Here is a 115343-nt window from a genome sequence, read left to right as displayed (position 1 = left end):
CCGCGGCCGCGTTGAGCGTGGCGATCGCGGTGAGCCCGGAGAGGGCCAGCGCGGAGGCCAGCAGGAGGGTGAGGAATTTTTTTCCGGACCCGGATGCGGGTTGTGTCATGTCTGTGGTGCCTTTCGCCCGGGCGGGTTTGTCTCCTCCGGCCCGGGATCTACCGCGGATACCCGCCACGGCCGGAGGGTCACCGGTGTGGCGGGTGCACTAATACTCGGGTATACCGGGTGCGGTGGTATACCTCGTGCGGGGCAGGGATGGATGCGCACTAACCCCGGATCTTCGCCGGGCCCGCAGGGGCCCGGATAATCGCTATCTGGCTTTCCCCCGGCAAAAACACGGAGGGCGCGGCCCGGGCGGCGCTATGTCGGCTGCGGTGTCATCGATATCCCCCCGGTCACCCGCGCAAGTTAGCTAACGAGTGTTATCTCTGATCTCGATCCTAATCGAGTTTTCGGAAATATCAGTAACCCAAACGGGGGCCAGGCCCGGTTTGATATCAAAAAGACACAAAAAAAGGCCCCCGGAAAACCGGGGGCCGTTGGTGCACCCCCTCGGACTTGAACCGAGAACCCACTGATTAAGAGTCAGTTGCTCTGCCGATTGAGCTAGAGGTGCAAATTATTCAGTTATGCGCGGCCGAGGCACGCGGTGCACCCCCTCGGACTTGAACCGAGAACCCACTGATTAAGAGTCAGTTGCTCTGCCGATTGAGCTAGAGGTGCGTGTTGAACCCGTGTGGGCCGAACAAAACACTAGATTACCCTCGTACCGGGTCCGGGCGCCAATTCGGCACGCCGGGTGGGCGTGGCGCGCGCTATCCTGGACCCATGACCGCTCAGACGCTGCCCTCCCCCGCCGAGGATCTGGCCCTCGCCCACCGCCTCGCCGATGCCGCCGATGCCATCTCGCTTGAGCGCTTCCGGGCCGGCGATCTGCATGTATCCACCAAGCCCGACCGCACCCATGTCACCGATGCCGACCTGGCCGTGGAGCGTGCCCTGCGCGAGATCCTCGCCCGCGAGCGCCCCGGAGACGGCATTCTCGGTGAGGAATACGGCACCGAGGGTGCCACCTCCCGGCAGTGGATCCTGGACCCCATCGACGGCACCGCCAATTTCCTGCGCGGCGTACCCAATTGGGCCACCCTGATCTCCCTCGCGGAGAACGGCGTTCCGCGCGTGGGTGTGGCCAGCGCACCGGCCTTCCGCAAGCGCTGGTTTGCGGCCCCGGGCGAGGGCGCCTGGCTGAGTGAGGACGGCCTGCCCCCGCGCCGGCTGCGCGTCTCCGGCGTCTCCTCCCTCGCCGATGCCTCGCTCAGTTTTCAGTCCATCGGCCAGTGGCGCGATGCCGGCTATCTGCCGCAGCTGCTCTCGCTCGCCGAGGATGTCTGGCGCGATCGCGCCTATGGCGATATGTGGTCCTATGGGCTCCTCGCCGAGGGCCTGATCGATATTGTGGCCGAGTTCGACGTGAAGGAATACGATATCGCGCCGTTTGTGGCCATCGTCACCGAGGCCGGGGGCCGCTTCACCGCGGTGGACGGCAGCGAGACCATCTCCGGGCGCAGCGCCCTCGCCACCAATGGCGCGCTGCACGAGGCCGTGCTCTCCCGCCTGGGCCACGGCGCATGAGGATCGCCCGCAATACCCTGATCTGGGTGGCCTGCCTGGTGGTGCTGCTCCTGGTGGGTGCCGCCGTCTGGATTAATATTCGCTTCTCCGGCGAGCGCGAGGCCGCGCTGCACGCCTGGAATAACGAGGCTCTGAGCATCGAGGTCATCGATACCGGCATCCTGATGCTGCCCGCGAAGACTCCCACCGAGCCCACCGGCCTGGTCTTTATCCCCGGGGCCAAGGTGGACCCCTATGGCTATATGGATAAGCTCTCCGGCATCGTGGAGGCCGGGCATCCCGTGCTCATCTCCTTCCCCACGCTGGGCCTGGCCATCGTGGATGCCACCCCGCTGGATTCCCTGATCGCCCCCGCCCCGTCCGGGATCTCCTGGGCCGTGGGCGGGCACTCCCTCGGCGGCGTCCGCGCCTGCCAGATCGCCGATACCGGTCAGGCCGCGGGCCTCGTGCTCTTTGGCAGCTATTGCGTCAACGATCTCTCCGCGGCCACCCTGCCCGTGCTCTCGCTTGCCGCCGAAAACGACGGCCTGAGCACGGCCACCAAGATCGCCGACGCGGCACATAACCTGCCCGCGGATACCGAGTTTCTGGTGCTGGAGGGCGCCAATCACGCGGGCTTCGGTGATTATGGCGCCCAGCCCGGCGATGGCTCCTCCACGCTCTCCGATCCGCAGCTGCGCGCACTGATCGGAGAGAACGTTTCGCGTTTCCTCTCCACGCTGCCGGCCCCGTAGTGATCGCTTCCCCCTCCGCGGCCCCCGCCACCGTCCTGATTGTGGGGGCCGGAATCATCGGCGCGGCCCTGGCCTATCGGCTCGCCGCGGCCGGTGCCCGCGTGAGCGTGCTGGATTCCGGCTCGGCGGGGCACGGCGCCACGCGGCACTCCTTTGGCTGGATCGGCCGCTCCCCCGAGGGCGATACCCCGCATGCGGATCTGCGCGCGCGGGGCAGCGAGGAATGGGATGTACTGGCCCGCGAGGTTCCGGGCCTGATCGTGGAGCGCTCGGGCGCGCTGGTCTGGGGAGAGTATTTTTCCCGGCCCGGGGCAAGGCCGGAGCCCACCGCCTCCCTGCACGAACCCGCCCTGCTCAACCCGCCCGCGCGGGCCGAGCATCGCGCGGGCGATGGTTCGGTGGATCCGCTGCGCGCCACAGAGGCGCTGCTGGCCGCCGCGCGCGGCCACGGTGCCCGGGTTCTGCCGGGCACCCCGGTGACCCGGGTATTGCGGGACGCGGCGGGTGTGGCCCGCGGGGTCGAGGCCCACGGGAAACCGCTCTACGCCGATACCGTGATCATCGCCGCGGGTACCGGCTCCCCCGCGCTCTGCGCCACCGCGGGCGTGGAAATGAACCTGACACCCGCCCCCGCCGTGATGGTGCGCCTGAACGCCCCACCAGGCCTGCTGCGCGGCATCATCGCGTGTGACGAGGCCGAGGCGCGGCAGTATCCCGATGGCACGGTGCTGATGCCGCGGGATTATGAGGGGGAAATCGACGCGGCCGACCTCGAACGCAGCGGCCGGGCCGCCGCCGAGTATTTCCGCTCCGCGTTGCGCGGCGCGGACCACACACAATGGCTGGACACCACGATCGGCTGGCGGCCGATGCCCGCGGGGGGCGAACCCTATCTGGGCTTTTCCAGCACCCCGGGACTCTATCTTGCGGTGGCCCATCCGGGCATCATGCTCGCCCCGGCAATCGCGCTGCGGGCCGTGGCCGATATCCTCGGCACGCGGGCCAGCTAGCGCGCCTCAGGCCCCGGAAGCGCGCGCAGTTTTCCGGGCAAAAACGGCAGGAGCGGCGCCCGGTATTCCAGGACCGCGGGGGCATCCGCGGTGATGATGATGCTCGCGGCGCCATATTTCCAGAGGCGATTAAACAGGTATACCCCCACGCGCGCCGGGCGCTCCGCGGGAAGCATCCAGGTGCCCACGCCCCATTGTGCGGGCTGGCCGCGGCCGCCAAAAACCACGGTGGGGCGCGGGGCCCAGCGCGGCCTCGGGGCGCGCAGATGAAGTTCAATTCGCTGGGGTTCCCGGCCGGTGCTGGTCATCGACCCAGCCTAGCGCGCGGGGACCCCCGCAGAAACCGTCACTCAACCGGTGTGCAATACGTGGCCAGTGGTGGAGATGCGGGGAATTGAACCCCGGTCCACTGCTGTAATTCTGCGCCTTCTACGGGCGTAGCCTATGAAAACGTTTTCTCGGCCCCGATCTTTACCACAGGCAGTTAGATCGACAGGCCCAGCCAGAGTTTAAGTCCCGCGTACCGCCCAGGCGTCAGTACACAGCAAGTCCCCTAAATGGCGCCAGGGTCCGGGGCGGAGACACACCCGGTCTGACGGACTATCGGGCCCGCCTAGGCGGCGAGGGCGAAGTCAGTGCGCTTTGAATTGGCACTTATTGTTTTTACAGAGAGCGTTTACGAGATAACTCTGCATCCTCGGCCCGCTTCTCGCAGTTTTGCAGGCAGTGTCGAAACCGATCATCCCCCTGCTCATTCCGCAGAATGGGCCACATATTGCACACCGTGTTGAGTTAGGAACCGGGAAAACCCGGGCAAGCCGGGAAACCCGGCGAAGTTCCACTATAGCCCATATCGACGCCACCCGGGAGGGAGTTTCCGGACAGTCCCGCCAAAACTTCGGACAATACTGCCGGAAAATCCGGGCGCGGCGGCCGCGCTGTTAGCGTACAAAATATGCATCGTGATCCGTTATCGGCTCCCGCGGGGAGCACCCCGCCCACGCGCCGCTCGCGGCGCACCCTCCGGCTGACGCTCGCGGCCCGGCGGCGCCTACTCACGGTGACCCTGATTGCCACCGTCGCCGCGGCCGGCGTGACCGGCGTGGTTCTTTTTGGTGTTTTTTCCCCGGCCGATCCCGTGCCCGAGGCCGGCGCCGCGGGCGCCTCCCCCGGCTGCGCGGTGCTCTCCGAGCCCGTGGGCGTGATCGCCCCGGCCGGTGCCCATACCCTGTTGCGGGAGGCGGCCGAGCATCGCTGCATCGATCTGACCCTGCATCGGCCCGCGGGCCTGTCCGAGCTGGGGGCCCAGCTGGGATCGGGTATCGCGCAGGGCTGGGTCGCGGAATCCACCGAGCAGGCCGGGGCGCTGGGAGTGGAGCCTGGCCGCGCCGCGGAACTCGCGATCAGCCCGATTGTTTTTAGCGCCCCTCCCGCGGTGGCCCCGCTACTCGCGGGCTCCGAGTGGATCGGCGTGCTGGCCGCGGGTCTGCCCGAGGGCGTGGCCGTGAGCCTGCCCGCGTCCGCCGAGTCCGGGGTGGCCGCCCAGGTGGCCGCCCAGATCGCGCGGGTCGCCGGCGCCCCGGAGGGGGCGGGCACCGCCGAGCTGGGTGCCATATTGGAGCGCCTGGTCTCCTCTCCCGATTCCGCCGTGACCATCACCGTGGATGAGCTCCACGCGCTCGAGCGCGCGGACGTCACGATTCCCCCGGGTGGGCTCGCCTCGCTGGACTATTCCTCCCTGGTGCTGGCCCCGGCCTCCCCCACGCAGGCCGCCCTCCTGGACACCCTCTTTACGGAGGCGCGCGATACCCCCGCCCCGCGCCTGGAGGAGCTGGGCCTGCTGCCCGCCGGCAGCACCTCCTATGCCGATACGCCGCTCCTGCCGCGCGTGGAGGCCGCGAGCTATTTTGCGGTCAGCGCGCTGGTGGACCCCGATATGTTGGCCGCGAACCTCCTGATTCTCCTGGATGTCAGCGGGTCGATGGGCGAACGGGCCGAGGGCCAGATGTCCGGGGTTGAGGCGATGCGCGCCTCGATCGACGTGGTGGCCACCACGATGCCCGATAACCTGTTTGTGGAGTGGCGTCAGTTTGGCTATCGCATCGGCGGCGACAGCGATATGGTCACGATGTCCTCCGGCCTGCTGCGGGATAGCCGCGAGGAGCTGCGCGCGGGTTCCGATAAGCTCACCGCCCAGCCGGTGGGGACGCCGCTATATCAGGCCGTGGTGGATGGCGTCGCGGATGCCCGCCTCCTGGGAGATACCACGCATGCGCCGGTCCTGGTGGTGGTCACCGATGGCCGCGACGAGTTTGCGCCGGACCGGATCAACCTGCCGGATGCGCTGGCCACCCTCGCCGAGACCGCCGATCCGCTGCGCCCCGTGCAGACCCTGTTTTTGGGGTTTGGTGATGCCGATCTCTCCGAGATGGAGCAGGTGGTCGCGGTGACCGGCGGTCACGCCTGGAAGATCAACGGACCGGAGGAGCTCGCCGGCACGATCCTGCGCTCGATCACCTGGCTCGGTTCCGAGCAGCTGCACGCGAGCGCCCGCGCGGCCCTCGGCTAGGCCGCGGGCTCCACCAGGACGCCGCGCAGGCGCTCGCGATCCTCCGCGCCAAAACCGATGCCGTCCAGATAGGCGTCCAGGCCTCCCTCGGCGGCGAGGATGCCCGAGAGCGCCCCCTGCAGCGCCGAGCGCGGGCTCGCGCTCATGAGCGCGATCAGCTGCGGGGTTACCGCGATGCCGTGCGCGGCCGCGGCGGCCGTCATCTTCTCCACCCAGGGCCCCGCGAGGTTGGCGGCGGTGGCCGCATAATCGTCCAGGACCAGGTCCAGGGGAACGCCCGCGGTCAATAAAACAAGGGCACTCACCACGCCCGTGCGGTCCTTACCGGCGGTGCAGTGCACCACGGCGGGCGCGGCCTCCGCGGCGGCGATCTCGCGCAGTACCGTGGCCACCACGGATCCGTGGGTGGTCAAAATATCCGCGTACATGCCGTCGAGGCTGGATCCGGGGGCAGCCTGGGCGTCCAGCGAACCCTGGAAGAGCGGGTTGCGGCGCACGGTGACGTCCAGCCCGGCAAGATCATCGGGCATCAGGTTGACCTCGGTGTCATCGCGCAGGTCGATGACCGTGCGAATCCCCAGCCCGCGCAACGCCTCGCGGCCGGCCTCACCGAGGTGCGCGAGGCCATCCGAGCGATAGACCACTCCGAGCCGGGTGCGGCGGCCATCAACGGTGGGATAGCCGCCGAGGTCACGAAAATTGGCGGTGCCGGGAACGGGGAGGGCGTGGGAGACAGTCATAGCTGCCATAATCGCAGGCCCACCCGAGAATCCCGGGCACCGCGCCGAAATCCGCTAGTCGCCGAGTCGGTTGCGCATTGCCATGGCGCGCGAGGCCTCGCGCTTATCCTGGCGTTCGCGCAGCGTCTGGCGCTTATCGTATTCCTTTTTACCCTTGGCGATTGCGATCTCCACCTTGGCGTTGCCATTGCTGAAGTAGATCTTCAGCGGGATGATCGTATAGCCGCCGGGGGCCACCTTATGGCTGATCTTATTAATCTCCTGGCGGTGCAGGAGCAGCTTGCGCTTGCGCCGGGCCGAATGATTATTCCAGCTGCCCTGGAAATACTCGGGGATATGAACGGCGTCAAGCCAGATCTCGCCACCCTCGATAAAGGCATAGCCGTCCACCAGTGAGGCGCGCCCCATCCGCAGCGATTTCACCTCGGTACCGGAGAGCACCATTCCCGCCTCGAAGGTCTCCTCGATGAGATAATCGTGGCGCGCCTTGCGATTGGTGGCTACAACCTTTTCACCACGTTCCTTGGGCACGGGTCTGTCTCCTTAATAAATACTTGGGCTGCCCGGCACTAACCGGACAGCCCTTTAGTATATCGGTTTGGCCGGGGCCAAATAACCGGCTACGCCTTGAGGTAGCGCCTGATTGCGAAGTTGGCCGAGAGCGCCGCGAGGATCATTCCGATCAGGATCAGCACGGGAACAACCAGCAGCGCATCGCCCACCCCGACCAGGTTGGACATCGCGGCCGGGACGTTATCGCGCAGATAGCCCTGCACAAAGAAGTGCACTATTCCCACCACGGCGCCGCCCGCGAGCAGCGATCCGATAAACGCGGAGAACACACCCTCCAGGATAAACGGGGTTTGAATGAACCTATTGGAGGCACCCACGAGTCTCATGATCGTGATTTCCCGGCGCCGCGAATAGGCCGAGAGTCGAATCGTGGTGGCGATCAGCAGCACGGCCGCCACGAGCATCAGGCCGGCGATGCCGATCGCGGTATAGGAGGCCACATTCAGGATGTTAAAGATCACGTCCAGGTATTTACGCTGATCGGTGACCTCCTCCACGCCGGGGACACTCGAGAATGCCTCGCCGATCACGTCGGATTGCGCGGGGTTTTTGAGGTTTACCCAGAACGTCTCCTGGAGCTGGTCCGGGGTCACAAACTGGGCGATCTCGTTTCCGGCGAATTTCTCCTGGAAACGCGTGAACGCGTCGTCCTTGCTCTCAAAATAATACTTATCGATGAGCGGGCTGAGCGCTGCGGATTTGAGGGTATTTTCCACGGCCTCGCGCTGATCATCGGTGGCCCCTCCCGCGGCACAGGAGGCCGCGAGGGAATTATCGGGGCACAGATAGATGGCCACCTGGGCGCGGTCGTACCAGTAGCCCTTCATCTGCGTGATCTGCATCTGCATAAGCGCCGCGGCGCCCACAAAGGTCAGCGAGATGAACGTTACGAGGATGACCGAGACCACCATCGACAGGTTGCGGCGCAGTCCGGTGAAGACCTCGGACCAGATCAGGGAGACTCTCATTTAACCGGTCCTACGTTCTGCTCGTCTTCGGTGCCGTCGCCGTCGCGGCCGCGCAGGCCCAGGCTCTGGGCCAGGCCCAGGTGATCGCCAAGATCGGCGGTCGGGTTGACCACGGGAAGCGAGGTGGTGGCGGGCTGGGCGACGTCGGATTCGCGGTGTTCCGCGGGCACCACGGGATGCGAGCGGGTGAGTTCCTCGGCCTCGTGGGCGGCCTCGGCCACCTCGGAGGCGGCTGCCTGCGCGGATTCGCCGCGGGCCATCTGCGGGCGTAGTTCGGGGATGATTCCGGTATCACCGTAGCCACCCGAGCGCTCATCGCGCACGATCCGGCCGTCCACCAATTCGATCACGCGGCGCTGCATTTTATCCACGATGCCGGCCTCATGCGTGGCCATGACCACGGTGGTGCCGCCGGCGTTAATGCGCTCGAGCAGCTTCATGATGCCCGCGCTGGTGGCGGGGTCGAGGTTTCCGGTGGGCTCATCGGCCAGCAGAACCGGGGGCTTATTCACCACGGCGCGGGCGATGGCCACGCGCTGCTGCTCACCACCGGAGAGTTCGTGGGGGTAGCGGTCGGCCTTGGTTTCCAGGCCCACCATTTTGAGGACGTCGGGGACGGCCTCCTGCACAAATCCGCGGGATTTGCCGATGACCTGGAGCGAGAACGCGACGTTCTGGAATACGGTCTTATTCGGCAGCAGGCGGAAGTCCTGGAAGACCACACCAAGCTGGCGGCGGAAATAGGGGACCTTGCGGTTGGAAATCGACCCGAGGTCGTTTCCGAGCACGTGAATGGTGCCCTCGGTGGGCCGCTCCTCCTTGAGGATCAGCTGCAGGCAGGTCGATTTTCCCGAGCCCGAGGCGCCGACGAGAAAAACAAATTCTCCACGATCAACCTCGAGGTCGATGCCATCGATCGCGGGACGCTTGGTCCCGGGATATTTTTTGGTGACGTTCTCATACCGAATCATGACGCTTCGAGCCTATGCACGATCCGCCGCAATTCACGACTAGACACGCCAAGTCCGCCGGGTTTGGCGGAACTTGGGCGTGGGCTGTACGTGGCCTATGCGCGTTCGGCGCTCTTGCGCCAGCGGATTCCCGCGGTGATAAAGCCGTCGAGGTCCCCATCAAATACATTGGACGGGTTATTTACCTCGTAGTCGGTGCGCAGGTCTTTTACCATCTGATACGGCGCGAGCACATAGGAGCGCATCTGATCGCCCCAGCTGGCCGTGATATTGCCTGCGAGTTCCTTCTTCTTGGCGTTTTCCTGCTCGCGCTGCACAAGCAGCAGGCGGGACTGGAGCACGCGCATCGCGGCGGCGCGGTTCTGGATCTGGCTTTTTTCGTTCTGACAGCTCACCACGATGCCCGTGGGCAGGTGGGTGATGCGCACCGCGGAATCGGTGGTATTCACCGACTGGCCGCCGGGGCCCGAGGAGCGGAATACATCCACGCGAATATCGTTATCGGGGATGTCGATGCTCTCGGTCACGTCCATGAGCGGCACCACCTCGACCGCGGCGAAGCTGGTCTGGCGCTTACCCGCGGAGTTAAAGGGGCTCATCCGCACGAGGCGGTGGGTGCCGGCCTCCACGCTGAGCGTGCCAAAGGCATAGGGCGAGTCGATCTCGATGGTGGCGGATTTAATGCCCGCCTCCTCCGCATAGCTGGTGTCCAGCACGCGCGCGGGGCGGCCGTGCTGTTCGGCCCAGCGCAGATACATGCGCATCAGCATCTCGGCAAAATCGGCGGCGTCCACGCCACCGGCTCCCGCGCGGATGGTGATCACGGCGGAGCGCGGATCGTATTCGCCGTTCAGCAGCGTCTGCACCTCCAGATCGCCGATGCTTTTTTGCAGGGCCAGCAGCTCGGCCTGGGCCTCGGCGGCGGATTCCTCATCGCCCTCGGCATTGGCGAGCTCGATCAGCACCTCCAGGTCGTCCAGGCCGGAGGCGATCTTGGTGACCCGGGCGAGATCGGCCTGCTTATGGCTGAGCGCGCTGGTGACCTTTTGGGCTGCCTCGGGATCGTCCCAGAGGTTGGGGGCCCCGGCCTGCTCGCTGAGCTCGGCGATCTCGGAGCGCAGGCGGTCCACATCGATCACCTCGCGAATGGTGGCAAAGGTGGTCCGGAGTGCGGCGATCTGGTCGCTCAGGTCAAGCTCTAACATGTCTGCACCATCCTATCCTGAGCCCGCGCACCCGCGCGGGGAATCCCCGGATCGGAGGTTGGCGGTAAATTTCGGATAGGATGATTTCCGTTACCAAACACCCGCGCGAGTGGTGAAATTGGCAGACACGCAGGATTTAGGTTCCTGTGCCTTCGGGCGTGAGGGTTCAAGTCCCTTCTTGCGCACCTACGGGGCGGCACGATATTTCGTGCCGCCCCTTCTTTATGTGTCAACCGCGGGGCGGATACTCGACGCTCAACGTCACCTCGTATTGCTGGCCGATAAAGCTCGAATCCCAAGGGGTTTCGATCGGGAGGCGTCGGTCGAGTCCCGCCGGTAGCACAGGTATCAACGGGGTCTGCCGCACAGCCATCGATCGCAGGGTCGTTGCCCGCGATCCCCCGGCCTCCGGTGTGGCCACCACCAACACCAACACCACCATCAACGCGAAGCCGCCGGTTGCGAGGCCGTCCCATGATTTGTTTATTGCACCCGTCATTTCCGCCCCGGCACTTATTGCGGGAAAAATACCTCTTTTTCCGCGAGCGTCGTTCACGCGCGGGAGGGATCGATCGGTTCCTCCCTCCCACGGACCGATCGCGGAATATTCATTTTTGCCGTCGGGAGGGGACGCGCGGGGCATTCCCTTCCCAACGTTCGCGGGCTCCTGCGGGGAAGGAGGCGGGTGATTTAATGCCGGGGCGTGGGGGAACCGAACGCGGAAGAATAACGTTGGTAAGGTTACGCCATGCCCAGTAATAAAACCGGTCGTCCCTATACGCAGGGCATCACCGAGGCACTCCTCCAGGCGGCCGAGCGGGTCATGGTGACAGACGGTTATTCCGCGCTCACGATCGATGCGATAGCCACCGAGGTGGGCACCACAAGGCCCACGTTTTATCGCCGCTTCCCCAGCATCGCGCACCTCGCGCTTGAGGTCATCGCGCGGCGGTTCGAGGCGGGGACGACCGCGGACACGGGTTCGCTTGGGGACGATTTACTGATGATCCAGCGGGAGGACGTGGCCATGTATTCCTCGCCGCTACTGCGCAAGAACCTTCCCGGCCTCCTGGCCGCCACGTCCGAGAATCCCGCGCTGAGCGAGCTACTGGCCACAAACCTCCTGGATCCGCGCCGGGAGCGGATCTCCGTCGCCCTTGCCTCGGCTATCGAGCGGGGCGAGATTGCCCCGGGGAGCGTTGACCTCAACACCGTCTGCGATCAGCTCCGCGGCCCCCTCCTCGCCCGCGCCCTCCTGACCCCGGGCGCCGCGCTGGACGATCGGCTCGCCCGCGATACCGCGGCGGCGGCACTCGCCACACTCCGAACCACTCGGCCGCTTAACAACTGACCCGGTCGGCCGCAGGGGCTCCCCCGCTCTCGTTAGATGCAATCAGCGCGAGCGAACAGGCTTTGCGCCGATGACCAACGTGACACAAAGCGATGGCTACTCGAGCTCTCGGGAGAATCGCGATCAAGGCCACGAGGAACCACGCTAGACCGGAAGCGATGAGAAGCGTGCCATCCGCCACGGTCGATCGCCCATCCACATCGAGGGAAAACGCAGCGGCAGTCACGTGCCCCAAAATCAGCACGAGCGAGCAGGCCAGGATTTTCGGCGTAATCAGTACGAGTAGCACTCCGGTCTTCATATCTCCTCCGCGGCGCCTCCCATCACTGCAACGCCGGTAAAAAACGTGACCATCGCTGCCGAAGATATCGTTAGGGCAAAAATGAGCGGCGTGGCCGTGGCCTGAATTCGGCCGTCCCGTCCTCGCAGTCCGGCTCGTGCGAGATCCCGGGATAGCGACCCTGACGCGGGAACGATGGCGGCCCACACACAACCGAGGACAAATACGATAAAGCCGGCAATGGCGGCTACCGGCGCGAGCGCCGCGCGCATAGCCCCCAGGACCGTGACGATTATCAGGACGGCAACGGCCACGACCACCGGAAACGCGTCCCGTCTCACCGTCACGTTCCCAAAAATCGCGGTGAATGCGACGGTCGCGTCGAGCCGAGGCTGCGTGCTGAGGAGGCCAACCCCCGCACCTGTTAAGGTTCCCTCGGAACCTAATCACGCTGCCTGAATCGATATCGCCCTCTTGATCTGCACCGGAGAGACTCCGGCCAGGTGAAGCCGGACACTATCGGTTTCTATCGCGATAACGGATAAACGAGCAGCACTTCCCGCAATGATGAGGGTAGCGATGAGGGTGAAGGCTTGCTGTCCGTAGGCGAGCGAGAGCATCCCTCGCCGCCCGTTATCTCCCAGACGCCGGGCCGTCTCGATTTGCGGGGCACTCGCGGTATCAGGGTCTTAGATGACCAGCGCAGCTGAACGCCTTTCCTCATCCACCAGCCGGCGCGGGTCCCAGCGCCGCCTGCCGTGGCAACCGGCGACGCGCATGGTGGACCGTAAAGAGGCTCCCGAGCGGACATATCACCACCTGCCCGCACACTATTTAGGCACTACGCAGTGGTGCGTAATTTTAAAAACAGGCTCATGAGGCCCACCCGACTCGCAAATCACCCATCGCAGGCATCGCTCGCGGGAACATATCCGCGCGGCCATACGAGATGGGTGTCGCCGGGGAACCGCTCCCCGGGGAGGGCAAGCGGGTGCCCGGGCAAGATTAATAGTGCGGCCGGGTGAGGGCGACGTCACGACGAATGTGCCCCGGAATTCCGGGCCCCGCGGCCGAGAATTCACGAACGTGCGTCATCCGCACGGATGACATTGACTATTTTCCCCGACGCCGGGGGTGCTCAACCGGATAGACTGACACCCGTACTTTCCTCGTGGTAACGCAACTGCGTGGGCCGCCAACCCCTGGAGACCTTTCCGTGCATACCGGACTTATTCCCTGGCTGGACTCGACGCATATTCTGGAATCGGCGGGACCCTTCGCCGTTCTTGTGGTGTGCGCCATCGTCTTTGCCGAAACCGGCCTCCTCGTGGGCTTCATGCTTCCCGGCGATACCCTTCTGGTGATCACCGGCCTCATGAGCAACCCCGAGTCCAACCCCTCCGGACTGGGCATGCCCATCTGGGCCGTGTGCCTGCTGATCGGTGTGGCCGCGTTTATCGGAGGCGAGGTGGGCTATCTGATCGGCCATCGCCTCGGCCCGAAGGTCTTTGAGCGCAAGGAATCCGGGCTCTTCAGCGTGGAAAACGTGAAGCGTACCAATAAGTTCTTCGAAAAATGGGGCCCCTTCGCGATTGTGATCGCACGCTTTGTTCCCGTGGTGCGCACCTTTGCCCCCGTGGCCGCGGGTGTTGCCCATATGAACTACCGTCGCTATTCGCTTTATAACTTTATCGGCGCGATGATCTGGGGCGCGGGGCTGACGTATTTTGGCTATCTGATCGGATATATCCCCCCGGTAGCCAATTTTGTAAGCTCCTATATCGACATCATCCTGCTGTGCGCCGTGGCCATCTCCGTGGGCCCCGCCGCCGTGCACTATTTCCTGGCGATGCGTAAGACCAAAAAGCTCAACGCCGCCGCGGCCGAGGCTCGCGCCGAGGCTGCACTCACGCCCGCCGAGGCCGAGGAAGCCGCCTCCGCGGTACTCTCCGGCACCGAGGCAGCCCCCGTGGCCGAGCCCGAGGCGGACATCAATATCGATTTTGGTGCCGAGAGCACCCGCCGGCGCGATCCCGACGCACCGCGCGATTAGCCCCAAAAAAACGCCGCCTTCCCCCGGGGAAGGCGGCGTTTTTGCGTCCGTCCGCGGTTAGTCGTGGGTATGGGCCTCATGCGCGGCATGGGTCGCGGGCTCCAATTGCAGCGTGACGTGCTCCACATCAAAATGATCGTGCAGGCACTCCGTGAGGCGATCCAGGGTGGCGCCCACCCGCTCGGCCGCGAAGACCTCATCCGTGACCACCACGTGCGCGGTGAAGACGTGCTCGCCCGTGGTGATCGCCCACAGGTGCAGGTCGTGCACATCGCTCACGCCCTCGGAGTTCATCATATGACTGCGCACGGCGCTCAGATCGGTCCCCACGGGCGTGGACTCGTTCAGCACCCGCCAGACATCGCGCAGCAGCAGGAACGCGCGCGGCAGGATAAACACGGCAATCAGGAGGGAGACCACGGCATCGGCCTGGACCCAGCCGGTGAGCATGATCACGATCGCTGCCACAATCACGGCGACCGAACCGAGCATGTCCCCAAAGACCTCCAGATAGGCCCCGCGCATGTTGATCGAGTCCTTGGCCCCGGCACGCAGAATCAGCATCGAGACGAGGTTGGCAATAAGCCCCACGATGGCCACCAGCAGCATCGGCAGCGCAATCACCTCGGTATCGCCCGGGCCCATCAGCCGACCAAACGCCTCGATCGCGATGCCCACGGCCACCGCACACAGGATCAGGCCGTTGGCCAGCGCCCCAAAAACCTCGGTGCGCCGATAGCCATAGGTTGCGCGATCCGAGGCCGGCTTGGCGGCGATGGTCATCGCGAACAGCGCAATGAATAGCCCGGTCAGGTCGCTGAGCATATGTCCGGCATCGGCAAGCAGCGCAAGCGATCCGGTCAGGATGCCACCAATCACCTCCGCAATCAGCACCGTGGCAACGATGCAGATCACTACGAGGAGGCGTTTTTTGGACGTGTTTACGGGTGCGTGATCATGAGCCATACCCCCACCGTATAAAGCAAAAGCCGCGGGGGCCAGCCCCGCGGCTAGATAGGAATGATAGCAATTATCATTACCGATCTGATCTGCGTTTTTTAGCCCTCGATGAGGCGCTGCAATACCGGGATGACCCGCTCGAAGGCGCGCGCCCGGTGGCTCGAAGAATTCTTCTGCTCGGGGGTGAGCTCGGCCGCCGAAACCTCGTATTCGGAGGGCAGGAAGATGGGGTCATAGCCGAAGCCATTTTCCCCGCTGCGGGCCGCGGCCAGCGTGCCGGGCCAGATTCCGGAGGCCACCTCCTCGCTCGGTTCGCCTCCCCCAATGCCGGGGTTCACGATGGCGATATGGCAGTTGAACTGCGCGGCTCGATGCTCGGGCGCAATATCGCTGAGCTGGGCCAGTAGCAGCTCCAGATTGGCGGTATCGCCGGCGCCCGCGCCGGCCCAGCGCGCCGAGAAGATACCGGGGGAACCGCCCAGCAGATCCACGCAGATTCCGCTGTCATCGGCGAGCGCAATCTTGCCGGTGTGCTCCGCCGCGGCGCGCGCCTTAATCAGGGCGTTCTCGGCGAAGCTCACGCCGTCCTCCACGGGCTCGGGCCCGTCATAGGCCACGATGCTCAGGCCGGGAAGCGCGGCGCCCAGAATCTTCTGAAACTCGGCTACCTTATGGGCGTTATGGGTGGCGAGGACAATCTCTAGGCTCATTTGAGCAGTCCCGCCAGCGCCTCACCCTGCTTGCGGGCCAGGTCGCCCGAGGCGCCCACGGCAAGATCCAGCAGCGCGTCGAGCTCGGCGCGGTCAAACGGCGCACCCTCGGCGGTTCCCTGAACCTCCACAAACTTGCCACCGCCGGTGAGTACCACGTTCATATCGGTCTCGGCGCGCACATCCTCGACATAGGCGAGGTCCAGCATCGGCACGCCGTCGATGATCCCCACGGATACCGCGGCCACCGAATCGGTCAGCGGCTGGGCCTTCTGCCCGATGAACTTCTTGCCGCGCGCCCACTCGATGGACTGGGCCAGCGCCACATAGGCGCCCGTGATCGCGGCGGTGCGGGTGCCACCATCGGCCTGCAGCACATCGCAGTCGATCACGATGGTATTTTCGCCGAGGGCCTTGGTATCGATCACGGCGCGCAGGCTCCGGCCGATCAGCCGGGAGATCTCGTGGGTGCGGCCCCCCACCTTGCCCTTCACGGCCTCGCGGTCATTGCGGGAATTGGTGGCGCGCGGAAGCATCGCGTATTCGGCGGTGACCCAGCCCTTGCCCTTGCCGGTGAGCCAGCGCGGCACCCCGTTGGTGAACGACGCCGTGCACAGCACCTTGGTATTGCCATAGGTGATCAGCGCGGAGCCCTCGGCCTGGGTGCTCCAGCCGGGCTCGATCGTGATGGTGCGCAGCTGGTCGTTGGTCCGGCCGTCGGCGCGGGTGATTTCGGTCACGGGGTGACTCCTTAGAAACGAGGGTGGAAAAAGGGTTTAGCGTGCGGCGCTCTCGCGCGCGGCGGCGATCCGGGCGGCGCGGATGCCATCGAGGTCGATCATGCCCGTCTGGACCAGGTCCACGCGGGAGATTTCGCGGCCCACGAGCCGGGTGGCGAGGGAGAGGAACTCCTCCTCGCTGCCGCCCGTGGCCTCATAGCGATGCTCGGGCGCACTCAGCGCCGTGCGCTCCTGCCCGGTGGATACCAGTTTGCGATAGACATCATTGGCGGTCTCGGTATCGCTGGATACCAGGGTGACCTCGGGGCCCATGACATAGGAGATTGCGCCCTTGAGGAAGGGATAGTGGGTACAACCGAGCACCAGCGTATCCACTCCGGCCTCGCGCAGCGGGGCCAGATAGCCCTCGGCCACGCTTAATACCTCGGGGCCGCTGGTGATTCCGGATTCCACAAAACGCACAAACTCGGGGCAGGCCTGGGTGAAGAGCTCCAGTTGCGGTGCCGCGGCAAATGCGTCCTCATAGGCGCGGGAGCGGATGGTGCCGGCGGTGCCAATCACGCCCACCCGGCGGTTTGCGGTCACGCGCACGGCCGAGCGCACGGCGGGCTGGATCACCTCGATTACGGGCACCGAATAGCGCTCGCGGGCATCGCGCAGCATCGCCGAGGATGCCGTATTGCAGGCGATCACGAGCATCTTCACGCCCTGGGCCACCAGGGCGTCCAGCACCTCGAGCGAGTATTTCCGCACGTCCGCGATCGGCTTGGGGCCGTATGGGGAGTGCGCGGTATCGCCGATATAGAGGATCTGCTCGCGCGGAAGCTGATCCTGGATGGCCCGGGCCACGGTGAGCCCGCCGACGCCGGAGTCGAAGATTCCGATTGGTGCATCATTCACGGCTTAACCCTACCGGGTTGCGGCGCAAAACCCGGTTGATCCGGCTAGGCTGACCGGGTGAGTACTTCGACAGCATTGCACACCGACCGCTATGAACTGACGATGGTTGATGCCGCCATGAAAGACGGCACCGCCCACGAACACTGTCTCTTTGAGGTGTTCGCCCGCCGCCTGCCCGGGGCCCGCCGCTATGGCGTGGTGGCCGGAACCGGTCGGCTCCTGGAACTAATTCGCGATTTCCGCTTCGGCGAGCCGGAGCTCTCCTGGCTGGCCGAACAGGAGGTCGTGGGCAGCGAAACGCTGGACTGGCTCGCCAATTATCGCTTTTCCGGAAATATCTGGGGCTATCAGGAGGGCGAGGTGTATTTCCCCAACTCCCCCATCCTCACCGTGGAGGCCTCCTTCGCCGAGGGTGTGGTGTTGGAGACCCTCGCGCTGAGCGTGCTCAACTATGACAGCGCCGTGGCCAATGCCGCCACCCGCATGGTCACCGCCGCGATCGGGCGTCCACTGTCCGAGATGGGCTCGCGCCGCGCCAATGAGGAGGCCGCCGTGGCCGCCGCGCGTGCAGCCTATATCTCCGGCTTTGGTGCCACCAGCAACCTGGAGGCGGGTCGCCGCTGGGGCATTCCCACGATGGGCACCGCCGCCCACGCATTCACCCTGCTGCACGAGAGCGAGGAGGCGGCGTTCCGCGCCCAGATCGATCGGCTCGGCGTGGGGACCACCCTCCTGGTGGATACCTATGACGTGGCCGAGGGTGTGGCCACCGCCGTGCGCGTGGCCGGCCCCGGGCTCGGCGCTGTGCGCCTGGACTCGGGCGATCTGCCCACGCTCGTGGTGGACGTGCGCAAGCAGCTCGACGAGCTGGGCGCCACCGATACCCGGATTACCGTAACCAACGACCTGGACGAGCATGCGATCGCCGCACTGGCCGCGTCCCCCGTGGACAGCTATGGCGTGGGCACCTCCGTGGTGACCGGCTCGGGCTCCCCCGCGGCGGGCATGGTTTATAAGCTTGTGGCGCGCCGCGGCACCGATGGCGAGTGGATCCCGCTTGCCAAGGCCTCCGAGGGCAAGGTCTCAATCGGCGGCAAAAAAACGCCGATGCGCCGGCTGAGCGCCTCGGGCCGCGCCAATCAGGAGCGCATCTACCTGGGTCATGCCACTCCCCCGGAAAACGCCCCGGAGCGCGCTCTGAACGTCCCGCTGGTTACCGACGGCGTGATCGACGAGCGCTATCTGGGGGCCGCCGGCACCGCGCTCGCGCGCGAACACCGCGAGCGTGCGGTTACCGAGCTTCCCGCGGGTGCATTCAGGCTGGGCCGCGGCGATGCCGCCCTGGCCACCGTTTTTATCGAAAACTAGGCGAGAGAAAACCCCGGGCCACTGGCCCGGGGTTTTTTCTTTAGTCCTTGCGCATGCGCTCGTATACGTCCTTGCAGGAGGGGCATACGGGGAATTTCTCGGGGTCACGCCCCGGCGTCCACTTCTTGCCACACAGGGCACGCACGGGCTTGCCGGTCATGGCGGACTCGAGGATTTTTTCCTTCTTCACATAGTGCGAGAAACGCTCGTGATCGCCGGGCTCGATGGCCTCCTCGTTGAGGAGCTTTTCGAGCTCGCGGTCTAGAACATCGGTGCCGCCACCCTGGGAGGTGCCGGAGGGGTCGGAAATGCTCGCGTTTACGTCCATCATGCGGGCTAGTTTACGCCGGTTTTTTAGTGCGCGGTAGCAAAGCCCATGAGCTCCGGGGTGTGCCGATCAAAATAGCGGCCACCCGCCCAGATACCGCCGATAAATACCACCAGTCCGATGCCCACTCCGGCGGCGAGCGCCACGGGCGACCAGGCCGGATCGAGCACGAGCGCGCGCCACGCAATATAGAGGGTGGGTGCGCTCAGCAGGATCATTCCCACGAGGCTGAAGGCCTGCACCGCCCCGGGATACCCTCCGCCGGTCTGCGGCTGCTGGAACGGGCTATCCCCCGGCTGCACCGCGGGATACGGGGTGCGGGCCGAAAAATAGCTGGCCAGGCCCAGGCCGGTGAGTAGCAGGGAGACACAGACTCCAAGCATCGCGGGCAGGAGCGCCCAATCGCCGTAGAGGCCCACGCTGATCATCGACCCGATCAGAATAAACGGGATACCAAAGAGGAGCACGGGGAATGTGCGGCCGAGCCGGTCGGCACTTCCGCTCACCCCCGAGGCCACGTGCAGCCATAGCGCGGAGGAGTCCAGCGCGAGGTCGTTATGCACGGACCAGGCGAGGAAGGCCACCAGGATCGGCATGGGCAGCAGGGCAAGCGGCTGCCAGGCCACCCCCGCGAGGTTCAGTGCAAACATCGAGACGAGGGGCACCACGGGGATAATCAGCAGCGAGGTGACATAGCGCGGATCGCGCACCCAGTACGTCATCGATCGCGCGGCAATGACCGCGGCGGGTCGCCCCGGCAGGGCGTCAAACCAGCCGAGTCCGCCGATGCTTGCGCGCGCCAGAGAACGCTCCGGGGTAATCGCGAGATAGCCCACCAGGCGCACCCAGGCCCAGGCGAGCACGGCCACGGTGAGCAGCGCAATCGCTACCCGGGCCGCGGCGAGACCGCCGAGTCCCAGCGCTGCATCCCCCGGCGCCGACCAGACGGCGCCGAGCGGGGTCCAGGCGATGATATCGCCCACCCCTCCCAGCACCTCGAGGCCGTCATCGTTCCACAGCACCGAGGCGCCCAGTACCAGCGCCGGTCCGACCAGCACAAGCAGCAGGAGGCTCACGAGCCAGGAGAACTCGCGGCTCTTCCGGCGGGCCAAAAACAGCGAGGAGAGCCCCTGTGCGAGGCGACCCAGCAGCGTGGCCGTGACTACGGCGATGATCGCCCCCAGCAGTGCGAGGGTCACCGCGGCCGGGTGTCCCGCCCAGGCGGTGGCGCTCAGGGCGGCCACCGCAAATAGCGCGAGCACGGGAATGCTCAGTAGCCCGGCGAGGGCCAGCCCCGCGGCGAGGCTGCGGGTATTCAGTCCAAAGAGGGCAAAGCGGCGCGGGTCCAGCGAATCATGTCCGCGGGAAATCAGCGGCACGATAAAAAAGCCGAGCAGGATAAAGGAGCCCGCCACGGTGATCACGTCTCGGATGATCTCCGCGGATTGCGTGTGTAATTCCATCAGGCCCAGGCCCAGCACATAAACCAGCGCAAGCGTGATCAGTATTCCCAGCACCAGACGCAAGACATCGCGGGAGCCGCGGCGGAAGGCATTGGCGAGGACCTGGAGCCTCAGTCGGAGAAGTTGTGCAACCACTGCAGCCCCTCGGCATTCTTGCGGCCTCCGGCCAGCTCAACAAAGCGGTCCTCGAGGGTCCCGGAACCGCGCACCTCGTCCACCGAGCCCTGGGCCAGGACGCGGCCGTTCACGATGATCGAAACGTGGTCACAGACCCGCTGGATGAAGTCCATGCCGTGGCTCGAGAGCACCACCGTGCCGCCATGCTCCACATAGTTCTGCAGGATTTCAATCACGTTGCCCGCGGATACGGGGTCCACGGATTCAAAGGGCTCGTCGAGAATCAGGATGCGCGGGGAGTGAATCATCGCGGCCGCGAGCGCTACCTTCTTGGTCATTCCCACGGAATAATCGCTCACGAGGCGGTTCAGGGCATCACCCAGGTCAAAGGCGGTGGCCAGGTCGGCGATGCGCTCGCGGGTGGTGGCGGCGCTTAACCCGCGCAGGGTTCCCGAGTAATACAGGAGCTGGGCGCCGGTGAGCCGGTCAAAGAGGCGCATGCGGTCGGGAAGCGCGCCGATACTGCGCTTGGCGCGGTTGGGATCGGCCCAGACATCCACACCGTTCACGCTGATCTCGCCGCTATCGGGACGCAGGAGGCCCGTGATCATCGAGAGCGTGGTGGTCTTGCCCGCACCGTTGGGGCCCACGATGCCGTAGAAGGAACCGGCGGGCACCTCGAGGGTGATATTTTCCACGGCGATCAGATCGCCGTAGCTCTTCCCCAGGCCGCGCACGCTGAGCACACTATCGCCCGGGGTGGCGGGCGCGGGCTCGGCCGGTTTTGCCGCGGCCTCGGTCCCGGGGGTCGCGGTTTTTTTCGGCGCAGTGTCCGCGCTATCGGCGCCGTTATCCGGGGCCGCGATGCTCGCGGGCTTGGTGGGCGTGGCCGTGGCGGCGGCGGTCTTCGGCGCGGCCTTGGCCGCCGTGGTCTTAGCCGGAGTGGTCTTAGCCGGGGTGGGCTTGGCCGGGGTGGTCTTGGCCGTAGGCTTCTTCGCCGCTGTGGCCTTAACCGACGCGGGCTTGGCCGCAGCGGTCTTGGCCGCGGGAGTCTTCGCCGCCGAGGCGGGCTTTGATGCGGGGGCCTTGGCGGCGGCCGCGGCGGGAGCCGCATCCGTGGCCGTGGCCGGCGCGGCCTTCTTGGCCGGCGCACGCTTCGCGGGCGGCTTCCTCGCGGGGGCCTTTTTGGCCGCCGCGGCCGCCGCCTTCGGCTGCCCGGCGGGCTTCGCCGACGCATCATCTGCCGCGGGGGCGGCGGACGGCGTGGCGGCCGGGGTTTTGGCGGTTGCTGAGGTGCGCGCGGGCTTCTTCGCCGCGGGTCGCGGGGTGGTCTTTTTTAGCGCGGGAGCGTTATCCCGCGTGCTGTCCTTGGCGGCGGAGTTCTCCGGGCGCGAGGCATCGGTTTTACCATCATTGGTTGTCATTTTGGCGGAATCTGTCGGGTTCGAGGGCGGCACGGCTGTCACGGTCCAAACCTACCAATAGGCCCGTCTAAATCCGGTAGGACCAGCCATATTGAGACATAAACGAACCTGAGAAAAGCCCCTACACAGTATTACGAATCGGCAACAACCCCCAGACTGGGAGTGTTTTCATTGCACCCCCGGGCTAGGTTTGAAAGTGGCATAACGGGGTGTCAAGCTAATTTCCTTCCGGTGAACGTCGGGCAAACACGCCACGCTCCCGGATGCTACATAAGTTTTAGGAGTCTCTCTTGAGCACACAGGTCGTCATTCTGGCAGCCGGCATGGGCACACGCCTGGGCCGTTCGCTGCCCAAGTCCCTGACCGAGCTCAACGATGGTCGCACCATCATGCAGCAGCAGTTTGACAACATCCATCACGCCTTCGGTCCCGCCGTGAAGATCACCGTGGTTGTGGGTTATAAGCTCGAGCACATCATCGAGGCCTTCCCCGATGCGTCGTTCGTTTTTAACGAGCAGTACGACCAGACCAATACCTCCAAGTCCCTCATGCGCGCACTCGCCGCCTCGGGCAACGGCGGAGTCCTCTGGATGAACGGCGATGTCGTCTTTGACCCCGAGGTTCTCGTGCGTGCCGCCAAGGTGGTCGCCACCGATCAGTCCTTTGTCACCGTGAATACATCCAAGGTCTCCGATGAGGAGGTCAAGTACACGGTGGGCGCCGAGGGCTTCATCCAGGAGCTCTCCAAGACCGTCTCGGGTGGCCTCGGCGAGGCCGTGGGCATCAACTACGTCTCCTCCACCGATAAGGCCAACCTGCTGCGTCAGCTCGGCCGGGTAGACGACCAGGACTATTTCGAGCGCGGTATCGAGCTCGCCATCGAGCAGGACCGCATGCTGGTTGAGCCCATGGATATCTCCGATTTTTATGCCGTCGAGGTGGATTTCGCCGAGGATCTCGAGCGCGCAAACCTCTACGTCTAACCCGCGAACTCCCCGTGTACCGAGATGACATTCCCGTCCTCGGCACGGGGATTTCTCGTTAAACCGGTAGATTGGCCCTGTGACGAGTTCCTTTGACACGCCCCGACCGCAACGGTCCCGCGGGCAGCGCTACCGCAGCGCACTCTGGCTATTAACCAAGCGCGATCTGCGCGTGCGTTATTCCACCAGCGCCCTGGGCTATTTCTGGTCGATCCTGGACCCTCTGGTCATGAGTGGGATCTACTGGTTTGTTTTTGTGGTGGTCTTCCAGCGCGGCGATGACATCGGCGACTCCCCCTATATTGTGTTCCTCCTTGCCGGGCTGCTGCCCTGGATGTGGTTCACCGGCACGATCTCCGATAGCACCCGGGCGTTCCTGCGCGAGGCCAAGCTGGTGCGCTCCACGTCAATCCCACGCACCATCTGGGTGGCCAGGATCGTCATGTCCAAGGGCATCGAGTTTCTTGCCTCGATCCCGGTGCTGGCGATTTTTGTGATCGCCTTCCATGCCCCCATTAACATCCACGTGCTGTGGGCGTTCCCGCTGGCCATTCTCCTGCAGGCGATTCTCTCGCTGGGGCTGGGCCTGCTGGTGGCCCCGCTGGTGGTCTTTTTCCGGGATCTGGAGCGCGCCATTAAGCTCATTCTGCGCTTCATGTTCTACGCGTCACCGATCGTTTATAGCTCAATAAACCTGCCCGAGGCAATGCAGCCTCTCGCCGCGTTTAATCCGCTCACCGGTATCTTCTCGCTCTATCGCACGGGCTTCTTCGAGAATCAGCTGCTGTGGTTCCCGGTGCTGGTCTCGGCCGTGATGTCCCTCGCGATCCTGGCCCTCGGCCTGGTTGTTTTTAAGCGCTGTGAGCGCTCGGTCCTGAAGGAGATCTAATGAGTGTGCCGATGATCTCCGCGACCAACCTGGGCATTCGTTTCCGCCGCAGTAAGAGCCGCCGACGCAGCTTTAAAGACCTCTTCGCGGGGCGCACGCGGCGCTCACGCCCGGGGGAATTCTGGGCGTTCCGCAACCTCAACTTCACCGTGCATGCGGGTGAGGCCATCGGCGTGGTGGGCCGCAACGGCCAGGGTAAGTCCACGCTCCTGAAGCTGGTTGCGGGCGTCATCCTGCCCGATGAGGGCGGCGTGGAGGTCGCGGCCGGGGTGGCCCCGCTGATCGAGATCACCGGCGGCTTTGTGAACGATCTTTCGGTGCGCGATAACGTCTATCTCACCGCGGGTCTGCACGGCATGACCAAGGCGGAGATCAACGCGCGCTATGACGAGATCATCGATTTTGCCGAGATCCGCGATTTTGTGGATACGCCCTATAAGCACCTCTCGAGCGGCATGAAGGTGCGCATCGCGTTCTCCGTGATCGCGCAGCTTGATGAACCGATCATGCTGGTGGATGAGGTCTTGGCCGTGGGCGATAAGGCGTTCCGCGAGAAGTGCTATCGACGCATCGACGAGATGCTGCGTGGCGGCCGCACCCTGTTTTTTGTCTCGCATAACGAGCGAGACCTGCGCCGGTTTTGCACGCGCGGCCTCTATCTGGATAAGGGCGCGCTGCAGATGGACGGGCCGATCGGCGAGGTCCTGGACCGCTATAACGCCGATTACATCACGCCCAAATCTTAACCGGTTGGTCCTGCATTCTCCCAGCGAATAACCATAAACTGGCCAGGAATGGAGGGCTACGACGATTATGGCTCGCACACCAAAACCCTATGTGATCACCTCGCTGCCCGAGGGAGAGACCATCGATCTGCGCTCGCGCAGCAATCCCTCCTCACATCCGGAGGCCCCCGTGGATCCCGCATGGGTGCGCGGCCTCGACCGCGTACTCTCGGTCCAGCGTCCTCTTGTCCTGGCCCATATTCGTGGCATCCGGCGCCGCAATCCGCGGGCCACCCCCGATCAGCTGATCCGAATCCTGGAGCGCCGCTATCTTGCGGCGGTCACCTCGGGCGGCGCGGCGGTGGGCGCCACGGCGATGGTCCCCGTGATCGGCACCGGCGTCACGATCGCGCTCTCCGGGGCGGAAACGGCGGGATTCCTCGAGGTCACCGCGCTCTTTGCGCAATCGGTGGCCGAGGTACACGGCATCGCCGTGACCGATCCCCTGCGCGCCCGGGCACTGGTCATGACCATGATCCTGGGGCGCGCGGGAACCGACCTGCTGAAAAACTTCACGGGCGAGGTCACCGGGCAGGGTCCCGCGCGGCGCAATCACTGGGGCCAGATGATCACCGGTTCGATGCCGCAGATGGTGATGGGCCCCGTGGCCGATCAGCTCAAACATCGTTTTGTGAAGCACTTCGCCGTGAATCAGGGCAGCACGTTGATTGGCAAGGTGATGCCCTTTGGCATCGGTGCAGCCATTGGCGGCGTGGGCAATCACCTGGCCGGCCGCACCGTGGTGGCCAGTTCCCGCGGGGCGTTTGGCCCCGCGGCGGCCACCCTCTCCCCCGAGCTTGAACCGCGCGAGCGCACCCCGGGTGGGCGCAATCCGCTCGCGGGACTGCGCGAGCGCGTGCCGCTCATCCGCGGTGTGCGCCGCCGCGAACCGGGTAGCCCCGAGGCACCCGGCAGCGGGCGCCTCGACTACCCCTCCGAGGAGAATAACCGGGCCTAGGCTCCGGCGCGTCCCGCCTCCACCGCGGCGGTGGTGCCGGCGAGGGGATCCGTGGCGGAACCGGTCCGGGCCTCGCGCTCGGCGAAGCTCTCCCAGCGCTCCATGAGGGTATCCACCGCGGCATGAAAACGCTTGGTGGTCTCCCCGGGGGTGGTATCCCCAAAATAGTGGTGCGACCAGTGCTCGAGGCGGCCCACCGTCTCGGGATCGTGCAGCACACGCTCCGTTTCGGCGATGATGTTTGCCGCGTGATCCGCACTCAGCCACTCGCAGGCCTGCAAATAGCCAGCGGTATCAATCTCGGCATTGGGATTCACGGGGCGTGTGATCAGCAGCGGCTTTCCGGCGGCGAGCCGATCGTAAACCATCGCGGAGATATCCACGATGGCCACATCCGCGGCGGCGAGCTGCCAGCCCAGGTCCATGCCCTCGTCAAATACGTGATGCGCCGAGGGATCGGCATGATTGGCGGCCTCGATGGCCTGAATGATCTGCCGATTGGCGTGGCCATATGCGTGATCCACCACACCCGAGCGCGGATGCGGGCGATAGATCACCCGATGCCGCGGGGAGGCCAGGAGTGCCTTCATCAGCGCCACACCGTGTGTCGCGATCGAGCCATAGGCCGCGGCCTCGCGATCCCCCTCCCAGGTGGGGGCGTAGAGCACCACCGTACGCTCATCGGGGGTATAGGGAAGCCTGCCGGCATAATGATCGGCCTGCGGGCGGCCGATCACGAGTGCCCGGCGCTCCAGATCGTAGTCCCAGAGCGCGCGCGTGAGGCGCTCGCGGGCGGCATCCCCCGCGATAAACGCGTAGTCATAGGCCTTGAACTGGTTGGTGGTCATATACATCTTGTCGCTCTCACCGTGATTGATGAAAACGTGCCAGCAGCGCCCATAACGGAACATCTGGAAGTTCTTGGCATTCTGGTTCACATAGAACACGATGCGGATATCCTGCTCCTCGAGCGTGGATTCCAGCGCCGTGACCGTGCGCACATAGGCCACGTCAAGCGGGGATTCCTCAAAGAGCTGGGTGGCGGCGGTGGGAGCGCGGGCCAGCACCACCACGGGGTAGGTCTGCGAGAGCTCGGCGAGCGGCTTATACCACTGCCGGATCTGGTACATATTTACCTTGGAATCGGCAAAATACACGGCGATCTTATAGTGGCCGCGTTCCAGGGGGGTCAGCGCGGCGAGTCGTCCGGCCAGCTCGCTGCGCGCCCGTCGATTGGCCAACGCATCCCGAAATAGCTGGACGGCCTTGCGACCGTCACTCATCACACCCATGCTTCTAGGGTATCCAATCTTTATAACGGTCGCGTCTCGACGCTAAATTACGGGCGGCCGACCGGCGCGTGTCATCCGCCAGATCGTGCGCCAGCGCAGCCGACGGCGGCCGCCGGGCGATACGCGCCAGCCCTCGCGCCAGCCCGCAAACCAGGCACGCAGCACCGCGGGTGTGCGCCACCAGCGCAGGATCTGAATGCCGGTCCAGGACCCCACATAGGCCAGCGCACAGGGCAGCGGCAGATTGCGTTTGGCCAGCCAGACCCGATTACGGGCGTTGAGCCGGTAATACTCGGCATGCCGCGTGGGGGTGACCACGGGGTGATGCGCGCGCAGATCGCCCTCATAGCGGGCCCGATAGCCCTCGTCCCAGACCCGCCAGGCCAGCTCGATGCCCTCATGCGCATAAAAGAACGGGGCCGCCCAGCCGCCCGCGGCATCAAATACCGCGCGCGGCATAAAGATCACGGCCTCCAGGCAGGAGAAGATATCGCTGGAGTGACGCGGGTCACCCTTGCGGATGCGGGGAATCCAGCGGCGCGGCGAGGGCTGACCATCCGGGGCGTCCAGGCGCGGCTGAATCAGCCCAATCGTGGGGTCCTCGCTCACCCGGCGCACGCAGGAGATCAGAAAATCGGTATCCGGCAGCCAGGCGTCATCGTCGAGGAAAAACAGGTATTCCCCGCTCACGCGCGGAACCCCGGCATTACGCCCCGCGGGAATGCCCACGTTTTCGCTTAGCGCCAGCCCGGCCACGCCCGCGGGGAGCCCCACGGGTTCCCAGCCGTTTCCGACCACCACGATATCGAGGCTCACGCCCTCCTGCGCGAGCACGCTGCGGATGCCGCGCTCAAGATCCTCGGGGCGAGTGCCCTGGGTGAGGATCACCACCCCCACGCGGGGTGTGCCAGCGCTAGGCACGGACTCGCTGCGAGGTCATGATGGCCACAAAATGGCCACACAGGGTGATGAAGCCCATGATCAGCAGGAGCACCAGGGTCCAGCGCATCGCGAGGGTATCCCCGATGAACAGGCCCACCACGGCACCCACAAAAATGACCATCGTGAGTTCCACGGAGTGGAACATCCGGTGGAAGGGCAAAAACTTGGCGATCCGGCGGGCCAGCTGGAGCAGGCCCGGGCGCGGCGCCGACTCGGCCTCGCTATAGGTGAGCTTGCTCGCGCCATAATTGGCCCGGGCCACGCGCACCATATCGTTGAGCGCCTTATTCAGGATGATCACGATCGCCAAGAGCGCGCCCAGCGTGGTGTAGAGATAATCGGCGGGGGCCTCAAACGGATAGCCCGCGGCGCGAATTGCCAGGGCCAGCGGGATCAGCGTCTCGGTGGAATAGTGGCCCACGGCATCCAGGAAGGCCCCGGCGGGCGAGGAGGTGCGCCGCCAGCGCGCAACCTCGCCATCGCTGCAGTCCACCAGCATCTGCGCCTGCCCGGCAAGCAGGCCCAGCAGGGCACCCCAGATTCCGGGGATGAGCAGGAAGCCGGCGATGCTCCAGCCGGTGAGGATCATCAGGCCGGTCACGCCATTGGCGCTGATGCGCGTGCGCAGCAGCAGCCAGGTGAGATACGGGGAAAGATCGCGCAGATAGAGCGATGCCGTCCAGTGCTCGGCATTACGACGCGAACGCACCTCGGGCGGCTGCGCCACGGCGCGCAGCTCGGCGATGGTGCGGGGTTTAGCGGGGCGGTTATCCGTTTCGGACACGCGAGCCTCTTTCGTTTTTCAGCGCCGAGATGCCCCGGGCCAGCGAGAGATAACCGAGGATAAAGCCAAAGCCCCAGCAGAAGTGAATGCAGGGAATCACCACGAGGAACCAGGCCATCGACGCGGGGCCGTCCTTGCGCCCCTCCACGAGCGTAGCAAGCAGAACCAAAACCACATAGAGTCCCGGGATCGCCCATCCCCAGAGCGGCCAGCGGGCCCCGCCGAGGGCTGACTCGATGCTGCCGAGCAGCCCCAGGAGGATGCCCAGGCTCACGCCGAGGACCATCACCGGCGGCGCAAAATAGCGCAGCGCACCGGGGCCGGGGAAGGAGCGGCTCAGCTCGCCGCGCCACATTCCGGTGGAAAAGAACTGCCGCATCAGGGCGTTCAGGCTGGGCCGCGGCCGATACACCACACGCAGCTCGGGGGTGAACCAGACGGTTTCGCCGGCCTGGCGCAGCCGATAATTCAGTTCCCAGTCCTGCCCGCGCTTAATCCGCTCGTCAAATGCCCCCACGCGCTCCAGTGGTTCGCGCCGGAAAACCCCCAGATAAACGGTATCCGCGGGGCCCTGCTTGCCACCCACATGATGCGGGCTGCCGCCGAGGCCCACGCGCGAGCCATAGGCCCGGGCCACCGCGGATTCAAAAGCGGTGGTGCCGCGGGCATCCATGATGCCGCCCACATTGGCGGCGCCCGTGCGCTGGATGGTTTCCACGGCCACGGAGGTGTAATTTGGGGGCAATACCGAGTGGGCATCCACGCGCACCACGATGGGGAACGTGGTGGCACGAATCGCGATATTCAGCCCGGCCGGAGTGGAGCCCACCGGATTGTCTAAGACGCGGATCCGCGGGTCCTGCGCGGAGAGCTCGGCAACCAGTTCGTTGGTGCCGTCAATGCTGGGCCCCACGGCGATGGCCACCTCAAACGGGCCCGCATAGTCTTGGCTGAGCAGCGAGTCCACGGCGGCGCGAACATGCGTGACATCGTTCAGCACCGGCATCACATACGAGACCCCCACCAGATTGGGCTCGGATGCGTCCGAAGATTGGTCCGTCATGGTCTCCGCTCACTGGTTTTTGTCCGAATTAGAGCTTACCAGGCCACCGTAGCGCTCCCGGTCTGCCCACACACAGGAATGCCCGCGATATCCGGTGCGGATATCGCGGGCACATGCCTGGATGAGATGAATCGAGGGGTGTTATTTGGTGCTCAGTGCGCCCAACGTCACCTTGGTGGTCTGCGCCTGTCCGCCGCGTACAAAGGTGATCTCCACCTCGGTATCCGGCGCATAGGAGCGCACCTGAGCGGTCAGATCGCTGGGGTTGGTCACGGGCTTTCCGTTCAGTGCGGTCACGAGGTCACCCGCGCGCAGCCCGCCCTTCTCGGCGGCTCCCCCGGGGCTGACCTCCTTGATGGTGGCGCCCACAACCGTGGCGTCGGGATCGTTATTGGCATCGGCCACGGTGGCGCCCAGCAGGCCGTGGGTGGCCTTGCCATTGGCGATCAGCTCATCCGAGATGCGCTTGGCGGTATTGGACGGGATGGCAAAGCCGAGGCCAATCGACCCCGCGGTCTCGTCGGTACCCGCGTGGTAGATTGCCACGTTCACGCCGATGAGCTTGCCCTCGGCATCCACGAGCGGGCCTCCCGAGTTTCCGGGGTTGATCGGGGCGTCGGTCTGGATCACGCCGATCGGCACGGAGGACTGCGCGGTATTTTGCTGCTGCTGCTTACCGGGCAGGTCAAAGCCCCAGGGGCTCTCGGGCTCGGTCTGCGAACCGTCGTTTTCGGGGACCTCGGTGGAGGGAAGCGAGATGCTGCGGTTCAGCGCGCTGACGATTCCGTTGGTCACGGAGTCGTTCAGCCCGCGCGGCGCGCCGAGGGCGATGGCCATTTCGCCGACGTTGAGCTTATCCGAATCGGCAAACTCCACCGGGGTGAAGTCCTTGCCCTCCACCTTGATCACGGCGAGGTCGTTCAGCGGGTCGGCACCGATGACCGTGGCCTTATACAGGCGTCCGTTGCTGTCCTGTACGCGCACGGAGACATCGGTGGTGGCCCCACCCATGGTGACCACGTGGTTATTGGTGAGGATATAGCCGTCCTTGGTGATGAACGAGCCGGAGCCCGTGCTCTCACCCTCGGCGCTCGTGACGGTGATGGTTACGGTGCTGGGCAGCACCTTTCCGGCCACCGCGGCGATCTGGTTTACATTATTTTTATCGTTGATGGTGATCGCACCCGAGCCGGCATTGCCGGCCTGGCCCACGGCGCTATGGGTGGGCATGATTGCGGAGGTCACATAGGCGCCCACACCGCCGCCGAGCAGGGCTCCCACGGCGACACCGGCGATCAGGAGCATTCCGCCGCGACGCTTGCGGGGCTGCTCGGGGGCGCTGAAGGCATTGCCGGGGTCCAGGGGCGGAACCCCGCCCTGGCCGCCGTCATAGCCAAAGGGCTGGGTGGCGGAGTGGTCCTGCGCCGCGGGATAGGCGGCCGTGCCCGCGTAGTGCGGGGCCGCGGCGTGCTGCTGTCCCGGAGCCGGCTGGGGCGCGTGGCCCGCGTGCGGCTGGGAGGGCGCGGCAAAGTGGTTGTGCTGGGCCTGCGTGGGCTGAGCCTGTGTCGGCTGGGCCTGCGTGGGCTGAGCCTGAGTGGGCTGGGCCTGAGCGGGCTGGGCCGCGGTGGGCTGGGCCGGCGCGGGGGCATAGGCGGAATGTCCCGCGGCGCTCGGCTCCACGGGGCGGGTCACGCGGGCATCGGACTCGGCACGGATGCGGCGGGCCTCCTCCTCGCGGGCCAGTGCGGCGCGATGCTGCTCCTCGCGGGCACGCTGCTCCTGCTCCTCGCGCAGCCGGGCACGATAGGCCTCGGCGGCGGCGAGCTGCTCGCGCTCGGCGGCCTCGCGCCGGGAGGCCTCGGCGGCGTCCTCGGTGGGAAGCGGGGGTGCGGGCCGCGGGGCCTCGGGGGTATTGCTCTCCTCATTCGAGGGCACCGGAGTGGTTCCGGGGTTTTCTGCGTCAATCGGTTCGTGAGTCATCTCTGCTCCTTCCAAGCAAGGTCAGCATGGCGGGCGAACCTGGACGTTACATAAGCGGGCGCTGTGTAGATCCCCGCTCGGTTAACGGCCCGGACTCGGACGATGTCTCCGCCCCGACATAACCGTCATTTTAGCGTGATCGCGGGGATAACGGCGCGATTATCGATATTCTGGGGCGGCGGCATTATTCGCAAAAAGCCCAGGGCCCGCGGCCCGCACCGAGCAAGGGACGGGGTATCTCCTCCGATGACCACGACATTTGGCTGGCAGCGCGCCTCCCACGGCGCCGGACTCCTGGGAGCACACGGCGCCCTTACCCCCTCGATTTTTGCCGAGATGAGCGCACTCTCCGTGGCGAGCGGCGCGCTGAACCTCGGCCAGGGCTTCCCCGATGAGGACGGCCCCGCGGAGATCCTGGAACTCGCCCGCACCGCTATCGCAGAGGGCCATAATCAATATCCGCCGGGCATCGGCATCCCCGCGCTGCGTGCGGCAATCGCCACCCATCAGGAGCGTTTCTACGGGCTGCGCCTCGATCCCGACCGGGAAATTCTGGTCACCACGGGGGCCACCGAGGCCCTGGCCGCGAGCATTCTTGCGCTCACCGAACCCGGGGACGAGGTGGTGACGTTTGAGCCGTTTTATGACGCCTATGGGGGCCTGATCTCCCTGGCCGGCGCGCGGCATGTGACCGTGCCGCTCGAATGGCCCGCGTTTGCCCCGGATCCCGAGCGTTTACGCGCGGCGATCAGCGATCGCACCCGCATCATCCTGTTGAATACCCCGCATAACCCCACGGGTGCGGTGACCGACCGGGCCACGCTGGAGCTGATCGTGGAGCTTGCACACCGGCATGATGCCCTCATCCTCACCGATGAGGTCTATGAGCACCTGCTTTTTGACGGCCGCCGCCACGAGCCCATCGCCACCCTGCCCGGGGCCGCCGAGCGCACGATCACAATCTCCTCCGGGGGCAAAACCTTTAACACCACGGGCTGGAAGATCGGATGGCTAAGCGGCCCCGCCACGCTCGTCGCGCGGGTCACCGCCGTGAAGCAGTTCCTAAGCTATGTCAGCGGGGCGCCGTTTCAGCCCGCGATCGCCGCCGCGCTCGCCCTGCCCGACTCCTATTTTTTGACCCTCGCGAGCGATCTCCAGGCCAAACGCGATCTGCTCGCCGCGGGGCTGACCGCGGCCGGGTTCACGGTATCGCTGCCGGCCGCGGGCTATTTCATCGTGGCCGATGCCGCGCCGCTTGGCCACGGCGATGCCACGGCGCTCGCGCGCGCCCTGCCCGGGCAGATCGGGGTCACCGCAATCCCCGTGGGCGCCTTTGTGCACGCGGAGAACGCCCCGCGCTATGGCTCGCTCCTGCGGTTTGCGTTTTCTAAGCGCCCGGAGGTATTACACGAGGCAGTATCGCGCCTCGCCTCGCTCTAGGCGCTCGCGCGCACGGGATCCGCGATACCCGCGTGGGCGGTGTCCGCGGTATCAAAATAGAGCGGGGCGTGCAGCGCACAGCCCGGATTAAACTCGGATCGGCAGTGCGGGCAACGCTCGACCACCAGATAGGTATTAATGGGCAGCGTCTGCGAGCACTGCCCGCACAGGATCGCGGGCTCGTCCCAGCGCTCGCGGGGCCAACGCTGCGGAAGGTGATCGGCGTCCTCCTCGTGACAGAGATGGCACGGGTAGAAGCGGCCGCAACAATAAAACCGGATCGCCACGATATCGCGCTCGCTGCCATAGTGCACGCAGCGCGTGTGCTCGTCCACCGTCGCCCCAAATACCTGCACCGATACCCTCCCCAATGTCATCGGGCGCAAACCCTTGCGCCGAGACTATCGCTATTTGCTCGGGGCCAGAAGGGCGGGATCACTCGGCCCGGCCCCCAGTTCTGGTGGGAGCGACCCCCTCGCGCGGCGTCACGGCGAACCGCCGCAGCGCGAGCGCGGGATTCTGCGCGCGAACCCGCGTAATCTCCGCCGCCGAGAGCTCGGCGAGGACCACTCCGGCCTCCGTGCCCAGCCCGGCCAGGGGAATGCCCGCCGGATCGAGGATCTGCGCGAGGCCAATACCCGCGGGCAGCGGATGATCGCTCGCCACCACATAGGCGGTATTTTCGATGGCCCGGGCGGCCAACAGGGTATTCCAGGCGTGTTCCTTGAGCGGCCCCGGGACCCACTGCGCGGGCACCAGGAGGACATCCGCGCCGGCATCGATCAGCGTGCGCGAGACCTCGGGGAACCGGAGGTCATAACAGGTTTGCAGGCCAAAGCGGAGGCCGTTGATGCCGAACGTCTCGGGCGGGGTGATCTCCCCCGGCAGCACAAATTCGCTCTCCCGATAGCCAAAGGCGTCGTAGAGGTGTGCCTTGCGATAGCGCGCGTGGATCGCGCCGTCCGGCCCGAGGGCCACCACGGTATTGCACATCCCGGGCTCCGGGGCGTCCGGACGGGCCTCCAGGAGCCCCACCACGAGCCAGAGCGAGTGTTCCCGAACCACGGCACCCAGTGCCCGAATAAACTCGCCCTCGAGCCCCTGGGCGCCGCGGCGGGTCTCCGCGGTGAACGGCGCGCTGAAATAGGCGGAGTATTCGGGAAAGAGCACCAGCTCGGCACCGCGGGCGTGTGCGGTCGCGGCCAGGCGGGAAATATTTTTGAGGTTTTCCGCGGTATCCGGGCCCGGGGCGAACTGTGCAACGGCCACGGTCACGGTGGCGGGGTGGGAGGCGGTCATGCCCCCAGCCTACGCGGGTCGGCGCCGCGGGGAGTTAAAGAAGTGTGGCCGGCCGTTACCCCCCAAAGGTTCCGGCCGACCCAAGACGGCCCACTCGCAGTCCGGTCCCCCGACCGTAAACGATCGCCCGCCTCGAAAGGGAGCGCGAAGCGAAGAACCCGAATCTTCTACTTCCGTATGAGCTATCAAAAAGACTCTAGGAGCAGCGGAGCCATACCAACAGCACACTGGCCGATTTTGCGTGTAAACCTGGCGGGCTCTCAGTAGGTTTCGTCAATACCCCAGTAGGAGGGCCGCCCGGTCTTGGGAAATACCTCCCGAGCTCTCCCCCGGGAACAAAAAACCGCCGCCGTGATTCCTGGGAATCACGGCGGCGGTTCTGCTGGTTGCGGGGGCAGGATTTGAACCTACGACCTCCGGGTTATGAGCCCGGCGAGCTACCGAACTGCTCCACCCCGCGTTACGTTTTCCAGATTAGCATGCGACCCCACGTCACACCAATCGGCCACAACCGGCGCGTCGAAACCCACCGCGCGAGCCCGAGAGGAAACACAAAAGGGCCGGAAATCTGTGAAGATTTCCGGCCCTTTTATTTTGGTTGCGGGAGCAGGATTTGAACCTACGACCTCTGGGTTATGAGCCCAGCGAGCTACCGAACTGCTCCATCCCGCGCTACATGTATTACTCTACAGCGCCCCGCTCGGGAAGGCCAATCGGCCCGCTCCCCCGGCGCGGCGGATCGGGAATTGCCGCGGAATACCGCGCCGCGGCGGCCCCACGCACGCCTCTTCGGGACATAAAACACGGCGGCCCCCGTATCCTCCGGGGAGGTTACGGGGGCCGCCGCGCGGCGCCAGACCCTACTGCAGGGCGGCGTTGGCGCGGTTGATCGCGTCGGTGAGCTTCTTATCGGCCTCACCATACGCGGCCCAGTCACCCTTTTCGAGTGCCGCGGCCTTATCCTTCATGGCCTGCGCCGCATCGGTCAGTGCGGCGCGCACGGTCTCCTCGGAGGCGGGATCGGTGGAACCGCCCGTGCTCGGGGTCTCCCCCTCGGTGGGCGTCTCCCCGTCCGTGCCGGCCCCCGGCTGGGGATCGGGCGTGGTTGCCGCATCGCCGTCGCCGGCGCTGGCACCGGAGTCGCCACCAAACAGCTCATCCAGGGCCTCGTCCAGCGTGGACCTAAAGGCGATCTTGTCACCGAAGGCCACCAGCACCCGCTGCAGCAGCGGGAACTTGGTGGTACCGCTGGACTGCACATAAACCGGCTGGACGTAGAGCAGTCCACCACCCACGGGCAGGGTCAGCAGGTTACCGTTCAGCACCTCGGTCTGGCCCTGCTTGAGCAGGTTGATCTCCTTGGAGACTTCCTGGTTGGCGTTAAACGTGTTCTGCACCTGTCCCGGACCGGGGATTGCGTCTCCCGAGGTCAGCGTGAGCAATCGCAGCTTTCCGTAGTCCTCGCTGCGCTTACCCTTCTCGTTGCCGGCATTGGCGTCGGCGGCGAGATAACCGGTGAGCACGTTACGGCTGTCCTCACCCTTTCCGGGCGGAATGAAGGTGGAGTACAGCGAGTAGCTGGGCTTCTCCTGGCCGGGCATCTGCATGGTCAGGAAGTACGGCGGCTGCAGCTTGGGATCGTTGGCCTTGGACTGCGGGTCGTTCGGCGTGATCCACTTATCGGTCTGCGAGAAGAACTGTCCCGGGTTGGTGACGTGATAATCGCCCAGAACCTTACGCTGCACCTTGAACATATCGCTCGGATAGCGCACGTGGCTCATCAGATCGCCGCTCATCTCCGACATGGGCTTGATGGCGTTGGGGTAGATCTTCTGCCAGGTCTTCAGCACCGCGTCGTCCTCGTCCCACGCATAGAGCGTGACCGAGCCGTCATAGGCATCAACCGTGGCCTTAACCGAGTTGCGCATGTAGTTGATATCGTCCAGCGCATACGTGGAGCGACCCTCGGCATCGGAGATCGAGCTCGACAGGCTCACGGTCTTCGAATACGGGAAGTCGGCCGAGGTGGTATAGCCGTCGATGATCCACTTGATCCGGCCGTCCACCACGGAGGGGTACGGATCGGAGTCGAGCGTGAGATACGGGGCGGCCTTCTTTACGCGCGTGATCGGATCACGGTCATAAAGAATCTGCGAGCTATCGGTTACATCCGAGGACAGGAATATCTGCTCGGACTGGAACTTCAGCGCATAAACGAGCTTATTGAAGATGTTGTCCAGCTTGGGCCCACCGTCGCCGGTGAACGTGTAGTACTCCTGCTGATCGCCATCGCGGCTCGCGGGATAGTCGAGCTCAACCGGCTTGGAACCCTTGGGGGCACCCACCACGGAATAGCCCGGGGAACGCTCACCGAAGTACACGCGCGGCTCAAACTCGCCGAGCTTTCCGGCGGAGGGGATACCAGCCTGCATAAACACGGGCTGGCCATCGCTCGAGCGCTTATTACCGTAGGCAGCGACGAGGCCATAACCGTGGGTATAGACCAGCGCCGAGTTCACCCACTTATCGCCCTCGATACCGCCCTGGTTCAGCTCACGCACGGCGACCACGGCATCCTGGGTGCGGCCGTCGATCTCGTAGCGGTCCACATCCAGCACCTTATTGAAGCTGTAGTACTGCTTAAACTGCTCAAGCTGCTGGAAGGACTTGGTGACCACGGCCGGGTCGATGATGCGGATATTTGCGGTGGTCTCGGCGTCGGAACGCAGGGCCCCCGGCTCGGCATCGGTGGTGGCCGCATAGGGGATTTCCTCAACCTTATCGAGGCCATACGCGAGGCGCGTGAGCTCAATATTATGCTTCAGATAATCCGTTTCGAGGTTCTTGGCGTTCGGTGCCACCTGGAAGCGCTGGACGATGGCCGGATAGGCCACACCCACCACAAGCGCGGAAACCAGCAGCAGCGCGGTACCCACGATGGGCAGGCGCCAGCGGCCGATGAAGGCGGTGACAAAGAACAAAATAGCCACAAATACGGCGATGCCCGCGAGGATCATCTTTCCGGGGATCGTGGCATTGGCGGCGGTATAGTTCACACCGGTGAAGAGGTCGCCAGTCTGGTTGAGCGTGGCGTACTGGTCAAACCAGATCGAGACACCCTGCAGCAGCAGGTAGACGCCCGCGAGGACGGCAATCTGGATGCGGGCGTGCTTGGAGATACGCAGCTCGCGGCCGCTCAGGTGGATCGAACCGTAGAGATAGCACACCACGGCGGTCAGGATGAGGCTCAGCAGCACGGCCGCCGAGGCAAAGGCCACGATTCCGCGATAGAACGGAAGCTCAAACATATAAAACGCGGCGTCGAAACCAAACTGGGGATCGATCGTACCGGTGGGCGTGGAGTTGAACCACATGAGCACAACTTCCCACCGTCCGGCGGTGGAGAGACCGGCAAACAGGCCCAGCACCACGGGGATACCGTAGGTGGCGAGCTTGCGCAGGGGCTCGATCATTTCCTGATAGCGGTCGAGCTGACTCGAGAGCTTGGCATATACCGGGCGCAGCTTATACGCGAGGTGGATGCTGAGCCATACCGGGACGGCCATGCCAATGAAACCGATCAGGAACATGGCGGTCGTGGCGATCCACTTGGTGGCGAGCACGGCCGTGAAGCCAAGCTGTTCGTACCAGAGGAAGTCGGTATAGAAGCCCGAGAAAGCGAAGAATGCCACGACTAATATGCCGACGATGATCGCGGTTATAGCGAGTGGGGATCTCTTTTTGGGGGCTGGAGTTGATGCAGTATTGGTAGCTGACGTCACGTTAGGCCTTCGTTGGAAATCGGGGTCGTCGGCCTAGTCTACGCGGGTTGGCTGGAAAACTATTTCCCCGAGGCGTCTGCGGAGCAGGTCGGGAGCCCCGTCATGTCGCCCCCATCGCGCACGGCCTGCAGCACGGCAAGCGAATCGTCGAGGGTTTTTACGGCGAAGACCTGCAGGTCCCCGGGGATATGTCCAATGACCTCATCGCAGTTGCTCTCGGGCGCGAGGAAGTACTCGGCACCGGCATCCTTAGCGGCAAAGAGTTTCTGGCGCACCCCGCCGATGGCCCCCACCGTTCCGGCTGAGGTGATGGTTCCGGTGCCCGCAATATTTTTTCCGCCGTTGAGGTTGCCGGGGGTGAGCTTATCGATGATGCCCAGCGCAAACATCATGCCGGCGCTCGGGCCGCCGATGTCTTCAAGATGGATCTTTACGTCGAAGGGGAACTCAAAAACCTCGCCGGTTCCGATGCCGAGCATATAGCGCGTGGCTCCGCCCGGCTCGCTCACCTTCACGGGCGTGGCGCTCACGGTGAGCGGCTCGCCATCGCGGATCACGTCGATGCTCAGCGGCTCGGTACCCGCGTTATTTTTCACGGCGGCGCGCACGGCCTCCAGATCGCTCATGGCCTCGCCGTTAATGGCGATCACCTCATCGCCGATCACCAGGGGGCCATCGGCGGGGCTGCCCTCCTGGATCGTGGTGATGCGCAGCTTGGCCGGCACCGAATAGCCCAGGTGCAGGAGCGCCGCGGCCACCGCATCCTGCTGCGAGGACACCATGAGCTGCTTATTCTGCTCCTCGCGCTGGCCGCTGGTCATACCCGGGGCATAGACGCTGTCGATCGGCACCACGGTGCGGCTCGGATCAAACCAGGCCGCGGCCACGCTCAGCCAATTGGCCGGACGCTCGCGATCCCCGAGGATCTGCACCGTGAGCAGGTCCAGGGCTCCCTCCGTATCGAAGGTCTCGGCGCCGTTGATTTCGATCACCGGCACCTCCTTCTTATCCACCGTGGTGGTGCCGATGGTATTGGCCACCGGGCCCGGCTGCTGCACCAGATAATTGCTGGGCCACAGGGCCATCGCCAGGAGCAGGAGCATGGCCACCGCGAGTGCAATCCATCCGGCGCGGCGACGACGAGCGTGCGGGTCCCGTGAGGCAACGGTCGGTTCGGGAGTGAATAGGGTCACCGGGAGGGGCCTTTCGGAACGGAGAGAAAAACGGGAGCGGAGAAAAGAGGCTCCGAGACTCTAGCTTAGGAGTTCCGGGCCGAGCATTGCCTGGGGGCGGCTCAGTTTATCGGCGGCCGGGTGAAGCTACAGCGCGCGGGGACGCCAAAATTTGATTGGATATAGTCGTCGTCCACCGTGGTGAACCCGCATCCGGGGGTGGATCCGTGGCCCTCCGCCTCGGGATCCACGCGTATCTCGACGGTATCTCCCGGCTCCAGGCCGTAATAGACCACGGTGGTATCCCGGAAAAAATAGCGGGACTCCTCCGCGCCATTCACGCTGATGGTGATCCGCGCGGATTCGTCACCCATCCCCCAGATCCCCACCCGATAATCTCCGCTCTCGGCGTCGGCCACGGGCACGGCCGGCACCGCGGGCTCCGGAAACGCCACCCGATCTCCCGCGACCCCGCCGCCGGCGAGGCCCGATAACCCGATCAGGATAAACCCCAAACCGAGGCCCAGGACCCAGAACGGGACACCGATCGCGATCGCAATCGTGGACAGCGTGCGCGCCCGGGTGGACGCGGCGCGCGCCCGCTCCCGGTCGCCCGCCGCGCACGCGCGCGAGGACTCGGAGGAGCGCAGCAGCGCAAAAATGCCCACCGGAAAAAAGAGGACCGTGCCGATGATTCCGAGGGTGCGATGCCCGGGCGGATCCGTAACGGGCACGGGGCGCGCGGCCGCGGGGCGCGGAGCGGCCGGGGGCGCGGCTGTTTTTTCCGCGGAATCGGCGGGGGCGGGATAGTGGGGTAGCCTCCGGCTGGCGGGCAGCTCGGGGACATCTTTGGCGTCGCTGGGCTGCTGCGTCACGTCGATCCCTCCTCTTCCCCGTACCCCACGTTCGGGTGGCACAGAAAAATAATACCGTGTCCTGTTCGCGGCGGGCGGAAGGGAGTACCCTGGTTTTCCCCCGGCGGTCGCATGCGAGGCAGTAGCGTAGGAAGGGCAACCCGGAGCACATCGGAAAGGTGGCGCACGTGCCAGACGAATTCCCCACAAATCCCGAGGACGAATTCCGGGAGATGCTGAATCAGTTTCTGTCCGGACAGGGCGGGGTTGACCCCTCACAGCTTGCCGGTGCCGCCGGACTCCCCGCGGACCCCGCGGCGCTTGCCGCCATGCTCTCGCAGCTTCAGAACGCGATGAGCGGTGCCGCCAACGGCGAGGTGAACTGGTCGGTGGCCGATGAGCAGGCCCGCAAACTGGCCAATACCGGCAGCGTGGAGACCACCCCCGAGGTGCGCGCCCAGCTCGAGCAGGCGCTGAATATCGCCGCGCTCTGGCTCGCCGATGCCACCCAGCTTTCCGCGCTCAGCGCGACCCCCTCGCTCGTGAGCCGCGCCGAATGGTCGCGGCTCTCGATGCCGGTCTGGACCCAGCTGGCCGAGCCCGTGGCCACGAGCATCTCCGATGCCCTCGGCCGGGTTCTCGCCGAGCAGGCCCCCGAGGAGATGCGCGGCATGATCGAAAACGCCAGCCAGATGCTGCGCAGCGTGGGCGGGGCACTCTTTGCCCTGCAGCTGGGCCAGGTGGTGGGCCAGCTCTCCACCGAGGTGGTCTCGGGCGGCGATATCGGCATTCCGCTGATGGAGGATAACCACGCCGTGCTGATCCCGCAGAATATTGCGGCCTTTGGCGAGGGCCTGGATATCCCCGTGGATCAGATCCAGATTTATCTCGCCGTGCGCGAGCTCGCGCATGCCCGGCTCTTCCGCAATGCGCGCTGGCTGCGCCTGCACCTGATCTCCTCGATCACCGCATTTGCCCGCGGCATAAACATCGATACCGAACGCATGGAATCGCTCGCGGAGGACTTCGACCCCTCCAATCCCGAACAGCTGCGCGAGGCGCTGAGCAATGGTTCGCTGATTCCGCCCAAGAGCGAGGAACAGCTGGCCACCCTCGCCCGCCTGGAAACCACCCTCGCCCTGATCGAGGGCTGGGTGGATGTGGTCACCACCCGTGCCACCACGCGTCTCCCGCGCGCGCAGGCCCTCTCCGAAACCGTCAAGCGCCGCCGCGCCACGGGTGGCCCGGCGGAATCGGCCTTCTCCACGCTGGTGGGCCTGGAGCTGCGTCCGCGCCGCCTGCGCGAGGCCGCCGCAATGTGGCAGACCGTGACCGATGCGGTGGGCGATGAGGCGCGCGACGCGCTGTGGTCCCACCCGGATCTGGTCCCCACCTCGGCGGATATCGACGATCCGGCGGCCCTCGTGGCCCGGCTCGAGGCCGCCGCCCGCGGCGAGGCACCCGCGCGCGATGAGATGGACGATGCGCTGGAGGCGCTGCTGCGCGGCGAGGCCGGGGGCTCCGCCGAGGACCCGGAGGATAACCGCTAGGCGGTTCCCGGGGCGGTGCGGAAGCTTTTCCGCACCGCCCCTTTTTTCCCCGCCGACCAGGGAGCCAATACGCAGGCTGGGACGGCATAATCGGCGCATGATTCTGAGCCTGGACCCGAGCCTTCCGGTGCTGTGGCGCGGGCCGCATGCCCTTCAGCTGGGCTTTGACCGCCCCGTGGCCCGGCTCGAGGATCTTCCGCCCGCATGCGAGATCCTGCTGGGTGCGCTGCGCCCCGGGGCAAGCCTGGCAACGCTGCTGCGGCTCGGGCGCGAGCACGATCTGGGCGAGGCGCGGGTGCGCGAGTTTCTTGCCGCGATCTCCGGGGCGCTGCGCGAGGGGCATCCCGCCGCGCCCGCGCCCGGCCCCACCCCGATCGATCCCGCGCCCACCACGCCCATATCCATCACGCCCGGGACTCCCGCGCCCGCCTGGGCACTCGCGGGCGGCCCGGCCCTTCCGGAGCTGCTGCGCGCGACCGCGGACGCCGGGCTCGCCCCGCCGATTCTCCGCGCCGGGGAGGAGGCGGCCCCCGCCCCGGGCATCGCCGCCGCCGTGATCGTGTCCGGTTTTGTTTGCGCCCCGCGGCGCTATGCGCCCTGGCTCGGCGCCGATATCCCCCATCTGTCGCTCACCTATGGCGACCGCATCATCCGGGTGGGCCCGTTTATCGAGCCCGGCGCGGGCCCCTGCCTGGCCTGTCTGGCCGCGTTAGACACGCGGCGCGACCCCCTCTGGCCCACGCTGGCCACCCAGGTGCTCGCGTTTTCGCCGGGCAGCGCGCACGGCCCCCATGCACCGCTGGCCCGGCAGACGGCCGCCGCGGCGCTCTCGGCGCGGCTGCTGCGCGGGCACCGCGGGCTGCGCGCCCGGGCCCTGGAATTTGATGATCTGGCGCCGCTGGGTCGCACGGTGAGCCTGAACGTCTCCCGCTCCTGCGCCTGCCGCGCTGCCTGGCCCGAGCCGCGAAATAGGCCCGGGCCAGGCCGCGGCCCGCGCCGGCATCCCGCGCGCCCGCGCTAGGAAGTGGGCCTGCGGCGCGACCCAATCTCCGTGAGGAAGCGGGAGGGTTCGCGCAGGCCATTGGCGCGCGGCCCGCGCTCGGACCAGGACAGCCCGAGGAACGAGCGGGCCCGGGTAATCCCCACATACATCAGGCGACGCTCCTCGTCGATGGCCTCAAATGTGGTGGCATAGCTGATCGGAATCAGCCCCTCACTGAGCCCGGCCAGGAACACTGCCTCCCATTCCAGACCCTTGGCCGAGTGCACCGTGGCGAGCGTCACCGCGGGCATCGTGGGTTCGTGCTGGCCCGCCTGACGCTCCAGGAGGTCATCGGTGAAGCGGCGCAGCGTGGTATCCGGTGCCGCCTGATCCACGAGGTTCATGATCGCGTTCAGCGCCTCCCAGCGATCGCGCAACGCCCCCGCGCTCTCGGGCGGATCCACCGTCCAGCCCTGCGAGCGCAGCACATCGCTAACGGATTTAAACAGCGGCTCCCCCACGATCGAGACCGAGGCCCCGCGCAGCTCCATGAGCGCCTGGCGCACCTCAGGGCGATCAAAAAAGCGCGCACCGCCGTGCAGCCGGAACGGGATACCCGCCTCGGTGAGGGCCTGCTCAAAGGCCCCTGACTGCACGTTCACGCGGAAGAGAACGGCCATATCGGCAAAGGCGGTGCCGGCCCGCTCGCGCTCCAGAATCTGCTGGGCCACGCCGCGCGCCTCGGCCATATCATCGCGGAAGCGCGATACCTCGGGCTCGGGCCACGCGGGCTTGCGGGCGGCGGCGGGCGGCTCGGCCGCCTCGGGCGTGGCCGCGCGCAGGACCAGCGCCCCGGGACGGCCACGCATCAGCCGGTTGGCGCTGTCCACGATCGGCTCGGTGGAGCGATAATTGCGTTCCAGCTGCACCAGCGTGGTGCCGCGGTGACGCTGCGGGAACTCCAGCAGATAGGAGCTCTGCGCGCCCGCAAACGAGTAGATGGTCTGGCTCGCATCGCCCACCACACAGACATCATTGCGGTCCCCGAGCCACGCATCCAGCAGCTGCTGCTGAAGCGGGGATACGTCCTGATACTCGTCCACAACAAAAAAGCGATACTGTTCGCGCACCTGCAGCGCCACGGAGGCCTCGCTGTGGATCATGCCCACGCAGGCGAGGAGGACATCCTCAAAATCGAGCTGGCGGCGGCCGTCCTTCAGATCCTCATAGCCCTGCTGCAGCTCGGCCACCTGGGTCAGCGAGAGGTTGCCGATGCCCGCGCGATCCGAGGCGGCATACTGTTCGATGCTCAGGCCCGAGACCTTACGCCACTCGATCTCGGCGGCCAGATCGCGCAGCGTCGCGGTATCCAGGCGCAGCGTGCGGGATTCGGCAAGCTGGCCCAGCATCTTGGCCTTGCCCGTGATCAGCGTCGGAAACTGGCCGCCCACGGTATGTGGCCAAAAATAATTCAGCTGGCTCAGCGCCGCCGAGTGAAACGTGCGCGCCGAGACCGCGCCCGCGCCGAGCTGACGCAGGCGCGAGCGCAGCTCCGCCGCGGCCCGGGTGGTGAAGGTGAGCGCAAGCACCCGGTTGGCCGCATAGGTTCCGCTGGCCACGCCATAGGCGATGCGATGGGTGATGGCCCGGGTTTTTCCGGTGCCCGCACCCGCAAGCACACAGACCGGGCCGCGCAGCGCCTCGGCGGCCACGCGCTGCTCGGGGTCCAGCCCGGCCAGCAGCGCCTCGGGATCGGTGGGTGAGGGGATCATCTAGGCGCGCTCGGCGGTGCCGTCGATATCGGGACCGCCGTCCTCGATCAGCCACTCGTCCAGGAGTTTGCGGGCGATCGAGGCGTGTCCGGGGAGCGTGAGCGTGCCCACCTCGGCGCGCAGGCCCTCGCGGCTAAACCAGCGCAGGTCGAGGATCTCCTCGCCATCGGGCTCGATGCTCGCGGGATCAAAATCGGGGGCGACCCGGGCGCGATAGCCCAGCATCAGGGAGCGCGGCAGCGGCCACGCCTGGGACCCGCGGTATTCGGGGGCCACGGCGCGCACGCCGGCCTCCTCAAATACCTCGCGGACCACGGCCTCCTCGAGGGATTCCCCGGCCTCCACAAAGCCCGCGAGCAGCGAATACTGCCCGGCCTTCCAGAGCGCATTGGAGCCCAGCAAAATGCGGTCCTGGGCATCGCTGACCAGCACGATGATCGCCGGATCGGTGCGCGGAAAATGCTCGGCATTGCAGGACGGGCAGCGCCGCGACCAGCCGGCCTGGCGAATCTCGGTGAGCGCGCCGCAGCGGGTGCAGAAGCCACCCGCGCGATGCCAGTGGATCAGGGCCAGCGCGGCAATAAACAGGCTCGCATCGCGCGCGCCGAGTACGGCGCCAACCTCGCGCAGCGTTCCCCATGCGCCGGGGTGCAGCGCGCCCGCGGTGGCATCGTCCAGGTCCACGGCGATCACGGGGGCGCCCGCGGGTACACCGTTTTCGGCGCTCAGGGTGCGGCCAAGATAGCTTGGTGCGCTCACCTCCGCGAGTTCGCTCCAGCGGAACAGGCGCAGCGCGCCGTTTTCCACCGGGGTGGCGCCGCCGCGCAGGACCAGCACGCGGGTCTCGGGGGTGGCCTCAAGCCACGCGAGGAGGTCCTCGCGATCGCGGGTCTTATAGTCGCGGTCGATGCCCGCGGGTGCGGGCTCTCGGGCCGCGGTGGGCGCGGTTACGGTGGATTCAGACATACACTCCCTATCAAAACGGGCGTGGCGGTCATCGACCTTCGCGCCGGGCAATCTAACCTAGAGAACATGGCCAGATCGCATTTAATTCTAGCCGCGATGGCAACGTCCGCGGTTCCTGACCTTGTGGTGCTCGGAAGTGGGCCGCTGGGCCTCGGAAGTACGGGCGATTTTGATTCGGCCCTCCTGCGCACCGACGCCGATACCGACGTGGTGGTGCGTGTGCCCGGCAACGATCGGGCCGCGGGTGAACAGGCGATTGAGCTGATCGCACTGCAGGCGATGACCGCGGGTATCCGCAGCCGCCTCTCCTTCGACATTCCAGTTGTTATCGGGCAGGCTCCGGCCTCCCCCGGCCGCGTGGTGGTGAGCGAGTTCCTGCCGGGCTTCCACGTGCCCGCCGAGCATGTCCCCGCGGGGGACGGCGTGGCCACCTCGATCGGTGGCGCGATCGCCGCGATCCACTCGCTGCCGGCGTCCTTTGTGACCGATATCGGCCTGCCCTCGCTCACGGCCGCGCAGTGCCGCAACGAGGCCCTGAACGTGATTGAGCGCGCGGCGTCCACGCGCCGCCTGCCCGAGGCCATCCGCCAGCGCTGGAGCGAGGCGGCACACGATGACGCCCTCTGGCAGTTCCAGCCCACCGTGATTAACGGCACGCTGAGCGCCGAGTCCTTCCTGATCACCGATCACGAGGTGGGCCCCATCGTGAGCGGCGTTGTGGGATGGAGCGGGCTGCGCGTGAGCGATCCCGCGCGCGATCTGCACTGGCTGACCGCCGCCCCCGAGGCCGCCGAGGATGTATTTGCCGCATACCGTGCGTCGTGCACCCGCACCCCCGACCGCTTCATCCGCCAGCGCGCCCTGCTGCACGCCGAGCTGGAGCTCGCCCGCTGGCTCCTGCACGGTCTGGATACCCGCGATCAGGGCGTGGTTGAGGATGCCGTGGGCCTGCTCGACGGGCTCGTGGACAGCGTGCTGGGTAAGCTCTCGGCACCGATCAACCCGCAGGCCGAGCAGGTCCTGGCCGTATCCGAGGTGGAGAAGCTGCTCACCCGGACGCCCGCGACCACGCCGTCCAGCGCGCAGATCGGCATGGAAACCGATGCCTACGATTTTGACGAGGAGGGCGAGTTCTCCGATTCGACCTCCGGCCATCCCGAGGCCGATACCGGGCCGATCGAGCTGCCCGACCTCGGCGAGGACCCCGCGTCGGAGGACGGCACGGGGAGCGGCAGCGAGGATAAGACCCCCGAGACTCGCTAGCGTGCCGCGCCGTCTAGGCGGCGCGCTCGCGCTGCACGTGGCGGATAAATGCCGCCAGCCATGCGCCCAGGCGCTCGGCCGCGCGCGGGTCGCTCACGCGATCCTCGGCATCAAAATAGCCCGGGGTCACCTGAATATGGGCCTCGGGTACCGTGAGGCACGGTGAGCCGAGGAACGCCAGCGTGGTGCGCGCCTGCGCCTGCGCGAGCGCCGTTCCCACGGGGAATACCGAGGCGCCGATCACCGCGCTGGGCTTGTGGGATAACGAGTTTTCGCCCACCGGGTGGCTGGCCCAGTCCAGCGCATTTTTGAGATAGCCCGGGAGGCCGCGGTTATACTCCGGGGTCACCAGGATCACGGCGTCCACCGCCGCCAGCTCCGCTTTAAATGCGCGGGCCGGGGCCGGATAATCGCCGTCCAGATCGCGGTTATAAAACCCCAGCTCGGAGATCAGAATCTCGCGCAGGCTCACCCCGTGCGGGGCCAGCCGGGTCAGGGCCCGGGCCAGCCTCCGGTTTTCGGAATTGGCGGAGGTGCTTCCCACGATATAGCCGATATTAAGCGTCATAGCTGGCCTTCCGGTGCTGCGTGTCACGCCCCCGGTACGCGCGGGAAACGCCGACCCGCTCGCTATCGAACGAGTTAACTCCACGCTATCCCCGAGGTCGATCCGCGACCCGGCCCCTGACGCAAAACGCGTGTATTCCCGGGGCCGGGAATACACGCGTTTTGCTAGGCGAGTGGGCCGCCGCGGCCCGCCACGTTCTCGATCAGGCGGCGCAGCACGCGGGCATCGGCGCGCAGGCCGTCGTGCTCATATTCGCTCGTGACCCAGAGATCGAGGTTGCCCGTGCGCTCGGCCTGCGCGGCCGAGAGATCCACGTCCACGTAGAGGTCGTGATAATAGGCCACGGCTGCCACGGGGACCGGATTGGCCAGGAGTGCCGCATCGTCATAGAGCTCGCTGAAGTCCTCGTGGCGGTGCAGCGCCTCGGTCGCGGCGCGATAGGGCGCCAGTTCGCGCTGATCCTCAAACATCCACGGATACATCATCTCGCCCGTGAACATCAGATCGCGATGCCCACCATCCAGCTCCGGGAACTCCTCGCGCACGCGCTGGGCGGCCCAGTTGGTGGCACCGTGCCCCTGCGCATAGATGCTCTCCTGCAGCACGGCATAAAGCGCACCCTGGGCATGGCCGGTATCGGCCTGAACCTGATGCAGGAAATAATCGCTCAGCACCGGGCGCGAACCCTCCCGGGTCCAGGCCTCATCCAGCAGCCAGTGCACAGCCTCAAAACCCGGGGACATGCCAAATTGGCCACCCAGGGTTTGCAGGCGCCGGGTCGTGAGGCGGTCCCCCGCGGGGAGCCGCACATCCCGCGAATCGAGGTGATCTGCCAGCGCCGCGAAGCGCTCGCGATCCTCGGGATAGCGCCGGTAATAGGCGCGGGACTTGGCCAGCGCGCGCGGCGTGGTGTGCCGATACGTGGTGAGGGCATCGGCGTGGGTATTGACCAGCCCGCCGGTGATATAGCTGGCGGCCACGGCCTCGGGATGCCGGGAAAGATAGGTGAGGGTCAGGAATCCGCCGTAGCTCTGCCCGAGGGTCTCCCAGCGCACGCCCCCAAAGACCCGGGTGCGCAGCGCCTCGAGGTCATTAATGATCGAATCGGCGCGGAAGCACAGCAGATACGCGGCCCCCTCGGCACCGCTCATCGCGGCAAAGCGCTCGGCGCGCGCGGGGGTGGATCTGCCCGTGCCGCGCTGATCCACGAGGATCACGCGGTGGGTTTTCAGGGCCTCGGTGAGCCAGCCACCGCCGCCCTCGGCGGGGCGCGGCGATTTTCCGCCGGGGCCTCCCTGCAGGAATACCAAGACCGGGAGTGCCTGGTCGCGGCGGGCGGGGTCCACAACCTCGCGGGCAAAAATCTCGATGGTCTCGCCCCCGGGCGCGGACCAGTCCAGCGGAACACTCAGCGTGTGATCGCGGACCGCGGCACCGGGAATAATGTATTCACTCATGCCCCCAGTGTAGGCCCGGGGCCCGGACGCGATACGGAAAACGCGGAGGGGTAATCACCCCTCCGCGCCGATGACCGGGCCGCCCTAGCGGCGGGTGGCCAGGAATTCCTCGAGCTGAGCGGGGGTCGGATAGGACGCCTGGGCGCCCTCGCCGGTGGCCGCATAGCTGCCCACGGTCGCGGCAAAGCGCGCGGCATCGGCGAGGCCGTCACCCGCGGCGAGGCGCAGCGCCAGCGCGCCCATAAAGGCATCGCCACAACCGGTGGTATCCACGGCCTCCACGCGGGGCGAGGAGATCGCCTCCGGAGCGCGCTCGTTATCGATGACGATGGCTCCCGCGGCACCCACGGTGATCACCGCGCGGGTCACGCCGCGGCCCGCGAGGGCCAGCGCCGTGGCATCCCAGCCGGCGGCCTCAACATCGGTGCCCAGCAGGTCCGAGGCCTCGTGCTCGTTCAGCAGCAGAATATCGGTGAGCCCCAGCAGCTCCTGCGGCACGGGGCCATAGGGAGAGAGGTTCATCATGACGGTGGTGCCGGTCTCGTGACCGCGGCGGGCCGCCGCCAGGACGGTGTCCATCGGCACCTCGAGGGCCAGGCACAGCACCTTGGCATTCACAAACTCGCCCGCGGCGGCGCTAATCTCCGCCTCCCCCAGGCGGCCATTTGCGCCGGGCGAAACGATGATGATGTTCTCCCCCGCACCATCCACGTTAATCACGGCGGTGCCCGTGGCCACGCCCTCCAGGCGGGTCACATGCGAGACGTCCACGCCGGCCTCGGTGGTGGAGGCGAGCAGCAGATCGCCGTGATCGCCCACGCCCACGGCGCCGATCATCGCAACATCCCCGCCGAGGCGTCCCGCGGCCACGGCCTGGTTGGCACCCTTACCGCCGGGAACGATCACCAATTCGGAGCCGTGCAGCGTTTCCCCCGGCTGCGGAAAGCGTTCGGTGTGAACCACCAGATCGGCATTCAGCGAGCCAACAACGATAATGCGAGAGTCTGTCACCGGAGGGAACCTTTCAAGAAAATCAATGGGCGCGACGGGCCGCACGCCTCGCGTGCAAGTCCGTCGCGCCCAGCTTAGTGTTTTGTCGCCACTTTGGCCGAGGGGACCGGGAAGTGACTAGGCCGAAACCTCGGCGTCCACGGGCTTCGGGATGAGGAAGGAGATGGCCAGGGCCACCACCGTAATCACCACACCCACCAGCATCGCGGTGGTATATCCGGCCGTGGAATCGCTCCCCGCCGGGGTACCCAGAACCTGGAATACCGGCAGAATCGCGAAGCTCAGGCCCGCACCGAGGTTAAACGCACCGGCGTTCAGTCCGGGCAGGAAGCCGGGGTTATCGGCGGGCGAGAGCACGATGCCCAGGCCGTTGAGCATGATATTTCCGATACCCGCATAGGTGATACCGATCAGGACGGTGGCGGCGATCAGGACCGGCAGCGAGTGCACACCCACAAAGGCCATGATCAGCGTGGCCACGATCGAACCAACCAGGCCCACGCGCAGCACGTTCAGATATCCAAAGCTCGGGGCCAGGCGACCGGCAAACGGTCCCACCAGCCAGCCCACCAGGGCATAGGGCGTGAGGAACAGCAGCGACGTGAGGTCGGCCTCCATGCCAAAGCCCGCGGTGGAATTCTGGGCGAGGGAGGTGACCAGGCCGTTGACCACGGCGAAGATACCGGTCATGGTGAGCAGGGTGGTGAGCAGGAGCGCCCACGTGCTGCGCTGACGCAGGTACTTGGTGGGAACCAGCGGCTCCTTGGTGCGGTTCTCCACGGTCCAGAAGATCCAGAACGCAATCGCCGAGAGGATGATGCCGCCGGCCACCAGGTACCAGTTGGCGGCGGACTGCTTGCCGGCCTCGTTAAACGCGGTGAGCAGCAGGGCAATCGAGGCCACGAGGGGCAGGACGCCCCACCAGTCCATCTTGGTTCCGGCGGAGGGGCGCGATTCGCGGGCCCACAGGATCACAAAGGCGATGGCGATAACGGCCACGACGGCCATCGACCAGAACACGCTGCGGAAGCCGTGGTTGGCCACCAGCCAGCCACCGGCCAGCGCGTCGATTCCGGCGATTCCACCGTTCACGGCGGTGATCAGACCCATCATTGCGCCATAGCGGCGGGGATCGGTGATCTCGGCGCGCAGCATCAGCAGCGTGATCGGCACCACGGGTCCCGAGACACCCTGAATGATACGGCCCACAAAAAGCATCTCGACGTTCACCGCGAGGGCGGCAACCACCGTACCCACAAGCATGATGACCAGCATCCAGGTGAGGACGCGCTTGCGGCCCGCGATATCGCTCAGGCGGGGCAGGAACAGCGAGAATAGCGCGGCCATCGTGAAGAACATGGTCTGGCTCAGACCGATGGTGGCGTCGTCGGTATTCAGTTCCTTCGCCATCGTGACCAGCGCGGGGCTGAGCATCGAGGCGTTGAGCTGGAACGCCACACAGGCGGCCAGCAGGGCGGTCATGAGTGCGCCGATGCGCACGGCGGGCTTCTGTGCCAGGTCGCTCATCATTAGAGTTCTACCTCGCCGATGTTCTTCAGGGCGTCGGTCACGAGGCCCCAGAAGCGCTCGCGGTCCAGGTGGGTCGCGGCATAGGTGGTGCAGTTCTCGGGGGCGGGCTCGCGGAAATCGGCCACGGTCATGCCGAGGGTCAGGGTTCCGGTGAGCTCGATGTCGATCGGGACCTTCACGGTCTGGACGATCGAGGGGTCGATCACATAGGCCACGGCGCAGGGGTCGTGCACGGGCGGCGAGTCGAAGCCCTGGGCCTGCTTATACATGGTGCCGAAGAACTCCAGCAGCTCCACCACAAACGTCGCGGGCTTGGTGCCGATGGCGTCGATCTCGGCCACCACGTCGGGGGTCGCGAGGGCCTGGTGGGTGAGGTCCAGTCCGACCATCACGACGGGCCAGGACTCATTGAAGACGATATGTGCGGCCTCGGGGTCGATCTTGATATTGAACTCGGCCACCGCGGACCAGTTGCCCACGTGATAGCCGCCGCCCATCAGGACAACCTCCTTCACGCGCTCCGCGATGCGGGGCTCCTTGCGCACGGCGAGGGCGATATTGGTGAGTCCGCCGGTGGGAACCAGGGTGATGGTTCCGGGCTCGTTCTCCATGATGGTGTCGATGATCAGGTCCACCGCGTGCCGGGAGTCCAGCTCCAGGGTGGGCTCGGGCAGGACGGGGCCGTCCATGCCGGATTCACCGTGGATATCGGGGGCATTCTCGATGGTGCGAACCAGGGGGCGGGTGGCACCGGCGGCAAAGGGCACACCGGTGATGCCGGCGATGCGGGCCACGGCCAGCGCGTTACGCGTGACCTTGGGCAGCGTCTGGTTTCCCACCACGGTGGTCACGGCTACCAGCTCGATCTCGGGGTTTCCGTGAGCGAGAAGGATGGCAATCGCGTCGTCGTGACCGGGATCGCAGTCGAGGATAATTTTCTTGGTCATAGCACTCCACGTCTTCGGGGCGGCCCTCCCGTTTGGGGATATTTTCGGGGGGACCTGATTACGTCAAACGCTTTACGCTAACACATTAAGCGCTTGATGTTGAACCGGTTTTGGGGAAATCGGCGCGGAAAGCGGCCCCGCCCGGCGCGCCCGGACCCCGCGTCCGGGCGCATACCCGGGGCCGCGGGGTCCGCTACGATCGGAGAATGTCCTCCCCGAGCCCCCGAAAAACCCGGGTTACCGCAGCCATGGTGGCCCAGCGAGCCGGCACCTCCACGGCCACCGTCTCCCTCGTTGTTAACGGCAAAACCGCGGGCCGCGTCTCCCCCGAAAATGTGGAACGCGTGCGCGCGGCAATCGCCGAGCTCGGTTATGTGGTGGACCATGCCGCGAGCTCGCTCGCAAAGGGCACCTCCAGCATCGTGATGCTGATCGCCCCCGACCTCTCCAACCCGTTTTTTGGCGGCGTGATCTCCGGGATTAAATCCACGCTGGGCCCGCGCTATCAGCTGCTGCTCTCGGTCACGGGAAACGGACGCACCCCCGATGCCTCCGATATTCAACAGTTCCTGGCGCTGCGTCCCGCGGGCCTCCTGGTGGACGCCCCGACCGAGGCGTTTATCACCGAGCTGCCCGCCGATTCCCCGCTGGTCTTGCTGGATGCGCCGGGCCTGGAGGAGCGCGCCACCACCGTGAACTTCTCGATGCGCGAGGGCGTCGAGGCGCTCATCGACCACCTCGCCGCGGCGGGCCATACCCGCGTGGCCTATCTGGACTCGGTCACCGGCACCGAAACCTTCCTGCTCCGGCACGAACTGCTGCGCGAGGTCGCCACCGAACGCGGAATGTCGTTTTTTACCCATCCGCGCGCGATCAGCGTGATCGATCTCACCGCGGCCGGCACCGCATTTGCCGCCGCCTGGCCGCAGTGGCAGCGCGACGGGGTCACCGCCGTGATCTGCGCCACCGATACCCACGCCTATGGTGTGTTGCAGCGCGCGGCGGGCATGGGCCTGTCGATCCCGCTGGATCTGGCCGTCACCGGATTTGATAATCTGCCCTATTCGGCCATCAGCTCACCGAGCCTCACCACCGTGGACCTGCCCGGCTTTGCACTCGGCGCCGCCGCGGCCCGCGCGCTGCGCGCCCGCATCGAAAACGAACCCCTGGACGAGCCGCCCGCGGTGCTCAAGGGAACGCTGGTGATCCGCGCCTCCACGGGCGGCGAAACCCCCGCCCCGCCGCCCGCACCGGCCGCCTAGGCCGGGGCCGCCCCGCCCAGCGCGGTGCTCCAGGTTTCGGCGAGTTCCCGCGCCGAGGAGAGCTCGGCGGGGCGCAGCACCAGGTCATCGGCCACATAATAAAACACGGCGTCGATACGCTCAGGATCGATGCCCGTCCACTGCGCATAGGCCTCGCGATACAGCGCCAGCTGATACTGCCGCTCCACAAGCTCCGCGCTGTTTTTGGGCGCGCGGCCGGTCTTCCAGTCCACCACCTGATAGCGGTCCTCGCGCCGATAGACGGCGTCGAGCTTGCAGATCATGATCTGCTCGTTCATCACAAAGTTGATCTCGATCTCCACCTCGATGGGTTTTAGATCGGCCCATTCCGAGGCCTCAAACGTGGCCTTCAGCACCTCCAGCGCGAGCTTCTCGTCCTCGGCCACGGGCATCAGCGTGCCGCCGGTGCCCTCCTCCTCCAGGTCCAGCTCAAACGGATCGGAATCGATCATCTCCTGGCCGCCCGCGATCCCCGCCCGATGCTCCACCCAGTCATGGAATAGCGTGCCGAGGCGGGTCTGCCGATACGGGCGCTCGGGCAGCGGCCGGGCCAGCCGCGCCGCGACCTCCGCCGGATCGCGCACGAAGTCTTTATAGCGCGAGGCCGGAACCCGGGCGGGCAGCTCAACCAGCTCAAGCATGCCCTCGCGGCGCTCGCGCTCGGCGAGCAGCAGCGCAATATCGGTGGACCAGGGCGTGGCGCGGTCGGCATCGGCCTCCCGCACCTCCGCGGCCGCGGCATGCACCGCAACCGAACGGGTACCCAGCGGATCGCGCGGCCAGATAATGCTGCGCTGCTCATCGGCCAGCGGATTTTCCTCCGCCTCGGGGGCCTCCGGGAGCCGACCCTCGGGCAGGGCCTGCGCGGAGGATGGCACCGCAAGCACCACCTCGCGCAGGAAAAGCCCGGGCCCGCGCGGCTTGGTGGTGGTGGCCCAGAACGAGCCCGAGAGCAGCAGCGCATCCCGCGCGCGGGTCACCGCCACATAGGCAAGACGGCGCTGCTCCTGCGCATTTTGCTCCTCGATGCCCGCACCAAACTCCGCATAGCGGCGTTCAAACTCGGGCTGGCTCGCCACGGAACGCCACGCGAGCTGCGGCAACTCGTGGCGGTCGCCGCGGAAATCATAGGGCAGCTCGCCAAAGGCCGTCCAGCCGCGGCGGCTCTTGGGCCGGCTGGGCAGCTCGTCCTCGACCAGGCGCGGGATGGCCACGCTGTCCCATTCCAGGCCCTTGGAGCCGTGAATCGTGAGGATCTGCACGGTGCCCGGCTCGGGGTCTTCCCCGCGCGGGCTGAGGTTTTCGTGCTGCTCGGCCTGCTCCAGCCAGTTCAGGAAGGAACCGATTGTGCCGGTCTCGTCCACCGAGAGGAACGCCGTGATCTGCTCGGCAAAGGCCTCCAGGCTGGGCCGGGCGAGCACGGCGTTTTCATTGGCCGCGGCCTCAAGATCCAGGCCCAGCTCCTGGCTAACCAGGCCCACAAAATCGTGCAGCCCCAGGCCCGCGCGGCGGCGCAGCGCGGTGAGCTGGCGCGCTGCCTGCCGCATCCGGGACAGGCCCTCGGCGCTGAAATGTTCCAGCGCGCCGTGGCCCTCGGGGGCGGTCTCGATGAAATCGAGTGCGTCCACCAGCGAGGGGCTATCCTCGACCGCGGCCGATTCATAGCGCTTCTGTTTGATCTCGGCGGGAACGGGCTTAAGGCGGTGATCGCGGTCGCCCAGCCAGCGCGCCAGATCGCTCAGCGCGCGCAGATCACGCACGCCGATGCGCCAGCGCGCGCCCGAGAGTAGCCGCACCAATTCGGAACCGGCCGAGGGATCGTGCAGCACCCGCAGCGCACAGACCAGGTCAACAATCACCGGCTGATCCAGCAGGCCCGCAAGACCCAGCACATGGAACGGCACCCCGTGCCGTTCCAGCGCGCGGATGAAGGGATCCACCTTTTTCAGGGAGCGGCACAGCAGCGCCGCCGAGCGCTGCTCGCCGGGGCGCGCGAGCTCCTCGCGCAGCCATAGGGCCACGGCCTCGGCCTCGTCGTTCACGGTCTCGGGGAAAACCACCCCCACCGTGCCGTCACCGGCAAACGGCGAGGGCGCAAGCGTGGAGACCGGAACCCCCTCGGGCACCGGCAGCGGCCGCACCAGGGCATTGGCGGCATCCAGGATGCGTCCGTGATTGCGCCAGCTTGTGGACAGCGTGAACCGCGCGGCGGGGCCCGTCTCGGCGGTGGAGAAGTCCCGGGAAAAGCGCGCGAGGTTGGCCGCGGAGGCCCCGCGCCAGCCGTAGATGGACTGATTGGGATCGCCCACGGCCATGACCGCATGCCCGCCAAAAAGCCGCGAGAGCAGCTCGGTCTGCACCACCGAGGTGTCCTGGTATTCATCGAGGATCACCACTTTAAAGCGCGCCCTGTACTCCCCCGGCACGCGGGTCTGCCGGCGGCAGATCTCCAGGGCCAGGGCCACCTGATCGGAGAACTCGATAAAGCCGCGGCGGCGCTTCTCCGCCGCATATTCGGCCGCGAGATCCAGCAGCAGCGGCAGAGCCGAGACATCCGATACCGCCTTGACGAGGTCGGCGAGGGGCCCGCGGCGGCGCTTGCCCGTGGTCTCGTCGTTAATCGGCAGCTCCAGCAGCTCGCTAAACTCCCGCGAAAAACGCTCAATATCGGAGCGGGATTCCAGCGCATCGTTATCGCTCAGCGCGCGGGCCACCCGCAGCACCGCCTGCACCAGCGCGGGCAGGCTCTTTTCGCCGTGCACCAGGCGCGGATCGGAGCTGTCCACCAGCACCCGCCGCGCGAGCGCCCAGGCGGAGGCCTCACCGATCACGCCGGCATCGGCCTCGCGGCCGATCAGCGCGGCATATTCGCGGAAGAGCGAGCTCGCGAAGGCGTTATAGGTGGCGATGGTGGGGGCATCCAGCACGTCGATCTCGGGGGCGTCCCCTTCCCCGCGCCCGGCGAGTGCCACCCGCAGCTGGGCGATGCGCTTATGCACCCGCTCGGCGAGCTCACCCGCGGCCTTGCGCGTGAAGGTGAGGCCCAGGACCTCGGATACCTTCACGTGGTCATTGGCCAGCAGCCAGACGATGCGATTGGCCATGGTCTCGGTTTTTCCGCTGCCGGCTCCGGCCACCACGAGGGCGGGGGCAAGCGGGGCCTCGATCACCGCGACCTGTTCGTCGGTGGGTGAGGGCAGCCCCAGCAGGGCCGCAATATCGCGCGCGCCCAGCGGCGCGCGGGTGGGTTCCGCGCTCATTCGGATACCGCCGCGATCAGGTGGATGCGATAGCCAAACTGGGTGAGGGGATCAAATTCCCCGGACCCAAAGACCCCGATAAACTCGGCCGCGGCCATGCCCGCGCCCACCGTGCTCACGCGCTCGCGGAACGCCGCGCGCGCTGCCTCGTCCTGGGGTTCCTGGAGCAGTTCCATATGGCTGTCCTTCTGTGTTTTGGTGCGAACATAGAGCAGCGCTGCCCCGCCCGTGGTGTCCTCGGCGGTGGTGCCGTCGATGGCCCCCTCGGCCAGGGCCATCTGATAGGCGGCGAGCTGGGCGTGCTCGGGCAGGCGGCTCTTGGGGGGCGGGGTGCGGCCCGTTTTCAGGTCGAGGATCACGATCTCGCCATTTTTGCGGCGCTCCACGCGGTCGATTTGGCCGCTTACCGTGACCTGGCCGATATCAAATCTAAAGGAGCCCTCGGCGCTGATCAGCTCGGTGCCCGCGCGCAGCGCCCGGGCCAGATAATCGGAGACGCCGTGCAGCATCTCATCGGCATTGGCGCGCTCGCGCTCCCCGAGCCACGGGGCCTCGAAGCGCAGCTCGCTCCAGCGCTCGTCCACGTGGCTCCACAGCCGCTGCACCGTGATGTCCTCGGCGCTCAGCCGATCGGCGGGGATCTCCCCCACCTGTTGCATCGCAAAATGCACCACGGTGCCGATGCCCGCGGCCAGGCCCGAGGGGGTGGCAGCGATATCCTCGATAAACCAGTTCAGCGGGGATTTTTCGAAGGTTTCCATGCGCGAGGGAGATACCCGCACCCGCAAATCGGGATGTTCGGGATCGCCCAGCTCCACCAGCGGCGCGGTGGTGGAGGGCTCGCGCAGGCCGTACCACTCGGCGGGATCGGCCCCAAATACCCCGGCCCGGGCGAGGGTGGCGAGGGCCGCGGCGGCGTCATCGGCCTCGGCGCGCGCCGCGGCGGTGCGGGCGGCCCCCGCGGGGATCTCGCCTGTGAGCACGGCGCTCGCGCGCACCAGGCGGCGGCGCAGGGTGCCCACCAGGCCGCGCAGGCTCAGCGGATATTCGCCGCCATCGGAGCGCACGGGCGCCTCGGCCAGCGTGGGAAAACGCAGGAACGCGGAGGGCTGCTCATCGTCGTTTTCCGTGGCGGATACCACGATTTGGCGGCGCGCGCGCGAGGCCGCGAGCACAAACATGCGCAGCTCATCGGAGAGCAGCTCGGCGCGGGCATCGATATGGGCCACGGGCAGGCCCGCGCGCACCTGCGAAAACAGCTGGGGGTAGAGCAGCGCACCGCGCAGCTGCATATTGGGCCAGGCCCCGGCCTGGAGGCGGGCGATCACCACGATGTCAAACTCGCGGCCCACCACGGCCCCGGGGGTGCCGATCCAGACGGTATCGGCGCGGGACTGCGCGGCGAGGGAATCCTCGGCCAGCTCGGCGCCCAGAACCGCGTCGATAAAAACCTCGGCGGCGGCATCGGGATCGCGCTCCACGGCGCGCTTGGCGGAGGCAAATACGGCCATCACGGCATCGAGGTTGCGATTGGCCTCCTCGGCTAGGAGGCCAAAACCGGCCGCCTGTTCGGCCCAGGTCTCGGCCAGGCGCGAGCGCGACCACACGGTCCACAGCAGCTCCTCGGCGCTGGCCCCCGCGGCATGCTGGGTGCGCATCTCGTGCAGGCTCTGCGCAAAGCGCCCGGCGCGGCGGGCCACGGGGTTGTCCAGGGCATAGAGCCGATCGGGCCCGGCCAGGGCCTCCACCAGGAGTTCATCGGAGTGCCGGCTGCCGCCGCCGAGCAGCTCCTCATGCCGCAGGGCGCGGCGCAGGCGGCGCAGCCCGATGCCGTCGAGGCCGCCAAGCGGGCCGGTGAGGAGATCGGTATAGAGCGCGGGGGTGGCCGGGACCCGGCCGATGGCCACCGCCACGGCCTGCACCAGCTGCCTGGCCGCAAAACGCTCGTTCAGGCTTGCGGTACCGGCCGTGGAGGACGTGGGGACATCGGAGAGGGCGAGGGCGCGCGCGAGCACGGGAATCGAGGCGGAGGAGCGCACGATGATGGCCATCCGCGACCACGGCATGCCGTGGAAGAGGTGGTGCTCGCGCAGCACCCGCGCGATGGCCTGCTGCTCGGCCGCGGGCGAGGACCCCGCGATACGCAGCACCGGTTCGGCCGCGGGCTCGGGGGCGCTGCCCGCGGATTCGGCGCGGCGATGCTCAACGGACCCGGCCGCGCCCACGCGCTGGGTGAGCTCGGCGATCACCGCGCGCAGCGGGGCCGCATGCCGGTGCACGGTGCCCAGAATAAGCGTTTCCACGCTCACGCCGAGCAGCGAACCGAGCGCGCTGATGGCCCCGGGATCGGACCCGCGGAACGTGGCGCTGGCCACATCGGGGTCGCCAAAGGCGAGGATGGTGCTCCCGGCGGCCACCGCGGCGCGCAGGAAGTCGAGGGCCGCGGGGCCCTGCTCCTGGATATCGTCGAGGATCACCAGGCGGGGCAGCGAGGCGCGCCCCTCGCGCAGCAGCGCGGCGGCCTCCGCGATGATCTCAGCGGAATCGAGGCGCACCTGGGTGTACTGGTCGAGGACGCTCTCATAGCGGGTGATGAACTCGGCGGCGGCCTCCCACTCGGGGCGGCGGTATTCGCGGCCCAGCGCCGCGAGTTCGGCGGGGCGGGTGCCGGTCTCGACCAGGCGCATCATGAGTTCGCGCAGCTCGGTGCGGAAGCCGCGCAGGCCGCGCACCTCCGGATCGAGGTTTTCGGGCCAGGGGATGCCCTCGCCCAGCTCGGCGTCGTCGAGGTCGCCGCGCAGCAGATCGGCGATGATGTTGTCCTGATCGGCGCCGGTGAGCAGGCGCGGGGAGGGCGCGGCGTCCAGCACCGCGCGGGCGGCCACCAGTCCAAAGGCGAGCGAGCCGAGCGTGCGCGCGAGCGGGCCGCGGGTGGGGGCGCTCACGCGCAGCGAGAGCTGATCGCGCAGCGCGGTGGCCGAGCGGCGATCGGAGGCGATGACCACCACCTCATCGGGATGATAGCCGCGGGTATCGATCCGCTCGGCCACCGCCTCGATGATGGTGCGGGTTTTGCCGGTACCGGGGGCACCAAGCACCGCGGCGTGTACGCCATCGGGCAGGGCGAGCACCGTGGCCTGGGAGGCATCGGCCTCGATGGACGGTATGGCCTCCCGCGCGCTGCGCGGCGCAAATCCTCGTATACCCACGCTCCTAAACTACCCAGTGCCGCCGACATCGGTGCGGGGCAACACGCGAGCGTATCCGCGCGGCGGCCCCCGGGTGCCGCGCTGTTCGCTCAGGGCTTCGCGATCCTGCCCCCCGCGGGCCCCCGCGTGCCGTAGCCTGGAATCAATTCAGGCAACCGAAAGGCACTCACCGTGGAACTCCGCATCGGCATCATCAACAGCCCCCGCGAACTCGGCTTCGAAACGAGCCAGCCCGCCTCCGAGATCGAGAAGCTCGTCACCGACGCCATCGAATCCGGGAAGACCCACTTTGTTCTCGCCGATGACAAGGGCAAGCGCTATGTCATCGCGACCGGCAGCGTGGCCTATGTCGAGATCGGCAGCGAGCAGAACCGCCGCATCGGCTTCGTCGGCTAAGGTTTTCCCATGGAACTCCTTTTTGTAGTGCTCGGCGGCGTGGTTCTTGGACTGGTCGCGCAGTTTTCCCTGCCCGGTCAGGCCCAGCGAGGCGTGGGCCTGCTGCCCGCCCTCGGCGGCGGCGTGGCGGGGTTGAGCGCCGGTCTGCTCCAGCTCATTTCGTTCCACTGGGACGGCGGCTGGATCTGGTGGATCTCCTTTGCCGCGGCCGGCATTATCGCGTTTGCCGTGGGCCTCGTGCTGCGGCGCACGCGCACCCGCGCCGATTTTGAACTGCGCAGCGGGCTCGGCCTGCCCGCGTAGTCCCGGCAACACGGCAAGGGGGGCCTCCCGTCCGTGGACGGGAGGCCCCCCTTGCTCTTTCCGGGCCGCATCGGCCGGGGCGCTAATTGCCGGTCGTCCCCGGGACCGCGCCCGCTTTCTTCCGCCGAGCGACGGCCTTGCGCAGGGATTTCTGCGCGGTACGCAGCTCGCGCCCGGCCGCCGAGCGGTGGTAAAGCTCAATCCCCGAGTCGAGGCTCCAGCCGGGCCTCCCGGTTGTGCGGATCCGGTCCCAGGGATAGAGCATCCCGGCGATCAGGACCGGCACCCCCCAGAACAACACCAGGTCTCCCGCCACATTCGGCGGTGCCCACGTCACCGCCACGATGAGCCCGCTCAGCAGCAGGATCAGGAGCCTCGTGCGCCGGCGTGCCGGGGCGGCGACGGCGACCTGGAGTCTGATGCGTCGATATTTGAGGAACGCAAGACATACAGCAGCGATAAACCCGAAGTAGATCACCAGGAGGCTCGTGATCAGCGCCGGGATAAGAAGCTCCCGGTAATCCCCCGCTGCCGTACCCGTGCCGCCCTCGGCCAGAAACTGGAGCAATAGGGCCGCGACATAGATAATCACGACCGCAGCGATCAGGCGTGCCCACCAGTGCCTGGTCACTCGCAGCCCCGCGGTATAGGATTCCCAGCGCCGAAACCGTTTGCGCTTTTCCTCGTAAAAGTCTTTCGCGCGCCGCACGCTGAGCTCGGGGCCCGGAATAAACTGGAAGTCCAGGCGGGTGGAGAGCAATAGCATCAGGGCCAGGGCCGGGAGATAAAACACCAAGCCGGTGGGCTTTGCCACCGTAAAAAAGGTCACCGCCAGCACCGAAAAGGCCGCGACCAGTTGCACACCCAAGCCATCGCTCAGCAGGCTTTGCTCCTCCGCCAGGATCTCGGGTTCCTCCCGCGCGCTCGCCCATTCCCGCGCGCGTTGGCGCTGGGCGATCTCGGCGAGACGAAACGCGTAGATCGCCGCAATTACGGCCAGCGCGGAACCGATGAGCCAGGATGCCCCATCCGGGTGCTCCGTCTGGGCCGCTCGGCTCACCTCCACGAGTGCCGGGAAAAACTCCCGCCCGAGTTCTTCGGGGGTGAGGTCAGGCGCGCGCCATATCATCGCAAATACCCACAGTGTGAGCAGCAGCAATAAGCCCATCATCAGCGCAAGCCCCAGCATCCAGAGCAGCGATGCCCACGGCCGGCGTACCCGAATTCGCGCGTCCTTATCTTTTACCGCCATGGCGTGAGTTCTCCCCCCGAGAGTGATGTCATCCGTGCCGCACGGGGCGCATAAAACGGCACCCCTCCCCGCGGCGAGCCCGCCTAGGCGGTCAGGCCCAGCGCGTCCATGCGCTGGGTGTGTCGCGTAATGAGTTCCGTGAAGACGGGTTCGATCCGCTCGGCCGTATTACCGGCCCCGGCGCCGTCACCCTCGATCCGCAGTGCGGCATGACCCACCAGCAGGATATCCCCCACCAGGCGGCGACCGCTCAGGGCGAGGCGGTGTGCGCGGCGCGGATCCTCCAGGATCGCCTCGCGCAGAATGCCCACCACCACCTCGGAGCCGCTGTCCTCCGTGAACAGGGTATTCATGCGGGCGGCGAGGTCGCTGGGCAGCCGCGCGGCGAGCCCGAGGAAAAAGTCATCCAGGAAGCCCTGCGTGATATAGATGCCCAGCAGCGCCTCGTTAATCGAGTCCCCGCGCGCGATCCGCGAGAGCCGGTCGATCGCTACCACATAGGGTTCCATGAGCGCCTGCGGGTCCTCCCCGCGATGCCGAATCTCGCGCACCAGCCGGTGATGCTTGGCCAGCGCGTGGCCCGCGGGCCCTGCCAGCAGCTCGGTGGTGAGCAGTTTTCCGCTATCGCGGCTGATCTCCGAATAGAGCTGGAAGAACGCCAGCTGCACGTAGGCGGCCTGCCCCAGGAAGTCTGAGGTATCCGAGGCGAGCTCGGCAAAGTCCACTCGGGTGGTCGCTAGGGGGCCCGAACGCGGACGCGTGCGGGTTACCTCGACCAGGGGGCCACGCCGCCGAAACCAGGAAATCACACCCCTAGTCTATGTGCACGGGTAAGCTGGGTGTGTCCCATCATTTGGAATGGGCCCCTACGCCCTCACGCAGAACACAACGGCGTAGACCACATAACTGCATTGACAGGCAAAATAATCGTGACTTTTATTGATCTCGGTGTCGCCCAGGACATGGCCGACGCCCTCGCCGCTAAAGGCATTACCGCACCGTTCCCCATCCAGGAGCAGACTATTCCGCTGGCCATCGCCGGCCAGGACATCATCGGTCAGGCCAAGACCGGAACGGGTAAGACCCTCGGTTTTGGTCTTCCCGTATTGCAGCGCCTCGGGGAAAATCCCGAGCCCGGCGTGAAGGCACTGATTGTGGTGCCCACCCGCGAGCTGTGTGTTCAGGTCTATGAGGACCTCGTCCTCGCCGCCGGAAACCGCTCCACCAAGATCGCCGCCATCTATGGCGGAAAGGCCTATGAGGGTCAGATCGAGGAGATTAAGGCCGGAGCCCAGGTGATCGTGGGTACCCCCGGTCGCCTGATCGACCTGAATAACCAGCGACTGCTGGACTTCTCCAAGATCCAGGAGATGGTGCTCGACGAGGCCGATAAGATGCTCGACCTCGGCTTCCTTGCCGATATCGAGAAGCTCTTTTCGAAGACCCCGCCCGAGCGCCACACCATGCTGTTCTCGGCCACGATGCCCGGCCCGATCGTGGCCCTCTCGCGTCGCTTCATGAATAAGCCGATCCACATCCGCGCAAGCGATCCCGATGAGGGCCTCACGCAGGCCAATATTAAGCACCTCATCTATCGCGCGCACTCGCTGGATAAGGACGAGGTGATCGCCCGCATCCTGCAGGCCGAGGGCCGCGGCAAGACCGTCATCTTCACGCGCACAAAGCGCGCCGCCGCGCGCCTCATGGACGAGCTGAACGACCGCGGCTTTAACGCCACCGCGGTGCACGGCGACCTCGGTCAGGACCAGCGCGAGCGCGGCATGGCCGCGTTTAAGGCGGGCAAGAAGGACGTCCTGATCGCCACCGATGTGGCCGCCCGCGGTATCGACGTGGACGATGTCACGCATGTGATCAACCACACGATCCCCGAGGACGAGAAGACCTATCTGCACCGCGTGGGCCGCACGGGCCGCGCCGGCAAGACCGGTATTGCCGTGACGTTTGTGGACTGGGATGACCTGCATAAGTGGGCCCTGATCAACCGCGCCCTGGAGTTCGGTCAGCCCGAGCCCACCGAGACCTATTCGTCCTCGCCGCACCTATTCACCGATCTGGACATTCCCGAGGGCACCAAGGGTCGCCTGCGCGCGAGCACGCTCGCGCCGAAGACCTCCTCCGCGCCCCGCTCCGGCGGTCGCGATGGTGGTCGCGATGGTGGTCGCAACTCGGGTGGCCGCGATGGTGGCCGCGCCCCGCGCACGGATCGCCCCGCGCGCTCCGAGAACGCCGCCGCCGAGAAGCCCGCGGGCGAGCGTCCCGCGCGCAATCGCAACCGTCGCCGCACGCGCGGCGAGGGTGCCGCCTCGGGTCCCGCCGCGGGCGTGACCGCCGCCGAGAATGCCCCGGCCCAGGCCGAGCACACCAGCACGGAAAACTCGGCCCCGCGTCGTAGCCGCGGTCGCGGCCGCGGCGGTGCCACCACCCCCGCCGCCGAATAGGCAGCATAAAGGGGCCCGGTCCCGAGGTTATCCTCGGGACCGGGCCCCTTTTTTGTGTCTAGCGAGGGTAGACGGGCTCGCAGCCCGTGCCCTGGGCGATGATCTCGGCCACCGCGGCAATGCCCGTGCTGTTCTCCCCCAGCAGATTGGGCTTGCCCGCGCCGTGATAATCGCTTGATCCCGTCTCGATCAGCGAGTATTTGGCGGCGAGCTCGCGCAGCCAGGCCTTGCCCTCCACGGTATTTTCGCGATGCTCCACCTCGAGCCCGGCAAGACCGGCCTCGATCATCTGCACCACGATCTCCTCGGGGATCAGGTTGCCGCGGCTGCCCGTGGCCGGATGCGCGATCACGGGCACACCACCCGCCGCGCGAATCAGGCCGATGGCCTCCAGCGGGTCCGGTGCATAGAGCGGAATGGTATAGCCATTGCGCGGATGCAGGATGGTATCAAAGGCGGCGCTGCGGGTCACGGAGTGTCCGCGCGCCACGAGGGCATCGGCGATATGGGGGCGGCCGATCGTGGTGCCCGGCCGGGTTTGGGCGAGCACGTCCTCCCAGTCCAGCGCATAATCGGCGGCAATATTGCTGACGATGGTCGCGGCGCGGGTCATCCGGGCCGCGCGGATCTTCTCGGTCTCGGCCCGCAGCGCGGCATTTTCCGGATCAAAAAGATACGCGAGCATATGCACGCTGACCCGGCCGTGGCGGGTGCTCAGTTCCATTCCCGGGATCAGCGTGATGCCGGCATCGGGAACCGCCGCGGCGGCCTCATGCCAGCCGGCGGTGGTGTCGTGATCGGTCAGGGCCACGGTTCCCAGGCCGGCCGCGGCCGCGGCAAAAATGAGCTCGCGCGGGCTCTGCGTGCCATCGGACACGCTCGAGTGCGTATGCAGGTCGGCCGGCCCGCGAAAGTTTTGCGCGAAAGACATACGCCCAGTGTATGGGCCCGGCCGCCCCGGGCCCGCCATTGCGCGGCGCATCCGCCCGGGCGGGGCGTTCGCCCCGGGGCAATTCCCAGATTGCGAACGCTATTCTGACGGAACTATGTTCAAATTTTTTGGTGCACTCCTGACGCTCGCGCTTGCCGTGGGCCTGCTCATCGTGACCTGGCCCCAGCTATTTGGACTACAGACCACCCATATCATTGCCCAGATCACGGCGATGCGCGGCCTGCTGGTGGCGTGCTGCGCGGTGGGCATGATCGTGTTTTTGCTGATCGGGATCGTCCGTCCGCTGCGCGCTTTTGCCGGGGGCATGGCCGTGGTGCTGCTGCTGGCCGGGCTGGGTAATGCCGGCATCCTCTTTTTCCGCGGCACGGGCCAGGAGGCGCTGCCCGCGGCCGGCGAGGGCGCGGTCACGGTGCTGAGCTGGAATACCCTGGGCTCGGCCCCCGGGGTGGCCGCGATCGCGCGCCTGGCCATCGAGTCCGGGGCCGATGTGGTGGCGCTGCCCGAGACCCGGCAGGAGGATGGGGTGGCCATCGCGGTGGCGATGCGCGAGGCCGGGCGGCCGATGTGGGTGCATACCGAGGCCGTGGGACAGATCGCCGCGGCGCATTCCACGACCGTGCTGATCAGTCCCCGACTGGGTCGCTATGAGCAGGTCACGTCCAATGCCGAGGGCACGGATAATACCCGCGTGGTGCCGAGCATCGTGATGGCCCCGAGCGATGGGGTGGGGCCCACGATCATCGCGAGCCACGCGGTTTCGCCCTCCGGCGCACAGATGGATAACTGGCGCGAGGACCTGGATTGGCTTGCCAAGCAGTGCGAGGGCGATAATGTGATCATTGCGGGTGATTTTAATGCCACCCTCGATAGCATGGCCGGCCTCGGAACCGGCGGCGGGGCGACCCTCGGCCGCTGCCACGACGCCGCGAAGGAAACGGGCAACGCCGCACTCGGCACCTGGCCCACCGATATTCCCGCGCTTCTGGGCTCCCCCATCGATCACGTCTTCGCCTCACCCGGGTGGAAGATCACGGGGATGCAGGTCCATACCGAATTTGATCGGGCCGGAAGCGATCACCGCCCCATCACGGTTCGCTTAGAGCCGCGGGGATAACCGCAAAATATACAGTATTCAGTGTTCACTTTTCCTGGAAGAGTGGCAGAATGGTCAGCATGGATAACCCCACAGAAACCTTGAGCCCCACCGAGCCCGACGCTCGTGCCACCACGCCGGCCTCGGATCGCTTCCGGGACTACATCGGATCGCACTGGGCCCCGCGCGAGGACGTCCTCCCCGCACCGCGCGAGCAGGCGTCCTTCGCCGCCGCGCGTCGCGACGCACTCTCCGCGGCCTTCCCCGGCAAGCGCCTCGTGATCCCCGCGGGCAGCCCCAAGCAGCGCTCCAACGATACCGACTATCCGTTCCGCGCCCACTCCGCATTTGCGCACCTCACCGGCTGGGGCTCCGATGCCGAGCCCGATGCCGTGCTCGTTTTTGAGCCCGCACCCGCCGGCCACGACGTCACCCTGTTCTTCCGGGAGCGCGCCGGCCGCGACTCCGATGAGTTCTACGCCAATCACGCAATTGGCGAGTTCTGGATCGGCCCGCGCCCCTCGCTCACGCAGGTCGCCGCCGACCTCGGCATCCACACCGCGCAGCTCGACGAGTTTGCCGCGACCGATGCCGACCTCACGCTCGAGCAGGATGCCAAGCTCACCGAGTTCCTCTCCGAGCTGCGCCTCGTGAAGGACTCCTATGAAATCGCCCAGATGCGCGAGGCCGTCGCGGCCACCGCCGCGGGCTTCGAGGACATCCTGGAGGCCCTGCCGCGCGTGATCGATACCCCGCGCGGGGAGCGCGTCGTGGAGGGTGTATTTAATACCCGCGCCCGCATCGACGGCAACGCCGTGGGTTATGACACCATCGCGGCCTCGGGTGCCCACGCCTGCGTGCTGCACTGGACCCGCAACGACGGCGCCGTGCGCCCCGGCGAGCTCATCCTGATCGACGCCGGCGTGGAGGTGGACAGCCTGTTCACCGCCGATATCACCCGCACCTTCCCGATTAACGGCACGTTCAGCGATGTCCAGCGCGCGGTCTATGAGGCCGTGCGCGAGGCCGCCGATGCGGCCCTGGCCATCGTGCGCCCCGGCATCGTCTTTAAGGAGATTCACGCCGAGGCCATGCGCGTGATCGCCCTGCACACCGCGGCCTGGGGAATGCTCCCGGTCTCGGCCGAGGAGGCCCTGCTTCCCGAAAACCAGCACCACCGCCGCTATATGGTGCACGGCACCAGCCACCACCTCGGAATCGACGTGCACGATTGCGCGCAGGCCCGCCGCGATTTTTATCACGACGGCATCGTCGAGGAGGGCATGGTCTTCACGATCGAGCCCGGCCTGTACTTCCAGTCCGATGACCTCACGGTTCCCGAGCAGTTCCGCGGAATCGGCGTGCGTATCGAGGATGACATCCTGGTGACCGCCGATGGCGCCGAAAACCTCTCGGCCCATATCCCGCGCACCGCGGACGAGGTTGAGGCGTGGATGGCGAGCAAGCGCTCCTAACCCGCCGGTTTCCCCCGTTGCCGTACCCCAGTTTGGGGTGCGGCAACGGTTGGTTGGGGCATCATTTTGGTCCCACCCCTGGCGCGGCCCGGCCGCGCGGAACAGACTAGGGGTATGACCGCCACAGTGGATTTTATTGCCGCCTACCGCCGCACCGCCGAGGAGGGCCGCCCCGAGCTGCTGCGCGGCTGCGAGGCCGGTGCCGATCGTGAGCTCGTCGATTTTTTGATCACGGTCGCCGAGGACACCACCGAGTTTGACCTGGCCCGGATCGAGGCCATCCGCAGCCTGGGGTTAATCGCCTCCGAGACCGGGGAGGAACCCGGCCGCCTCTTTGAGGACGACCTGGACGCCGCGGCCGCCGTGATCGTGGACATGCTCGCGGGCATCGCCAATCTGGATCCCGATGAGGATGTGCGGGTCTGGTCCCTGCGGGCGCTCGCCTGGTGTGACCTCTCGGAAACGGCCCTGAAGGTTCCCGCGGCGCTCGCGCTGGCCCCGGATGAGGATCCCCTGCTGCGCGAGGTGGCCTTTGAGGCCGTGCTGGCACAATCACCGCAGTCGGCGGTGCGCGCCGAGACGCTGGGCCTGCTCGCCGCCGATCCGCTCTTTGCCGAGGCCGTGGCCACCGATCTGAAGGCCCAGAACCGCTAGCCGCAAACGGCACGGGGGCGGGGTGCGATCCAAGGATCGCACCCCGCCCCCGGCGTATACGCTAAAGCAGCTCGGAGCGCGGGGCCTCGGCGGCGGGCGGCTCCTCGCCGTCCAGCAGCTGCCGGGCCTTGCCCAGCAGCGTGGCCGGGACGATCAGCGAATAGGTGGTGGCCACCACCTGCATCACCGACGTGAAGTCCTTGCTGCGGCGGCGCGCGGAATAGCTAAATACCGAGAGCAGCATGCCAAAGCCCGCGCCCAGGAAAACCGCGGCGGCGGCGATGCCGATATTCACCTCGGGGTTCATCAGGATGAGGATGAGCCCCAGGAAGATACCCATCCAGGCTCCGCTCAGGGCGCCGGTGCCGGCGGCACGGCCGTAGCTCATCTTGCCCGTGACCCGCTCCACGCTGCGCAGGCCATCGCCCACGATCGCTACCTCGCGCACCGGAAACTCGGCGTGGGCCAGGATGTCCACGGCGCGCTGCGCGTCGAGATAGCTCTCAAACCGCGCGGCGATCTCGCCACTCGGGAACTGGGTGTCAAACGGGGTTCGGCCGCGGCCGTTACGGGGTGTGCTCACTCCCCCATTCTCGCACCCCCGCGCCCAAAAAGGACGGAAACCGGGTGATTTTCGCGCACAGCGCAGGGACCGGCCCGGGCACCCGCCGCGCGGGCGTGCCCAACCCCGCGCGGGCCGACTAATCTAGAGGGTGTGAGTACAACCCGAGTCTTTGTTGCCCGCCTCGCCGGCTGCACCGTCTTTGACCCCGCGGGCGACCGCGTGGGCAAGGTGCGTGACGTACTCGTGGTGTACCGAAAAAACGATCCGCCCCGCGTGGTAGGCCTCGTGGTGGAGATCCCCGGCAAGCGCCGGGTCTTTGTCTCGATCGGCCGCGTCACCAGCGTCGCGGCGGGCCAGATCATCACCACCGGCCTGATCAACGTGCGCCGCTTTCAGCAGCGCGGCGGCGAGGTGCGGGTGATCGCCGAGATGCTGGGCCGCAAGGTTATATTCCTAGACGGTTCGGGTGAGGCCACGATCGAGGATGTCGCAATCGAATCGCGCGGCCCCGGCGACTGGTCCGTGAGCCAGTATTTTGTGCGCCGCCCGAAGACCTCCTCCTCGCCGTTTGCCAAGGGTGTCACCACGTTTGCCACCTGGCGCGAGATCCGCGAAAAGCACGATGACGGCGAGGCCCAGTCGGCCGAGCAGCTGATCGCCACCTATTCCGATCTGAAGCCCGCCGATCTGGCCAATACCATGCTTGATCTGCCGGGCGAGCGCCTCCTCGAGGTGGCCGGCGAGCTCTCCGATGACCGCCTCGCGGATGCGCTTGAGGAGATGCCCGAGTCCAATCAGGTGAGCATCCTGGCGAGCCTGACCGATAAGCGGGCCGCGGATGTGCTGGATCATATGCAGCCCGATGACGCGGCCGACCTGATCGGCCAGCTCCCCGAGGAGCGCGGCGAGCAGCTGCTGGACCTGATGGAACCCGAGGAGGCCGAGGACGTGCGGCTCCTGCTGCGCTTCGCGCCGGATACCGCGGGTGGCCTGATGACCACCGAGCCCATCATCCTCTCCGCCGATTCCACGGTGGCCGAGGCCCTGGCGCTCGTGCGCAAGGCCGAGCTGGCCCCCGCGCTGGGCGCCGCCGTGTGCATCACGCTGCCGCCCTATGAGCCGCCCACGGGCCGCTATCTGGGGCTGGTCCACTTCCAGAAGATGCTGCGCTATCCGCCGCATGAGCGCCTCGGCACGATCATGGATCAGGGCCTGGAGCCGGTCACAACCGATACCTCGGCGGCCCGGGTGGCGCGCACGCTGGCGAGCTATGACCTGGTCTCGCTCCCGGTGATCGACGAAAACCACCGCCTCGTGGGCCTGGTCACGATCGATGACGTGCTCGACTTTATGCTGCCCGATGACTGGCGCAGCCAGGAAAACGAACATAATTCCGAGGAAAACCAGATCCGGGGCACCCGCCCCGTGGGACGAGGAGCGTGATGGCTAAGCAGCGACGCGGGGAAATCCGCCTGGACGCCCCCAAGGGGCTGCGCGGCAGCGCGCTCGCCTCGCGCGATAAGTCCTCGAGCGACCGCTTCGGGCGCTTTACCGAGTGGGTGGCGCGCGCCATGGGCACCCCCGGCTTCCTGGTGGGGCTGAGCCTGTTCTGTGTGGCCTGGCTCGCGTATAACACCTGGGGTCCCGAGAATTTCCGCTTCGACTCCGCGGCCTTCGGCTTCACCGCCCTGACCCTGATCCTCTCGCTCCAGGCATCCTATGCCGCGCCGCTGATCCTGCTCGCGCAGAACCGCCAGGACGACCGCGACCGCGTACAGATCGAGCAGGATCGCCAGCGCGCCGAGCGCAACCTCGCCGATACCGAATATCTGGCCCGCGAGGTGGTGGCGCTGCGGCTGGCCATGAAGGACCTGGCCAGTCGGGAGTTCATCCGGCACGAGCTGAAGGCACTGCTGGAGGATCTCGAGAAGCCCTCCCCCACGGAGCACCATGACAACACCCACTAATACCCCGCTCTGGAATGCCCTCGCGGCGGTGATCGATCCCGAGATTCGCAAGCCGATCACCGAGCTGGACATGGTGGCGCGCGCCGATCTCGACGAGGACGGGCTCGCCCGGGTGGAGATTCTTCTCACGATCGTGGGCTGCCCCGCGGCGCGCGCGATCGAGGCCGATGTCCGCGCGGCGGCCGCGGCACTCCCGGGCGTCACGAGCGTGGAGCTGAGCGTGGGCGTGATGACACGCGAGCAGCGCGAGGCGCTGACCACGCGGCTGCGCGGGGCCCGCGGCAAGCGCGAGATGCCCTTTGGCCCGGGCACCCTGACCCGGGTATTTGCCGTGACCAGCGGCAAGGGCGGCGTGGGTAAGTCCACGGTCACCGCCAATCTTGCCGCGGCGTTTGCGCTGCGCGGGCTGCGCGTGGGGCTCGTGGATGCCGATGTGCACGGCTTTTCGATTCCGGGCCTGCTGGGCATCGGCGAGAACGCGCCCGAGGGCGCCCTGACCCAGCCCACGCGCCTGGACGATATGATCCTGCCGCCCGTGGCCCACGGCATTAAGGTTATTTCGATCGGGATGTTCCTGGACGATCCGCGCGCGGCCGTGGCCTGGCGCGGGCCCATGCTGCACCGCACGATTAATCAGTTTCTGAGCGATGTTTATTTTGGCGATCTGGATGTGCTGCTGCTGGATCTGCCCCCGGGCACGGGAGATATTGCCATCTCGATTGGCCAGCTCCTGCCCAATGCCGAGGTGGTTGTGGTGACCACCCCGCAGCCCGCGGCCGCCGATGTGGCCGAGCGCTCGGGCACACTCGCGCAGCAGACCGGGCAGACCATCGCCGGGGTGATCGAAAATATGGCGGGGCTCGCCCAGCCCGATGGCAGCGTGCTGCACCTGTTTGGAACGGGCGGCGGCGCGCTGGTGGCCGAGCGGCTCTCGGCGATCGCCGCGCGGCCGATTCCCGTGCTGGGCTCGGTGCCCATCAGCGTGCCGCTGCGCGAGGGGGGCGATGCCGGGATGCCCGTGGTGCTGGAGGATCCGGCTGATCCCGCGAGCCTCGCGATCACGGCCGCGGCCGATGCGCTGTTAAAGTCCGGTCGCAGCCTGCGCGGCGTGAAGCTGGGGCTCGCCCCGCGCTAGTACACCGCCGCGGCGGACCGGGCGGGAAGCTGCGCGAGGGCGGCACCGGCGCGCTCCAGGGCGCCCGGAATCGGCGAATAATAGGCCCAGGTTCCGCGCCGCTCACGCCCGAGGAAGCCCGCCTCTACCAGGATCTTCAGGTGGTGTGAGACGGTGGGCTGGCCGAGGCCAAGCGGCTCGGTCAGATCGCAGACGCAGACCTCGCCCGCGGGGCTGCCCGCGATGATTGAGAGCAGGCGCAGCCGGGCCGGATCGGCGAGGGCACGCAGCGATTTGGCGAGCGTGATCGCCTCCTCGGGGCCCAGGGTCTCGGGTCCGATGCCGCCCGCGCAGCCCGCGGATACCTCGGTGGTGGTCACGCGATAGCCTCCTTATATTGACAATCATCGATATATGGTGAATGCTTCATATCGACACCTGTCGATCTATTCTATCCCGCGGAGTCCCCATGTCCACCACCCCCGCCCGGCTCGGCCGCGGCGACCGCCTGCTGCCCGTCTGGATCCTCGCCGCGATGGCCCTCGGGCTGCTGCTCTCCCGGATCGCACCGGGGCTCTCCGGGGCGCTGCACGCGGCGCAGGTGGGCTCGATCAGCGTCCCGGTGGCCCTCGCCCTGCTCGTGATGATGTACCCCGTGCTGGCGCGCGTGCGCTATCGCGATGCCGCGGCGATCGCCTCCGACCGCCGCCTGCTGTGGTCCTCCCTGGTGCTGAACTGGGTGCTGGGGCCCGCCCTGATGTTTTTACTCGCCTGGGCCCTGCTCCCGGATCTGCCCGAGTACCGCACCGGGCTCATCATCATCGGCCTCGCGCGCTGCATCGCGATGGTGCTGATCTGGAACGACCTGGCCTGCGGCGATCGCGAGGCGGCCGCGTTCCTGGTGGCCATCAACTCCGTATTCCAGGTGATCGCCTTCGGCGCGCTCGGCTGGTTTTATCTCCAGATTCTGCCCGCCTGGCTGGGACTGCCCACCACCGAGGCCACATTTTCGCTCTGGGCCATCACCGCGAGTGTGCTGGTATTCCTGGGCATCCCGCTGCTGGCCGGCGCGCTCTCGCGCGTCCTCGGCGAGGCCCGGCACGGCCGCGACTGGTACGAGAATCGTTTCCTACCAAAAATCGCCCCGCTCTCGCTGATCGGGCTGCTCGTGACCATCGTGCTGCTCTTTGCCCTGCAGGGCGCGCAGGTGCTGGACAGGCCGCAGGACGTGGCCCGGATCGCGCTGCCGCTGCTGGCCTATTTTCTGCTGATGTTCCTGCTGGGGATGGGCACGGGGAGGCTGCTCGGGCTCTCCGCCGCCCGCACCACGACCCTCGCCTTCACCGCGGCGGGCAATAATTTTGAGCTCGCGATCGCCGTGTCCATCGGCACGTTTGGTGCCGCGAGCGGGGAGGCCCTCGCGGGCATCATCGGCCCCCTGATCGAGGTGCCCGTGCTGGTGGCACTGGTCTATCTGGCCCTCTGGCTGCGCCCCCGACTCTTCCCCGCGGAGGCCGCTCCCGGCGCCGCTGCCCCGACCCCGACCCGATTGGATATACGCCCGTGATCCCCACCGTATTATTTGTCTGCGTCCATAACGCCGGCCGCTCCCAGATGGCCGCGGGCTATCTCTCCCACCTCGCCGCGGGTCGCGTCCGGGTGCTCTCGGCGGGCTCGGAACCGGCCGCGAGCCTGAACCCCGCGGCGGTCGCGGTCATGGCCGAGGAGGGCATCGATATCCGCGAGGCCACCCCCGAATTGCTGAGCCCCGATGCGGTGCTCGCCTCCGATGTGGTGATCACGATGGGCTGCGGGGATACCTGCCCGATCTTCCCCGGCAAGCGCTATGAGGATTGGGAGCTGGCCGATCCCGCGGGCCGCGACATCGCCGCGGTACGCGAGATTCGCGATCACATCCGGGCGCGCGTGGAGGCCCTGCTCGCCGATCTCCTCCCCGCAGCGGGGGCCTAGGGGCCACCAAAGGGCTGGACATCGGCATAGCTTTCGATCTCCGATTGCACCCGCGCGAGCGCGGTCTCGTCCAGGCCCGCGTCATCCGAGATGGCCCGCCAGCCGTTCACCACGAGGTTGCCATAATTATGGCCGTGGGTGGCCGGAACGCTCTCGCCCATGAGCATATCGATGACCACCTGGAGCGCCGTGACCACCGGGATCCAGTGCATCGACGGGCTCACATCGGCCCCGCGCTCCCCCGGCTTAAGCCACTCGGGTGCGGCCCACAGCAGCTCGGGGCCCAGCCAGGTCACCGGATCGGTGGCGTGCTGCATATAGGCCACGCGCGGGGTATCCCAGGGGCCGGGCAGCGCGCCAAAATCGGAGTTCTGGCCAAACCAGCGCACCTCGCGCCCGTCGTTGAGCACCGGGAGCCAGACAGGGCTGGCCGGATCGCGCTCGGCCTGGAGCTCGCGCCAGAGCGGGGTGGCATTGGGGCTGCCCACAAAAAGCGCGCCGTCGGTGCGGGCCCGCAGATCGGCAAGATCGCTAAACGTGGACTGGCTGCCGTGCGCACCGAGGCTCAGGCCATAGCTGAGAAGCCGCGGGCGATCCTGCTCGGGCATCTCTCGCACGTGGCGCTCCACGGCCTCAAAGAGCACGCGCGCGGCGGCCACCGGGGCATCGGGATCAAAAACAAAGGATACCCAGCTCGGGGTATACGCGTATTGCATCGAGACGATCGCGGTATTGCCGGCGTGCAGATATTCCACGGCGTCCATGCTCTGCGGTTCCAGCCAGCCCGAGCCTGTGGCCGTGGCCACCACGAGGTAATCGCGGTCAAAGCCGCCCGTGCGCTCCAGCTCGGATACCGCAAGCGCCGCGCGCTCCTCGGCGGTGGGGGCCGAGGCCAGGCCCGCATATACGCGCACCGGGTCGAGGGCCTGCACGCCCGTGAGATCGGTGATCTCCCGCGCGCTGGGCCCACCCGCGATAAAGGCCGCCCCGTGCCGTCCCAGGTCATCCCAGGCGATCGCGGAATCGGGGCCCGCCGAGCGATAGGCGGAGGCGGGTTCGCTCACGCCATCCTCGGCGGCGGCATTGCTCGCGGCATAGATCCGGTCCATGCCAAAGAGCACCACCGTGCCCAGCAGGGCCACCGTGACGCCCGCGGCCGCCGCGGTGATCAGGACCGAGAGCACCCGCCCGGTGCGGCGCGTGATCAGCCGGTAGAGGGTGCGCAGCCCGCGCCCGATCAGCAGTCCCAGCACGCCGGCGGGCAGCGCGCCCACCAGGAACAGGCCCGAGTGCACCACGTCGATCGGCGGCATATCCACGAGCTCGCGCACCTGGTTCTGCCAGCTCAGCGCGAGCACACCCACGCCCGAGGCGGTGAAGATCACAAAAACAAAAATACCGATCCATACCCGGCGCTGGGTGCTCTCCGTGGGCCGCCACGGGGTGAACCTCATCACGAGGATCGACAGCCCCACACCCACCGCGTATCCCACGGCAAAGCTGAGTCCACTCACGGCCCCCTGAAGCAGCGCGGGGCGCGGCAGGAGCGAGGGCGTGAGCGAGAGCAACGCCATCAGCAGGCCGCCCAGCACACCCACCAGATTCAGATACCACCAGGGTCGCTTCGGCATGCAGGCCTTTCGTTATGGGAGCGGATCACACTAATAATGTCACGGCCGCGGGCTTTCGTGTCCGCACGCGCGAGCCCGCCGCTAACCTGGATCCATGACGGCCCCCGAAATTCAGATTCGCCCCACCGGTCCCGAGGACTGGGAGCGCGTGCGCGATCTGCGCCTCGAGGCACTCGCGGATACCCCCGGCGCATTCGGCGATACGCTTCCCGAGGCCCGCGCCCAGAGCGAGGCCTATTGGCGCGCTCGGGCCGGGCGCGGGACTACCCCGGGCCGCACCGGGGTGGCGGCGATCCACGGCGGCCGCTGGGTCGGCACGATGGCCGGGGTGATCGAGGCCGAGGCCGGCGCACTCCTGGTCTCGGTATATATCACCCCCGCCTATCGCGGCCGCACCCTCGGCGTGACCGGCGCCCTGCTGCGCGCGGTCGAGGACTGGGCACGCACGGTGGGCGACACGCTCTCGCTGCACGTGCATGCGGATAATGCCCGTGCGCGGGCATTTTATGAGCGCGAGGGGTTCCACGTCACGGGTCGCGAGTTCCCCGAAACCGCCATCAGCACGCGGCAGCTGGAGATGCTTAAGCGGCTCTGAGTGGGCCTAGGTGGCCTCGGTATCAAACGGCGGGGGCTCCACGGGCTCGCCCGCAAGAATCGCGCGCTGGCGCTGCACGGCCAGCGGATCGATGCGCGGGCGCTGATCGGCCGCCGGCACGGTACTGCCCGCGGTGAATCCCGCGGCCACACCCGTAGCCGCGGATCCGGCGGGGGTGGGCGCCGCATCGGCCGCCTGCGGGTCCTCGGTGAGCGCCTCGCGGATGATGCGGCGCGGATCGTATTGCCGGGGGTCCAGCTTTTGCCAGTCCACCTCGTTATATTCGGGGCCCATATCGTCCTTCAGACGATCCTTGGCGCCGGTGGCCATATCGCGCAGGCTGCGCACCAGCCGGGCAAGCTGGGACGCGAGCCCCGGAAGCTTTTCGGGGCCCACAAGAAAGGCTGCAAGCACACCGATGATGAGCAGCTTATCGAAGGTTAAACCGAGGAACACCGTCTCAGCTTATCGCGCCGCGCCTGAACTGGTTGCCCGCGGGGCCCGGTATTGTGGAGGAATCTATCACCCCCGGGAGAGTGCACGTGTCCGAACAGGATTCCAATTGGCAGTATGCCGACCAGATTGTCGTCGAGTCGGAGGGCATTAAGCGCGCCCGCGCGCAGTCTCTGGAGTTTGGCATCGAGGCCGTGACCCCCGGCGTCGGCGCCCAGCTGGCCGTCTTTGCGGCCGCGAGCCGCGCCACCAATATCATCGAGATCGGCACGGGCGTGGGGGTCTCCGGGCTGTGGCTGCTCTCGGCCTCGGCCACCTCGGTGCTGACCACCATCGAAAACGAGGCCGAACACCTCACCGCCGCCAAGCGCTCCTTCGCCGAGGCCGGCATCCCCGCGAGCCGGCTGCGCCTGATCGGCGGCAACGCGCAGGACGTCCTGACCCGGATGAACGAAAATAGCTACGATATTGTGCTCGTGGATGCCGATCCCGAGCAGGTCATCGAGACCGTCGAGCACGCGCTGCGCCTGGTCCGCCCGGGCGGCACCGTGCTGGTCCCGCACGCACTCTGGCGCGGCCGCGTGGCCGATCCGGTGCGCCGCGACGATATCACCACGGCGTTCCGCACGCTCGTGGAGGAGATCGCCGCGAGCAATGCCGTGGTCAGCGCGCTCTCGCCCGTGGGGGACGGGCTGCTGCAGCTGACCACGCGCGGCTAACCCCGCTTAACGCCGTATTGCCCCGAGAATCTCGGGGCAATACGGCGTTAAGGTGTTGATTAAGAGGCGGGCTTTACTACGCCGGCCAGTACTTCGTGGAGCTCCCGAGCCTCGGCATCGTTTACCGAGACGACAAGACGGCCTCCGCCTTCCAGCGGGACGCGCACGATGATCAGGCGCCCCTCCTTCACGGCCTCCATTGGTCCGTCCCCAGTCCTGGGCTTCATCGCTGCCATTCGGTTCCCCTTCCGTGGTTTCCTACCTCCATTATCCGCTATTGCGGGTGCGCGGAGAAATCGAGTCCGTCACGCGGGATCACGAACACCGCGTTTAGTTGCCGGTGAGCCACGCCCGGAGGCCGCGTTCGCAGGCCAGAATTTCGTCCAGCGCCACCCGCTCGTCATCGGCATGGGCCTTAAGCGGATCGCCCGGACCATAGTTCACCGCGGGCACCCCGAGCGCCGAGAAGCGGGCCACATCGGTCCAGCCATATTTGGGCAGCGCAGGCACCCCGAGGGCGTCCAGGAATGCGCGCGCGAGCGGCGCGTCCAGCCCCGGGCGGGCCCCCTCGGAGCGATCCACCACGGTGATCTCAAAATCGCCAAAAAGCTCCTCCAGGTGGGCAATCGCCTGCGCGGAGGTTTTATTCGGGGCAAAGCGATAGTTGATATGCACCATCGCCTCGTCCGGGATCACATTGCCCGCGACTCCCCCGCCGATGCCCACGGCGTTGAGCCCCTCGCGATAGACCAGGCCCTCCACCTCGATCTGCTCGGGCTGATAGGCGGCGAGGGTATTAAGCACCGGCGCGAGCCGATGGATCGCGTTATCGCCCACCCAGGCGCGCGCGGAGTGGGCGCGCAGGCCGCGCGTGCGCACCTCGATGCGGATGCTGCCGTTGCAGCCGCCCTCGATCTCGGCGCGCGTGGGCTCGCCGAGGATCGCAAAATCCCCCCGGAAAAGCTCGGGGTGCGCGGCGGCCAGGATCCCCAGCCCGTTCAGCTCGCTGGAGACCTCCTCGTTGTCGTACCACATCCAGGTGATGTCCACGAGGGGATTGCTGAGCTCGGCGGCGAGGTGCAGCTGCACCGCGACCCCGGCCTTCATGTCCACGGTGCCGCGGCCCCAGAGATAATCGCGGCCGTCGATGGTCTCCTCGCGCGTGGGCAGGTTGTGGTTAATCGGCACGGTATCCAGGTGCCCGGCAATAATCACGCGCTGCGCGCGACCCAGGTGGGTGCGCGCCACCACGGTATTGCCGGCGCGGATCACCTCGAGGTGCGGGTATTCGGCCAGCGCCGCCTGCACGGCATCGGCGATTATGGCCTCATCCCCGGATACCGAGGGGATATCGCACAGGGCACGGGTGAGCTGAATCGAGCCGGCTGACAGATCTAAAACGGGTGTGGGCGCGAGCGGGCCCCGGGGTGCGTCGGTCATTCCTCGATTCTACGGGGACGGATTCCCGGTTTTGGTCGGTGGTTATGCGGGGCCCGGATTGGATATCCTGGAGTTTATGACTTCCACTGAACCCGTAACCAGCCACGCCTGGGGCTATGGCCTCGCCACCGTCACCCTCGAGGGCACCGTTTTGGATACCTGGTATCCCTCGCCCTCCCTGGGCGGCCTGCCCGAGGGCCGGGATCGCTGGATCGCCCCGGCCGAGATCGAGGCGCTCACGGGCGAGGATACCCGCCGCGGCGTGCGCCTGGAGGCCGTCACGGTGGAGATCGACCTCGAGGCCGCCGTGGCCAGCACCACCGATGCCTATCTGCGCCTGCACCTGCTCAGCCACCTGTTGGTAGCCCCGAATAGCATCAACCTGGACGGCATCTTCGCCCACCTGCCGAGCGTCGTCTGGACCAATGCGGGCCCGGTGGAGCCCGCGTTTTTCACGGCCAATCGCCCGCTGCTGCAGCGCGCGGGAATCCAGGCCACCGGGCTGGATAAATTCCCGCGCCTGCTGGACTATGTCACCCCCGAGACCGTGCGCATCGCCGATTCCTCGCGCGTGCGCCTCGGCGCCCACCTGGCCCCGGGCACCACGGTCATGCACGAGGGCTTTGTAAACTTCAACGCCGGCACGCTGGGCGCCTCGATGGTGGAGGGCCGCATCTCGCAGGGCGTGGTGGTGGGTAATGGCTCCGATATCGGCGGCGGCGCCTCCATCATGGGCACGCTCTCGGGCGGTGGCACGCAGCGGATCACGATCGGTGAGCGCTCGCTGCTGGGCGCCAATTCGGGTATCGGCATTTCGATCGGCGATGACTCGGTGGTCGAGGCGGGTCTCTATGTCACCGCGGGTACCAAGGTCACGCTGCTGGATGGCGATCGCAATGAGCCGCGCCGGGTAAAGGCCGCGGAGCTCTCCGGGGTGGCCAACCTGCTGTTCCGCCGCAACTCGCTCTCGGGTGCCGTGGAGGTGATCCCGCGCACCGGCGTGGGTATCGTGCTCAACGCGGCGCTGCACGCCTAAATAAATATCGGCCCCCCGCCGCGGCGGGGGGCCTTTTTTGTGCTCCCGGGCCAGACTGGGGAGATGACCGGTTCCGCGCAGCAGGAAATTGAACGTAAATACGATGTGGATGACCAAACCCCGTTTCCGGATTTTTCCGGGCTACCGGGGCTGACCGCGCGCGGACCACTCGCGCTGGAACTGCGGGCGGAGTATCTGGACACCGCCGAAAACGCCCTCGCCCGGGCACGCACCGCGCTGCGTCGCCGCGAGGGCGGCCACGACGCCGGCTGGCATATTAAGGCCGATACCCCGCTCGGGCGATTCGAAAATCAGTGGCCCCTGGGCGATGCGGGCGGGGAGGTCCCCGCGGCCGTGCGGGCCGAGCTGGATACGCGGCTCGGGCTCGGGGCCGCCCGCTTCGAACCGATCGCCCGGCTGGATACCGCGCGCACGATTATGGTGCTGCACGATGCGGAGGGCCGCGCGGTTGTGGAGATCGCCGATGACCGGGTGAGCGCGCGGGATATCCGCGCCGATCTGTGCCGCGGCTGGCGCGAATGGGAGGCGGAGCTGCTCCCGGATGCCCCCACGGGCCCCGCGGGTGAGCAGCTCCTGGATCGCGTGGAGGCGGTCCTGCTGGCGGCCGGGGCGCGGCCGTCCGCGAGCGCCTCCAAGATTGGCCGCGCGCTGGGGCGCTAACCCCCGCCCGCGCAAAAAACGGGGCCGCCTCCCACCCGAGGGTGGGAGGCGGCCCCGTTATGCGGTATTAGCGCAGCGGGAACTGACGCTCAGGCTCGCCGATATACAGCTGCTGCGGGCGGCCGATCTTATTCTGCGGGTCGAGGTTCATCTCGCGCCAGTGCGCGATCCAGCCGGGCAGGCGGCCGATGGCAAACAGGACCGTGAACATGCGCGTGGGGAAACCCATGGCCTTATAGATCACGCCGGTATAGAAGTCGACGTTGGGGTAGAGGCGACGCTCGCGGAAATAATCGTCCTCGAGGGCCAGCTGCTCGAGCTCCATCGCGAGGTCCAGCATCGGGTCCTGCACACCGAGTGCGGCGAGCACCTCGGTGGCGCTCTCCTTCACGATGGTGGCGCGAGGATCGTAGTTTTTATATACGCGGTGCCCGAAGCCCATGAGCTTCACACCGTCTTCCTTATTTTTCACGCGCTCCACGAAGCGCTTTACGCCCTCGCCGGACTCCTGGATGCGGCCCAGCATCTCCAGGACGGCCTCGTTTGCGCCGCCGTGCAGCGGGCCCGAGAGCGCGTTGATTCCGGCGGAGATCGAGGCATAGAGGCTCGCCCCGGTGGAACCCACGAGGCGCACGGTGGAGGTGGAGGCGTTCTGCTCGTGATCGGCGTGCAGGATCAGCAGGCGATCCAGGGCGGTGGAGAGCACCGGGTCGATCTCGTAGTTCTCGGCCATATTGCCGAAGTTCAGCTTGAGGAAATTATCCACAAAGCTCAGCGAGTTATCCGGGTAGAGGAACGCCTGGCCCAGTGCCTTCTTATGGGCATAGGCGGCGATCACGGGCAGCTTCGCCAGCAGGCGAATGGTGGTGAGTTCCACCTGCTCGGGGTCGTGCGGATTGGCGCCGGACTCGTAATAGGTGGACAGCGCGGACAGGGCGCTGGAGATGACCGACATCGGGTGGGCGGTATGCGGCAGGGCCGAGAAGAAGCGCTTGAGGTCCTCGTGCAGGAGGGTGTGGCGGCGGATCTTTTCGTCAAACTCGCCGAGCTGATCGGCGGTGGGCAGCTCCCCGTAGATCAGGAGCCAGGCCACCTCAAGATAGGTGGAATTGGCCGCGAGCTGCTCGATGGGATATCCGCGGTAACGCAGGATGCCCTGATCGCCGTCGATATAGGTGATCTTGGACTTGGTGGCGGCGGTGTTCACAAAGCCGTAGTCCAGCGCGGTCAGGCCACTCTGCCTGGTCAGGGTGGATACGTCGAGGCTCGACGCCCCCTGGGTGGATCCGAGGATCGGGAACTCGGCGCTTCCGCCGGGGAAGGTCAGGGTTGCTTTAGCGTCCTGGCTATCGGTCTGTGCTCCGTTGTCGCCCACGGTGCCTCCTTGTTGGTTTAAACAATTTAAGATTGCACGCACTTGGTTTTGCGTAAATCTTCGTTTCGGGGCGCTCACACAGAACACCACGGCGGGTTTGGTTCGCTTACATCCTAATCGGGTGAGGGCACATGCGTGGCACTTCCAACGCCCGAATAAGATTTTTGGGGATTTCCTCTAAACTGCACCGGGTCCGGCGCTGCGCAACCGCTGCGCCGCCCGCTGGATATCGGCATCGCTTGCGGTCAGGGACAGCCGGATATGCCGCGGGAACGCGTCCCCGTAGAAATGGCCCGGTCCCGCCATGATACCCAATTCGGCCAGCCGGGCGATTGACTCCCAGGCATCGCGGCCCTCGGTCACCCAGAGATAGAGGCCCGCAACGCTATGGTCAATGCGGAAACCCGCGGACTCCAGCGCGGGCAGGAGCACGGCGCGGCGCGCGCGATAGAGCTCGCGCTGGGCCGCCACGTGTGCATCATCGCCGAGTGCCACGGTCATCGCGTGCTGCAACGGGCCAGGCACCATAAGCCCGGCATGCTTCCGCACGTTCACGAGCCGCGCGATCAGCCCGGGGTCGCCCGCGACGATGCCCGCGCGATAGCCCGCGAGGTTGGACTGCTTGGACAGCGAGTAGATACCCAGCACTCCCGTGCGATCCGCACCCAGGCGGTCATCCAGGATGCTGGGGATGGGCTCATGATCCCACGGCGCATCCCAGCCCAGCTCGGCATAGCACTCATCGTTCACGATGACGGCACCGAGTTCCCGGGCGCGCTGCACGCGGGCGCGCAGCTGCTCCAGGTCCCAGACCCGGCCATCGGGGTTTCCGGGGCTATTAATCCAGATCAGGCGGGTGCCCTCGGGCCAGGCCGCGGGATCGTCCTCGGCCAGAAACTCGGCCCCGGCAATGGCCGCGCCAATCGCATAGCTGGGATAGGCGGCGGTGGGGCCCACCACGGTATCGCCCTCGCCGAGGCCCAGCAGGAACGGCAGCAGCGCCACGAGCTCCTTGGAGCCAATCGTGGGCAATACGTTTTCGGGGCCCAGCCCGCTCGCGCCGCGGCGGCGGTGATACCAGGCGCCGATTGCGGCGCGCAGCGGCGCGGTGCCCACGGTGGTGGGATAGGCGTGGGAATCGGTGGCCTCGGCCAGGGCCGCGCGGATAATCTCGGGCGTGGCATCCACGGGCGAGCCGATCGAGAGATCCACCAGCCCCTCGGGATGCGCGCGCGCCGTGGCGATATAGGGAGCGAGGGTATCCCAGGGATAGTCCGGAAGCGGACGCAGCGCCATCGGCTAGCCGGCCTGCGGGGGCAGCACGGAGATCACGGGGTGATCAAAGGCCAGGACACCCACCTTGGCGGCACCACCGGGGGAACCGATCTCGTCAAAGAACTCCACGTTGGCCTTATAGTAATCGGCCCACTCCTCGGGGAGGTCATCCTCGTAGTAGATAGCCTCGACCGGGCAGACCGGCTCGCAGGCACCACAGTCCACGCATTCATCCGGGTGGATATAGAGCGAGCGTTCACCCTCGTAGATGCAGTCAACCGGGCATTCATCGATGCAGGCACGGTCTTTAACATCCACACAGGGCAAGGCAATGACATAGGTCACGGTGAGAGTCGTCCCTTCACAAAAACGAGTGAACTCTAGTCTATGCCCGGACGGGGTCGCCCTCGTGCGCGGGTGGCGTCACGGGGGTGATCCGGCGCAGCCGCGGCCAGGCCAAAACCAGCGTGGCGATGAGCACGGGGCCCAGCGTCCAGACCAGGGAAATCACGGAATTGCTGATCAGGACGGCCCCGCCGGGGCCCTCCTGGGTGAAGATGGCGATCACGCCCACCAGGCCCAGCGCTGCGGCAAAGACCACGCTGCGATCGATAAAGACCAGACGGATTCCCAGCATCAGGGCGAGGCTCGCCACCAGGCCCAGGATCAGGCCCGCGGGAATCACCACCGGGCCCAGGACCAGGAGGTTCACATGGGCCACGGTTCCGACGGCACCGATCACGGCACCCGCGATCAGCGCCACGAGCCACGTGGCCACGCGGGTCACGGGGGAAACCCGCTCGGGAGTGGGGGCGGGCGCGGGGGCGGAATACGTGGGAGTGGTCACCCGAATAGTCTACGCCGCCGCGACCGCCCGCACACTAGCGCGGTCGCGCCGCGACCGGGGGCGGGTCCCAGCCCTGCGCGCCGAGGGCGCTCGCTCCCCCGGGCGAGCCCAGCTCGTGAAAAAACGCCGCATTGGCCCCGCGATAATCGGCCCATTCCGCGGGCAGATCCTCCTCATAATAGATGGCCTCGACCGGGCAGACCGGATCGCAGGCCCCGCAGTCCACACACTCGCTGGGATGGATATACAGCGCGCGCTCGCCCTCGTAGATGCAGTCCACGGGGCACGCGTCGATACACGCGCGATCCAGGACGTCCACACAGGGTTCGGCAATCACATAGGTCATGACTAGCGCCCCGTATAGACGGTCTTTCCCCACGTATAAAACTCCAGCGCGCCCCGGCCCTGCTCGCGGAAGGTATTGGTTGAGGAATCGCGGATGCCACCAAAGGGCACGTTCAGGTCGAGGCCCGCGGTGGGCCGGTTCACCTTGACCACGCCCGCCCGCACGTTCTCGGTGAAGTGGGTGGCCAGGCTCAGGCTATCGGTGCAGATGCCCGCGGTCAGGCCGTAACGCGAGTTATTCACCGCGGCGAGGCCCTCCTCGTAGCTGCCCACCGGCAGCACCGCCACCACGGGGCCAAAGATCTCCTCGGTCACCGCGGGATCATCCGCGGCAATATCGGTGAGCACGGTGGCACTTACGGCCTGGCCGCGTGCCTCGGTGGACCCGGCCGCGAGGGTGGCCCCGCGCGAGACCGCGCCGCGGATCGCGGCCAGGTCGCCATCGCGCTGCGCCTCGCTCACCACCACCCCCATCGAAACGCCCTCCTCGAGGCCGTCGCCGGGCCGATAGCCCTCGGCCAGCGCGGTGAGCTCGCGCAGGAACGCGGCGCGGATTCCGGGCGTGACATAGACGCGCGACGTCGCGGTGCAGGCCTGACCGGTGAGGCCAAACGCGCCCGCGGCCACCACCCGCGCGGCCGCGGCCGGATCGGCATCATCCAGCACCAGCACGGCGTTTTTACCGCCCATTTCAAGCTGCACGCGGGCGCGGCGGGCGCTCAGGATCTGGTGCAGGCCCAGGCCCACCCCGGTGGAACCGGTGAAGGACAGCCCCGCGATGCGCTCGTCCCGGGCCAGGCCATCGCCGATCTCGCTGCCGCGGCCATTCACGATATTAAGCACCCCGGCGGGAAGCCCCGCGTCCTGCAGCGCGCGGGCCAGGTGATTCACCGACATCGGTGTGAGCTCGGCGGGCTTTAACACCACGGAGTTTCCACTCAGCAGCGCGGGTGCACTCTTCCACGCGGGGATCGCAATCGGGAAGTTCCACGGGGTGATCAGGCCAAAGACCCCCAGCGGTTCGCGTCGGGTGGTGATCACGGTATCGGGCAGCCCGCTCGGCAGGACCTCGCCGCTGGCAGCCCATCCCAGGCCACCAAAAAAGCGCAGCACATCGCTCGCCCGAGTGACTTCCCCGAGCGCCTCGCCGCGCAGCTTGCCCTCCTCGCGCACCAGGTCCTCGGCCACGGCCTCGCGGCGCTGCGCGAGCAGCTCCCCGGCACGCAGCAGGATCGCCCCGCGCGCGGGCAGCGGCAGCGCTGCCCAGCCTGTCTGCGCGGCGCCGGCCGCCTCGATAGCGGTATTCAGTGTGGCGCGATCCGAGCGCGGCGAGACCACCGCGATCTCGCCCGGGCGGGCCGGGTTTTCGCGGGCGACATCGCCCGCGCCGGTCCACTCGCCGTTAATAAGGTTTTGGGCCTGTGCGTTCATGATGATCCGTTCCAAAGCTAGAGAATAGTGACAAGTCCGCCGTCGCAGCGCAGTGCGACGCCGGTGATATAGGACGCGGGGGTGCCGCATAGGAACGCGGCGGTATCGCCAAATTCGCGCGCGGTGCCATAGCGGCGGGCGGGGATCGCGGCGCGGGATTCCGCGGCCACGGCCTCGGGGGTCATTCCGCGCCGGCCGGCCGCCGCGGCATCTAATTCGGCCACGCGCGCGGTATTAATCCGCCCGGGCAGCACCATGTTCACGGTGACCCCATCGGCGGCGACCTCGCTCGCGAGGGTCTTCAGATAGCCGGCGAGGGCCGCGCGCCCGATATTGGACAGCGCCAGATTGGGCAGGGGCGTGACGATACCGCTGGATCCGATGCCCACGATGCGCCCCCACCCGCGCTCGCGCATTCCGGGCAGCAGGGCCGCCACGATGCGCTGTTGCGGGATCAGGAGCGTCTCGATGGCCCCGGCCACGTCCTCGCTGCCCAGCGAGGCCGCGGTTCCCGCGCGCGGCCCGGGCCCGTTCAGCACCAGGATATCCACGTCTCCCGCCGCGCGGGCCACGTCCTCCAGCAGCTTTTGGGCTCCCCCGGGCCCGGTGATATCAGCGGTCAGGCCCACGGCCCCGGGCAGCCGCGCGGCGATGCGGCGCACAAGATCGGCGCGGCGGCCGGTGATGATTACCCGCGCGCCCTCCGCGGCGAGCGCCTCGGCCACCGCGAGCCCCAGTCCGCTCGAGGAGGCCAGGATCAGCGCGGTTTTGCCCGCGATTCCGAGGTCCATCAGGCCACCGTTTCGGCCAGGGCGTGGGCCGCCTCGTCGAGGTGCAGGCGCATCGCGGCATGCAGGGCCTCGGGGAAGGGGGCGGCGGGGGTGCGCACACCCGAGTCCAGGATCCAGCCGCGCTGGCGCAGGCATTCCTTGCGCAGGGCGAGCGCGACCCCGGGCTGCTGTTCAAAGTTGATCAGCGGCAGATAGGGCCGCAGCGCGGCGCTGGCCGCGGCATAACCCTCCTCCCGCCAGGCGCGCACGCAGGCCACCAGCGCCTCGGGATAGGAGAACCCGGTCATCGCCCCCGCGGCCCCGGCGAGAAGCTCATCAAGCAGCCCTGTTCCGCCGAGCCCACCAAATACGGGCACGTCCACGCGCGCTGTAATCGCGGCGATCGCGGCGGCGGTGGGCGGGGCCTCGGCCTTAATCCCAACCAGGAAATCGCAGGCCGTGGCGGCGGCGATGATGGTCTCGGTGGGGACCTTCACGCCGCTTGAGGCCGGATAGTCCTGGAGCATAATCGCGGCGCCGGTGGCCGCGTGGATCGCCCGCAGATGATCGATCAGCACGGTGGGCCGGGCCGAGTTGGCCTGCACCATGACGGCGCTGATCCGCTCGCCCGCCGCGGCCTGGGCCACCCGCACCTCGTCGATCGCGGGCCGCGTCGCGAGCGCGGTGATCCCCACCACAAGCGGCAGGGTGGAGGATTCACAGACCACCTCCAGCACCAGCGCGCGCTCCTCGCTGGTGAGCGAGAGCGCCTCCCCAAATACGCCCAGCACGGTCAGCCCGGTGGCCCCGATCCGCTGATAGGCCTCCACGATCTCGGACAGGCTATCGGTACAGATATCCAGCGCGCTGCCCTGGAACGGTGTGGCCACGACTCCCCAGACGCCCGGGGGCAGCGGGGCAAATTTTTTCGACACTAGTCTTCCTTCCACTGCGGGCGGCGCTTCTCCTGGAAGGCGCGCACCCCCTCGTCCTGATCGGTTCCGGCCAGCGATTCCATGAGCGCGGGGAGCCGGGCGGCCCGGGCATCGCGCGCGGTCATATGTTCGGTGCGGGTCACCATTTGTTTCACTGCCCGCAGCGAGCTGGGGGCGCAGGCGAGCACGTCCTCGATCCAGCGCTGCACCGCTGCGTCCAGCTGATCGGCGGGGACCACCTCGGTCACGAGCCCCATCGCGGCGGCCTCGCGCGCCTCAACCTTGCGCCCTGTCAGCAGCATGCCCATCGCCTGCGCATAGGGAATCTTGCGCACCAGCTGGGTGATGCCGCCGTCGAGCGCGAGCCGGCCCATGCGCGGCTCGGTCAGCCCCATCCGGGCGGTCTCGGAGGCGATGATGATGTCCGCGCCGAGCATGATCTCCATGCCCCCGCCCAGCGCATAGCCGTTCACCCGGGCGATCACGGGGATATCCAGCGTGCGGCGCAGGCTAATCCCCCCAAACCCGTTGGGATCCAGGTCGGCCCAGTACTCGACCCCGGTTTTGCCCACGCCCCCCGTGGACATATCGGCCCCGGCGCAAAACGCCCGTTCGCCGGCGCCGGTGATCACCACGAGGTGCACGCCGCGGTTCTGTTCGATGCCGTCCCAGATCGCGCATAGCCGGTCGTGGGTGACGCGGTCCACCGCGTTGAGCACCTCGGGCCGGTCGATCGTGACATGCGCGACGTGATCGCGCACCTCCACGTTCACGCCGTCCCGGTTTCCCTCAAATGCGTAGGTCATCGCAATACCCCCAGCTCATGCAGTCGGTTGATGGTGGCCTCGTCAAATCCGTTCTCGGCGAGGATCTCGCGGTTATGTTCCCCGAGGCGCGGCGCGGCCCTGCCCACCCGGGCCGGGGTGCCCGAGAGGTGGATGGGCGCGGCGAGCATGCGCACGGTTCCCACGGTGGGATGCTCGGCCTCGACGATCATGTTATTCGCGGCGGTCTGCGCGTCATTCAGCGTGTCCTCCAGCGTGAATACCGGGGCGTTCAGCAGGCCCTCGGCCTCGAGCCGGTCGGTCCACTCGGCGGTGGTGCGCTTGGGGAACTCGGCGCGGAAGATGGCCTGTAGCTCGGGTTTGCGGTCAAATTGTTCCTGCAGCGTCGCGTATTCGGGGCGCAGCGAAAGGTCCTCGTCCAGCTCCAGCGCGCGCGAGATATGGTGCAGCGCGTTCTCGGTGAAGCCACCCACCATGGTTACGGCGCCGTCGCTCGTGGCAAAAACCCCGCTCAGCGGCATCGCACCCCAGTTCACCTCATAGCCCCGGTTGAGCTGCATGCAGGCCTCCTGCATCTGCATATGCAGCATCGAGTCGTACATCGTGACCTCCACCTTTTGGCCGTGGCCGGTGGCCTCGCGCGAGCGCAGGGCCAGCAGAATGCCCTGCATCAGGTGCATGCCCGTGGTGTAATCGGCGAGGGTTGTGGGATAGACCGAGAGCGGCGTATCGGCACTCTCGCGCCGCCACATCACGCCCGAATAGGCCTGCGCGATCACGTCCTGACCGCCCTTGGCCGCGTAGGGTCCGGTATTTCCAAAGCCGGTGCCCGAGGCCCAGATCAGCCGCGGATTGGTGGCCGCGAGCTCCTCATAACCAAAGCCCATCCGCTCCATCACGCCGGAGCGGAAATTGGATACCACCACATCGGCGGTCGCGATGATCTCGCGCAGCACACTCTTGCCCTCCTCGGTGCGGGTATCCACCGAGAGGCTGCGCTTATTGCGGTTGATCGAGAGGAAAATCGGGTTGTCCTGGCCGTCCCGGTCGGGGAAGGAATTGCGGGAGATATCGCCGAGGCCCGGGCGCTCCACCTTGATGACATTGGCCCCAAAATCCCCGAGCATCTGGGTGCAGCTGGGCCCCATATAAACCTGGGTGAAGTCCACCACGGTGATGCCCCCCAGGGCCTGTGTCTCGCTCATGAGAGCACCGCCGTCTCGGCGTCAATCGTGGCATTGGCCGAGGGGATATCTCCCGGATCGGCCCCGTGCCGGTGCATGCCCGCCTGGATATCGGTGGGGTTCACGTCGCGCACCCGGATTCCGGCGTCCACGGCGAGCGCCGCGGCCACCCCCACGGCCTGGCCCATGGCCATGCACGGCGGGATCTCGCGCGAGGATTTTTGGGCCTCGGGCGTGGCCGAATAATGGCGTCCGGCCACCAGCAGCCCGTCCACCTCGCGCGGCAGCAGCGAGCGATAGGGGTAATAATAATCGCGGCCGCGGGCCACCGAATCGGCGAAGTGGCGGCGCGTGGTCACGTCCTCCTTGGTCATCACATATTCGCCCTCGAGGAGGCGGGTCTGGCGCACCCCCATCTGCTGAGCCACATCCAGCACATAGGCCCCGGAGAACCCGGGGAGGTTTTCGCGCACAAAGTCCACGGTCTCCATGATCCGGTCGCGGGCGAGGAACTCGGCATTGGTCATGTCCTCGGGGTCGAGGCCGTTAAACCCGGTCAGGTGCGGGGCGTTGCACCACACCACGCCGGGCACGGGGGTCTTCAGCCACCACAGTTCCCAGGCCCCGCCGAGCATGCGCTTAATCTTGCGGTTGAGGGCGCGCGCCTCGGCCGGGTTCTCCTGCTCGAATTTTTCGGCGGCGTCGGTATCGATGCCGCCCAGGCGGAACACCAGCGTGGTGAGGTAGTTATCCTGCACATAGCTGGCGCCCGCCCGGGAGGCCACGTCGATATCTCCCGTGGTATCGATCACCACATCGGCGAGGAACGCCTGCGGCCCGCTCTTGGTCTCACAAATCACGCCCTTGATCACGCCGTTATCCACGATCGGCCGCGAGAACCAGGAGTGCAGGCGCACGTTCACGCCGGCCTCGCGCACGAGGTCATTCGAGACGCGCTTCCAGCCGTCCGGGTCAAAGGCGGCGGCATAGCAGATCGGCTTCGGGGTGACGTGGGAGTGGAAATCGAAGAGGCCGTAGCGTCCCCAGCGGTTCCACGTCTCGGTGGAGGCATAGCGGTCCTCCTCGGGCGGGTCCACGGCGAGACCCAGGCGCTTGAGCCGGTCGATATACTCGCTCACGATTCCGGTCACGGTGATTTCCGGGCCGTTGACCATATCGTCGAGCACCAGCACCATGCCGCCCGAGGCGAGCCCGCCGAGCGCCGAATAGCGCTCAAGCAGGGTCACCGAGACGCCCGAGCGGGCGGCGGTCACGGCCGCGGCGACCCCGGCGGGGCCTCCGCCCACCACGAGGACATCCGAGCGGGAGATCACGGGGGCACGCAGGTCGTCGGTGCGGGTGATGAGATCGAGGGAGATCATGATGTTATTCCTTAGTTTCCGATGAAGAGGCCGGTCCGAGCGCGGGCCAGCAGATAAAACACAAGACTCAGGGCACACAGCACCGCGACGTAGACCGGGAAGACCCAGGTAGCGCCGACGGACTGCAGCCAGACCAGCAGATAGGAGGCGGTGCCGCCGAAGACGGCCACACCCACGCCATAGCCCACGGCCACACCGGTTCCGCGGCAGGCCTTGGGGAGCAGGGTTGAACTGACGACGTTATAGAGCGTCATATTCAGCACCAGCACCACGGATCCGCCCAGCATCACGGCGGTGAATCCGCCCATTCCGGGTGCCACATAGAGCAGCATCAGGAACACCGAGGGGATCGCGAGCAGCCGCGAGACGATAAACCACTTCGACATCGAGCGGCCATCGGCCAGGCGGCCCACCACCCAGCTACCGATCAGCATCACAAAGGCCAGGGCGGAGCTCACCGCGAAGACCGCGGTGGGGTTTTCGCCAAAGGTGGCGCGGGCCGAGTTGGGCAGCCCCACGGTCCAGGCGTAGTTATAGGCCTGCACGGCTCCCACGATGAAAACAATCGCGAGGATCGCCATCCAGTGCTTGCGGATCGCGCCCCAGATGCGGCGGGTGGTGTTCTCGGCGAGCTCCTCGGGGGCCATGGTCTCGGGCAGCGTGCGCCGGATGATCAGGACCACCAGGCCAAAGAGGGCACCGAGGGCAAAGGGCACGCGCCAGCCCCAGTCGGCCATCACCTCGGCACCGAGGATCGAGGTGCAGGCAAACGCCGTGAGCGAGGCGATCAGGATTCCGAAGTTCACATAAAACGACATGAGCCCGGCCACCATGCCCTCGCGCCCCTCGGGGGCGAGTTCGAGCGCGTGTGAGGTGGATAGCGGGGCCTCCACCCCCGCGGAGATGCCCTGGAAGATGCGGCAGGCGAGGAGGATCACGCCGGCCCAGACGCCGATCTGCTGATAGGTCGGCGCGATTGCGATGATCAGCGTGGTCACCGACATCAGCCCCACCGAGAGCAGCATGATTCGGCGGCGGCCGATGCGGTCGGCCAGGGTCCCCAGCAGGATTCCGCCGAGGGGGCGGAAGGCAAAGCCGATGGCGAATACGGCGAGCGCGCCGAGCGTGGCCGAGAGGGCGTTATCGGAGGGGAAAAAATTGGGCCCGATAAAGGCCGAGAGGAGTCCGAAGATCATCCAGTCGTACCATTCCATGGCGTTCCCGAGGCCCAGTCCGCGCAGGGCGCGGCTGACATCGGGGGTGAATTTTCGGGAGGGGGCTGCGGTCTGGACGGCGTTGTCTAGCATTTTGAGTCCTTTCGGCTGCGCCTTCATTGGCGCAAAAGGGTACGACTCAGCACCGCCGTGGTCGGGGACTACACCAGCGGCGGAATGAGACTTCTAACGGGGGCGGTACGCGCGAAGGCCACGCGACCCGCGAACTACCAGGTGGGTGGCGTATTCACCCAGATGGCCACGCAGGTTTCATCGTAGGAGTTCACATACCAGTGAGGTATTTCGGAGGAGTAGGTGATGGAATCACCCGCGTCAAGCGTGTAGCACACGCCATCAAGATAGACATCCTTGCGGCCGGAGAGGATGATGCCAAATTCCTCGCCGCCGTGCCGGAACGGGGTATCGCTGGTGTTATGGCCGGGGGGACTAACGATCCAATGGGCCTCGATCATACCGTTGAGGTCCGGGGTGAGAAGCTCATATACGGCCTCCCCCACGGACTTGCGCGATACTCCTTTAAGGTTGCGTCGGTCGGCCTTGCGAACGACGGGCGAACGGGATTCCTCGGCGGCGGAAAAAAACTTTCCCACCGGGATTTCCAGTCCGTGAGCGAGCTGGGCGAGTGTCGTAAACGACGGGTTCGCGAGGCCGCGCTCGATCTGTGACACGATGGCCGGGCTCAGGCCCGTGGTCTCGGACAGCGCATTAAGGGTGAGCCCTCGTTCCTTGCGCAGCGTCCGCACCTGGGAACCGATCGTGGTCAGCAGGGCTTTAACCTGGCCGGGAGCGAGGTTATTATCGTCATCAACCATGATGCGGTGCCACCCTTTCCTAATTCGGCCAGTGCGTTAACTATATTGAAGATTTTTACTAAGTCAACGTTTTTCCGGGAAAACCCCGCGGCTTTTTTCTCCACTCCGGGCCGGCGCGCGACCCCGCCCCGCGCGAGAGCCCCGAGAAAACCATCCGCGGCGGGACCACCGAACCCCCGCGTCATAAAAAAACTCACGAGCCCCGCGCCGCGTGATCCCGGGCAAGCGCGGGGCCATTTCTCCAAAATCGCCCCAAACGGGCTAAAAAATAACCGCGCCAAGGTTAGGCCATGCTAACCTTTCTTTTCGCGGCCGCACGAACATTGCGCGCGACCGGTGTGATCAAACCGGGAAAAAGGAAAACGTGTTCGCTAACTACCTCATTGGCCTGCGCAAGGGGCTGGAAGCCGCCCTTATCGTGGGCATCCTCATCGCCTATCTGGTCAAGATCGACCGCCGCGATCTGCTCGGTCGGGTCTGGCTGGGCATCGCGATCGCCCTCGCCCTGTCCATCGGCGTGGGCGCCGCCCTCACCTGGGGCCCCTATGGGCTCACGTTTCAGGCGCAGGAGATCCTCGGCGGCGGCCTGTCCATTATTGCCGTGGGTTTTGTCACCTGGATGATCTTCTGGATGGGCAAAACCGCCAAGGATCTCAAGGGCAATCTGCACTCCGGAATCGACCGCGCCGCGGCCGGAACCGGCTGGGGCGTCGTGCTCCTGGCCTTCCTCAGCGTGGGCCGCGAGGGCATCGAAACCGCCCTGTTTATCCTGGCCCGGGTGGGCCCGGGATCCAGCGAGGCGGGCGCCCTCGGCGGCGCACTGCTGGGCATCCTCACGGCCGTAGTGATCGAGATCCTCATCTATCGCGGCCTGATCCGCATCAACCTCGGCACGTTTTTCACCTGGACCGGTTATGCGCTGATCGTTGTGGCCGCGGGTGTGCTCGCCTACGGCATCGGCGATCTTCAGGAGGCCGGCGCACTCCCCGGCTGGGGCATCTCCGCGTTTGATATCAGCGCCGCCATCCCGCCCACCAGCTGGTACGGCACGCTGCTCGGGGGCTTCCTCAACTTCACCCCGTCCCCCACCTGGCTTCAGCTCGGCGCCTGGCTCGCCTATCTGCTGATCTGCATCACCGCTTTTTATCGCATCAGTTCGCACCGCGGGCCCCGCGCCACGGCATCCACCACCCCCCTCTCCCCTGGAGTCTCCGCATGAAAAATCCCCGCCCCCTCGCCGCGCTCACCGGCACCGCCGCGCTCGCCCTCGTGCTGACCGGCTGCGTGGCCAATAACCCCGCGGCCGCGGCCATCACCGTGGGCATCACCGATGACACCTGCGTGGTGAGCACCGATAGCACGGCGGCCGGCACGATTAAATTCACCGTGACCAATAACGGCACCCAGGTGAACGAGTTTGAGATCCTCGCCGAGGATAAGCTGCGCATCGTTGGCGAGAAGGAAAATATCACCCCCGGCCAGACCGTGGACTATGTGGCCCACCTCAACCCGGGCACGTACTATACCGAGTGCAAGCTCGGCATGGTGGGCAAGGGTATCGGCACCGCCGCATTCACCGTGACCGGTGAGGCCGTGAAGCTTGATGCCAATGAGCAGGAGCGCACCGACCTCGCCGTGGCCAATTATGTGGGCTATGTCAAGGATCAGGTGGGCGAGCTGCTGCCCGCGGTCAAGGAGTTCACCGCCGCCTATCGTGCGGGAGACGACGAGACCGCGCGCCGCCTCTACCCCCTCACCCGCGTGCACTATGAGCGCATCGAGCCCACCGCCGAGGCCTTTGGTGACCTGGATCCGAAGATCGACTTCCGCGAGCCGATGGCCGAGGAGGACGGCATCAACTTCACCGGATTCCACGCGATCGAGAAAAACCTCTGGGCCCCCGAGGGCTATACCCCCGCGGATCAGGCGGGACGCACCGCCCTGGCCGATGGGCTGGACGAAAACGTCCAGGAGCTTTATGACCTGGTCTACGCCCCCGATTTCACGGTGAGCCTGGCCGATATCTCCAATGGCGCGATTGGCCTGCTGGACGAGGTCGCCGGTTCCAAGATCACGGGCGAGGAGGACGAGTTCAGCCATACCGATCTCTACGATTTCCAGGCAAATGTGGAGGGCGCCTCGGTGGCCTTTGGCAATGTGCGGGAGATCGCCGAGGCCTCGGGCGAGGAGGGCAAAACCCTCTCCGCCACGATCGAGCGCCGCTTCACCGCGCTCAACGAGCTGCTCGCCCAGCACGGTTCGCTCGCGGACGGCTTCGTGAGCTATACCGATCTGAGCACCGCGCAGGTAAAGGAGCTCTCCGATAGCATCAACGCGCTATCCGAGCCGCTGTCCAAGCTCACCCATACCGTGCTGGGTATCGCGGAATAATGTCTGCCCAACGGGACCGGGATTCGCGGCAGGATAACCCGGAGGAACGCGCGGCCACCCCGGCCGATTCCGCCGGGTCCGGGGAGCCCCGTCCCGGGCTGTCCCGGCGGGCCCTGATGGGGCTTGCCGGGGCCGCCGCGGGCGGACTCGCGGTGGGTGGGGTCGGGGGTGCGCTGATCGGATCCTCCGTGGCGGGCTCCCCCGAGGCCACTACCTACCCTTTTTATGGCACGCATCAGGCGGGCATCGTCACCCCCACCCAGGATCGCCTGCACTTTGCCGCCTATGATCTCTCGGCGGCGGTGGACCGCGAGGAGCTGATCGCCCTCCTCACCGATTGGACGATCGCGGCCGAGCGCCTCACGCGCGGCCTTGAGGTCTCCGAGCGCGGCGCGGTGGGCGGATCGCCGCTGGCCCCGCCCGATGACACGGGAGAGGCGCACGGGCTGGATGCCGCCGGGCTCACCATCACGTTTGGCTTTGGGCCCACGCTATTTCGCACGGCCGAGGGCCAAGACCGCTATGGGCTGGCCGAGCGCCGCCCCGGGCCGCTTGTGGACCTCCCGCATTTTTCCGGCGATACCCTCGATCCGGCGATCTCGGGCGGCGATCTCTGCATTCAGGCCTGCGCAAACGATCCGCAGGTGGCGGTGCACGCCATCCGCAATCTCTCCCGAATCGCATTTGGGCGGGCGTCGATCCGCTGGTCGCAGCTGGGATTTGGCCGCACCTCCTCCACCTCCACCCGGCAGGTGACCGAGCGCAACCTCTTTGGGTTTAAAGACGGCACGGCCAATATCAAGGCCGAGGATACCGCGGTGGTGGATCGGCAGGTCTGGGCCGGCGGCGGCGATTGGATGGCGGGCGGCTCCTATCTGGTCACCCGCAAAATCCGGATGATCATCGAGACCTGGGACCGCTCCTCGCTTGGCGAACAGGAGCGCATCTTTGGGCGCAATAAGGGCGAGGGCGCCCCGCTCTCGGGCGGCACCGAGTTCACCCCGGTCAGGCTCACCGAGAACGGCCCCGATGGGCGCGGGCTGGAGATCGACTCGCATGTGCGCCTCGCCCATCCCGAGAGCAACGGCGGCGCTCGGCTGCTGCGCCGCGGCTATAACTATGTGGAGGGCAATGACAACCTGGGCCGCCTGAACGCCGGACTCTTCTTCATCTGCTTCCAATCCGACCCGCAAAAACAATTTATTCCGATGCAGCATGCGCTCGGAAAAAGCGATCTGCTCAACGAGTACATTCGACATATCGGCTCGGGCATTTTTGCGGTCCCACCGGGGGCTACGCCGGGAGGCTATATCGGTCAGGGCCTGTTTAGCTAGCCGCCTGGGCGACCCGGCCGCGGCAAAGCGGCCGGGTCTGCCCATTCAATAGCGACTGTCCGATACGCGTGTTCGCGAGGATTCTTGTATTCTGGAATCTTCCATTACCACCGCCCCCGACGTGAAAGGATGCGGCCGCTGATCATGGCATTTTTACCCGAAGCCGACATCCGGATCGACGAGGCCCTCGTCTCGCGCATTCTGCGCACCGGGGCACCCTCGCTCGCGCATCACACGCCGGTGGCCTCGGGTGAGGGTTTTGACGCGGTCATTTACCGCATCGGCCCCGAGCATGCGATCCGCCTGCCGCGGCGCGCCTATGCCTCGGGCATCATCGAAACCGAGCAGCGCTGGCTGCCGCTGCTGAGCGAGGGCGTGGATACCGCCACCCCGGTGGCCCTGATTGCCGGGCAGGCGAGCGCCGATTTCCCGCGCCCGTGGTCGATTGTGCCGTGGATCGAGGGCGAGACCGTCGCGAGCGTTCCGCCCGCAAGCCGCGATCACCTCGCGGCCCCGCTGGCCCATTTTGTTGGCTCCTTTCAGCGCGCGGCCCCGGCCAGCGCGCCCGAAAACTCCTATCGTGGTGGCCCCCTCGCGCATCGCGATCACAGCGTGCGCGAGCGACTGGCCTCGGGCAGAATTGCGCAGGCCGATCAGCTCCTGGAAATCTGGGAGCAGGCGCTGCGTGCCCCGCAGTGGACCGGCCTCTCGCTGTGGCTGCACGGCGATCTGCACCCCAATAACCTCATCTGCCGCACCGCCGAGGACGGCGAGATGGATCTCGCGGGCGTGATCGATTTTGGCGATCTGACCGCGGGCGATCCCGCCACCGATGTGGCCACCGCGTGGCTCACCCTGGAACCGGCGGCGCGCGAGGAGTTTTTTAACGGCTTTGAGCCCTGCTACGACGTGGACGGCCCGCTGCTGGAGCGCGCGCAGGGCTGGGCGCTGCTGATGGCCAGCGCCATGATCACCGAGGCCGGGGATAATCCCGTCCTGACCGCCGTGGCGGAACACACATTTTCGCAGCTGCTCTCCGAGGAGCGCGGGCTCTTTTAACGCCCGCCCCGGCCCCGCTATCCCATACCTGTGAGCGCGCGCAGCAGCGCCGCGGTTATCGCTGCCGCCAGCACCACGGCGAGGAACGGCACCCGGAAGGCCAGCAGGATGGCCGCCACGGCCAGCGCGGGCAGCCGGGCATCCAGGATCAGGCCATCCGCGTGTGCGGTCGTCTGAACGGCCACCAGGGCCCCCAGCAGGCCAATCGTGAGCAGATCGGTGGCGCGCGCGATCAGCGGCCGCTCGAGCCACCACTGCGGCAGGCTATAACCCAGCAGCTTCATCCCCAGCCCCAGGATCGAGGCGAGCAATACGATCTGCCACAGCGTCATGGCCGCACCCTCCCGCGCACCCGGCGCACCCCGCCGTCCGCGCGCCACCCCGCGAGACCCAGCAGCACGGCGAGCAGGGCCGCACCGATGATCGGAAGCCCGGGCGGCAGCGCCGGGGTCAGCAACACCGCGAGCAGCGCCGCGGAGACCGCGACCGCCACGGTTTCCAGGTTTTTCAGGCGCGGCCAGAGCAGTGCCAGGAAGGCCGCGGCCGCCGCGGCATCCAGCCCAAAGGCGCGGGTATCCCCGAGCAGATCGCCGATCACCGCCCCGAGCGCGCTGGAGAGGTTCCAGCCCAGATAGATTCCGATCCCGGTGACCCAGAACCCCACCCGTTGCAGGCGGCGCGTGCGCTGGGCCAGCGCCACCGCCGTGGACTCGTCGATCGTGATCCAGGCCGCGGCGAGGCGTCGCCAGAACGACCCGCCGATGATCTGGCGCATCCGCATCCCGTAGACCGCATTCCGCGCGCCCAGCAGCGTGGAACCCAGCGTCGCGGGGGCGCCGCTGGCGATGCCGCCCGAGGCGAGCACCCCGATCAGCGCAAACTGCGATCCCCCGGAAAACAGCAGCAGGCTCAGCACACAGGCCTGCCCGATGCTCAGGCCCGAGGCCACCGCAAGCGCACCAAAACTCACGCCGTAGAGGCTTGTCGCCGCCGCTACCGCGAGCGATTGCCGGATAACCGCACGCACCTCGGCGCTCCCCCGATACTCGCGCACCCATCCGCGCGCCGCGGCCCCACTCATGGCCCCAGCCTAGCGCCCGGGCCGCGCGCGGCGGCCGCCGCGCGTCATCCCCCGACATAACAACACGCCCCGCCCCTCGGGAGCGAGGGGCGGGGCGTGGGAGAGGCGGAGGGACTTAGCCCTGCTGCTCGGACTGCTTCTTCAGGCGCGAGTACTCGCGCTGGCGGTCACCCGCGGGCAGCACCAGCTTGCGAATACGGATCGCCTCGGGGGTGACCTCAACACACTCGTCCTCACGGGCGAACTCGAGGCACTCCTCGAGCGAGAAGATGCGCGAGGGCGTCATCGACTCAAACGAGTCGGAGGAGGCTGCACGCATATTGGTGAGCTTCTTCTCCTTGGTGATGTTTACGTCCATGTCATCGGCGCGCGAGTTCTCGCCGATAACCATTCCCTCGTAGACATCCTCGGTGGGCTGCACAAAGAAGCTCATGCGCTCCTGCAGGGCGATGATGGCAAACGGGGTGACCACGCCGGCGCGGTCGGAGACGATGGAGCCGTTATTACGGGTGATGATCTGACCGGCCCAGGGCTCATAGCCCGCGGAGAGCGAGTTGGCGATACCGGTACCGCGGGTCTGGGTCATGAACTCGGTGCGGAAGCCGATGAGGCCACGAGCCGGAACAACAAACTCCATGCGGACCCAGCCGGTGCCGTGGTTCGACATACCCTCCATGCGACCCTTACGGGCGGCAAGGAGCTGCGTGATCGCGCCGAGGTACTCCTCGGGGGCGTCGATCGTGAGGTGCTCATAGGGCTCGTGAACCTTGCCGTCTACGCGCTTGGTCACTACCTGGGGCTTACCCACGGTGAGCTCAAAGCCCTCGCGACGCATCTGCTCCACGAGGATCGACAGTGCGAGCTCTCCACGACCCTGGACCTCCCAGGCATCGGGCTTGCCGATGTCGAGGACCTTGAGCGAAACGTTACCGATCAGCTCGCGGTCGAGGCGGTCCTTGATCATGCGGGCGGTGAGCTTATGGCCCTTCACGCGACCAACCAGCGGCGACGTATTGGCACCGATGGTCATCGAGATGGCGGGGTCATCGATGTGGATCGCGGGCATCGGGCGGATGTCCTCGGGGTCGGCCAGGGTCTCACCGATGGTGATCTCCGGGATACCGGCCACGGCAACGATATCGCCGGGGCCACCCTTCTCGGCCGGGTAGCGGTCGAGGGCACGGGTCATGAACAGCTCGGTGATGCGCACGTTGGACGTGGTGCCGTCGTTCTTAACCCAGGCCACGGTCTCGCCCTTGCGGATTTCACCGTTGATGACGCGCAGCAGTGCCAGACGGCCGAGGAACGGCGAGGAGTCCAGGTTGGTAACCCAGGCCTGGAGCGGTGCCTCATCGTCGTACTGCGGTGCGGGGATGTGCTCGATGATCGCGGCAAACAGCGGCTCGAGGTTCTCGGAATCGGGCAGCTCGCCGTTCTCGGGCTTATTCGAGGAGGCGCGGCCGGCCTTACCCGAGGCATAAACCACGGGCACGTTCAGGATGGCGTCGAGGTCGAGGTCGGGGTGCTCATCGGCCATATCGGAGGCCAGACCCAGCAGCAGGTCCTGGCTCTCGGCAACAACCTCGTCGATGCGGGCATCGGGACGGTCGGTCTTATTCACCAGAAGAATTACGGGCTTATTGGCCTCGAGTGCCTTACGCAGCACAAAGCGGGTCTGCGGCAGCGGACCCTCGGAGGCATCCACGAGGAGGCACACGCCATCCACCATGGACAGACCGCGCTCAACCTCGCCACCGAAGTCGGCGTGGCCGGGGGTGTCGATCACGTTGATGGTCATCGCGCCGGACTTGGCGTGCTCACCCTCGTACTGAATAGCGGTGTTCTTCGCGAGAATGGTAATACCCTTCTCACGCTCCAGCTCATTGGAGTCCATCGCGCGTTCTTCAACGTGCTCGTGGGCAGTAAACGAGTTCGTCTGCTGCAGCATGGCGTCGACCAGGGTGGTCTTGCCGTGGTCAACGTGAGCAACAATAGCCACATTTCGGAGATTCTCGCGCGAGGCAAGCGCCATGAAAAAGGTCCTTCGCAGGTGATGACGCCGCAAGAATATCGCAGTACGTCGAAGATGAACGGTGGGGCGCGGTTTCGCCCAACGGACAATTGTACCGCACCGATTGACTTTCATTCTAGTTTGTAGGTTTCGCCCACGGCGAATCGAGGGGGACGATCGAGATAAAAATGTCACCCACAACCCGCGCATCGGCGCAGGAACTACCAACGGAGAATGCGGCCGTCAGAGTATCACAACGCGATGAACGCGGGAATTATTTCAGCAGCAGCGTAAACGCGACCCAGAGCAGGATCACGGCACCGGAGATGATCGGCACGAGGTCCCAGGTTTGGGTGACCGGCGCGGGATCCTTGCTAAAGCGACCCGGCTCCCAGACCCGTTCGAGCTGCTCCAGCGGCGTGGGCGGCGGGGTATCGGGGATTCCCGAGGAGCGCGTGAAGCGGCTCTTGCGCGGCGGGCGGGCCTTCATCGGGCCACCCCAGCAGCGGATCGTGCGGCCATCGTGCAGCACAAAGGAGATCTGCAAGCGGTCGGTGATCTCCCGTACCCGCGACCACGGCATGGTCACGGTGCGAAAAATATTTACCACGCGCACGCCGGAATCGTCATAGGAGATCAGCGGGCGATAGGCCAGAACCCACAGGCCCCACAGCACCAGCGCGACCCAGGGGGCCACATCGGCGACCACATCAAAGCGGCCACGCAGCGCGGCCTCCCCCACCAGCAGCACCGCAAGCACCACAAAGGTCCAGAATGCAAAGACCCCCGCGCCGGTGCGCATGACGGCCTCGTTCTCGGGACGGTTTCGTTTCCAGGGCAACACGATGGGTTCTCAATTCTTCGGGGATAAAACAGCGGCGCGTGCCCGCACCGAACAGCCGGTACGGGCACGCGCCAGTGATGTGATGCTTATTTTATTACAGGCCCAGGGCGATGCCGGCGCCGGGGATGGCGTCCAGCAGCGAGCGGGTGTACTCCATCTTCGGATTGCCAAATACCTCATCGGTACTCGCCGCCTCGACGATGCGACCCTTCTCCATGACGCAGACGTTATCGGCGATCACCCGGACAACCGCGAGGTCGTGGGTAATAAACAGATACGTCAGGTCCAGCTCGGACTGCAGCTCCGCGAGGAGTTGCAGGACCTGAGCCTGCACCAGCACGTCCAGTGCCGATACGGCCTCATCCAGCACGATGATCTCGGGCTTCAGCGCGAGTGCACGCGCGATGGCCACGCGCTGACGCTGTCCACCCGAGAGCTCGTTCGGATAGCGGCTGGCCACGGCCTGCGGAAGCGAGACCTGGTCCAGCAGCTCGGAGACGCGGGTGCGCTGTTCGGCGCGGCTTCCCACGCGGTGCACACGCAGCGGCTCGGCGATGATGCTACCGATGGACTGCAGGGGGTTCAGCGAGCCATAGGGGTCCTGGAAGACCGGCTGCATCCGGCGACGCAACCGCTGCAGGCCCTCGGTATTCAGCTCGGAAATATCCTCGCCGTCCACGCGAATCGACCCCTCGGTGACATCGTCCAGGCGCAGCAGCATCCGCGCCACGGTGGACTTGCCCGAACCGGACTCGCCCACAATCGCGGTGGTGGTGCCCTTTTCCACGGCGAAGCTGACCTTATCTACCGCGGTGAAGTCCACCGTGCGACCGCTTCCCTGCCGGATCTTAAACACCTTGGTGACGTTATCGATCTCGATGGCATTGGGCTTGGTCGGGGCGGCCTTCTTGGCCTCGGCGCGCTCGGCGGCCTGGGCCACCAGGTCGAAGTCGATCGTGCCGGTCGCTGCCTCGTAGTCCAGGCTGTGCAGCTCGGCCTCGGCCGACTGAATCCGGCGCGAGGCCAGGCTCGGTGCGGCCGCCACCAGGCGCTTGGTATACGGGTGCTGCGGGTTTTGCAGGATGTCGATGGACGGGCCCGATTCGACAATCTTGCCCTTGTACATCACCACGAGGTTCTTCGCCCGCTCCGCGGCCAGGCCGAGGTCGTGGGTGATGAAGATCAGGGCGGTGCCCAGGTCGCGCGTGAGCGTCTCCAGGTGGTCCAGGATCACGCGCTGCACGGTCACGTCCAGCGCGGACGTGGGCTCATCGGCGATCAGGAGCTTCGGGTTGGCCGAGAGGCCCATACCGATCAGCACACGCTGACGCATACCGCCCGAGAACTGGTGGGGGTACTGCTTCATGCGGCGGTCGGCATCGGCGAGGCCGGCCTCCTTCAGCACCTCGATCGCGCGGGCCTTCACGGCCTTGCGACCGGTGGCGATGCCGTTGGCACGCACGGCCTCCTCCACCTGGAAGCCGATGCTCCAGACGGGGTTGAGGTTGGACATCGGGTCCTGCGGGACAAAACCGATCTCGCGTCCGCGGAGCGTCTCCATGTCCTTGCGGGACATCGTGGTGAGCTCCTTGCCGTCGAATTTAATCGATCCGCCGGTCACCTCACCGTTGCCGGGCAACAGGTTGATGATCGACGTGGCGGTCGTGGACTTGCCCGAACCGGACTCACCCACGATGGCGAGGGTATCGCCCGCGTTGAGGTCGAAGCTCACACCGCGAACGGCCTTTACCGGGCCGCTCTGGGTGCGGAAGCTGATCTCAAGATCGCGGATCTGCAGAAGAGGCTCGCTCATCGACGTGCCCTCGCCTTCGGGTTGAGTGCGTCGCTGATCGTCTCACCGAGGAGAATAAACGCCAGAACGGTGAGCGACAGGGCGATGGACGGGTAGATCAGGGCCATCGGTGCGGTACGCAGCGTGGTCTGGGCCTGGCCAATATCGTTACCCCAGGACATGACCGACGGGGGAAGACCCACACCCAGGAACGACAGCGTGGCCTCGGCCACGATCGCCGAGGACAGCGAGATCGTGGTGATCACGATGACCGGGGAGATCGAGTTCGGCATCACGTGACGCATCAGGATCTTAAAGCGGGACACACCGATGGCCACGGCCGCGGTGACATAATCGGCCTGCTTTACCCGCATAATCTCGGCGCGCAGCACGCGCGCCAGGGAGGGCCAGGCGAAGAGACCAATCGCGAGCGAGATCACCCAGACGTTGCGGTACTGGGCGAGAACCGACATCACAACTACGGCGGCGAGGATATAGGGAATCGAGAAGAAGATATCTCCCACGCGGGAGAGGATCGAGTCCACGAGTCCGCCATAATATCCAGCCAGCGAGCCGAAGAGCAGGCCGAGGCCGGTGATCAGCACGGTCACGATCAGACCCACGGTGACCGAGGTTCCGGTGCCGTAGATGATGCGCGAGTAGATGTCACAGCCCTGACGGGTGAAGCCCAGCAGGTGGCCGGCCTCGGGGCCGGCGTTGCTCGAGTTCAGGTCACAGGCGGTGGGGCTCACCGACGTGAACAGGCCCGGGAACACGGCCACAATAAGCACCAGCAGGATCAGCACGGCGGATACCCAGAAGGAAATCCGGCCACGCAGATCGCGCCACGCATCGCGCCACAGGTTGCTGGGCTTATCGTCGATCTTTACGGAGTCAACGGCGAGGAGGGGGGTTTCCTCCAGCGGCGCGACGTAGTGCCCGGGTCCGGGCGTATATTCATTATTTGACATACCGGATCCTTGGGTCGAGCACGGCATAGAGCAGGTCAACCACGAGGTTGACCACGAGGTAGAGCAACACCATGACCGTCACGAAGGACACAACGGTGGGTCCCTGGCTCTGGCCAATCGCCTTGAACAGCGTGCGTCCCACACCGGGAACGTTGAAGATTCCCTCGGTGACGGTGGCGCCGACGATCATGATTCCGAGGTCGGTACCCAGATAGGTCACGACGGGAATCAGCGAGTTGCGGAGGATGTGAACGGGAACAACGCGTCCCCGGGACAGGCCCTTACCGTACGCGGTGCGCACGAAGTCCATTCCGGATGTCTCGATCACGGAGGAACGGGTCAGTCGCACGATCTGGGCAAAGCTGGCCGTGGCCAGCACGATAGCGGGGAGAACCAGATCCGCCCACGGGGCGCCGGGGCCCACCGTGACACGGAAGAGACCCCACTGAATGCCGAGGAAGTATTGCAAGACAAACGCGATCACGAAGATCGGGAGGGAGATCAGCACGAGGCTCAGTGCCAGCACCAGCGAGTCGAGCGTGCCGCCCTTGCGCAGACCGCTGAGCAGGCCGAGGCCAATTCCAAAGATCATCTCAAAAATGAGTGCGAGGAGCGCGAGGCGCAGGGTCACGGGGAACGTGGCGGCGAGGATCTCGGCCACGGGCTGACCGGAATACGAGACTCCGAAGTCACCCTGGAAAATTCCACCGATGTAGTAGAGGTACTGGACGATAAACGGCTGGTCCAGGTGGTACTGCGCCCGCAGCTGCTCGAGGAGCACGGGGCTGGGCGTCCGATCGCCGAAGAGGGCAAGAATCGGATCGCCGGGCATGGAGAAGACCATGAAGTAGATCAGGAACGTGGTTCCCAAAAATACCGGAATGGCCTGAAGAATGCGGAAAAAGATAAACCTAGCCATATCTCAATCCGTCGGGTAGAAGGGGGAGAATCGCATTTTAGAAGTCGTGCCTCTCTGGGGATGAAAGCGGCGCTTGTTAAGCGCATGTTGTGGGGCGGGCACCTTTTGGCGCCCGCCCCACATGAGGTGAGAATATATCTCTAGAGGTTACTTCTTCTCGATAGCGAAGTACACCGGTACGGAGTTCCAGGCGAACTGAACGTTCTCAACGTCGGCTCCCCAGCCACCGCTGGCGGTTGCGTTCCACAGCGGGAGCGCGGGCAGGTCCTTGAACAGAACCGACTGTGCCTCGGTGAACTTCTTCTCGGCCGACTTCTGGTCGAGGTCCTCGAGGCCGCTGCGCACGAGTGCGTCGAACTCGGGGTTGGAGTACTCACCGTCGTTGGAACCGGCACCCGTGGTGTACAGCGGGAGCAGGTAGTTGGAGATCGACGGGTAGTCGGCCTGCCATCCGGTGCGGAATGCGGTCTGGATGGTGTGGCTGGTGATCAGCTGACGGAAGTCGGCGAAGACGGCCGTGGGCTCGCCCTCTGCCTCGATGCCGAGGTTGGTCTTGAGCTGGTTGGTCAGTGCGTCGACCCAACCGGCGTGGTCACCATTGGCGTTATAACCAAGCTTGAAGGTACCGGTCCAGGGCGCGATGGCGTCGGCCTGAGCCCACAGTTCCTTGGCCTTGGTGGGGTCAAACTTGAGGACCTCGTTGCCGGGGACATCCGCGGTATAACCGGGGATGACGGGCGAGGAGAAGTCCTTCGCGGGGGTACGCGTCTTGTTGAAGATTACGTCGGTGATCTGCTCGCGGTCGATGGCGTGCGAGATGGCCTGACGACGCAGGATGCCCTCTTCACCCGAGAAGTGCTCGAGGCGCTCCGGGATGGTGAAGGACTGGAAGGTGGCCGATTCCTGGGTGACGGCGCGGCCGTCGAGGTCGGACTCGAAGGTCTTCAGTGCGGAGTCGGGAACCATGTCGATCACGTCGAGGTTGCCACCCTGCAGGTCGGCATAGGCCGAGTCCAGCGTGTCATAGAACTCGAAGGTCAGGCCCTTGTTCTGTGCCTTGCGGCCGCCGTTATAGTCCTCGTTGGCAACCAGCAGAACGCGCTCGTTGTGGGTCCACGCGGTATCGCTGGCGAACTTATAGGGGCCGTTTCCGATGGGGTTCTGGCCGTACTTCTCGATGTCCTCATAGGCAACGGAGGGCAGCGGTGCGAAGGCGGTATAGCCGAGGCGCTGGGCGAAGTCGGAGGTCGGGGCCTTGAGCTTCACGGTGAACTCGGTGTCGCTGACAACGTTGAGTCCGGTGAGCTCGGACGCGGTGTCCTCGCTATAGCCGTCGATGTCCTCGAAGAAGTTGCGGTTGTTCAGCGCGTTGTCGAGGTTGGCGCTGTAGTTCCAGGCGTCAACAAAGGACTTCGCGGTGACCTTCTCACCATTGGTGAACGTACGATCATCGTTGAGCGTGATGGTGAAGTTGGTGGCGTCATCGGATTCGATGGACTTGGCAACATCGTTTACAACGTCACCCTTCACATCGTAATAGACGAGTCCGGCGAAGATCGAGTCGACGATGTGGCCGCCACCGGTCTCGTTGGTGCCGGCGGGGATCAGGGGGTTTTCGGGCTCGGAACCGTTGGTCTTGACGATTCCATCGGAGCTGCTGGTCGAGGGCTTATTGCCCGCGTCGCTGGAGCAGCCGGCGAGCGTAAGCGCGCCTACCGCTGCCAGCGCAACGGCGCCGAGGCCAATGCGATTGATCTTCATGTTTCCTCCTGTGCAGGGAAATCGGGCAAACCCGATCGAAATCGGTATTGCCGCGTGGGTTAGTTAGACCTTAGGGAAGCACAGCCGAAAAAACCAAATTTTCTCCAAAATTGTTACCTCCAAGAAATCATTTGGGCGAATTTTGTTAAATCTCGTCGATTTGCGTCCATTTTTGATCCCCGGGGCCCGGCCGAGGCCTATACTCGCGGGCGCGCGCGGACCCGCGGTTCCCTTCCGTGGGTCCCGGATGCGAAGGTAGAGCATGACCATCTCCCTCCCCACCCCTCCCGAGTCGCGTGCGCGCCTCTGGACCGAGATCGCAATTGTGCTTGCGCTCTCGCTCGGGGCCTCCGCCGTGTACTCCATCCTGCGCATCATCGTGCGCCTGACCGATGAAACCCCGCTGGGTTCCCAGGGGGCGGCGCTGAATGCCGCGACCAATCCGCGCGAGTGGGTGGATTTTGCCAATCAGTTTCTGGGGATTGCGTTTGGCCTAGCCCCGGTGGCCCTTGTGCTCTATCTGCTCTGGCGGCCGGGACGGTCGGGATTTGCCCGGATCGGTTTTGACTATCGCGGGCCGCGGGTGCTGCGCACCGATATCGGCCGCGGGTTTTTGCTGCTCGCCGTGATCGGTATTCCCGGGATTGCGTTCTACGCGCTCGGGCGCTGGCTGGGGATCACGGTGAACGTGGTGCCCACCCCCGCCGATCAGTACTGGTGGACGATCCCCATCCTGCTGCTCGCCGCGGCGCGGGCCGCACTCACCGAGGAAATCATCGTGGTGGGTTATCTCTTTGAGCGGCTGCGCGCGCTGGGTTGGTCGGCCTGGACCATCATCCTCTCGGCCGCCGTGCTGCGCGGCAGCTATCACCTGTATCAGGGCATCGGGCCGTTTTTTGGCAATATCGTGATGGGCGTGGTCTTCGGCTGGTGCTATCTGCGCTGGGGGCGGGTGGCCCCGCTGGTGATCGCGCATTTTGTGATCGACGCCCTGAGCTTTGTGGGTTATCCGCTGGCCGCAGCGTGGTGGCCCAGCCTCTTTGCCTAGCCGCCGCGGCGGCGCGGAAACCGGAATGCAATGACGCAATATTGTGAATACTGAGTTATGCTATTCAATACCCGATTTCTGCGCGAGGATGCGCATACCCGAGAGGCAGTTCCCCCACTCCCCGACCACCCCACCGTGACCGCGTGTGCCCCTTAAATATGGGCTCTATTTCTGCGCCCTATTAAGAGAGGTATAGGTCGCGGTTTTTTTGACCCTCCAAGGGGGCTCATTTTGCGCCCGTAGCGGGGGCACCAATCAGGTCAAGACGCGGCGTTCCATTCCAGCCCACGGGCACCTCCGCGGCCCCCGGAGCGAGCAATACATGCGGCGCACGCACCCAGAGCGGCACCGCCGGCAGATCCCGCGCAAGAATTTTTTGGGCCCGATCCGCGGCCGCGGTGGCGGCCCCAAGATCGGGGGCCTGCCCCAGCTCGCGCAGCGCCTCATCCAGCGCGGGCTCGCTGTAATTGCCGTCATTGGAGGGCCCACCCGTGCTGTACTGCGCGTCGAGTACATCGGCGGCGGCCGGATAGTCCACGCCCCAGCCCACGCGGAACGCGCTCGGCCGGCTGCGATCGTTAATGCCCGCGCGCAGGCCCAGGAAGTTATCCAGCACCTGCGCCTCGGCGTTAATGCCCAGGGCCTGCCCGATCTGCGCGGCAGCCGCGGTACCCCAGCCCGCGTGGCCGCCATCGCGATTCACCGCGAGGGTGAGGGTGCCCGACCACGGGTTGAGCGCATCCGCCTCCCGCCATAGTGCCGCCGCCCGCTCGGGGTCGTGGCGCAGCGGGTTCTCCGCCTCGGGGAGCAGATCCGCCAGCGGGTTCCCGGCCACGCTTCCCGGCACGGTGAAGGAGGTAGCGGGGGTTGCAATCGAGTCCTCGATCTGTGCGCTCAGTGCCTCGCGGTCCAGCGCGAGCGAAATCGCGGCGCGGCGCAGGCGGCCCTCCTCGCCATCAAAATGTTCCAACCGGCGCGGGATGACCAGGGTCTCCAGCGAGCGATCGGGCACGGGGATCGCCGCGGATACGGTGCCCGCCTCGATTGCGGCGAGGGCCGCCTCCGGTCCCTCCGCCACGTCCACGATGATGCGTTTTTGCGCGGGTGGGCGCGGGCCGCGATAATTCTCATTGGCCAGCAGCGTCAGCGCACCGCTGTCGGGCGTGGGCTCCACGATAAACGGGCCGTTGCCGCGCGGGGCGCGGGCGAAGGCCGCGGGATCCTTGAGGGCCTCGCTCGGCAACGGCGAGAATGCCAGCTGGGACAGCCGATAGACAAAATCAAATACGGGGCGGGTGAGTTCCACGCGGAACGTATACTCGTCCAGCACCGTGAGCCCGGTGAGCTCGGAGCCCGGTTCAAACCCAAAGCCGCGAATATCGGCAAAAACATAGGCCGCCGGGTGATGGTTCTTTTCCGCCGCGGCCTCGCGCCACGCGGCCACAAAGGACTCCGCGGTGATCGCTTCACCGTCGGCAAATTTATGGTCCCGGGCCACCCGAATCTCATAGGTCTGGCGGTCCTCGGAGCGGATCCACTCGGCCAGATCGGCACTCACCGCGCCCTCGGTATCCACCGTGACCAGCTGGGCATAGAGGTTCTCGGCGATCGCGCGATCGGAGGGGGCCACCACATCGGCCGGCAGGAGCGCCGCGGTCGGGGCGGGGAGGGCCAGCGCATATTCGCCGCTCACGCGCGGCGGCTCGGGGTGTGCGGCGGCGGGCACCAGGCCCGCATCGGGGCTACAGGAGCTCAGCAGCAGCGCCCCGGACAGGGCCAGCGCGAGGGCGGCAGCGCCGCGTCGAATGCCGTGATGAACCGCCACCGTGTAATTCCCCCGCGTTCCGGCGTGCGCGAGTGCACCCCGGATAAAGCCTAGCGGGGTCCGGGTGGGGGCCGGGTGTGGGCCGCGCATTTGGGTTCGGGTCAGGATGACCCTAAGATGGGGAAAACCGTTAAAGTCAATATGACTCAAAATGGACCCCTTCAGGATCGGAGTCGATTCCCCGTGTTTGCCTCGGCACCCCTCGAACTCGCCGTGTCAACCGTGATCTTTGCCCTGCGGCCCGCGCCCGAGGGCGGCGGAAGGCGCACGGTATGGATTCCGCTGGTGCGCCGCATCCGCGATCCGCAGCGCGGAGTCTGGGCGCTGCCCGGCGGGCCGCTCGAGCCCGAGCGGGAGCTCGCCGAATCCGCCGCCTTTACGCTCAACGAGACCACGGGCCTCTCGCCGCGCTATCTGGAACAGCTCTACGCTTTTGGTGGGCTAAACCGCTCCCCCGGTCACCGCGTGGTATCCATCGTGTACTGGGCGCTGGTGCGCGAGGACGAGGCGGCGGAGGCCGTGGTCACCGAAAACGTGGCCTGGTTCCCCGCCGATGACCTCCCCGAGATGGCCTTTGACCACCGGGAAATCGCCGATTATGCGGTGGCCCGGCTGCGCGGAAAGCTGGAATATTCGCATCTGGCGCATGCCTTCCTCGGCGACCTCTTCACCCTCGCCCAGCTGCGCGAGGTCTATGAGAGCGTCTGGGGTCGCCGCCTCGACCCCGCCAATTTTCGCCGCCAGCTTGAGTCCAGCGGGCGCGTGGTGGCCACCACCCAGCTCCAGACCGGCGGCCGCCACCGGCCCGCCCGCCTCTATCGCTTTGCCGAACCCATACCCACCAGCCGCACCCAGGGAGAATCACGATGACCGCCCGCAATCTTGCCCTCGCCGACGCCGCCTCGGTGGACGTCACCATCACCGCAATCGAGGCCGGAACCGCACCCGGCTCCACATGCGATCCCGACCTGGCCCAGGGCCCCTGGGTTTTTGATCTGGGGCTGCCCGGCTATGGCCCGGGCGCCTCGCTGGGCGATGTGATCCCCACCGGTTCCCCGCGGCAGGGCGAATTACCGCGGTTCTATCGCGAGGCCTCCGCCGAGGAGCTCGACCGGCGCATCCGCGCGGCCAAGGCCACCCTCGGGGAAAAGCTGCTGATCCTCGGCCATTTTTATCAGCGCGATGAGGTGGTGCGCTATGCCGATTATGTGGGCGATTCCTTCCAGCTCGCGGGGGCCGCAAAATCCAGCCCCGCGGCCGAGGCCATCGTATTTTGTGGGGTGCACTTCATGGCCGAGACCGCCGATATGCTCTCCGCCCCGGAACAGGCGGTGATCCTGCCCAATCTCGCGGCCGGCTGCTCGATGGCCGATATGGCCAATATCGACGAGGTGGAGGAGTGCTGGGAGGCGCTCCTGGAAACCCTGGGCGGGCCCACCCCGGAGGGCCTGGCCCCCGTGATCCCGGTGACCTATATGAACTCCTCCGCGGCGCTCAAGGGTTTCTGCGGGCGCAACGGCGGGATCGTCTGCACCTCCTCCAATGCCCAAACGGTGCTGGAGTGGGCATTTGCGCGCGGACAGCGCGTGCTGTTTTTCCCCGATCAGCACCTCGGGCGCAATACCGCCAAGGCGATGGGGGTGAGCCTGGACCGGATGCCGCTGTGGAACCCCAACCTCCCGCTCGGCGGAAATACAGCGGAGGAACTGCTGGACGCGCGGGTGATCCTGTGGCACGGATTCTGCTCGGTACACCGCCGGTTCACGGTGGAACAGATTAACAACGCCCGCCTGGCCGATCCCGACGTGCGCGTGATCGTGCACCCGGAGTGCCCGATGGCCGTGGTGGATGCCGCGGATGAGGCCGGATCCACCGACTATATTGCGCGCGCCATCGCGGCCGCCACGGAACCCACCACATTTGCCATCGGCACCGAGATTAACCTCGTGCAGCGCCTCGCGGCACAGTATCCGCAGCATAATATCTATTGCCTCGACGATGTGATCTGCCCGTGTTCCACGATGTATCGCATCCACCCGGGCTATCTGGCCTGGGTCCTGGACGCCCTGCTCGAGGGCACCGTACTCAACCGGATCACGGTGCCCGAGGATGTTGCGGTTCCCGCCCGGGTGGCCCTCGAGGCCATGCTCGCGGCCCGGCCCTGACCCATGCGGGTTCTGATCATCGGCTCGGGTATCGCCGGGCTGAGTGCGGCCCTGGAGGCCCGGGCCGCGGGACACCGCGTGATTCTGGCGACCCGCGGGGCGCTCGGCGGCGGTTCCACGCCGCGCGCGCAGGGCGGGATCGCCGCGGTGCTGCCGGGCACGGGCGATAGCGTGGACGCGCACGTGGCCGATACGCTGCGCGCCGGGGCCGGGCACGGCGATGCCGGGGCGGTGCGGCTGCTCTGCGGCGCGGCCGAGGGGGCCATCGCCGCGCTGGAGCACGCGGGCACCCGCTTCGACCGGGCCGCGGGAGGCGAGCGGGCCCGCGGCCGCGAGGCCGCCCACTCCGCCGCGCGCATCCTGCATGCCGGGGGCGATCGCACCGGGGCCGAGATATCCCGCGCGCTCTGTGCCGCGGTGCGCGCCGCGGAAATCGACGTGCGCGAGGATCACTTCCTCGCGGAGCTGCTCGGCGCGGGGGGCCGCGTGCGCGGGGCCGAGTTCTGGCGCGGAACCGGCCGCGAGGAGATTTTTGCCGACGCCGTGATTCTCGCGACCGGCGGGGCCGGCGCGCTCTATGCCTATTCCACGACCGATACGCTGGCCACCGGCGATGGCGTGGCCGCGGCCGCCCGCGCGGGGGCGGCCCTGGCCGATATCGAGTTCTATCAGTTCCATCCCACCGCGCTCGCCCGCCCCGGAAGCTTCCTGATTTCCGAGGCCGTGCGCGGCGAGGGCGCGCTCCTGCGGGATCGCTCCGGGCGGCGATTCCTGACCGCCGTGCATCCCGATGCCGAGCTCGCCCCGCGCGATGTGGTGGCCCGCGCGATCGCCGCCACGATGGCCCGCGACGGCGGCCGCCCGGTGGACCTGGACGCACGCCACCTCGGTGCGGAGAGACTTGCGGCGCGTTTTCCGGGCATCACCCGGGAGCTCGCGGACCGCGGCCTGGACTGGTCCCGCGAGTGTATCCCCGTGGCGCCCGCCGCCCATTATTGGATGGGCGGGATCGAGACCGATATCCGCGGCCGCAGCACGCTCCCCGGGCTCTATGCCATCGGGGAGGCTGCGCGCACGGGTGTACACGGCGCCAACCGGCTCGCCTCCAATTCGCTCCTCGAGGCCGTGGTTTTTGCCCGGCAGGCGGTGGCGGCACTGACCGCTCCGGGACCGTGGCGGCAGGGCCACGGCACGCACCCGGAACCGCCGCTCCCGCTCGAATCCGCGCCGGCACCCGCACCCGCACCCGCCTATAGCCGCTCCGCGCTGCAAGGCCTGTGCTGGGAGCATCTGGGGCTGCGCCGTGATCGCGCCGGCCTGGACCGCACCGAGCGCATCCTGCGGGGCTGGATCCGGGACGCGCCCTCGCCTCCGCGCGGGATCGCCGCGGCGGAGGATCAAAATCTGCGCGAGCTGGCTCTGGCCATAACCCGCGCCGCCCGCGCCCGCGCCTCCTCCCTGGGTGCCCATGAACGCGCCGATGATCCACGCTCTTCACCCTCCCCCCGCCCCGTCCATCAGCTTGGAGCCACCGCATGATTCCCTCCGCCCTTCTCACCGCCGCCGTGGGTGCGGCCCTCACCGAGGACGCCCCGTGGGGAGATATCAGCGCCGAACTCTTCCTGCCCGCCTCCGCCCGGGCCGAGGCGGTGCTGCGGGCGCGGGAGCCCGGGATTTTTTCCGGCGGCGAGGTTTTTGCCGCGGCCTTTAGCCTGACCGATCCGCTCATCCGGGTGGTCGTGGACGGGGCCGAGGGCGCCGCCTTCGCCGCGGGTGACGTGCTTGCGCGGGTAAGCGGGCCCGCACGCGGCGTGCTCCAGGCCGAGCGCATTGGGCTGAATTTTGTGCAACGAATGTGCGGGATTGCCACGCTCACGGCGAGTTTTGTGGAACGGATCGCGGGCACCGGCGCACGCATCGTGGATACCCGCAAAACCACCCCCGGGCTGCGGGCCTTTGAGCGCGCCGCGGTGCTCGCCGGCGGCGGCCGCAATCACCGCCGCGGCCTCTCCGATGCCGTGATGATTAAGGATAATCACCGGGAATTGCTTGCCTCCGCCGGAATCCCCCTGGAGCGGGCCCTGCGCGAGGCGCGCGAACGGATGCCACATACGATGCATCTGGAGGTGGAGGTGGACTCCCCCGAGCAGCTGCCACCCGTGCTCGCCTCGGGCGTGGTGGATACCATCATGCTGGATAATTTTTCGCTCGCGGATCTGCGCGAGGGGGTGCGCCTGATCGCGGGGCGCAGCCTCGTGGAGGCCAGCGGCAATGTCTCCCTGGACACCGTGCGCGCCATTGCCGAGACCGGGGTGGATGTGATCTCGGTGGGGGCGCTGACCCATTCGGCCCGGGCCCTGGACCTCGGGCTGGATGTTAGTATCGCCGCGCACTCATGAGCCTCTATCTGGATGCCGCGGCCACCGATGCCGCGCGCCCCGAGGTATTGGAGGCGATGTGGCCGTATCTCACGCGGGAGTTTGGCAACCCGTCGAGCCGCCACCATCTGGGCCTGAGCGCGGCCCGGGCGCTGACCGAGGCCCGCGAACGGGTGGCCGCGATATTCGGGGTGCGCGCGGGCGATATCGTGTTCACCTCGGGGGGAACCGAGGGCAATAATCTGGCGCTGCGCGGGATCACGCTGGGCGCGGCCGATCCCGCCGCGCGCGTGATCCGGGCCGAGACCGAGCACTCCTCGGTGCTCGCCTCGGCCGCGGCGCTGCGGCGATTGCACGGGGTGCGGGAGGCCGCGGTGGCCGTGGATTCCGCGGGCCTGATCACCCCGCAGGCTCTGGCGGAGGCGCTGGAACCGGGCGCGACGCTGGTGAGTATCGCCTATGCCAATAACGAGTTTGGGAGCGTGCAGGATATTGCGGCGCTCTCGGCGCTG

The 115343-nt window shown here is 66.6% G+C and carries 105 protein-coding genes, 5 tRNA genes and 1 other RNA gene (2 of these 111 running past the window's edge); 42 read left to right on the top strand and 69 right to left on the bottom strand.

Annotation, left to right across the window (positions count from 1 at the left end; genetic code table 11):
- From KXZ72_RS14470 to KXZ72_RS14460, 3 genes are all read right to left on the bottom strand, one after another.
- Nucleotides 1-109 carry the beginning of an invasin domain 3-containing protein gene (locus tag KXZ72_RS14470; protein ID WP_226081629.1) on the bottom strand. Its footprint begins 11861 nt before the window's first position, so 109 of the gene's 11970 nt are visible here — the first part of the coding sequence; the start codon lies at nt 107-109; its stop codon lies beyond the left edge, outside the window.
- Between the two features lie 434 nt (nt 110-543).
- Nucleotides 544-619, bottom strand: a tRNA-Lys gene (locus tag KXZ72_RS14465).
- 34 nt (nt 620-653) lie between these two features.
- Nucleotides 654-726, bottom strand: a tRNA-Lys gene (locus KXZ72_RS14460).
- Between the two features lie 105 nt (nt 727-831).
- Between KXZ72_RS14460 and KXZ72_RS14455 the strand changes: the two genes are divergently transcribed.
- Genes KXZ72_RS14455 through KXZ72_RS14445 form a run of 3 tightly spaced genes read left to right on the top strand, consistent with a single transcriptional unit; the run spans nt 832 to nt 3379 of the window.
- Nucleotides 832-1635: an inositol monophosphatase family protein gene (locus KXZ72_RS14455; protein WP_226081628.1), complete on the top strand. Its 804-nt coding sequence runs from the start codon at nt 832-834 to the stop codon at nt 1633-1635.
- Complete coding sequence (locus KXZ72_RS14450) at nt 1632-2369, top strand: alpha/beta hydrolase (protein ID WP_226081627.1); 738 nt, start codon at nt 1632-1634, stop codon at nt 2367-2369. The genes KXZ72_RS14455 and KXZ72_RS14450 overlap by 4 nt, the downstream gene beginning before the upstream one ends.
- On the top strand, nt 2369-3379 hold the full coding sequence (locus KXZ72_RS14445) for an NAD(P)/FAD-dependent oxidoreductase (protein ID WP_226081626.1): 1011 nt from the start codon (nt 2369-2371) through the stop codon (nt 3377-3379). The genes KXZ72_RS14450 and KXZ72_RS14445 overlap by 1 nt, the downstream gene beginning before the upstream one ends.
- Here KXZ72_RS14445 and KXZ72_RS14440 read toward each other — a convergent pair.
- Together KXZ72_RS14440 and ssrA are read right to left on the bottom strand one after the other, a co-directional pair.
- On the bottom strand, nt 3376-3687 hold the full coding sequence (locus tag KXZ72_RS14440) for a hypothetical protein (RefSeq protein ID WP_226081625.1): 312 nt from the start codon (nt 3685-3687) through the stop codon (nt 3376-3378). The genes KXZ72_RS14445 and KXZ72_RS14440 overlap by 4 nt on opposite strands.
- A 68-nt stretch (nt 3688-3755) precedes the next feature.
- Nucleotides 3756-4126: a transfer-messenger RNA gene (gene ssrA, locus KXZ72_RS14435) on the bottom strand.
- A gap of 208 nt (nt 4127-4334) precedes the next feature.
- Here ssrA and KXZ72_RS14430 point away from each other — a divergent pair.
- Complete coding sequence (locus KXZ72_RS14430) at nt 4335-5948, top strand: vWA domain-containing protein (RefSeq protein ID WP_226081624.1); 1614 nt, start codon at nt 4335-4337, stop codon at nt 5946-5948.
- On the opposite strand, the gene KXZ72_RS14425 is transcribed toward KXZ72_RS14430, so the two are convergent.
- The 5 genes from KXZ72_RS14425 to prfB form a co-directional block, all read right to left on the bottom strand.
- On the bottom strand, nt 5945-6688 hold the full coding sequence (locus KXZ72_RS14425) for a tyrosine-protein phosphatase (protein WP_226081623.1): 744 nt from the start codon (nt 6686-6688) through the stop codon (nt 5945-5947). The genes KXZ72_RS14430 and KXZ72_RS14425 overlap by 4 nt on opposite strands.
- 54 nt (nt 6689-6742) lie before the next feature.
- Entirely contained in the window at nt 6743-7219 is a 477-nt protein-coding gene (gene smpB, locus KXZ72_RS14420; protein ID WP_226081622.1) for an SsrA-binding protein SmpB, read from the bottom strand.
- An 89-nt stretch (nt 7220-7308) separates the two neighbouring features.
- Nucleotides 7309-8229, bottom strand: a complete 921-nt coding sequence (ftsX, locus tag KXZ72_RS14415) for a permease-like cell division protein FtsX (RefSeq protein WP_226081621.1) — start codon at nt 8227-8229, stop codon at nt 7309-7311.
- Nucleotides 8226-9200, bottom strand: coding sequence for a cell division ATP-binding protein FtsE (gene ftsE, locus KXZ72_RS14410; protein ID WP_226081620.1), 975 nt, complete (start codon nt 9198-9200; stop codon nt 8226-8228). The genes ftsX and ftsE overlap by 4 nt, the downstream gene beginning before the upstream one ends.
- A 95-nt stretch (nt 9201-9295) precedes the next feature.
- On the bottom strand, nt 9296-10405 hold the full coding sequence (gene prfB / locus KXZ72_RS14405; protein ID WP_226081619.1) for a peptide chain release factor 2: 1110 nt from the start codon (nt 10403-10405) through the stop codon (nt 9296-9298).
- 103 nt (nt 10406-10508) lie between these two features.
- Between prfB and KXZ72_RS14400 the strand changes: the two genes are divergently transcribed.
- The 3 genes from KXZ72_RS14400 to KXZ72_RS14390 all read left to right on the top strand — a co-directional run bounded on the left by KXZ72_RS14400 (nt 10509) and on the right by KXZ72_RS14390 (nt 14089).
- Nucleotides 10509-10590 (top strand) — tRNA-Leu (locus tag KXZ72_RS14400).
- Between the two features lie 563 nt (nt 10591-11153).
- A complete protein-coding gene (locus KXZ72_RS14395) occupies nt 11154-11756 on the top strand; it encodes a TetR/AcrR family transcriptional regulator (protein WP_226081618.1) in 603 nt (200 codons plus the stop codon).
- 1496 nt (nt 11757-13252) lie between these two features.
- Nucleotides 13253-14089 carry a DedA family protein gene (locus KXZ72_RS14390; RefSeq protein WP_226081617.1) on the top strand — a complete coding sequence of 279 codons (837 nt, stop codon included), beginning with the start codon at nt 13253-13255 and terminating at the stop codon, nt 14087-14089.
- Nucleotides 14090-14146: 57 nt separating this feature from the next.
- Here KXZ72_RS14390 and KXZ72_RS14385 read toward each other — a convergent pair whose 3' ends face one another.
- The 4 genes from KXZ72_RS14385 to murI all read right to left on the bottom strand — a co-directional run bounded on the left by KXZ72_RS14385 (nt 14147) and on the right by murI (nt 17399).
- Nucleotides 14147-15055 carry a cation diffusion facilitator family transporter gene (locus KXZ72_RS14385; protein WP_226081616.1) on the bottom strand — a complete coding sequence of 303 codons (909 nt, stop codon included), beginning with the start codon at nt 15053-15055 and terminating at the stop codon, nt 14147-14149.
- Nucleotides 15056-15147: 92 nt separating this feature from the next.
- Complete coding sequence (gene rdgB / locus KXZ72_RS14380; RefSeq protein ID WP_226081615.1) at nt 15148-15759, bottom strand: RdgB/HAM1 family non-canonical purine NTP pyrophosphatase; 612 nt, start codon at nt 15757-15759, stop codon at nt 15148-15150.
- On the bottom strand, nt 15756-16499 hold the full coding sequence (gene rph, locus KXZ72_RS14375; RefSeq protein WP_226081614.1) for a ribonuclease PH: 744 nt from the start codon (nt 16497-16499) through the stop codon (nt 15756-15758). The genes rdgB and rph overlap by 4 nt, the downstream gene beginning before the upstream one ends.
- A gap of 36 nt (nt 16500-16535) precedes the next feature.
- Nucleotides 16536-17399 carry a glutamate racemase gene (gene murI, locus KXZ72_RS14370; RefSeq protein ID WP_226081613.1) on the bottom strand — a complete coding sequence of 288 codons (864 nt, stop codon included), beginning with the start codon at nt 17397-17399 and terminating at the stop codon, nt 16536-16538.
- 57 nt (nt 17400-17456) lie between these two features.
- Here murI and KXZ72_RS14365 point away from each other — a divergent pair, with 57 nt between their 5' ends.
- Nucleotides 17457-18767, top strand: a complete 1311-nt coding sequence (locus KXZ72_RS14365; RefSeq protein WP_226081612.1) for a nicotinate phosphoribosyltransferase — start codon at nt 17457-17459, stop codon at nt 18765-18767.
- A 40-nt stretch (nt 18768-18807) separates the two neighbouring features.
- Here KXZ72_RS14365 and KXZ72_RS14360 read toward each other — a convergent pair whose 3' ends face one another.
- Genes KXZ72_RS14360 through KXZ72_RS14350 form a run of 3 tightly spaced genes read right to left on the bottom strand, consistent with a single transcriptional unit; the run spans nt 18808 to nt 22099 of the window.
- Nucleotides 18808-19095, bottom strand: a complete 288-nt coding sequence (locus tag KXZ72_RS14360) for a DUF3039 domain-containing protein (protein ID WP_226083546.1) — start codon at nt 19093-19095, stop codon at nt 18808-18810.
- 26 nt (nt 19096-19121) lie between these two features.
- Nucleotides 19122-20693 (bottom strand): hypothetical protein, encoded by a 1572-nt coding sequence (locus tag KXZ72_RS14355; protein WP_226081611.1) that lies wholly within the window; start codon nt 20691-20693, stop codon nt 19122-19124.
- Nucleotides 20669-22099: an ABC transporter ATP-binding protein gene (locus tag KXZ72_RS14350; RefSeq protein ID WP_226081610.1), complete on the bottom strand. Its 1431-nt coding sequence runs from the start codon at nt 22097-22099 to the stop codon at nt 20669-20671. Before KXZ72_RS14350 ends, KXZ72_RS14355 begins: the two co-directional genes overlap by 25 nt.
- 290 nt (nt 22100-22389) lie before the next feature.
- On the opposite strand from KXZ72_RS14350, the gene KXZ72_RS14345 reads away from it, so the two are divergent.
- From KXZ72_RS14345 to KXZ72_RS14330, 4 genes are all read left to right on the top strand, one after another.
- Entirely contained in the window at nt 22390-23082 is a 693-nt protein-coding gene (locus KXZ72_RS14345) for a phosphocholine cytidylyltransferase family protein (RefSeq protein WP_226081609.1), read from the top strand.
- Nucleotides 23083-23161: 79 nt separating this feature from the next.
- Nucleotides 23162-23971 (top strand): ABC transporter permease, encoded by an 810-nt coding sequence (locus KXZ72_RS14340; RefSeq protein ID WP_226081608.1) that lies wholly within the window; start codon nt 23162-23164, stop codon nt 23969-23971.
- The gene (locus tag KXZ72_RS14335) at nt 23971-24717 is read left to right on the top strand and encodes an ABC transporter ATP-binding protein (protein WP_226081607.1); all 747 of its coding nucleotides are present in this window, start codon (nt 23971-23973) and stop codon (nt 24715-24717) included. The genes KXZ72_RS14340 and KXZ72_RS14335 overlap by 1 nt, the downstream gene beginning before the upstream one ends.
- 67 nt (nt 24718-24784) lie before the next feature.
- A complete protein-coding gene (locus KXZ72_RS14330) occupies nt 24785-25714 on the top strand; it encodes a hypothetical protein (protein WP_226081606.1) in 930 nt (309 codons plus the stop codon).
- On the opposite strand, the gene KXZ72_RS14325 is transcribed toward KXZ72_RS14330, so the two are convergent.
- From KXZ72_RS14325 to KXZ72_RS14305, 5 genes are all read right to left on the bottom strand, one after another.
- Nucleotides 25711-27006 (bottom strand): CDP-glycerol glycerophosphotransferase family protein, encoded by a 1296-nt coding sequence (locus tag KXZ72_RS14325; protein WP_226081605.1) that lies wholly within the window; start codon nt 27004-27006, stop codon nt 25711-25713. The two genes, KXZ72_RS14330 and KXZ72_RS14325, sit on opposite strands and share 4 nt — an antisense overlap.
- A 42-nt stretch (nt 27007-27048) precedes the next feature.
- A complete protein-coding gene (locus tag KXZ72_RS14320) occupies nt 27049-27894 on the bottom strand; it encodes a glycosyltransferase family 2 protein (protein ID WP_318999875.1) in 846 nt (281 codons plus the stop codon).
- Between the two features lie 25 nt (nt 27895-27919).
- Nucleotides 27920-28732, bottom strand: a complete 813-nt coding sequence (locus KXZ72_RS14315; protein ID WP_226081603.1) for a CDP-alcohol phosphatidyltransferase family protein — start codon at nt 28730-28732, stop codon at nt 27920-27922.
- Nucleotides 28716-29795 carry a glycosyltransferase family 2 protein gene (locus tag KXZ72_RS14310; RefSeq protein WP_226081602.1) on the bottom strand — a complete coding sequence of 360 codons (1080 nt, stop codon included), beginning with the start codon at nt 29793-29795 and terminating at the stop codon, nt 28716-28718. Before KXZ72_RS14310 ends, KXZ72_RS14315 begins: the two co-directional genes overlap by 17 nt.
- Nucleotides 29796-29936: 141 nt before the next feature.
- Complete coding sequence (locus KXZ72_RS14305; protein ID WP_226081601.1) at nt 29937-31775, bottom strand: S1C family serine protease; 1839 nt, start codon at nt 31773-31775, stop codon at nt 29937-29939.
- A gap of 246 nt (nt 31776-32021) precedes the next feature.
- Between KXZ72_RS14305 and KXZ72_RS14300 the strand changes: the two genes are divergently transcribed.
- On the top strand, nt 32022-33215 hold the full coding sequence (locus tag KXZ72_RS14300; protein WP_226081600.1) for an aminotransferase class I/II-fold pyridoxal phosphate-dependent enzyme: 1194 nt from the start codon (nt 32022-32024) through the stop codon (nt 33213-33215).
- Here the strand turns inward: KXZ72_RS14300 and KXZ72_RS14295 are convergent.
- The 7 genes from KXZ72_RS14295 to KXZ72_RS14265 all read right to left on the bottom strand — a co-directional run bounded on the left by KXZ72_RS14295 (nt 33212) and on the right by KXZ72_RS14265 (nt 40343).
- The gene (locus KXZ72_RS14295) at nt 33212-33592 is read right to left on the bottom strand and encodes a CHY zinc finger protein (protein WP_226081599.1); all 381 of its coding nucleotides are present in this window, start codon (nt 33590-33592) and stop codon (nt 33212-33214) included. The genes KXZ72_RS14300 and KXZ72_RS14295 overlap by 4 nt on opposite strands.
- A 58-nt stretch (nt 33593-33650) precedes the next feature.
- The gene (locus KXZ72_RS14290; protein WP_226081598.1) at nt 33651-34514 is read right to left on the bottom strand and encodes a carbon-nitrogen hydrolase family protein; all 864 of its coding nucleotides are present in this window, start codon (nt 34512-34514) and stop codon (nt 33651-33653) included.
- Nucleotides 34515-34897: 383 nt separating this feature from the next.
- A tRNA-Met gene (locus KXZ72_RS14285) sits at nt 34898-34974 on the bottom strand.
- A 135-nt stretch (nt 34975-35109) separates the two neighbouring features.
- Nucleotides 35110-35186: transfer RNA gene (locus tag KXZ72_RS14280), tRNA-Met, on the bottom strand.
- 188 nt (nt 35187-35374) lie between these two features.
- Nucleotides 35375-38296, bottom strand: a complete 2922-nt coding sequence (locus KXZ72_RS14275) for a UPF0182 family membrane protein (RefSeq protein ID WP_404823654.1) — start codon at nt 38294-38296, stop codon at nt 35375-35377.
- A 59-nt stretch (nt 38297-38355) separates the two neighbouring features.
- Nucleotides 38356-39489, bottom strand: coding sequence for a YlbL family protein (locus KXZ72_RS14270; protein ID WP_226081597.1), 1134 nt, complete (start codon nt 39487-39489; stop codon nt 38356-38358).
- Between the two features lie 101 nt (nt 39490-39590).
- A complete protein-coding gene (locus KXZ72_RS14265) occupies nt 39591-40343 on the bottom strand; it encodes a CD225/dispanin family protein (RefSeq protein ID WP_226081596.1) in 753 nt (250 codons plus the stop codon).
- A 167-nt stretch (nt 40344-40510) separates the two neighbouring features.
- Between KXZ72_RS14265 and KXZ72_RS14260 the strand changes: the two genes are divergently transcribed.
- Both KXZ72_RS14260 and KXZ72_RS14255 read left to right on the top strand, forming a co-directional pair.
- Nucleotides 40511-41872, top strand: a complete 1362-nt coding sequence (locus KXZ72_RS14260) for a zinc-dependent metalloprotease (protein WP_404823653.1) — start codon at nt 40511-40513, stop codon at nt 41870-41872.
- 97 nt (nt 41873-41969) lie between these two features.
- A complete protein-coding gene (locus KXZ72_RS14255; protein ID WP_226081595.1) occupies nt 41970-42893 on the top strand; it encodes a hypothetical protein in 924 nt (307 codons plus the stop codon).
- Here the strand turns inward: KXZ72_RS14255 and KXZ72_RS14250 are convergent.
- Complete coding sequence (locus KXZ72_RS14250; RefSeq protein ID WP_226081594.1) at nt 42890-44626, bottom strand: ATP-dependent helicase; 1737 nt, start codon at nt 44624-44626, stop codon at nt 42890-42892. The two genes, KXZ72_RS14255 and KXZ72_RS14250, sit on opposite strands and share 4 nt — an antisense overlap.
- Nucleotides 44627-45592 (bottom strand): NAD(+) diphosphatase, encoded by a 966-nt coding sequence (nudC, locus tag KXZ72_RS14245; protein ID WP_226081593.1) that lies wholly within the window; start codon nt 45590-45592, stop codon nt 44627-44629.
- A gap of 96 nt (nt 45593-45688) precedes the next feature.
- On the opposite strand from nudC, the gene KXZ72_RS14240 reads away from it, so the two are divergent.
- Nucleotides 45689-46855 (top strand): phosphotransferase, encoded by a 1167-nt coding sequence (locus KXZ72_RS14240; RefSeq protein WP_226081592.1) that lies wholly within the window; start codon nt 45689-45691, stop codon nt 46853-46855.
- 13 nt (nt 46856-46868) lie between these two features.
- Here the strand turns inward: KXZ72_RS14240 and KXZ72_RS14235 are convergent, their stop codons facing one another.
- The 5 genes from KXZ72_RS14235 to uriH all read right to left on the bottom strand — a co-directional run bounded on the left by KXZ72_RS14235 (nt 46869) and on the right by uriH (nt 52368).
- On the bottom strand, nt 46869-47423 hold the full coding sequence (locus KXZ72_RS14235) for an NADPH-dependent FMN reductase (RefSeq protein ID WP_226081591.1): 555 nt from the start codon (nt 47421-47423) through the stop codon (nt 46869-46871).
- A 164-nt stretch (nt 47424-47587) separates the two neighbouring features.
- The gene (locus tag KXZ72_RS14230) at nt 47588-48880 is read right to left on the bottom strand and encodes an alpha/beta fold hydrolase (RefSeq protein WP_226081590.1); all 1293 of its coding nucleotides are present in this window, start codon (nt 48878-48880) and stop codon (nt 47588-47590) included.
- A gap of 84 nt (nt 48881-48964) precedes the next feature.
- Nucleotides 48965-49891: a ribokinase gene (locus KXZ72_RS14225; RefSeq protein ID WP_226081589.1), complete on the bottom strand. Its 927-nt coding sequence runs from the start codon at nt 49889-49891 to the stop codon at nt 48965-48967.
- A gap of 117 nt (nt 49892-50008) precedes the next feature.
- Nucleotides 50009-51418: a uridine transporter UriT gene (uriT, locus tag KXZ72_RS14220; protein ID WP_226083540.1), complete on the bottom strand. Its 1410-nt coding sequence runs from the start codon at nt 51416-51418 to the stop codon at nt 50009-50011.
- Between the two features lie 2 nt (nt 51419-51420).
- A complete protein-coding gene (gene uriH, locus KXZ72_RS14215) occupies nt 51421-52368 on the bottom strand; it encodes a uridine-preferring nucleoside hydrolase UriH (protein ID WP_226081588.1) in 948 nt (315 codons plus the stop codon).
- Nucleotides 52369-52574: 206 nt separating this feature from the next.
- Between uriH and KXZ72_RS14210 the strand changes: the two genes are divergently transcribed.
- Nucleotides 52575-53630, top strand: coding sequence for a LacI family DNA-binding transcriptional regulator (locus KXZ72_RS14210; protein ID WP_226081587.1), 1056 nt, complete (start codon nt 52575-52577; stop codon nt 53628-53630).
- Here KXZ72_RS14210 and KXZ72_RS14205 read toward each other — a convergent pair.
- Together KXZ72_RS14205 and KXZ72_RS14200 are read right to left on the bottom strand one after the other, a co-directional pair.
- Nucleotides 53627-56911, bottom strand: coding sequence for an ATP-dependent DNA helicase (locus KXZ72_RS14205; RefSeq protein ID WP_226081586.1), 3285 nt, complete (start codon nt 56909-56911; stop codon nt 53627-53629). The two genes, KXZ72_RS14210 and KXZ72_RS14205, sit on opposite strands and share 4 nt — an antisense overlap.
- Nucleotides 56908-60120, bottom strand: coding sequence for a UrvD/REP family ATP-dependent DNA helicase (locus tag KXZ72_RS14200; RefSeq protein WP_226081585.1), 3213 nt, complete (start codon nt 60118-60120; stop codon nt 56908-56910). The genes KXZ72_RS14205 and KXZ72_RS14200 overlap by 4 nt, the downstream gene beginning before the upstream one ends.
- Nucleotides 60121-60291: 171 nt before the next feature.
- On the opposite strand from KXZ72_RS14200, the gene KXZ72_RS14195 reads away from it, so the two are divergent.
- Both KXZ72_RS14195 and KXZ72_RS14190 read left to right on the top strand, forming a co-directional pair.
- The gene (locus KXZ72_RS14195; protein WP_226081584.1) at nt 60292-60516 is read left to right on the top strand and encodes a DUF3107 domain-containing protein; all 225 of its coding nucleotides are present in this window, start codon (nt 60292-60294) and stop codon (nt 60514-60516) included.
- 9 nt (nt 60517-60525) lie between these two features.
- Nucleotides 60526-60819 (top strand): hypothetical protein, encoded by a 294-nt coding sequence (locus tag KXZ72_RS14190; RefSeq protein WP_226081583.1) that lies wholly within the window; start codon nt 60526-60528, stop codon nt 60817-60819.
- Between the two features lie 82 nt (nt 60820-60901).
- On the opposite strand, the gene KXZ72_RS14185 is transcribed toward KXZ72_RS14190, so the two are convergent.
- On the bottom strand, nt 60902-62071 hold the full coding sequence (locus tag KXZ72_RS14185) for a hypothetical protein (protein ID WP_226081582.1): 1170 nt from the start codon (nt 62069-62071) through the stop codon (nt 60902-60904).
- A gap of 83 nt (nt 62072-62154) precedes the next feature.
- A complete protein-coding gene (locus KXZ72_RS14180; RefSeq protein WP_226081581.1) occupies nt 62155-62880 on the bottom strand; it encodes a ferritin-like fold-containing protein in 726 nt (241 codons plus the stop codon).
- A 117-nt stretch (nt 62881-62997) separates the two neighbouring features.
- Here KXZ72_RS14180 and KXZ72_RS14175 point away from each other — a divergent pair, with 117 nt between their 5' ends.
- The gene (locus tag KXZ72_RS14175) at nt 62998-64530 is read left to right on the top strand and encodes a DEAD/DEAH box helicase (RefSeq protein ID WP_226083539.1); all 1533 of its coding nucleotides are present in this window, start codon (nt 62998-63000) and stop codon (nt 64528-64530) included.
- A gap of 58 nt (nt 64531-64588) precedes the next feature.
- Here the strand turns inward: KXZ72_RS14175 and KXZ72_RS14170 are convergent, their stop codons facing one another.
- Nucleotides 64589-65461 (bottom strand): PHP domain-containing protein, encoded by an 873-nt coding sequence (locus tag KXZ72_RS14170; RefSeq protein WP_226081580.1) that lies wholly within the window; start codon nt 65459-65461, stop codon nt 64589-64591.
- 115 nt (nt 65462-65576) lie between these two features.
- Between KXZ72_RS14170 and KXZ72_RS14165 the strand changes: the two genes are divergently transcribed.
- From KXZ72_RS14165 to KXZ72_RS14155, 3 genes are all read left to right on the top strand, one after another.
- Entirely contained in the window at nt 65577-66596 is a 1020-nt protein-coding gene (locus KXZ72_RS14165) for an endonuclease/exonuclease/phosphatase family protein (protein WP_226081579.1), read from the top strand.
- Nucleotides 66597-66655: 59 nt separating this feature from the next.
- On the top strand, nt 66656-68050 hold the full coding sequence (locus tag KXZ72_RS14160; protein WP_226081578.1) for an aminopeptidase P family protein: 1395 nt from the start codon (nt 66656-66658) through the stop codon (nt 68048-68050).
- Nucleotides 68051-68164: 114 nt separating this feature from the next.
- Entirely contained in the window at nt 68165-68704 is a 540-nt protein-coding gene (locus tag KXZ72_RS14155) for a hypothetical protein (RefSeq protein WP_226081577.1), read from the top strand.
- 61 nt (nt 68705-68765) lie between these two features.
- Here the strand turns inward: KXZ72_RS14155 and KXZ72_RS14150 are convergent, their stop codons facing one another.
- Entirely contained in the window at nt 68766-69287 is a 522-nt protein-coding gene (locus KXZ72_RS14150; protein WP_226081576.1) for a general stress protein, read from the bottom strand.
- A gap of 132 nt (nt 69288-69419) precedes the next feature.
- Between KXZ72_RS14150 and KXZ72_RS14145 the strand changes: the two genes are divergently transcribed.
- Genes KXZ72_RS14145 through KXZ72_RS14135 form a run of 3 tightly spaced genes read left to right on the top strand, consistent with a single transcriptional unit; the run spans nt 69420 to nt 72371 of the window.
- Nucleotides 69420-70712, top strand: coding sequence for a magnesium transporter MgtE N-terminal domain-containing protein (locus tag KXZ72_RS14145; protein ID WP_226081575.1), 1293 nt, complete (start codon nt 69420-69422; stop codon nt 70710-70712).
- The gene (locus tag KXZ72_RS14140) at nt 70712-71236 is read left to right on the top strand and encodes a DUF1003 domain-containing protein (RefSeq protein ID WP_226081574.1); all 525 of its coding nucleotides are present in this window, start codon (nt 70712-70714) and stop codon (nt 71234-71236) included. The genes KXZ72_RS14145 and KXZ72_RS14140 overlap by 1 nt, the downstream gene beginning before the upstream one ends.
- Complete coding sequence (locus KXZ72_RS14135) at nt 71220-72371, top strand: Mrp/NBP35 family ATP-binding protein (RefSeq protein WP_226081573.1); 1152 nt, start codon at nt 71220-71222, stop codon at nt 72369-72371. The genes KXZ72_RS14140 and KXZ72_RS14135 overlap by 17 nt, the downstream gene beginning before the upstream one ends.
- Here the strand turns inward: KXZ72_RS14135 and KXZ72_RS14130 are convergent.
- On the bottom strand, nt 72368-72730 hold the full coding sequence (locus KXZ72_RS14130; protein ID WP_404823652.1) for an ArsR/SmtB family transcription factor: 363 nt from the start codon (nt 72728-72730) through the stop codon (nt 72368-72370). The genes KXZ72_RS14135 and KXZ72_RS14130 overlap by 4 nt on opposite strands.
- Before the next feature lie 89 nt (nt 72731-72819).
- On the opposite strand from KXZ72_RS14130, the gene arsB reads away from it, so the two are divergent.
- Entirely contained in the window at nt 72820-73917 is a 1098-nt protein-coding gene (arsB, locus tag KXZ72_RS14125) for an ACR3 family arsenite efflux transporter (RefSeq protein WP_226081572.1), read from the top strand.
- Nucleotides 73918-73964: 47 nt separating this feature from the next.
- A complete protein-coding gene (locus tag KXZ72_RS14120) occupies nt 73965-74321 on the top strand; it encodes an arsenate reductase/protein-tyrosine-phosphatase family protein (protein ID WP_264159508.1) in 357 nt (118 codons plus the stop codon).
- On the opposite strand, the gene KXZ72_RS14115 is transcribed toward KXZ72_RS14120, so the two are convergent.
- Nucleotides 74318-75952 (bottom strand): alpha/beta hydrolase, encoded by a 1635-nt coding sequence (locus KXZ72_RS14115; protein WP_226081570.1) that lies wholly within the window; start codon nt 75950-75952, stop codon nt 74318-74320. The genes KXZ72_RS14120 and KXZ72_RS14115 overlap by 4 nt on opposite strands.
- A gap of 94 nt (nt 75953-76046) precedes the next feature.
- On the opposite strand from KXZ72_RS14115, the gene KXZ72_RS14110 reads away from it, so the two are divergent.
- Entirely contained in the window at nt 76047-76547 is a 501-nt protein-coding gene (locus KXZ72_RS14110) for a GNAT family N-acetyltransferase (protein WP_226081569.1), read from the top strand.
- Nucleotides 76548-76553: 6 nt separating this feature from the next.
- Here KXZ72_RS14110 and KXZ72_RS14105 read toward each other — a convergent pair whose 3' ends face one another.
- The gene (locus KXZ72_RS14105; protein WP_226081568.1) at nt 76554-77003 is read right to left on the bottom strand and encodes a Sec-independent protein translocase family protein; all 450 of its coding nucleotides are present in this window, start codon (nt 77001-77003) and stop codon (nt 76554-76556) included.
- Between the two features lie 86 nt (nt 77004-77089).
- On the opposite strand from KXZ72_RS14105, the gene KXZ72_RS14100 reads away from it, so the two are divergent.
- Nucleotides 77090-77719, top strand: a complete 630-nt coding sequence (locus KXZ72_RS14100; protein ID WP_226081567.1) for an O-methyltransferase — start codon at nt 77090-77092, stop codon at nt 77717-77719.
- A 59-nt stretch (nt 77720-77778) separates the two neighbouring features.
- On the opposite strand, the gene KXZ72_RS14095 is transcribed toward KXZ72_RS14100, so the two are convergent.
- Together KXZ72_RS14095 and dapE are read right to left on the bottom strand one after the other, a co-directional pair.
- The gene (locus KXZ72_RS14095; RefSeq protein ID WP_226081566.1) at nt 77779-77955 is read right to left on the bottom strand and encodes a DUF3117 domain-containing protein; all 177 of its coding nucleotides are present in this window, start codon (nt 77953-77955) and stop codon (nt 77779-77781) included.
- 94 nt (nt 77956-78049) lie between these two features.
- A complete protein-coding gene (gene dapE / locus KXZ72_RS14090) occupies nt 78050-79159 on the bottom strand; it encodes a succinyl-diaminopimelate desuccinylase (RefSeq protein WP_226081565.1) in 1110 nt (369 codons plus the stop codon).
- Between the two features lie 76 nt (nt 79160-79235).
- Here dapE and dapD point away from each other — a divergent pair, with 76 nt between their 5' ends.
- The gene (dapD, locus tag KXZ72_RS14085; RefSeq protein WP_226081564.1) at nt 79236-80195 is read left to right on the top strand and encodes a 2,3,4,5-tetrahydropyridine-2,6-dicarboxylate N-succinyltransferase; all 960 of its coding nucleotides are present in this window, start codon (nt 79236-79238) and stop codon (nt 80193-80195) included.
- Nucleotides 80196-80258: 63 nt separating this feature from the next.
- Nucleotides 80259-80876 (top strand): CYTH domain-containing protein, encoded by a 618-nt coding sequence (locus tag KXZ72_RS14080; protein ID WP_226081563.1) that lies wholly within the window; start codon nt 80259-80261, stop codon nt 80874-80876.
- 67 nt (nt 80877-80943) lie between these two features.
- Here the strand turns inward: KXZ72_RS14080 and KXZ72_RS14075 are convergent, their stop codons facing one another.
- From KXZ72_RS14075 to KXZ72_RS14015, 13 genes are all read right to left on the bottom strand, one after another.
- The gene (locus KXZ72_RS14075) at nt 80944-82251 is read right to left on the bottom strand and encodes a citrate synthase (protein ID WP_226081562.1); all 1308 of its coding nucleotides are present in this window, start codon (nt 82249-82251) and stop codon (nt 80944-80946) included.
- A gap of 177 nt (nt 82252-82428) precedes the next feature.
- Nucleotides 82429-83547: a succinyldiaminopimelate transaminase gene (gene dapC, locus KXZ72_RS14070; RefSeq protein ID WP_226081561.1), complete on the bottom strand. Its 1119-nt coding sequence runs from the start codon at nt 83545-83547 to the stop codon at nt 82429-82431.
- Between the two features lie 3 nt (nt 83548-83550).
- Nucleotides 83551-83871, bottom strand: a complete 321-nt coding sequence (gene fdxA, locus KXZ72_RS14065; RefSeq protein WP_226081560.1) for a ferredoxin — start codon at nt 83869-83871, stop codon at nt 83551-83553.
- Between the two features lie 40 nt (nt 83872-83911).
- Nucleotides 83912-84373, bottom strand: a complete 462-nt coding sequence (locus KXZ72_RS14060; protein WP_226081559.1) for a DUF6113 family protein — start codon at nt 84371-84373, stop codon at nt 83912-83914.
- A 34-nt stretch (nt 84374-84407) separates the two neighbouring features.
- Entirely contained in the window at nt 84408-84719 is a 312-nt protein-coding gene (gene fdxA, locus KXZ72_RS14055) for a ferredoxin (protein WP_226081558.1), read from the bottom strand.
- 2 nt (nt 84720-84721) lie between these two features.
- A complete protein-coding gene (locus KXZ72_RS14050) occupies nt 84722-86149 on the bottom strand; it encodes an aldehyde dehydrogenase family protein (RefSeq protein ID WP_226083537.1) in 1428 nt (475 codons plus the stop codon).
- Nucleotides 86150-86166: 17 nt separating this feature from the next.
- A complete protein-coding gene (locus KXZ72_RS14045; protein WP_226081557.1) occupies nt 86167-86940 on the bottom strand; it encodes an SDR family oxidoreductase in 774 nt (257 codons plus the stop codon).
- Entirely contained in the window at nt 86940-87854 is a 915-nt protein-coding gene (locus tag KXZ72_RS14040) for a dihydrodipicolinate synthase family protein (RefSeq protein WP_226081556.1), read from the bottom strand. The genes KXZ72_RS14045 and KXZ72_RS14040 overlap by 1 nt, the downstream gene beginning before the upstream one ends.
- Nucleotides 87854-88660 (bottom strand): enoyl-CoA hydratase-related protein, encoded by an 807-nt coding sequence (locus KXZ72_RS14035; protein WP_226081555.1) that lies wholly within the window; start codon nt 88658-88660, stop codon nt 87854-87856. Before KXZ72_RS14035 ends, KXZ72_RS14040 begins: the two co-directional genes overlap by 1 nt.
- Nucleotides 88657-89844 carry a CaiB/BaiF CoA transferase family protein gene (locus KXZ72_RS14030; RefSeq protein ID WP_226081554.1) on the bottom strand — a complete coding sequence of 396 codons (1188 nt, stop codon included), beginning with the start codon at nt 89842-89844 and terminating at the stop codon, nt 88657-88659. Before KXZ72_RS14030 ends, KXZ72_RS14035 begins: the two co-directional genes overlap by 4 nt.
- On the bottom strand, nt 89841-91205 hold the full coding sequence (locus tag KXZ72_RS14025) for an FAD-dependent oxidoreductase (protein ID WP_226081553.1): 1365 nt from the start codon (nt 91203-91205) through the stop codon (nt 89841-89843). Before KXZ72_RS14025 ends, KXZ72_RS14030 begins: the two co-directional genes overlap by 4 nt.
- An 11-nt stretch (nt 91206-91216) precedes the next feature.
- Entirely contained in the window at nt 91217-92512 is a 1296-nt protein-coding gene (locus tag KXZ72_RS14020) for an MFS transporter (RefSeq protein ID WP_226081552.1), read from the bottom strand.
- A 134-nt stretch (nt 92513-92646) separates the two neighbouring features.
- The gene (locus tag KXZ72_RS14015; protein ID WP_226081551.1) at nt 92647-93252 is read right to left on the bottom strand and encodes a helix-turn-helix domain-containing protein; all 606 of its coding nucleotides are present in this window, start codon (nt 93250-93252) and stop codon (nt 92647-92649) included.
- A 364-nt stretch (nt 93253-93616) separates the two neighbouring features.
- Between KXZ72_RS14015 and efeU the strand changes: the two genes are divergently transcribed.
- The 4 genes from efeU to KXZ72_RS13995 all read left to right on the top strand — a co-directional run bounded on the left by efeU (nt 93617) and on the right by KXZ72_RS13995 (nt 98036).
- Nucleotides 93617-94471 (top strand): iron uptake transporter permease EfeU, encoded by an 855-nt coding sequence (efeU, locus tag KXZ72_RS14010; protein WP_226081550.1) that lies wholly within the window; start codon nt 93617-93619, stop codon nt 94469-94471.
- Nucleotides 94468-95643, top strand: coding sequence for an iron uptake system protein EfeO (gene efeO / locus KXZ72_RS14005; protein ID WP_226081549.1), 1176 nt, complete (start codon nt 94468-94470; stop codon nt 95641-95643). Before efeU ends, efeO begins: the two co-directional genes overlap by 4 nt.
- On the top strand, nt 95643-96977 hold the full coding sequence (efeB, locus tag KXZ72_RS14000) for an iron uptake transporter deferrochelatase/peroxidase subunit (RefSeq protein WP_226081548.1): 1335 nt from the start codon (nt 95643-95645) through the stop codon (nt 96975-96977). The genes efeO and efeB overlap by 1 nt, the downstream gene beginning before the upstream one ends.
- 144 nt (nt 96978-97121) lie before the next feature.
- Nucleotides 97122-98036: an aminoglycoside phosphotransferase family protein gene (locus KXZ72_RS13995; RefSeq protein WP_226081547.1), complete on the top strand. Its 915-nt coding sequence runs from the start codon at nt 97122-97124 to the stop codon at nt 98034-98036.
- Between the two features lie 17 nt (nt 98037-98053).
- On the opposite strand, the gene KXZ72_RS13990 is transcribed toward KXZ72_RS13995, so the two are convergent.
- The 8 genes from KXZ72_RS13990 to KXZ72_RS13955 form a co-directional block, all read right to left on the bottom strand.
- Nucleotides 98054-98368 (bottom strand): AzlD domain-containing protein, encoded by a 315-nt coding sequence (locus KXZ72_RS13990; protein WP_226081546.1) that lies wholly within the window; start codon nt 98366-98368, stop codon nt 98054-98056.
- Nucleotides 98365-99117: an AzlC family ABC transporter permease gene (locus KXZ72_RS13985; protein WP_226081545.1), complete on the bottom strand. Its 753-nt coding sequence runs from the start codon at nt 99115-99117 to the stop codon at nt 98365-98367. The genes KXZ72_RS13990 and KXZ72_RS13985 overlap by 4 nt, the downstream gene beginning before the upstream one ends.
- Before the next feature lie 115 nt (nt 99118-99232).
- A complete protein-coding gene (gene typA / locus KXZ72_RS13980; protein WP_226081544.1) occupies nt 99233-101149 on the bottom strand; it encodes a translational GTPase TypA in 1917 nt (638 codons plus the stop codon).
- A 253-nt stretch (nt 101150-101402) separates the two neighbouring features.
- Entirely contained in the window at nt 101403-101972 is a 570-nt protein-coding gene (locus KXZ72_RS13975) for a PH domain-containing protein (protein ID WP_226081543.1), read from the bottom strand.
- A 94-nt stretch (nt 101973-102066) separates the two neighbouring features.
- Nucleotides 102067-103785, bottom strand: a complete 1719-nt coding sequence (locus tag KXZ72_RS13970; RefSeq protein ID WP_226081542.1) for an ABC transporter ATP-binding protein — start codon at nt 103783-103785, stop codon at nt 102067-102069.
- Nucleotides 103782-104735 (bottom strand): ABC transporter permease, encoded by a 954-nt coding sequence (locus KXZ72_RS13965; RefSeq protein ID WP_226081541.1) that lies wholly within the window; start codon nt 104733-104735, stop codon nt 103782-103784. The genes KXZ72_RS13970 and KXZ72_RS13965 overlap by 4 nt, the downstream gene beginning before the upstream one ends.
- Nucleotides 104725-105654 (bottom strand): ABC transporter permease, encoded by a 930-nt coding sequence (locus KXZ72_RS13960; RefSeq protein ID WP_226081540.1) that lies wholly within the window; start codon nt 105652-105654, stop codon nt 104725-104727. The genes KXZ72_RS13965 and KXZ72_RS13960 overlap by 11 nt, the downstream gene beginning before the upstream one ends.
- 147 nt (nt 105655-105801) lie before the next feature.
- Nucleotides 105802-107415, bottom strand: a complete 1614-nt coding sequence (locus KXZ72_RS13955) for a peptide ABC transporter substrate-binding protein (protein ID WP_226081539.1) — start codon at nt 107413-107415, stop codon at nt 105802-105804.
- A gap of 262 nt (nt 107416-107677) precedes the next feature.
- Between KXZ72_RS13955 and KXZ72_RS13950 the strand changes: the two genes are divergently transcribed.
- A complete protein-coding gene (locus KXZ72_RS13950) occupies nt 107678-108463 on the top strand; it encodes a CPBP family intramembrane glutamic endopeptidase (RefSeq protein ID WP_226081538.1) in 786 nt (261 codons plus the stop codon).
- Between the two features lie 226 nt (nt 108464-108689).
- Here the strand turns inward: KXZ72_RS13950 and KXZ72_RS13945 are convergent, their stop codons facing one another.
- A complete protein-coding gene (locus KXZ72_RS13945) occupies nt 108690-110288 on the bottom strand; it encodes an ABC transporter substrate-binding protein (RefSeq protein WP_226081537.1) in 1599 nt (532 codons plus the stop codon).
- Nucleotides 110289-110429: 141 nt separating this feature from the next.
- Here KXZ72_RS13945 and KXZ72_RS13940 point away from each other — a divergent pair, with 141 nt between their 5' ends.
- The 5 genes in view from KXZ72_RS13940 to KXZ72_RS13920 are tightly spaced (at most 3 nt apart) and all read left to right on the top strand, a layout consistent with a single transcriptional unit that may run on beyond the window.
- On the top strand, nt 110430-111158 hold the full coding sequence (locus tag KXZ72_RS13940; protein ID WP_226081536.1) for an NUDIX hydrolase: 729 nt from the start codon (nt 110430-110432) through the stop codon (nt 111156-111158).
- A complete protein-coding gene (nadA, locus tag KXZ72_RS13935; RefSeq protein WP_226081535.1) occupies nt 111155-112453 on the top strand; it encodes a quinolinate synthase NadA in 1299 nt (432 codons plus the stop codon). The genes KXZ72_RS13940 and nadA overlap by 4 nt, the downstream gene beginning before the upstream one ends.
- 3 nt (nt 112454-112456) lie before the next feature.
- The gene (gene nadB, locus KXZ72_RS13930) at nt 112457-113992 is read left to right on the top strand and encodes an L-aspartate oxidase (RefSeq protein WP_226081534.1); all 1536 of its coding nucleotides are present in this window, start codon (nt 112457-112459) and stop codon (nt 113990-113992) included.
- Nucleotides 113989-114852 carry a carboxylating nicotinate-nucleotide diphosphorylase gene (gene nadC / locus KXZ72_RS13925; protein ID WP_226081533.1) on the top strand — a complete coding sequence of 288 codons (864 nt, stop codon included), beginning with the start codon at nt 113989-113991 and terminating at the stop codon, nt 114850-114852. The genes nadB and nadC overlap by 4 nt, the downstream gene beginning before the upstream one ends.
- A protein-coding gene (locus tag KXZ72_RS13920) for a cysteine desulfurase family protein (protein ID WP_226081532.1) crosses the window boundary here: on the top strand, nt 114849-115343 show its start. 690 nt of this gene lie beyond the right edge of the window; the window shows 495 of its 1185 coding nt (coding positions 1-495); it begins with the start codon at nt 114849-114851; the stop codon falls past the right edge of the window. Before nadC ends, KXZ72_RS13920 begins: the two co-directional genes overlap by 4 nt.

The organism is Mycetocola spongiae (assembly GCF_020424085.1).
In the GTDB taxonomy this organism is placed as follows: Bacteria; Actinomycetota; Actinomycetes; order Actinomycetales; family Microbacteriaceae; genus Mycetocola; species Mycetocola spongiae.
The sequence above is the reverse complement of the archived record's forward strand: the minus strand, read 5'-3'. Positions and strand labels throughout refer to the sequence as shown.

Coding starts and splice junctions, on each gene's coding strand:
- KXZ72_RS14455 (WP_226081628.1), top strand. CDS start 832: ATGACCGCTCAGACGCTGCCCTCCCCCGCCGAGGATCTGGCCCTCGCC.
- KXZ72_RS14450 (WP_226081627.1), top strand. CDS start 1,632: ATGAGGATCGCCCGCAATACCCTGATCTGGGTGGCCTGCCTGGTGGTG.
- KXZ72_RS14440 (WP_226081625.1), bottom strand. CDS start 3,687: ATGACCAGCACCGGCCGGGAACCCCAGCGAATTGAACTTCATCTGCGC.
- KXZ72_RS14430 (WP_226081624.1), top strand. CDS start 4,335: ATGCATCGTGATCCGTTATCGGCTCCCGCGGGGAGCACCCCGCCCACG.
- KXZ72_RS14425 (WP_226081623.1), bottom strand. CDS start 6,688: ATGACTGTCTCCCACGCCCTCCCCGTTCCCGGCACCGCCAATTTTCGT.
- ftsX (WP_226081621.1), bottom strand. CDS start 8,229: ATGAGAGTCTCCCTGATCTGGTCCGAGGTCTTCACCGGACTGCGCCGC.
- ftsE (WP_226081620.1), bottom strand. CDS start 9,200: ATGATTCGGTATGAGAACGTCACCAAAAAATATCCCGGGACCAAGCGT.
- prfB (WP_226081619.1), bottom strand. CDS start 10,405: ATGTTAGAGCTTGACCTGAGCGACCAGATCGCCGCACTCCGGACCACC.
- KXZ72_RS14395 (WP_226081618.1), top strand. CDS start 11,154: ATGCCCAGTAATAAAACCGGTCGTCCCTATACGCAGGGCATCACCGAG.
- KXZ72_RS14385 (WP_226081616.1), bottom strand. CDS start 15,055: ATGGCTCATGATCACGCACCCGTAAACACGTCCAAAAAACGCCTCCTC.
- rdgB (WP_226081615.1), bottom strand. CDS start 15,759: ATGAGCCTAGAGATTGTCCTCGCCACCCATAACGCCCATAAGGTAGCC.
- KXZ72_RS14360 (WP_226083546.1), bottom strand. CDS start 19,095: ATGGACGTAAACGCGAGCATTTCCGACCCCTCCGGCACCTCCCAGGGT.
- KXZ72_RS14350 (WP_226081610.1), bottom strand. CDS start 22,099: ATGACAACCAATGATGGTAAAACCGATGCCTCGCGCCCGGAGAACTCC.
- KXZ72_RS14335 (WP_226081607.1), top strand. CDS start 23,971: ATGAGTGTGCCGATGATCTCCGCGACCAACCTGGGCATTCGTTTCCGC.
- KXZ72_RS14330 (WP_226081606.1), top strand. CDS start 24,785: ATGGCTCGCACACCAAAACCCTATGTGATCACCTCGCTGCCCGAGGGA.
- KXZ72_RS14325 (WP_226081605.1), bottom strand. CDS start 27,006: ATGGGTGTGATGAGTGACGGTCGCAAGGCCGTCCAGCTATTTCGGGAT.
- KXZ72_RS14310 (WP_226081602.1), bottom strand. CDS start 29,795: ATGACGGACCAATCTTCGGACGCATCCGAGCCCAATCTGGTGGGGGTC.
- KXZ72_RS14305 (WP_226081601.1), bottom strand. CDS start 31,775: ATGACTCACGAACCGATTGACGCAGAAAACCCCGGAACCACTCCGGTG.
- KXZ72_RS14300 (WP_226081600.1), top strand. CDS start 32,022: ATGACCACGACATTTGGCTGGCAGCGCGCCTCCCACGGCGCCGGACTC.
- KXZ72_RS14295 (WP_226081599.1), bottom strand. CDS start 33,592: ATGACATTGGGGAGGGTATCGGTGCAGGTATTTGGGGCGACGGTGGAC.
- KXZ72_RS14290 (WP_226081598.1), bottom strand. CDS start 34,514: ATGACCGCCTCCCACCCCGCCACCGTGACCGTGGCCGTTGCACAGTTC.
- KXZ72_RS14255 (WP_226081595.1), top strand. CDS start 41,970: ATGATTCTGAGCCTGGACCCGAGCCTTCCGGTGCTGTGGCGCGGGCCG.
- KXZ72_RS14250 (WP_226081594.1), bottom strand. CDS start 44,626: ATGATCCCCTCACCCACCGATCCCGAGGCGCTGCTGGCCGGGCTGGAC.
- nudC (WP_226081593.1), bottom strand. CDS start 45,592: ATGTCTGAATCCACCGTAACCGCGCCCACCGCGGCCCGAGAGCCCGCA.
- KXZ72_RS14240 (WP_226081592.1), top strand. CDS start 45,689: ATGGCAACGTCCGCGGTTCCTGACCTTGTGGTGCTCGGAAGTGGGCCG.
- KXZ72_RS14235 (WP_226081591.1), bottom strand. CDS start 47,423: ATGACGCTTAATATCGGCTATATCGTGGGAAGCACCTCCGCCAATTCC.
- KXZ72_RS14230 (WP_226081590.1), bottom strand. CDS start 48,880: ATGAGTGAATACATTATTCCCGGTGCCGCGGTCCGCGATCACACGCTG.
- uriT (WP_226083540.1), bottom strand. CDS start 51,418: ATGAGCGACCTGGCACAGAAGCCCGCCGTGCGCATCGGCGCACTCATG.
- uriH (WP_226081588.1), bottom strand. CDS start 52,368: ATGACCAAGAAAATTATCCTCGACTGCGATCCCGGTCACGACGACGCG.
- KXZ72_RS14210 (WP_226081587.1), top strand. CDS start 52,575: ATGTCCTCCCCGAGCCCCCGAAAAACCCGGGTTACCGCAGCCATGGTG.
- KXZ72_RS14205 (WP_226081586.1), bottom strand. CDS start 56,911: ATGAGCGCGGAACCCACCCGCGCGCCGCTGGGCGCGCGCGATATTGCG.
- KXZ72_RS14190 (WP_226081583.1), top strand. CDS start 60,526: ATGGAACTCCTTTTTGTAGTGCTCGGCGGCGTGGTTCTTGGACTGGTC.
- KXZ72_RS14185 (WP_226081582.1), bottom strand. CDS start 62,071: ATGGCGGTAAAAGATAAGGACGCGCGAATTCGGGTACGCCGGCCGTGG.
- KXZ72_RS14170 (WP_226081580.1), bottom strand. CDS start 65,461: ATGTCTTTCGCGCAAAACTTTCGCGGGCCGGCCGACCTGCATACGCAC.
- KXZ72_RS14165 (WP_226081579.1), top strand. CDS start 65,577: ATGTTCAAATTTTTTGGTGCACTCCTGACGCTCGCGCTTGCCGTGGGC.
- KXZ72_RS14160 (WP_226081578.1), top strand. CDS start 66,656: ATGGATAACCCCACAGAAACCTTGAGCCCCACCGAGCCCGACGCTCGT.
- KXZ72_RS14155 (WP_226081577.1), top strand. CDS start 68,165: ATGACCGCCACAGTGGATTTTATTGCCGCCTACCGCCGCACCGCCGAG.
- KXZ72_RS14140 (WP_226081574.1), top strand. CDS start 70,712: ATGGCTAAGCAGCGACGCGGGGAAATCCGCCTGGACGCCCCCAAGGGG.
- KXZ72_RS14135 (WP_226081573.1), top strand. CDS start 71,220: ATGACAACACCCACTAATACCCCGCTCTGGAATGCCCTCGCGGCGGTG.
- arsB (WP_226081572.1), top strand. CDS start 72,820: ATGTCCACCACCCCCGCCCGGCTCGGCCGCGGCGACCGCCTGCTGCCC.
- KXZ72_RS14120 (WP_264159508.1), top strand. CDS start 73,965: ATGGCCGCGGGCTATCTCTCCCACCTCGCCGCGGGTCGCGTCCGGGTG.
- KXZ72_RS14115 (WP_226081570.1), bottom strand. CDS start 75,952: ATGCCGAAGCGACCCTGGTGGTATCTGAATCTGGTGGGTGTGCTGGGC.
- KXZ72_RS14110 (WP_226081569.1), top strand. CDS start 76,047: ATGACGGCCCCCGAAATTCAGATTCGCCCCACCGGTCCCGAGGACTGG.
- KXZ72_RS14095 (WP_226081566.1), bottom strand. CDS start 77,955: ATGGCAGCGATGAAGCCCAGGACTGGGGACGGACCAATGGAGGCCGTG.
- dapE (WP_226081565.1), bottom strand. CDS start 79,159: ATGACCGACGCACCCCGGGGCCCGCTCGCGCCCACACCCGTTTTAGAT.
- dapD (WP_226081564.1), top strand. CDS start 79,236: ATGACTTCCACTGAACCCGTAACCAGCCACGCCTGGGGCTATGGCCTC.
- KXZ72_RS14080 (WP_226081563.1), top strand. CDS start 80,259: ATGACCGGTTCCGCGCAGCAGGAAATTGAACGTAAATACGATGTGGAT.
- dapC (WP_226081561.1), bottom strand. CDS start 83,547: ATGGCGCTGCGTCCGCTTCCGGACTATCCCTGGGATACCCTCGCTCCC.
- fdxA (WP_226081558.1), bottom strand. CDS start 84,719: ATGACCTATGTGATTGCCGAACCCTGTGTGGACGTCCTGGATCGCGCG.
- KXZ72_RS14050 (WP_226083537.1), bottom strand. CDS start 86,149: ATGAACGCACAGGCCCAAAACCTTATTAACGGCGAGTGGACCGGCGCG.
- KXZ72_RS14045 (WP_226081557.1), bottom strand. CDS start 86,940: ATGGACCTCGGAATCGCGGGCAAAACCGCGCTGATCCTGGCCTCCTCG.
- KXZ72_RS14035 (WP_226081555.1), bottom strand. CDS start 88,660: ATGACCTACGCATTTGAGGGAAACCGGGACGGCGTGAACGTGGAGGTG.
- KXZ72_RS14030 (WP_226081554.1), bottom strand. CDS start 89,844: ATGAGCGAGACACAGGCCCTGGGGGGCATCACCGTGGTGGACTTCACC.
- KXZ72_RS14025 (WP_226081553.1), bottom strand. CDS start 91,205: ATGATCTCCCTCGATCTCATCACCCGCACCGACGACCTGCGTGCCCCC.
- KXZ72_RS14020 (WP_226081552.1), bottom strand. CDS start 92,512: ATGCTAGACAACGCCGTCCAGACCGCAGCCCCCTCCCGAAAATTCACC.
- KXZ72_RS14015 (WP_226081551.1), bottom strand. CDS start 93,252: ATGGTTGATGACGATAATAACCTCGCTCCCGGCCAGGTTAAAGCCCTG.
- efeO (WP_226081549.1), top strand. CDS start 94,468: ATGAAAAATCCCCGCCCCCTCGCCGCGCTCACCGGCACCGCCGCGCTC.
- efeB (WP_226081548.1), top strand. CDS start 95,643: ATGTCTGCCCAACGGGACCGGGATTCGCGGCAGGATAACCCGGAGGAA.
- KXZ72_RS13995 (WP_226081547.1), top strand. CDS start 97,122: ATGGCATTTTTACCCGAAGCCGACATCCGGATCGACGAGGCCCTCGTC.
- KXZ72_RS13990 (WP_226081546.1), bottom strand. CDS start 98,368: ATGACGCTGTGGCAGATCGTATTGCTCGCCTCGATCCTGGGGCTGGGG.
- KXZ72_RS13985 (WP_226081545.1), bottom strand. CDS start 99,117: ATGAGTGGGGCCGCGGCGCGCGGATGGGTGCGCGAGTATCGGGGGAGC.
- typA (WP_226081544.1), bottom strand. CDS start 101,149: ATGGCGCTTGCCTCGCGCGAGAATCTCCGAAATGTGGCTATTGTTGCT.
- KXZ72_RS13970 (WP_226081542.1), bottom strand. CDS start 103,785: ATGAGCGAGCCTCTTCTGCAGATCCGCGATCTTGAGATCAGCTTCCGC.
- KXZ72_RS13965 (WP_226081541.1), bottom strand. CDS start 104,735: ATGTCAAATAATGAATATACGCCCGGACCCGGGCACTACGTCGCGCCG.
- KXZ72_RS13960 (WP_226081540.1), bottom strand. CDS start 105,654: ATGGCTAGGTTTATCTTTTTCCGCATTCTTCAGGCCATTCCGGTATTT.
- KXZ72_RS13955 (WP_226081539.1), bottom strand. CDS start 107,415: ATGAAGATCAATCGCATTGGCCTCGGCGCCGTTGCGCTGGCAGCGGTA.
- KXZ72_RS13950 (WP_226081538.1), top strand. CDS start 107,678: ATGACCATCTCCCTCCCCACCCCTCCCGAGTCGCGTGCGCGCCTCTGG.
- KXZ72_RS13940 (WP_226081536.1), top strand. CDS start 110,430: ATGACTCAAAATGGACCCCTTCAGGATCGGAGTCGATTCCCCGTGTTT.
- nadA (WP_226081535.1), top strand. CDS start 111,155: ATGACCGCCCGCAATCTTGCCCTCGCCGACGCCGCCTCGGTGGACGTC.
- nadB (WP_226081534.1), top strand. CDS start 112,457: ATGCGGGTTCTGATCATCGGCTCGGGTATCGCCGGGCTGAGTGCGGCC.
- nadC (WP_226081533.1), top strand. CDS start 113,989: ATGATTCCCTCCGCCCTTCTCACCGCCGCCGTGGGTGCGGCCCTCACC.